Below are 115343 nucleotides of genomic sequence, written 5' to 3'. Positions count from 1 at the left end.
CTGCGGCCCGAGCTGATCACCAACTCTACAGCCTCGGCCTTGTACTCAGGCGTGAATTTCCCACGTGCTCCCACTTCTACTTCTCTCCTCATAGACCGTCGAACCAATTCGGTGACTGTCTACGGAGCCGGGAGCCCTCCACGGTGTGGGGCCAGTTCGTCGCGCTGCTCCCGGCCCGGGATGTGTCTCACCCAAGGGCGGACACCGGCTGCGGGTTCCTGACCGGGCGGTGTTCGACAAGCTGGTTCAGGTGCTGGTGTTCGGCTGCGCCTACCACCGGATCGCAGACGGCACGGTATCGGCCACGACGCTGCGCCGCCGGGACGAGTGGATCACCCTCGGTGTCATGCAGATGCTGGAGCAGCTGGCCCGCGACGCCTACGACCGGATCGTCGGGTTGCGGCTGTCAGACATCGCCGTGGACGGATGCATCACCAAGGAACCGTGTGGTGGCGAGTTGGCCGGCCGCAGCCCAGTCGACCGGGGCAAACGTGGCACGAAGCGGTCCATCCTCGTCGACGCTGCCGGCATTCCCGTCGGCGTGGTGCGGCACCGGCTAGCGCCCACGACTCGCCCCTGCTGGCGCCCACCTTGGACACGTTGACCGCCCTCGGACCGCTGCCAGAACACGTCACCGTGCATCTAGACCGCGGCTACGACTCGACCAAGACCCGCACCGAACTGGCCGCCCGGGGCATCCGCGCCGACATCGCCGAACGCGGCAAACCGGCCCCGGTCACCGCTGGCAAGCGGTGGGGCGTCGAGCGCGCCAACGCCTGGCACAACGCGTCAAGAAGCTTGCCTGGTGCACCGAACGACGAGCTCGGGTGATCGGCTTCTGGATCGCCCTGGCCAACGTCATCATCATCGTCCGACGACTCGTCCGCACCGCCTGGACCACCCACCGCTGGGACACCCGACCGCAGCGCCGCCCATGATCAATTGGCGGAAGCTCTAAAGAACGCCTCGGCTGCTGCGACTGTTGAAAAACGACCCCGGATCATGGAATGGCGCATGCCGAGCTGCCGAGGGAACCTTCGTATGTCTCGCCGGACTGCATTTATTGGACGGCCCGGTTCCCACGGGACGCACTCGTCGTACAACTCTCACGCAGACGCGTTCGTCGCACAGCTTTGTCGTGCCTGGAGCTGCGGAAATACACCCCTTTGCGCAAGGGCCTGTAGTTGTTCACGATCGATTATCGTAGCCGCACTACGGTAAGCAGTCGTTGAGCTTCGTGGGATGGGGCAGAGGGTGGCAGGATTTACAGGCGAACGAATGCAAGCGGCGGGCGCTGCTGGGGTTAACGATAGCCATCTGATTGATCAGCTACGTCGAGAATCGGCTTGGGCGCCGGCACTGTGCCGGTATAACTCGAACGGCTCGTACGGATGGCCGAGCGAGCTGGAACCACGCGGTGACGACCGCGGCGAGTTACGGCTGGGTTTCATTCGCTACCAGCGATGTGCGCTACGCGGTCGGAGGGATGTCGTATTCCATTTGGCCGAGTTGGTGGACATGCTCTACAGCTACCGGGCGCCCACCTCGTTTTCGGACACGTTGTTCGCAGACATCTTGAACGCGCTGGAAGCAGTTCGTGACGGGGAAGGATGAAACCCGATGCGGCGGGTGTGTGTATTCACTGGATCGAGAGCCGACTACGGTCCCTTGTTTACCGTGATCCAAGCGTTGCATGACGACCTAGAAGCCGATTTGCGGCTCTTGGTCGCCGGCGGGCACTTGGTTGAGCGGCAAGGCCTCACTGTGCGTCAGGTCGAAGAGGATGGGTTCCGAGTCGACGAACGTGTTGACATGGTTCTCTCTAATGACACACCCTCGGCGGTGGCCAAGTCGACGGGACTCGCTATGATCGGCTTTGCCGATGCACTTGCCCGTATTGCCCCAGACATCCTCGTCATCCTGGGTGACCGTTATGAGGCGCTTGCCGTCGCGTATGCCGCCCACATTTCATCGCTGCCGATCGCCCACATTGCTGGCGGGGACTTATCTTACGGATCCACCGACGACGCCACCCGACATGCCATCACAAAGCTGAGCCATCTCCACTTCACAGCCAATGATGCCTCTCGCCGCCGAGTGGTCCAGATGGGGGAGCGCCCCGAACGGGTACACGCCACGGGGCTGCCGAGCATCGACAGGGTAGTATCGATGCGTTTCCTTGACCGAACTGAGCTGGACCGCCGGCTCAACACCCGGTTGCGCGACCCAGTGTTTGTGGTCACGTATCACCCGGCTACCGCTGACAGGCAAGGTAGCCGCGCTGGCGTGCGGGGTTTGTTGGCGGCGCTGGATGGTTTCCCTGACGCAAGCGTTGTTTTCACCGGGACCAACGTCGACCAGGACGGTTCCACGGTCTCGGCGGCCATCCATGAATACGTGGAGGCGCACCGGCAAAGGTCGATAGCGACACCTTCACTGGGGCAGACCGTGTTTCTGAGTCTGGCCAAACTGGCGTCTCTCGTTGTCGGCAACTCGTCCGCCGGGTTGATCGAAGCCCCCGCCGTACACACACCGACGGTGAACATTGGCAGCCGGCAAGATGGTCGCCCGCGTGCCGCGTCCGTCGTCGACTGCGGTGAATCTGCAGCAGAAATCACCCAGGCGATCCGTCACGCGCTCACCGTGGAGCATCAGCAACAGTCCCATTTCGTCCAGTCACCGTTCGGTGACGGTCGGGCAGCGCCGCGAATCGTGTCCACGCTCAAGGCTGTCGATCTGGGTAGCTTGACGCCAAAGGAGTTCTTTAGCATCGAACAGTCCGAGGTCTAGGAAAGTTCCGTCGCGAGCTCGATTTTATTGTTCCGAAGACGGTAGCGCTGCTCTTGTGTCGGCTTGTAGCGTGCGACAAGGTCCTTCGAGGCTCAACCGGGCGTCGTCAGAGCAACGCCGAATGTCGGCGTTGCGATCCACGGGCCTATTCCTGCTTTGTAGTGGTCGGACGTCTAGCGTGCCTGTGCAGAGGGCTTCGATGCCTTGGACGGCGGCGGCGAGGCCTTGGACGGTGGTGATGCAGGGGATGTTGGCTTGGATGGCGGCGGTGCGGATTTCGTAGCCGTCGGCGCGTGGGTTGCCGGCGGTGGTGGCTCCTGTGGGGGTGTTGATGATGAGGTTGACGTCGCCGTTGAGGATTCGGCCGATGATGGTGGGGGTGCCGTCGGGTTCGTGGCCGGTCCAGCGTTTGCGGACGATTTCGGCGTTGACGCCGTTGCGGCGGAGCACGTCGGCGGTGCCGGCGGTGGCGATGATGGTGAATCCGAGGTCGGCGAGGCGTTTGACGGGGAAGATCATGTGTCGTTTGTCGCGGTTGGCCAGTGAGACGAACACGGTCCCCGAGGTGGGTAGTGGCCCGAACGCCGCGGTTTGGGATTTGGCGAATGCGGCGCCGAAGAGGTGGTCGATGCCCATGACCTCACCGGTGGAGCGCATTTCCGGTCCGAGCAGGGTGTCTACCGTTTTCCCGTCGGGGGTGCGGAACCGGTTGAATGGCATCACGGCCTCTTTGACCGCGACGGGCGCATCGGCCGGCCAGTCGACGCCGTCACCAGCGGCGGGGAGGATGCCCTCGGTGCGCAGCTGCGCCACGGTGGCACCGAGCATGATCCGGGCGGCTGCCTTCGCTAGCGGCACGGCGGTCGCTTTCGACACGAACGGCACCGTCCGCGAGGCCCGGGGGTTGGCCTCGAGCACGTACAGCACGTCGCCTGCGAGGGCATACTGCACGTTCAGCAGGCCGCGCACCCCGACGCCTTTCGCGATGGCTTCGGTGGAGGCGCGGATGCGCAGCAGCTCGTCGCGCCCGAGTGTCGTTGGGGGCAGCGCGCAGGCGGAGTCACCGGAGTGGATCCCGGCCTCTTCGATGTGTTCCATCACCCCGCCCAGGTAGAGTTCTTCGCCGTCGTAGAGGGCGTCCACGTCGATCTCAACTGCGTCGTCGAGGAACCGGTCAACCAGGACCGGGTGCTCCGGCGAGGCTTCGGTAGCCCGAGTGATGTAGTCCGACAGCGACGCTTCGTCGTACACGATCTCCATCCCGCGCCCGCCGAGCACGTACGACGGACGCACCAGCACCGGATACCCGACGTCGGCGGCGATCTTTTTGGCTTCCTCGTACGACGAAGCCATCCCGTGCTTCGGCGCCGGCAACCCCGCCTGAGCGAGAACCCGGCCGAACGCGCCACGCTCCTCGGCCAGATCAATAGCGGCCGGGGTGGTGCCCACGATCGGCACCCCAGCCGCCTCCAGCGCCTTCGCGAGCCCGAGCGGGGTCTGCCCGCCCAGCTGCACGATGACCCCGGCCACCGGCCCGGCCTGGGACTCGGCGTGCACGACCTCGAGGACGTCCTCGAGGGTGAGGGGTTCGAAGTAGAGCCGGTCGGAGGTGTCGTAATCAGTGGAGACGGTTTCGGGGTTGCAGTTCACCATCACGGTTTCGTAGCCGGCGTCATGCAGTGCGAGGGCGGCGTGCACGCAGGAGTAGTCGAACTCGATGCCCTGCCCGATCCGGTTCGGCCCGGACCCGAGGATGATCACCGCGGGCTTCTCCCGCGGCGCGACCTCGGTCTCCTCGTCGTACGACGAGTAGTGATACGGCGTCGTCGCGGCGAATTCGGCCGCACACGTGTCCACCGTCTTGAACACCGGCCGGATGCCGAGCGTCTCGCGCACCCCCCGGATGACATCAGCGCGGCTGCCCCGCATCCGCGCGATCTGCGCGTCGGAGAAACCATGACGCTTGGCCAGGCGCAGCAACTCCGGTGTGATGTGCTCCACCCGGGCGACCTCGTCAGCGACCTCGCACAACAACTGCAACTGGTCCAGGAACCACGGATCGATCCGCGTGGCCTCGAACAGCTGATCCACACTCGCCCCGGCCCGCAGGGCCAGGACCACGTCACGCAGCCGCCCGTCGTACGGCCGCGCCACCTGACGCAGCAGTTCACTCTTGCCCGCAGCCGGGGTGGTGAAGTCGAACTCCGTACCGGGCTTGTCGATCGAACGCATGGCCTTCTGCAGCGCCTCGGTGAAGTTCCGCCCGATCGCCATCGCCTCACCCACACTCTTCATATGGGTCGTCAGTGTGGTGTCGGCCGCGGGAAACTTCTCGAACGCGAACCGGGGCACCTTCACCACCACGTAATCCAACGTGGGCTCGAACGACGCCGGCGTCTCCCCAGTAATATCGTTCGGAATCTCGTCGAGGGTGTAGCCGAGGGCGACCTTCGCGGCGATCTTCGCGATCGGGAATCCCGTCGCCTTCGACGCCAGCGCGGACGAGCGTGACACCCGCGGGTTCATCTCAATAATCACAATCCGGCCATCCACAGGGTTGACCGCGAACTGGATATTGCACCCACCCGTGTCGACCCCCACCGCACGGATCACCTCGATCGCGAGGTCACGCATCACCTGATACTCGCGATCGGTCAGCGTCATCGCCGGCGCGACCGTCACCGAATCGCCGGTATGCACACCCATCGGATCGACATTCTCGATCGAGCAGACGATCACCACGTTGTCCGCCCGGTCACGCATCACCTCCAGCTCATACTCCTTCCACCCGAGGATCGACTCCTCCAGGAGCACCTCGGTGGTCGGAGACAACGCCAGACCGGAACCGGCAATCCTGTGCAGATCCTCCTCGTCGAACGCCATCCCCGAACCGGCGCCACCCATCGTGAACGACGGACGCACCACCACCGGGTAACCCAACTCCTCCACGGCTTTGAGGCACTCGTCCATCGAGTGACAGATCGCCGAGCGAGCCGTCTCACCCCCGATATCAGCAACAATGCGTTTGAACGACTCACGGTTCTCACCACGCTGGATCGCATCGATCGACGCCCCGATCAACTCCACACCGTGACGCTCGAGCACACCGGCCTCATGCAACGCCACCGCCGCGTTCAACGCCGTCTGCCCACCCAACGTCGCCAACAACGCATCCGGGCGCTCAACCTCGATCACCCGCTCCACAAACTCACGCGTGATCGGCTCCACATACGTCGCATCCGCGATATCCGGATCGGTCATAATCGTCGCCGGATTACTATTCACCAGCACCACCCGCAGACCCTCAGCCCGCAACACCCGGCACGCCTGCGTCCCCGAATAATCGAACTCACACGCCTGCCCAATCACAATCGGCCCAGAACCGATCACCAACACACTCGAAACATCACCACGCCGCGGCATCAGATGCCTGCTTGCCGCTATTCCACACTGTGAATACCGCCATTTCGTACCTGCCGGTCCTTTAATGCGCTGCACGGGCAACGCGCTCAAGAGTTGACCAGTCAATCCTTGAGCAAACACTGGCATCTGCATAGTGAGCCTGTTTCAGGCGGGACTTCTGCGATACCTTCGCAGCTAGCAGTCACGATCATGCAAGCTCATGTGCTGCCTGGGGAGACGGCATAACATGCCACCTTTGTATCGTCGACCCTGGCTAGGACAATAGAGAATTGCAAAAGGTAGGTGTCAATAGCGTCATATTGTCGAATGAACGTGACTTCTAAGGACGGCTAGAATGCTTGTGCTCGGAATAACCGGTGGTTACCACGAATATAAGGGTGTCCGCTATCCTCTCGGCCTGCATGACGGTGCGGCCTGTCTCGTGAGGGACGGGCACCTCATCGCCGCAGTGGAGGAGGAGAGGTTGAACCGCGTCAAGTACGGCTGGTCCTATCCGACTCATGCAGTCCGGGCCTGCCTTGAAGAGGAGAACGTGTCGCTAGATGACGTTGATGCTGTGGGTTTCTATTTTTCTGAAGAGTGGCTCGACGCCAATATCAACCAGCCACACAAGGCCGCAGGATGGGTGTTCCCACGCCAAGGGGATATCCTCTCGGCACGGAAGATTACGATGCAGTGGTTCGAAGAAGAGTTCGGCTGGAAGATTCCTGATGACAGGCTAATCTATGTGCCACACCATCTGTGCCACGCAATCGGTACATTTACTCGTTCGGGGATGGATGAAGCCCTAATCGTAGTCATGGACGGCCGAGGTGAGGAGCACTCGGGAACCATTTACCGTGGCACGCTGGACGGTCTCGAGGAGCTGTATAGCTACTCGATACACAACTCGCTCGGAAACTTCTACCTAGCAAGTACGGTCTTCTTAGGGTATGGGTTCGGTGATCAGTACAAGGTCATGGGGCTGGCGCCGCATGGTGACCCCGCCGTGTACGAAGACATCTTCGATTCTCTTTATGAGTTGAAGGACGGCGGGGAGTATGAGCTGTTCCACCGTACGCCCAATCAGGCATTTGATCCGAGGGATCTCGCTGCGAACCACGTGGCTCGAACCTGCATCGCGCACGGCTTGATTCCGCGGAAGAAGGGCGAGCCGTTCACACAGCAACACATGGACCTGGCCGCCGGAATGCAACGGACGATAGAGCGGATCGTGCTGCACGTTGTTTCCCACTGGGCACGTGAGACAGGGCTGTCCAAGCTGAGCTTCTCTGGCGGGGTCGCGCACAACAGCACCTTGAACGGTGTCTTGCTGCGCTCAGGGCTGTTCGACGAAGTATTCATCCATCCCGCTTCTCACGACGGTGGCGCAGCCGAGGGCGCTGCCCTTGGGGTTGCACATCAGCAGGGAGACAAGGTCCTTTCCCAACCACGGCTGATCACGGCAAGCCTGGGGCCGAGCTTGGGTCGCGAGGACGACGTCATCACGAAGCTCGAAGAATGGAGCGCTGTAGTCGACTACACCCGGCCGGACGACGTTGTCGCCACGACCGCAGGGCTGCTCGCCGATGGAGCAGTTGTTGGCTGGGCGACCGGGAGATCGGAGTTTGGTCCTCGCGCGCTCGGTAACCGCAGCATCCTGGCAGATCCTCGGCCTAAAGAGAACCAGACCCGGATCAACGCCATGGTGAAGAAGCGAGAGAGCTTCAGGCCGTTCGCGCCGGTAGTGACGCCAGAGGCTGCGGCGCTGTACTTCGACCTACCGGACACCAGAGCCAATTATGACTTCATGTCCTACGTCGTTCCCGTTTGTGAAGATCGACGAGACGAACTTGGGGCGGTGACGCACGTCGATGGGACGGCACGGATACAGGTCATCGATCCAGCCGCAAACGACACGTTCTATCGGCTCGTCCGTACGTTTGGTGAGCTGACTGGTACACCAGTACTGCTCAACACGTCGTTCAACAATAATGCTGAACCGATCGTGCAGACAGTGGAGGACTGTCTCCGATGTTTCTTGACAACCGAGCTGGACGTTCTGGTGATCGAGGGGTTCGTGGTACGGCGGCGCAGCTCTGATCCGCAACTTGAAGAACTCGTCCCTCGCCTCATGCCAGCTGTCAAACTGACCAAGAGCACGCGCATGCTTAGGTCGGGGGGCCGGGCCGTCACATATGAGATTGTGCTGGACCATTCGCCGGCTGTGCGGCGGGCCAACGTTTCGGCCGCAGTATTCTCACTCCTAGAGAGAGTTGACGGCTCGTCCACTGTTCGGGAACTCGCTGAGACCGTTGTTGGCTTGACTGATCAAGGCAAGAGGGAGCTGTACGAACTGTGGCAAGAGCGTTTTGTCGCGTTCACGCCGGAGTGAAGACCGTAGCTCGAAGTTCCAGTTGGGGCGAGCTAGCCGGGTGAGTGCCTGCTCCGGGGACTGGCACTCACCCTGTACATCAGCGAGGATTGCGGCGTGGTGCGTCCAGAGCGCTCGCAAACTCATCACGTTTGACGGTTTCCGCGAACAGCATTTCAGCGGCCGTCTCCATGTCTCCGAGGAACATGGCTCGCGTTGCCTGGCTGAGGTCGATCTCGGCGACCACCAATTCCTCCTGTTTCAGGCTTGATTGCGCGTGAACTGTGCCGTTGGGCGCGACAACCATTGATGCGCAGTTCTGGTGCGGCTCAAGGCTCGCATTGCAGCTGGCGAACCAGATGGTGTTCTCGGCGGCACGTGTGGTGATCAGAGCGTGGTGGACGGGAAGCTTCCAGTCGTTCGGCCGCGTGGTGTTGTTCTGCGGATGGAAGACGAGCTGAGCGCCCTGGCGAACGCACTCTTCAGTCGTCTCGGCGAAGCGGAAACCTTCGTAGCAGATCACTACGCCGACAGTTACTCCGAAGAGTTCGAACGTCTCGAAACTGCTTCCCGGTGAGTAGGCCACGGCATCGAGCGGCGTCAAACGAGTCTTGTGATGCGTGCCGAGGAGGTCACCACGCTCAGATATCGCCAGCGCCGAGTTGTAGGGCTTCCCTCCGGTTGGATCTGACGGAAGTGGGATCTCCGTGCCCAACACACATGCCATTCCGAGCTCGCCGCAACGTTGGGCGAGTCGACCATGCACGTCCTGGAGCTGTTGTACTGGCACAGGCGCATCAGCTGCGGTGATATCTACTCGGTAGCCGACAGTCTGTGTCTCAGGAAAGCACAGCACTTGAACGCCCGCTCGGGCGGCCTGCTCGACGAACCGGAAAATGGCGGCGGTGTTGGTCTCCATGTCGTCGGTCTGTCGCGTCTGCGCCAGACCGATCGTGAGCGATTCGGTGGATGCCATGTCCCTAACTCCTGTGCCCATCACGTCCGTACTGCGGCCACCACGTCGATCTCAAATTTGATCGTGTCCGGGAGGCAACTGGTGATGGTTGTTCTCGCCGGCAGCGGTGGGGCGAAGAAGTCGCGGTAGCGCTTGTTGAATTCGACAAGGTCGGCCGGATCCTGCACGTAGGCGCCAACCTTGACGACATCTCCGAGATCCAGCCCGTGTTCGCCGAGGATACGTCGGACATTGTCTATCGAGCGGTCCATCTCCTCTGAGAACGTGCCCGACACGATCGATCCGGCCTCGTCGACCGACGCCTGTCCGGACACGAAGATCAGCCCTCCGGCGAGTACTGCGGGGGAGAAGTTTGCCGTGTTGCCATCGGCTCGGGGGGCGCTGGTCATAGGGATCCCTTCATGTCCACGGAACTCGTTGGATTGCGTCGAGGCATGCCCAAAGCATGGCATCCCTTCGCACAAGGCCAATGAAGTATTCGTTTCATAACAATCACATAACGGTAACGTAGTTCGGTTGAGCGTAGCGGGGTGCGGTTTAGCGTCGCTACCGCCCGAGTGTGTCGGGGTGGGGTTCAGAAATCGGCCACTCTGTGAATGGCCAGCGCATGACCGATTCTACCTGTCTATTCCAGCGGCCTCCAATATCAGCGGACGGTCCAGCGCAGCATGACGCAGGCTGGCGCGGCAGCCCGTGGTTGGGTGCGGCCTGGCGTAGCGGCGTCGGCGAAGGTCGCCTCAACGCTGAGCCGCGACTTTTATGATGATCGGAAAGAAATTTAAAACGTATGTTCCGTTTTGCTGGACTTGCTCGACCGAGGAGGTTGCAGTGTCGAACGACGAACACGTGGACCCATTGCCACTGGGAAGTAGAGAATCTCGCCGCCCGATGGGAGTGGACAACATCCGCAAGGCATTGTTCCGTGCGCTGCAGTGGGACGTGTCGGTGCTGAGAGGCCGCGGATCTGCGGCCCTGAAAGCGCAGGTGAACTGGCATCACCTGCGAGGTACGGCGCAATCGCAAGGCTTAGTTGTCAGTTGTGTCGAGTTCAGTCGCGCGGCCAAACTGAAGTTCCAGGTGGTGAATGACGAATACGCTGTTCTGACCTCGCTGTCCGGCACGGCAGACCTATTTATCGGCGGCGAGTACGTATATCTTGAGCTGGGTCGCGCGGTCGTGATCACGCAGGCAGATCGCGTGTCCATGGAATTGGGGAAGAGGCTTCAGCTTTCGGTTCTTCGTGCAACTCGTGTGGCATTCGAGGAGATGCTTGCCGATCTGACCGGGGAACCAGTTCTTGAGCCGCTGCGGTTCGAGCGTGTGCTGAACCTTGGACAAGGGCATGCACAGAGCTGGTGGCGTATGTGGGAACTTCTCCACCGGGAACTTGACACGCCGGGAACCCTCATCAACATTCCGCGAAGGGAGCAACAATACGAAGCCGCTCTGCTGGAGATGCTGTTGTCGGTGCATGCGCATAACTACGACCGCCGCATGACGCAGCTAGATGATGGAGCAGGCCAGTATCTCGACACGGCATATGGCTGGCCACCCGACTACCCGCGATATCTGCGAAGAGCCCTGAACATCATCAGGGACCATCCGACATGGGATTACACGAGCAAGTCTCTCGCAGCTCACGCGGGGATAGGTGAGCGGATGTTGGAGAAGTCCTTCCGCGAGCATTTGGGCGCTTCTCCGATGGCGCATTTGAGGAATGTTCGCCTCGACCTTGCGCGCGAACGTCTACTTCAAGCGTCACATGACATCGTGAGCATCCGTAACCTTACAGCTCAGATGGGTTTCCACAATTACGGCAATTTCACCAAGAGATACCAAGAGCGTTTTGGTGAGCGCCCTTCCGAGACGTTGTGCCGAGCTCGGTCTTCGCGACGATGACGAAATGGAGGTTCCGTGTACCAGCAAACCCTGACAGCTAGCGAGCCTTTGGCACAGAACGCTCGGCCTCGAGTTGCCCTCGTTACGGGTGCCTCACGAGGGATTGGTGCCGCCACGGCTCGGCGGCTCGCTGCCGATGGTCTGACACTGGCGATCAATAGCTATCCCGATGAGCGGATGGTCGAGGCCGCAACTGGCGTTATGTCGGACATTCAGTCCAACGGGGCATGGCTGCGGTCTTCGAGGCGGATGTGAGCAACGCGGACCAAGTCGACGCCATGTTCGGGCACATTGAGGAGCAGCTGGGCTACGTCGATGCCCTTGTACTCAACGCGGCCACGATGGCGCGGCTGAGCTGGACCGAAATCACCGATTCGGAATGGGACCGCATGATGGCTGTTAACCTCAGGGGCGCGTTCCTGTGCTCCCGTCGTCTGGTCAGGTCACGCGACCACCCACCGCCTTCGAGCGTGGTCACTATCAGTAGCGTGTTCGCCAAAGTAGGCGCACCCGATTCGCTTCATTGTGCAACGACTAAGGCCGGCGTTATCGGGTTCACCCGGTCACTCGCTCGGGAGCTCGGCCCCCATGGTGTGCGGGTCAACTGCGTGATGCCCGGCGCCATCCGCACCGAGGCGGAAAAGGAGACGTTCGCCGACGAGGCTGAGGTCGAAAAGACTGTGCTAGAGCTGCAGATATTGCAGCGTCGAGGGACTGCAGAGGATGTCGCGGACGTTGTCAACTTCTTGGTCGGCCCTGGCAGCTCGTTCATGACTGGCCAAACGATCTGTGTAGATGGCGGATGGGTCATGCTTTAAGCCCGAGGTTACGCATTCGCACGCGACCCGCATTGGTGCAGCATCCTGAACCCGCCCCCTGACATGCCAAACCTGAGCCTGACACGGTTATGCCATGGCCCGTGCTTGGGCGAAGGTCACTGGAGGGGCGACTGTGAAGGGCATCATCCTTGCTGGCGGAAAGGGAACGCGCCTGTATCCAGCCACGCTGTGCGTCTCTAAGCAGCTCACTCTCGTCTACAACAAGCCAATGATCTACTACCCGTTGTCGGTGCTGATGCTCGCCGGCATCGCGGATATCCTCATCATCACGACACCCGAGGATCGGCCACAGTTCACACGGCTACTCGGTGACGGCTCGCACCTGGGCATCAACCTCACTTATGCCGAACAGTCGGAGCCTCGCGGCATCGGGGACGCCTTCATCATCGGAGCAGATCACGTGGGCCCAGACCCGGTAGCGCTGATCCTGGGTGACAACATCTTCCACGGCCCCGGTTTTTCTGGACTGCTGATGAGTGTGTCTGACAACGTCGAAGGCTGCGTGCTGTTCGGCTACCCGGTGGTGGACCCTCAGCGGTATGGGGTGGGGGAGGTGGATGACGACGGAAGGCTCGTCTCGATCCAAGAGAAGCCGCAGCGTCCCCGTTCGAACCGTGCCATCACCGGACTCTATCTTTACGACAACGACGTGCTTCGCGTCGCGAGCGAACTGGCGCCCTCCGCCCGCGGCGAATTGGAGATCACTGACGTCAATCGGTTGTACCTCGAGCAAGGAAGGGCGCGTCTGATCGACTTAGGACGAGGATTCGCTTGGCTCGACACAGGAACGCCCGAGTCGCTCCTTGAAGCAAGCCAGTACGTGCGGACGCTTGAAGAACGCCAAGGCGTACGGATCGCGTGTATCGAAGAGATCGCGTTGCGCAAGGGGCTGATCGATGCTGATCAGTGTTATCGCCTCGGCGAGCAACTCGCGAACACAGGGTACGGCGAGTACGTCATGGAGACAGCACGATCTGCTGGCGGCGCCGCCATACGTGGAGTGGCCTGATCAGACGATGACACCACGGCAGGTCCGCCAAGTAATGTCGGGCCTGCTACTGGCGATGTTCGCAGCAGCACTGTCCGGGACAATTGTGATCAATGCGCTGCCACGTATCGTCCATGAGCTTGGCGGGGAGCAGCGTCAGTACACCTGGGTCATAGCAGCGACACTGCTGGCGGCCACAGCGAGTGGCCCTATCTGGGGAAAATTGGCCGACCGGATGAGCAAGAAGCTCCTCGTGCAGCTGTCGCTATCGGTCTTCTTTGCCGGCACGATCTTGGCCGGTCTCTCGCCCACCACCGGGGCACTCATCGGATTCCGGGTAATCCAGGGTCTTGGGGCCGGTGGTCTTATCGCCTTGGCAAACATTGTGATCGCCACGGTGATAGGCGCTCGGAGTCGGGGTCGGTATTTGGGCTACCTCGCTGCAGTTGGTGCTAGCGCGACGGTTGCGGGCCCGCCGCTGGGCGGCCTCATCATCGACGTGCCATTCTTGGGTTGGCGATGGTGCTTCTGGGCGGGCGCGCCTCTCGCCATTGCTGCTCTTGTCCTGCTGCAGAAGACGCTACAGGTGCCGGTTACCACGGCGGAGACCAGGCTTGACTGGTATGGGGCCTTGCTGATTCCGGCCGGCATCAGCGTCCTACTCGTGTGGATCACCCTGGGCGGCGGCAGCTTTGACTGGCTTAGCTGGCCAAGCGCGGCCGTGCTCGGCGTGAGCGCGAGCGCGATCTTCCTGTCTGTGGTCGCTGAGCGACGTGCGGCTGACCCAGTGGTCCCACCGCACCTCTTCCGGGACCGGACGATAGTCCTGGTGGTAGTGGCAAGCGCGGCCCTTGAGGTGGGAATCGTTAGTGCATGGGCGTTTGTTGCACAGTACTTTCAGATCGCTCGCGGCTACGCTCCCTCACAGTCAGGTTTGATGATGCTGCCGATGATGGCGGCCATGGTGCTGACGACGCTGGTCTGTTCGCGGTTGGTCGCGAGAGCCGGCCGCTGGAAGAGGAATGTCGTGATGGGCGCAGCGCTCGCCGTCGTCGCACTGGGATTGCTGGGCACGATCGATCGGGCGACATCATTGTGGCTCATTGGTGTCTACGCCGCGGTTCTCGGTTTCGGGATCGGAGCTTCGGTTCCATACTTGATTATCGCTGCTCAGGACAGTTTGTCCCACCGTGACCTTGGAGCTGGGACGTCGATGGTGATGTTCTTCCGTTTGCTGGGAGCAGCCGCAGGCGTGTCGGTGTTGGGGGCCGTGTTCGCCAACCACGTGACCGGTTCCATGGCCGGCGGAGTAGCACAGGCATCGGTGGTTCAGGCTGCCTACGGTGACGCCACCGCCTCCACCTTCCGGGTGACCGCAGCGATCGTGTTGGTGGGATTCATCTGCGTCGTGTTCATCAAGGAGAAGCCTCTACGCACGACAGTGCATGGCCATCACTAGCCGCGCGGGGCTGCGGCGGTGTGCTGGGCGCCGTTGGTTGCGTTCGGCGCTGCTCCGCTGCGGATCATTTTCATCTCTTCGCCGAGAGCTTGGATCGCGGTGATGATTGCCGCCTCGCACGTCTGGTAGCTGTGGGCCACCTGCGTCAGTAACTCGACCTGCTGCCGCAGCTGGGCATTCTGGGCTTGGAGCGCCCGGACCGATTCATCCGTTTCGGACCACAGCGCTGGCTCTGTGTGGGCGACGCGCTGCGGCGTGACGGTCCAGCCGTTCGACACCTTGTGCGCACCGTGGCCGTCAAATGCCGGCGCAGGTGCGGCCGCGCCGTTCGGAAGGCTGGACAGAGTCACCAGATCGTCTTCTTTCAGGGTGAGAACCTGGTGCACAGCTTGGATCTCGTCTGGGACGGGGATCCGAGACGCACGGTCTCGTTGCGCGAGGCCCAACATATGTGCGATGCGCCTGGCGGTGCTGCTTTCGATGCGTTCGCGGCTGAGGGTGCGATGTCTCCTGGAGTCATCGGGATCATCGAGGTTGAGGTTGGGGGCGTACGTGCGCACGGTGCCCGGAAAAACGGCGTGATGCCGGCCGACCATCTCGTTGAACTCAGGTTCGGCGTCCTGTGACAGCAGGAACATTGAGCCGAGCCCGACGAGCTCCCACGAGGCTTCAGTGGCCCACTCCTGCAGTTCTTCCTCGGGTTTGGTGGCTTGGCTGGCGACGAGCACCGGGCCTCGCCTGGAGTCATCAGCCAGGTAATCCATCATGTCTGGCAGGTGGCCCGGCGTGATCCATTGTGGCTCCGCTGCGGCGGGCGTTTTGCCGTCGGAGCAGGGGAGAGTAGCGATCAGCGACCGGAGGAAGCCTGGCACCGACATGAATGTCGAGTGGCTCGACCAGCTGAACTGGGTGTTGGCTCCAACCTCGATCTCGGTCCAGATCCAGCCCGGCCGGTCGGGGGACTCGACGGCGGTGATCGACGTGCGCCGGATCTCAGAGGTGCTTCGCGCGAGGGGGTGATCGCGGCGCCACCGATAGGCTTCGCCACCCTCGACACCTTCGCGGAGGACGGTGATGATGTCGTTCTGGGAACGTACCGAGCGCCCAGGCGCGTCTGCCGGAACGTCGACCTCTTTGACGTCGGCCCATTGCTGCACGTGTTGGACGACGGTGTCGATGAGCGATTCACCCTCGTCAACGCTGAGGAACGATCGAAATCCGATGGACATGATCTCACGCACGTTTCGGTTGACGATATTTCTCTTTCATAATAGGGCCAGGTCGGTTTACGTCAACAGCTGCCGACGTGACGGCCCCAGGTGATAGCGGATCGTTAGACTGCCAGGCCGTCCGGCCGATGGCCTGGTGCGGCGAGCCGGCATCGTCGGATCGCGAGCGCGTGGCGCAGCTGTACGCCGCGGCACTTTCATGGTTTCATTGAGTGCAACGATCCCGTCATTTGCATCCCATGTGAGTCAGGCTGCCGCCGTGCTCTGGCCGGCCCTCGTGTTCTCTTGGATCCATCCAGGTAGGAGTCTTGACATGGATGATGAATTGCCGCAGAGTCAGCGCTATTCGATCCGAGCGGTACAGCGCGTGTGTGACATCTTTGATCTGATTCAGGAGGAGCCTGAAGGGCTCACGCTCAGGCAGTTGGCTGACGGGGCGAAGTTTCCACTGAGCTCTACCTATCGCTTCCTATGTACCCTGCTCGAACGTCGCTACGTGTTAAAGGATCCGGCGACTGGACTTTTCCGGATCGGTCCCGCGTTTCTCCCGGCACAGGATGACCGCCTGATTGCCCTCAGTGATCGGCTTCGGCCGCACATGACCCGTCTGCGCGATCAGTTCGAGGAGACGGTGAATCTGGGCGTGCTCGTCGGCTGCCATGTCTCGTATGTCGAGGTCGTCGAGAGTCCACACAGTGTTCGGCAGGCCGCCCGGGTCGGAGATCGTGACGAGCTGCATTGCACGGCGCTGGGCAAGGTCATCGGCGCTAGCCTGCATGCGGACGAGGTCCAGGCCATCTTGCAACTGGAAGGGCTGCCGCGCCGTACGCCGCGGACCATCACCACCGAGGAGGATTACGGCGCCGAATTGGAGAAGGTCCGCGTGCAGGGCTACGCGCTGGACGATTGTGAGAACGATGACGACGGTCGATGCGTCGCCGTTGCCTTGCGCGGAGTGACGCCGCATGCGGCGATCAGCATCTCCGCGCCCGCGTCGCGCTTCGCCCTCGACGACGTGCCGGAGTATGCCGAGGCGTTACAAGCAACCGTTCAATCCTTCACGGAGAGGAAGAGCCAGTAGCCGCGATGGCTCAGGATATGGGTGTCGATCACAGCCTTCGGGTGGTGTTGGGAGGACATGGTGGATCCGTCGGAGCGTCAGCTGGTGATTGTCACGGGAGCTGGCAGCGGAATAGGACGTGTGACTGCCGAGCGCCTCGCGGTGGCTGGCTATACGTGTGTGATAGCGGGGCGTCGCGCAAAGCTCCTCGACGAGACGGCGGAGTTGATGGTGAGCTGGGGCGGCTGTGCCGTGCCGGTGGCGGCGGACGTGACAACGGAGGAGGGGCGGGGCGCGATACTGCAGGCCGTTGACGAGCGCAGCGAACCACTCTGGGGGCTAGTCAACAACGCCGGCGAGTCGAACCTTGCACCCCTGCTGGATCAGAACCTGCAGAAGTGGCGCGACAACTTCGCGCTGAACGTTGAGGCTGCCGCCTTTCTGTCGTTCGAAGCTATGCGGCGCATGTCCAACGCTGACGGTGGTGCCATCGTGAACATCTCGTCCGTGTACGGCAGTGTTGCCCTCAACAGTGAGTTCTACGGGTCACGGTTGCCTGCCGAGACGCCGGACGGGCCTGTGCGGGGTGTGTCCTATGCGGCGTCGAAGGGCGCGCTGCGGATGCTGTCTCGGGAACTGGCCGTGGCCGGGGCAAAGATGGGCGTGCGGGTGAACACCGTCTCTCCCGGGATGATCGATGTCGGGTGGGTCACGCCCGAGGAGGCCAAGGCTCTTGCTGAGGCGACGCCGCTGGGCCGTCTGGGGAGGCCCGATGAGATCGCCGGCGTGGTGAACTTCTTGCTCTCTTACGAAGCCAGCTTCATCACCGGCGCTGAAATCGTCGTAGACGGCGGCTGGACGGCGTGGTGAACCTGATGGCTCCGTGTACATTGACCATTTCCGGCCAAGTCAGATCAATACTGACTTATTAGCGGACTCGGGCGCATTCGGGCAGTGGCCGCGCGGAACTAAGGCCCCTCAAAGCAGGCTGTGGCGACCTTGGGAAGCCCGAACCAGTCGCGCCAGATAGGCGACAACCAGGCTAACTCCCAAGGCCGCCACTGCGGCTTGCCCATCCCCAGGTTGATGGATATCACCGTAGACCTCTTCGCCCCATTCATCAACCTGCAATGTCAAGAGAGGAGATTTGAGCCGCCTCCAGGGCGGTGAAGCCGGCTGTGGAACGGTTAGGCCTCTGATCTATGTTGCTTGCCCGCAACATCATCGACCACGGGATATCCGTAGTCCGCTTTCGGCGAGTCTTTGAAACCCCATGTTTCAGGCCGCCGAGCGGTGGTCCGTACCTGTATGCCCTTCAGCGAAGAAATCTGATCTAGATGAACGAGCACCGTCGCCCAGAAGATCACCCAGGAGTACGGTGTGAACACCATGAGTGCAGGGGAGCGCCGTCAGCAGATTGCTCGAACCGCCGCCGAGCTCTTTGAGCAGCGCGGCTATTACCGTAGCGGCGTCGACGACATCGCCGAAGCCGTCGGGGTTGCAAAGCCGACGCTGTATCACTACCTCGGTAGCAAGGCAGACATCGTGGCCATCATCCACGAGGACGTCGTCGGGCGCCTCGCGGCTCGTCTCGAACACGACACGGCAAGGAAGGCCGATCCGCGCGTTGCGTTGAGGGAGTTCGCGGCCGGCACCCTGGAGGTGTTGGAAACCAAGACGGGCTTTCTGCGAGTGGCCTATGAGAATCAACTCGAGTTGCCCAAAACGGTTCGCGGAGAGGCCCAGCGCAAGCGCGATCGTATCGAGGAGCTTGTGCAAGTCCAGATCGAGGAAGGAATCCGCCGCGGGATATTCCGTGAGACCAACTCGCGACTGGCGGCGCTCTTTTTTCTCGGCATGATCAACTGGAGTTACCATTGGTACCGGCCGGGAGAAGAATTCTCCCCAGGCGAGGTCTGTGAGCACGTCATGAGTATCTTTCTCGACGGCGTCGCGGTCCGAGTGTAGAACTCGGCCCCTGTCCTCGTGGTCTGCTGAATAACAAAAATCAACTCGGGGCAGCAGATTGACGGACCGGCCCCTAGAGACCCAGACAGACGCTAGGGGCCGATTTGTGTGCAGACCGATCATCTGGACTATCCGGACTCCGTGTCCTCGTGACGGGTGCGGACGGATTCATCGGCAGCCACCTCGTCGATCGCCTGCTCGACGAGGCGGCGCGGGTGCGGGCCTTCTGTGTTTACAACTCGAACGGCTCCTATGGGTGGCTTGACGAATTCGAGCCGGAGCGGCTGTTCGACGTCGACCTCCAGCTCGGCGACATTCGTGATCCCCGTTCCGTACGGCGGGCGGTACGTGATGTCGATGTGGTGTTTCATCTGGCCGCGCTGGTAGCCATTCCGTACAGCTACCAGGCTCCCGAGTCGTTCGTGGACACCAACATCACCGGAACGCTGAACGTGTTGGAAGCCGTGCGTGAGGCGGGCGCGGTGCGCGTGGTGCATACCTCAACCAGCGAGGTCTACGGGACACCGGAGTCGGTGCCGATCACCGAAGGACACCCCATCCAAGCGCAGTCGCCGTACTCGGCATCGAAGATCGCAGCCGATCAGTTGTGCCAGGCCTACGCCCGCTCTTTTCGGATAGACGTTGTCACGCTGCGGCCCTTCAACACCTACGGTCCTCGTCAGTCGGCCCGGGCCGTCATCCCGGCCATCCTGGGGCAGTTGCTGGCCGGCGCCGAAGAAGTTCGCCTGGGTAGCTTGTGGCCGCGCCGGGACCTGACGTTCGTCACCGACACAGTTGATGGCTTTGTGCGGATGGCGACGTCCGACCTGGCACCCGGGTCGCTTATCCAGTTGGGCACCGGGCACGCGGTGTCGATCGGTGAGCTGTTCGACCTTTGTTGCGAGGTGACAGCCCGACGGGCGCGGGTGGTGACCGACAGGGAACGGCTACGTCCCGCCGAGAGCGAGGTCCAGGTGCTGCTCTCCGAGCCGAGCCAGGCCAAAGAAGAGCTCGGCTGGCAGGCGAGTTGCAGCCTGCGCGACGGCCTCGCCGAGACCGCCCGTTGGCTGGAACCGCGCATCGATCCCGAGCGCGCTGTGAGGTATCAGCGATGATCCCGCTCGCGGAACCGACACTGAGCGGCAATGAAGGCCGTTACCTCCAAGAATGCATTGACAGCGGCTACGTATCGTCCGTCGGCCCGTTCGTCGAGCGGTTCGAGCGCGGCTTCGCCGCCGTTGTCGGCTCGCGGCACGCCATTGCCTGCGCCAGCGGCACCGCGGCGTTGCATGTGGCGCTGCGCCTGGCTGGTGCGCACGTCGGCCGCATGGTGGCGGTGTCCGACTTCACCTTCATCGCATCGGCGAACGCCGTCGCCTACACCGGTGCGGACCTGCTCCTGGTCGACAGCGAGCCCCGCACGTGGAACATGAACACCGAGCTCTTGCGCGACGAGGTGGTGCGTCGCGCTCACCACGGAAGGCCGATCCCGGACATCATCGAGGTAGTCCACGTACTCGGCCACCCGGTGGACATGGAGCCGCTTCTGGAGCTGCGGGACAGCTACTGGATCGAGATCGTGGAAGATGCCGCGGAATCGCTGGGCGCGTCATGGACGGCGGGGGAGCTGGCTGGGTCCCAGGTAGGCACGGCGGGAAAGCTGGGGTGCTTCTCGTTCAACGGGAACAAGCTCATCACCAGTGGTGGCGGCGGCATGATCACCACCGACGACGACGCCATGGCGGCCGAGGCGCGGCATCTGATCAACCAGGCCAAGATGGCCGGACCCGGCTACATCCACGACACTGTCGGGTACAACTACCGGCTGTCGAACCTGGCCGCGGCAATCGGTACGGCTCAGGTCGAGTGCCTGGCCGAGCGGCTACGCGCAAAATGGGCTATCGCGGCGCGCTACGCCGAGGCATTGCGGTGGTTGCCCCTGACCCTGGCGCCGCATGCGGAGTGGGCCCATCCGTCCTACTGGCTGTACTCGGTGCTGATCGACGACGCCGGCATCGACCCGGACGGCGTCGTCGAAGCCGCGCGAAGCGACGGAGTCCAGTTGCGCCGGCTGTGGCCGCCGCTGCATCGGCAGCGGCCCTATCGCCGGGTGGATCGGATCGGCGGGGAAATCGCCGACGACATCTACCGGCGCGGGGTATCTCTCCCCAGCTCGGCTCATCTCAGCGAGGGCGATCAGAAGGCGGTCACGGCGTCGCTCGCGGCCCACATTGGCAGCAGCCGCGGCCACCGCGACACAGCGTGACCACCGCCCAACTCGGGTGACCAAGTGATCGCACGCTGGGAGGGGCCAAGGTGAACGTGCACCTGTCGTTGAGACGTTGCCGGGTGTCAGTGCCTGCTGACCGGCGCCGAGGGTTGGCTAGCGCCGAACCTATGCGTGGGCGGCATGCAAAGGTCCGCGCCGGCCAGCCCTCGACGCGGGACTCGCGCCGCTCGCCCCTGATACGCCGGGGGAGGTGAGGCAAGCGAGCGGCGCGATCAGACCGGGTCAGTCTTCCTCGGATCCGACAGCATCACTGTCCAGCTGGATCTCATCCGGATGTGGCGTGATCTCGCTCGCGATCTCGATCAGCCGCTTGCCGACCACGGCCAATTGCCGTTTGGTCAGGCGGAAAGCGGGTGCGCTGATGCTGATGGCGGCCGGCATTCGAGTACCCGCCAGTGGCGCGGCGACGCAACGGCCGTCGATGTCATTCTCGCCGTTGTCTATCGCGTAGCCGACCTTACGAACGCGGTCAAGTTCGCTCAGATAGTCGTCGACCGATGTGATGGCGTTCTTGGTGACTTTCTCCATGCCGGCCTGTTCGAGCAGTTCACGCACGCGCGCTTCAGGCAGCTCTGCCGCTATCGCCTTGCCGAGCGCCGTGGTGTGGAGGGGTGCTTGATGACCCGGCGTTGCGGACAGCCGCACCGCGCTGGGGCTCTCGACCACGTTGACATAGAGCACAGCGTGATTGTCAAGCAGTCCGAGGTTGGCGGTCTCGCCCAGCTCCTGGCTCATGGTTACCAGCCACGGGCGGGCGCGCTCGCGGAGGACTTCGAGCCTTCGAGACTGCAGTCCCGCGAAGCCAAGCCCCAGCCGGTATGCGCCGCCCTTGCCGTCCCGCTCCACGTACCGTTGCCGCTCGAGCGTCCACATGTAGCGGAACGCGGACGGCTTGGCCAGCCCGGTCGCCTCGACGATCTGGTTCAGCGAGACGCCGTCGACCTCTCGTTGCAGCATGTTCAGGATCGAGCACACACGTACAACGGAGCGCTGCGTGTAGTCGCGGCCGTGTGCCGCCGTCTGTTCCTCTGGTGTTTCGTTGTCTGCCGTGGGGTCCGGACCATCTTCGGGGGAGTGTTCGCTCATCTCCGTTACCTTCGTGAATTGGTTCCTGGCCTCGGCGCTCATGACAGTCCTTTCTGTGTTGCAGGCTCCGCCCTGCTCTGCCGGAGGCGCTGTGCGGCAGAGCACCCGTTTCGAACGTTGAATCTAGCGTTTGAAGTCTAGCGGGTACGGTGGCGCCTACCCAGGGGCCAATCCACCCTTTTTATGGTCGTTCTATTTGCTTATACAACGACCCATGCAAATTGGAGCAAGGTGGGAGAAAACCACGCCTAGCGGCCCCTTGACGCGGTCGCAAGGTCTGGTTAACTAGATCTGTCTAGCGGATGATCGGTTTTGGCTCGCGGAACAGCATATGCAGCATGTTCATTGATTCTCCAAGGGAGCGAGACGATGGATCCTGGTTCGCATCGACATGAACGGTCCGAAAAGCTGGGCCGTCGCGCCGCCGCGAGAACGCCGGGAGGAGTCCATTCGAATGTCCGCCTGGCTGGACCACGCGTGTACTTCTCGCATGCCAAGGGTGCCCGGGTGTTCGGCGTCGACGGGGAAGACTACGTCGACTATCTGCTGGGGCAGGGGCCGGCATTCCTGGGCCATGCGCCGGACGCCGTGCTGGACGCCGTTGACCAGGCATCACGTCGTGGACTGGTGTTCGGGGGACAACACGAGCTGGAGATCGAGGCATCCGAAGCGGTGTGCGAGGCCTTGGGGTGGCCGGACATGGTGCGTTTCGGTGTATCGGGCACGGAGTCCGTTCAAGCTGCGCTCCGGCTGGCCCGTGCCGCCACGGGACGCACCAGGGTGATCCGGTTCGAAGGGCATTACCACGGCTGGCTGGACAATGTCCTCACCCAGCCCGGTGAGAACGGGGTATGGGGTGCCGCCAGTGCCGGGCAACTGGACAGTCACCTGGAGGACTTCATAGTCCTGCCATGGAATGACGCCGACGCCGTGGCCACTGCTCTGGAGCGCAAGGGAGATCAGATCGCGGCTGTACTGATGGAGCCCGTCATGGTGAATGCCGGCGTCATCGAACCACTGCCCGGCTACCTGGAACGCATCCGCGAGCTGTGCACCGCTCGAGGCGTGGTGCTGATCTTTGACGAGGTGATCTCCGGATTCCGGTTCGGGCTCAGCGGCGCCGCGGGTTGGTTCGGCGTCACTCCGGACCTCGCCACCTACGGTAAGGCGATGGCAGGTGGCTGGCCGGTGTCAGCTCTCGCCGGCCGCGCGGAGCTGATGGAGAGGTTCGGCACCGGAGAGGTCAACCACTCCGGAACGTTCAACGGTTCGGTCATGGCCATGGCCGCCACCAAGGCCACGCTCGAATGCCTTCGGAAGGACCCTCCCTACGATTCGATCGAAGAGCACGGCACGGCCTTGATCGAGGGGATCAAAGAGATCGCCACGGCGCATGGATTGCCTCTGCATGTCCAGGGCTTTCCGGTCGCCTTCCACGTCTCCTTCGGCGAGGCCGAGGTGACGGACTACCGCAGTCTTCAGCAACTTGACCTGATGTCGTATGCGCGCTTCGCGCAGGCACTGGTGGAGCACGGTGTTCTCGTGGCTGCTCGCGGCGTCTGGTACGTGTCCGCGTCTCACGGTCGCGAGGAGCTCAGCCTGGCACTGGGACGAATATCCCGGGCCATGTCCGAATGGGTGTGAGTCGTCGTTCATGGCTCGCGAGATGTTGGCTCGCGGGTCGCACTTGGCTTGCGGTCCGGATTCACGATGTACGTGCCCTTGGCGGGCAAGGTGACTACTAACCCCCGCTCGCGGAGTTCATCGGTGGCTCGTCGCACGGTTCCGACGGAGACGTCATGTTGAGCCGCGAACTCTTCTTCACCCGGCAAGCGTGAGCCTGGAACCAGATCTCCCGTTTCGATGTACGAAGCGACGTGATCGGCAAGTTTCATGTAAAGGTACCCAGGCTCGTCCGCATGAGGGTCGAACTTGGGGATGACCATTACAGCAATGTAGGCCTGCGCTGACCTCTACAGACAGCTAGAATACGGCGCTGCGCGCTATACCGCGGTAGCCCGGGGCAGCATGCTGCGGTGCACGGCCGGACGCGCTGACAGGCTACGGGGCCCGGGTCCTGGCCCAACGGCGCCGTACGAGTCAGTCGTTAGTTTCGACGTAGGTGCCGCGGCCCTGGACCACTCGCACCTTCTTCTCCTGGCGGAGCTCCTTGATCGCGCGACGCACGGTGATCCGGGAGACGCCGTAGGAGCTGGCCAGATCCGATTCGCTTGGCAGCTTGTCTCCTGGGCGCAGCGCGCCGGAATCTATCTCGGCGAGGATGTCCTCGGCGACCTGCCGCCACAGCAGCATAGGGCCGGAATGGTCGATTCGGTTTGAGCGGTCATCTATTGGCACAAGGCAACATTAAACGCCCTGTGACCTGCAAAAACATACCAAGACGGCATGTAAGGTACTAAGACGTCTGGTTGTGACCAGCGGGTTCGCAGTTTCAAGATCAATGATCTCTCGGGCGTGTCCTGCTCGGTGACAGTGCGGAAGCGAGCCGGTGGCGTCGTCGTACACCCCCGTCGAGCGTCGGTCACCTGACGTGTCTGGCGGGCAACGCGCCGACATTGCCAGGTCTGGCATCGAAGGCTCCCGGGTGCTGTTACGCTGGAGGCCCGTGGGAATCGAGCGAACAAAACACGTCTTCGTCACCGGAGGCGTAGCCTCCTCCCTTGGAAAAGGCCTCACCGCCTCTTCCCTCGGAAACCTGCTTACGGCGCGCGGCTTACGTGTGACGATGCAGAAACTGGATCCGTATCTCAACGTCGATCCCGGGACCATGAACCCGTTCCAGCACGGTGAGGTCTTCGTCACCGAGGACGGTGCCGAGACCGATCTCGACATCGGGCATTACGAGCGCTTCCTCGACCGTGACCTCAACCGCAGCGCCAACGTCACCACCGGACAGGTGTACTCAGACGTGATCGCCAAGGAGCGACGCGGCGAGTATCTCGGCGACACCGTGCAAGTCATTCCGCACATCACCAACGAGATCAAGGAACGCATGCTCGCCATGGGCGGGCCAGGTGTCGACGTCGTGATACACGAGGTCGGCGGCACCGTTGGCGACATCGAGTCGTTGCCGTTCCTCGAGGCGGCGCGGCAGGTCCGGCACGACGTCGGCCGCGACCGTTGCCTGTTCCTGCACGTGTCTCTGGTGCCGTACCTGGCACCGTCGGGTGAGCTGAAGACCAAGCCCACGCAGCATTCGGTGGCGGCGTTGCGTCAGGTCGGTATCACCCCTGATGCGATCGTGTGCCGCTCCGATCGTCCGATCCCGGTCAGTGTCAAGCAGAAGATCTCGCTGATGTGCGACGTCGACGAGGACGCCGTGGTGGCTGCGGTCGATGCCCCCTCGATCTACGACATCCCCAAGGTGCTGCACTCCGAAGGCCTCGACGCCTACCTGGTTCGCCGACTCGGGCTGGCCTTCCGCGATGTGGACTGGACCGCGTGGGAAGAACTGCTGCGCCGGGTGCACCACCCGAAACACGAGATCACCGTCGCCTTGGTCGGAAAATACATCGGGCTGCCCGATGCCTATTTGTCGGTGACCGAGGCGCTGCGCGCCGGCGGTTTCGCCGAGGACGCGCGGGTGAACATCCGCTGGGTCCCCTCCGACGAGTGCGAAACCGCCGACGGTGCCGTGGCGCACCTGGCTGACGTGGACGCCATCTGTGTCCCCGGCGGGTTCGGCATTCGCGGAATCGATGGCAAGGTCGGCGCCATTCGGTACGGTCGCGAGCACGGCATCCCGCTGCTCGGACTCTGCCTCGGCCTGCAGTGCATGGTGATCGAGTACGCACGCAACGTCGCTGGTCTCCACGGTGCCAGTTCCACCGAGTTCGATCCGGAAAGTCCCGCGCCGGTGATCGCCACCATGGCCGATCAGAAGGACATCGTCGCCGGCGCCGGCGACTTGGGCGGCACCATGCGCCTCGGTTCCTATCCGGCAGTGCTCGGTGCGGGGACCGTGGTGCGTGAGCTGTACGGTGACGAGCGCGTCACCGAACGGCACCGCCATCGCTACGAGGTGAACAACGACTACCGCGAGAAGCTCGCCGGTGCGGGCCTGGTCGTCTCCGGCACCTCGCCCGGCGGTCAGCTCGTAGAGTTCGTTGAGCTGCCAGCCGAGACGCACCCGTTCTTCGTCGGCACCCAGGCGCATCCGGAGCTCAAGTCGCGTCCCACCCGCTCGCACCCGCTGTTCAGGGGTCTCGTGGCGGCTGCGGTGCAGCGGCAGCAGGAGACCCGGCTGCCGGTGGACGTCGACTAACCTGAGTGTGGGTTCCGGCCTTTCTGAGCTTCGTGGCCTCAAGTAACGTTTCACGGCGTCGAAACCGGTGTAAGCGTTACGCCAGGCCACGAAGCTAGGTGATAGATCCGGGCGAAGGTTGTCCACAGAAGCGGCGCCCCATTCCGGGGAAGCTGTCCACAACCGGGTTGCATGCCCTGTCGCACCGTGGTCCTGACCGTCGATCATGACGGAATGGCCCACCGGCTGACCAGAATCCCCGGCGACGTCGAGCGCCTGCTGCATGCAGGGCACGGCGTGCTCACCGTGGGCGAGGCCGAGCGCGCTGGCGTCACCCGGCCGCGCATCCAGCGGCTGGTGCGGGCCGAGTTGCTCATCCGGCTGGCCAAAGGTGTTTACGCGGACCGAGCGCGCTACGAAGCCTTGGACTTGTGGCCAGCATTCGCACTTCGGTCACGCGCCTTCACCCTGGCCTGCGGGCCGTACGCTGTCGCCGCGGGCTGGTCGGCGGTGGCCATTCACGATCTGCCGACCATCGGCGCGCCTCCCGAGCGCCCGCTGGTTGTTGTCCCGGTGGGTTCCGGATCCGCGAAGAGTTCCTTGTGCGGGGATGTCCGCGCGATCAGCATTCCCGCTGAGCATCGCACGGCGGTAGACGGCTGCCCGGTCCTGTCCATGGCTCGAACGGCGGTGGACATCGGCCGCGGCGCGCCGCGTGATGAGGCGCTGGTGGTCGCCGACGCTGTCATGGCCGGCGGAACAACCGTCAACGAACTACGGGCAGTACTGATGGCGGAGAGGTCCTGGCCCGGTAGCCGGGACGCGTTGTGGGTGATCGAGCATGCCGACCCTTTTGCGGAGTCGGCACTGGAAACCCTGGGTCGGCTGACATTCATCGAAGGGGATCTGCCGGTGCCGATCTCCAACGCGTGGGTCGACCTCGAGGCGGCGCGTTATCGGCCGGACCACCTGCTCGACGACTTGTGGCTGATCTTCGAGGGCGATGGTGGGCTCAAGTACAACGGCCGGCTAGATGCCGCCGTCGTCATCGAGCGTCAGCGCGAGCGTGAGTGGCAGCTGCGTCAGCACGGGTTCGAAATCTCCCGCTACGGCTGGCGGATGGCACGCCACCATCGGCCGGAGCTGGCCGACCGATTCCGGAGCGTGATCGCGACCACTCCACGGCGCGCGCACCCCTACCGGTGGTACCGAGAGATCCAGACATACCGCCAGGTGTCGTGACTCGTCGGCGCATCACCTCCGCGCTTCGTGGCGTCATGTAACGTTTCGCAGCCCGGAATGAGGTCCAGGCGTTACGTGAGGCCACGAAGCTCGGGAGGCATGTGCCGGCGCCCGCCAGGTCGCCCGCCACGCCAATGTCAGTAGGCACGTGGATTCCGGCCGAAACCAGGAGGCGTCTACGCTCCTCAGCGCCTGCCCAGGACCGTTTCGGATGTGTAAGAGGATGTCCCGCCAGTGTGGCGAAGCAGAGCTCAGGGTGGACCTCGATCACCGGACGGTCGCTCCTCGATCGCCGAGATGTGTCCTTTCGCGCCCGCCAAGCGTGGCCCGGACGCCAGGAGGCCGGCTTCCATCTGTCCCCGTCGTGACCTACACTGAATCAGAAGTAGGGAGAGTGATTCAGGTGACTGCTGCCACCATGTCTTCGGGTTCGCGGATCGAGCGTGCCCGCGAGCGGCTTGGCATGTCTCAGCGTGCTTTGGCGGGTCGGGCCGGGCTTAGCCAGGCCACTCTGTCGCGCATCGAATCCGGTGAACGCACTCCGAAGATGAACGAGATCGTTCTCATCGCCGCCGCCCTTGGCTGTGCGGTCTCCGAGATCTCCGAGCGCTCTGCGGTGCGTGACCGGGTTGTCTGCTTCGCCCGCGCAGAGAATGGCAGCGACATGAGCGGTCTGCGCGGCGAGCTCGTGCATTTACTCGAGCTTGATGCCTACTTGGACGAGTACGGCATCAGCTGACGTGCCCGCCTACGAAGAGGAGGCGCGGACGGCAGCCGAGACGTTCCGGGAGGAGAACGGCCTCGGCATCGCGCCGATCGCAGACATCGTCGCCCTGATCGAGCAGACGCAGGATGTTGACGTCACCGTAGTCGGTGTCGACGATTCGAACGAGCACGGACTCACGATGGTTGACCCCGTCCGCGGGGCGACCATCGTGGCGGTCGCTAGCTCCCACAACCCAATGCGCTGGCGAAGCACCCTCGCCCATGAACTCGGACACCTGATCTTCAGAGACCAAAGCAACGGTAAGCCCGGGGCCCTATCCGTCGGCTCCGTCGTCGAGAGGCGTGCGCAGTCCTTTGCGCGCCACATGCTCATCCCTCTCGCAGGCGTTCGACATTTCCTCGAACGGCTCAACGAGCCGCTGGAGATGAAGGCATTCTCAGACCTGGTGCAGCGTTTCCAGGTGTCGCCAGCGGTTGCCGCGATCCAATTGCGCGATTTGGGTGCCATCAACACGCCGCGATACACCGCATGGTCCGATATCCACACGCCAACGCTGTCGGCCCGTTTCGGCTGGGCCGACCAGTACACAAGTCTTCAAGCAGAATCAAACCAGCGCCGGGCGCCGCAACGACTGCTAGCTCGCGTCATAACCGGCTACGTCGCCGGGCTTGTTTCCCTCGAAACCGTCGCCTCTGTGCGTGGTGTAGCCCCACAGGATATTGCCGCCGAGCTCGACGAGGCCGGGATCAAACCCACCGCCCGCATGGACGAGGCTGACGAAGACGACCTCCTCGCCGGAGCCGATCCCGACGTCGATCTCTCCTGGCTGGAGGACATATGAGCGCTGGACCGGACGCGATCATCGACGCCGGCCCCGTGCTCACCTTCCTCGCGCGCAAGGACACCACCAGAATCCTCTACGCAGGGCTCGGCTCCGCAGGTCTACTTGCCCCCGAGCAGGTCGAGCGTGAAGTCATCCGCAAAAGCCGCCAGGAGAGCCGGCGGTTCGGCACTGTGGAGGCGACCTGGAAGAAGATCGTCGACGCGAACCGGCTGACAGTTCTACCCGACGACGAAACCGCAGAACTGGCTGCCGCGGTTCAGCGACTCTGCCTCATGCCGATGAGCGAGCGGATGCGCCAACAGGAGGATCTAGGCGAAATGCTGGTGATCGCACATGCCGCCGTTCGAGCAGAAGCCGGCACGGACATCGCAGTGCTGATCCAGGAGCGCGCCGGCACCGCAATGGCTCAGAACGAGGCCCGCCGCATCAACGGTCTCGAAGCCGCCGGTCGCCTACGAGTGTGGAACACCCAGACCATCCTGCTGCGCGCAGCCGGCAGCACACACCTACCCGACAGGGCAAGAATGAAGACGGTCTACGAAAACATGCGGTCTCTTGACTCCGCCTTGCCACCGATCAGTGAGACCAATCTGCTCACGGCTGCGATCTGGGAGAGAACAAATGCCGCCCAGCAGTAGCTTGGCGTCTTGAGTCCCGGTTGAGCCCACGGGAGCGAGCTGCTCTTTCAGCGCAGTCTGCAGAATCGGAGGTGAAGTTGGCTGCTCACCACGCCGTGGCGAGCCATACTACGACTGCGGCAACCGCGATGAGGGTGACGTTGAGGCCGGTGTCCTTGGCTTCGCCCCGGGACAGGTGCAGCCCGGTCGCGAGCACCTGGAGCACGACGAAGCCGGCCGCAGCCACTACCGCGAGGAAGGGCGCGACGCCGGTCAGTGGTGGCAGTACCAGTCCGATGACACCGAGAATCTCGACGGCGCCGATAGCCCGGACTACCCGCATCGGGATGGTGTCGACCCAGCTCATCATCGGGGCGAGCTGTTCTTTGCTCTGCACGACCTTCTTCCCACCCGCGTAGAGGTAGAAGGCCCCAAGCAGTCCGGCAACGATCCAGTAGGTGATCTCCACGCCAAGCCTCCAATAGTTACGACTTGTTAGTGAGTACATGATGGGTAACTATTGAAGGGCTTACAAAAGGCACATCGGTGTGCGTAACGAACAAGGGATGGCGATGTCGAAGTACCAGAAGACGTGCCTGATTCGCGGCGACGGCGGCCGGGCGATCCGCGGCATCCTGGACCGCATCGCCGACAAATGGACGCTCCTGGTGGTCGCGACGCTGGACGGCGAGAGTCTGCGGTTCACCGAACTCCAGCAGCGCATCCCGGGAATCTCCCAGCGCATGCTCACGCGAACGGTTCGGCATCTAGAACGGGACGGGTTGGTCGAGCGCACGGTGTTCGCCGAGGTCCCGCCACGGGTGGAGTACGCGCTTACCCCGATGGGGCAAACCTTGATCGAGCCCGCGGTGACGCTCGCCGAGTGGGCCGTCGACCACAACGCCGACATCGAGGCCAGCCAAGCGAGCTACGACTCAGAGAACTCCTGACTACACGCCTCGCGCCCGTGTCTCTGGAGCCTCGTGGCCTCGCGTAACGTTTCGCGGCGCGGAAACGGGTCGAAGCGTTACCTGAGGCCACGAAGTGAGCGAGGCTAGGCTGACGTGGCGGCGGATTCCCGTGCTTGGGCCTGTGCCTGCTCGGAGAGGCGCTGGGTGACGGCCGCCAGCGCGTCGTCGTCGGGATTCGAGAGACCGACCAGGGCGCGAAGGTAGAGCCCGTCGCCGGCGAGGCGGACGATTTCGGCGACCACCGGATCGGCGATGCGTCGCCGCAGGAGCTCCTCCCACCGGGCGAAGATATCGGCGACGAGGCGGCGAGCTTCCTGGCTGGCGACGTCGTTGGTGCGCAGCGAGGCGACCAGGGACCACATCAGGGCAGCGTCGGAGCTTCCTGGCACGGACGCTCGCAGGTAGTAGGCAACGATGTCGTCGCTCTTCTCGGCGTCGGCGAACTCGGACTCGGCGTCCCGGCACATGCGCTCGACGAAGGCGTCGAGCATGGCTTCTTTGGTGGCGAAGTGATAGAGGAGACCGCCTTTGGATACGCCGGCGGCTTCGGCCACAGACTCGAGTGTGACCGCGGAAAGGCCCTCGCGGGTCAGGATCTCTTGGAGGGCGTCCAGGATTCGGTCACGCGCGGACGGTCGTGGCATGCGTGTTAGTATACCGTCTGGACGGTTCAGTTACGAATCCGTCCGGGCGGTAGTACAAGCGTGACGGTGGCGGGCCCGGCGCTTATCGGACATGGGAGATGACGTGTCGGTCGGGTCTGTCGAGAGACTGCCGGAACAGCGCGCCGGGCGCCGGGAGTGGACTGCGCTGGGCGTGCTGTTGCTGCCTGTACTACTAATTTCCGTCGACGCCACGGTGTTGAGCTTCGCAGTTCCGCATCTGAGCGAAGGGCTTGCGCCCAGCGGCAACCAACTGCTGTGGATCGTCGACATCTACTCGTTCATGCTGGCCGGTCTCCTGGTCACCATGGGCACGCTGGGGGACCGCATCGGCCGTCGCCGGCTGCTGCTCATCGGCGCCGTCGGATTCGGATTCGCCTCCGCGGTCGCGGCGTACTCGACGTCGCCGGAGATGCTCATCTTCGCCCGTGCCCTGCTCGGATTCGCCGGCGCGACGCTGATGCCGTCCACACTTTCGCTGCTGCGCAACATCTTCCTCGATCAGCGGCAGCGGACGCTGGCCATCGCGATCTGGGCGACGATGTTCTCCGTCGGCTCGGCGGCGGGGCCGGTGATCGGCGGCTGGTTGCTCGAGCATTTCTGGTGGGGCTCGGTCTTCCTGATCAACCTGCCGGTGATGGTAGTGCTGCTGTGCCTGACCCCGTTCCTGGTTCCGGAATCGCGGGACCCGAACCCGGGGCGCTACGACCTCATGAGCGCCGGATTGTCGCTGGTGGCCATGTTGTCGGCGGTGTACGGGATCAAGACCATGGCGTCGCATGGATTCAGCATCACGGCGCTGGCGGCTCTCGTGGCGGGGATCGGCTTCGGCGTGGCGTTCGTGCGCCGGCAGCGCGTCTTGACCAATCCGCTATTGGACCTGGAACTGTTCGCCAACCGTGGGTTCAGCGTGTCCGTCGTCACGAACATGCTGACGATGATCGCCTTCATCGGCGCGCTGTTCTTCATCACCCAGTACCTGCAGATCGTGGTCGGGCTCAGCCCGATGCGGGCCGCCCTGGTGCTGGTGCCCGGGCTGACGTTGGCCATCTTCACCGGGTTGTTCGTCGTCCGGCTCATGCGCCGCTTCAGCATCGGGCCACTGATCTTCGCGGCGCTGATGATCGTCGCGTCCGGGTACGCGCTGATGACCCAGCTTCCCACCGGATCCGACGCCGGCGGCTGGCTGCTGGCTGTCGGCTTTACCCTGGTGGGCGCCGGCGTCGGCGCGTCGAACACCATCACCAACAACACGATCATGACGGCCGTGCGCCCGGAGAAGGCGGGCGCGGCGTCGGCGATCTCGGAGACGGCCTACGAAGTGGGCGCAGCGATGGGCACGGCCATCCTCGGCACCATTGTCACCACGCTCTACGCCTCCGGACTGGCCAACGTGCCTGGAGTGTCGGACAACCTGATGCATGAGGCACGACAGACCCTGGGCGGCGCGTTGCACGTCTCGGGCGACCTGAGCGGCGAGGTCGGGTCGGCTCTCAAGGCGGCGGCCGACGTGTCGTTCACTTCGGCTGTGCACACGACCAGCCTGATTGGGGCGCTGCTGGTGGCTTACGCGGCGACGCAAGCGCTTGTTGTGCTGCGCCGGCGTCGCCGTAGCGTGCCGGCCGCGTAGCGCGGCCGCGCGGACCATAGTTGCCAGGCCGGCGGCGCCCCCCTCACCGCGCCGCCGCCGGTCTGGCTTTGCATCACCTGCTGCTTGTCAACCTCGACGTCGCTTGCGCGAATTGTCACCGTCGAGCCGTCAGCCCTCCTGTCTCGATCCGAATTGACACATCCACCTACGCCCGGGGGTCTGCCGCGGTTGGCGCGCAGGTGAAGCGAAAGCGCCATCAGCAGCGCCAGCGCCAGCGCTGTGCGGATGCGTTTTCATCGCTTGCCTTTCTTCTCGAAGTTGCTGGACAGCTACCTAAAGAAATATGAATTTCATTATTGATATCAAATTCGACAGCTGGACGCAACGGTCCATCACGGTGCGCCGCGGCAGGACGCGGTAGCTTCTTCGTCCAGCCGCGGACAACTCAAGCGGTGATCGACAGCGGAACCGACGCTCATACGCGACGACATGTTGGGGCGAGCGAGTTGGTGCTGCGGCCGAAGATCACGATCTGCGGGTGCAGGATTGGTGGCCGCACATCAGGGCTGGACCTACGCGGATCGGAGATGAAGAATGTTCTCAATTAACCCTTGCGGGCGGGGGTCCCATGGCGGGCTGGGAGATTGTCATGACTGATGAGGTCATGCTGTCCATGGGCGAGTTCTTTGAGATCGACGAGGAGGAGATAGGGCTACTTAACGAGCGTGTCCTGGGGAATGGAGCGTCCCGGCTGAGGGACGACTCCTAGCTGCTACACGCTGGATCGTCGATTCTGCGCGTCCTCCGTGGCTAAGGCGGAGTTGATTTGACGCGTTGATATCGTGGCTGGTGATTGGGCGATGTTCCCCAGCCAACCGGGGATGATCCGTTGCGCGGCTCGATTGAGGCGGCCCGAGTTGTGCTCTCCCCGCGGATGCGGGGGTGATCCGCTGTATTGCGACAGGCCTGCGCCGCCATGGTTGTGGTCCCCGCGTCTACGGGGATGAGCCGTCTCGTACTTGTCTCGGTCCGACGGCGTGCGGGTACTCGAGCGGCAGGCGAGCCGCTAGAACCGGACGGTCAGTTCGACGGTCACGTTGTCACCGGCTGAGAGGCCGTGGGGTTCTCGCACGGCGTTCTTCAGCGGCAGCAAGTAGGCGCCATCCTTGGGGAAAAGCGATGTCTCGAAGACGACCTCACCGATCCGGGACCGGACAGGGATCACGCCCCAGCCGTAGGTGGCGATCGCGGCCACGTCGCGGATGTCGGCGGACTCTGCGTCCGGCACGGGGACGAAGTAGTACGGCGGCGGTCCACGCCATTCGATCACTTGACCGGTGAAGGTGAACTCCATGTGGTCAACCGGCATGCCGCGATCATACGGGCGGTCTGTCTACCAGATGAGCGTCCCTCGCCCGACCTGCTATGCGAGGGGGCGCCACCAGAGATTGCCTTCTTCGGTGGAGATGACGATGCGGCCGTTGATGGCGCCTACCGCCTGTGCGCCGGTGGGTGCTTGGTCGAGGGTGGTCCATGGTGCTCGGCCTTCGCCTTCGGCGGGGCGGTAGATGATGCGGCCTCGGTCGGTGAGAGCGAAGAGGGTATTCCACCAGGCTTCGAGGGAGATGACGCCGTCGGCGTCATCGACGGGTCGCCATTCGTCGTCGATGAGCGCGGGTGTTCGGGCCCAGAGTGTGCCGTCGGCGACGGCGAACACTTCGGAGAACATGCAGCCCATGTCGACGGGGTTGGTGGGTGCTTTGGCGACGGAGTGCCACGGGCTCGGTGTTGTGATGCCGTGGCGGAAGAACATGCCGTCGTGTTCGTGTAGTGCCAGGAGCCGTCCGCTGCTGAACTCGGTGGCGGCGATGGCGAGCATTCCGTCGGCGTCGCCGATGTCGCGCCACTTGATGTTCTGCGGGGTGGCGTCGCGGCAGTAGAGGCGCCCGTCATTGCCGATGGCGAAGAGCTGGTGTTCGAAGGTGGTGATTGACGCTAGTGGTGGTGCATCGCCGATGAGGTCCCACGTGTTGGCCGGGATCCGCTGGCTGAGGCGGGTGATGACGTTACGGGTGATTTGTGGAACCGCGCCGGCCGTTGCCGCTGCTGTCGCCGCTGTGCCGTCGTCGTCGTTCGAGGTGGGTTGCAGGCCGTTGGCCCAGTCGGTGGTAGCGGCGGTGAAGACGGTTCCGTTGCGGCGGAAGATACCCATGGTGGCGTATCCGCCGAGGCCGTGGCCGCGCCAGGAGGTGAGGTCGGCGTGCGCGAGGATGGTGAAGTTTTCTGGGGTTCCGTCGCGGTGGGTGGCTCTGGGTATGCCGTCGTCGGTGATGGTGTATTCGGCGGCGTCGGTTTCGTAGCCGACGACGTTTTCGCCGCGGCCGAAGGTGTTGTCGTCGGCGAGCTGTACGTCGTCGAAGACCCAGTGCTCGGGGAAGCACACCTCATAGGCGGCATCTTCGCGGCGAGCGCCCAGACTAGTGCGGCCGAGAAACATGTCACCGACGGAGTAGACCGCGCCGTGGCGGGTGCTGACGCCGGCCATCGAGTTCGGGGGCCGGTCCACGGGTGCTGACCACCATTCGGTAGTGACGCGTTCGTTGTCGATGCCCATGAGGGGGTCCAGAACTGGGCTTCGGTAGCAGATGACCTGGCGGTCGTGGTCGTCGAAGCGGATTTGCCACATGCAGACATTGCCACTGAAGAAGGCGACGTTGCCGCCGTTGGCGATGAAGTCTTCGACGTTGTCCCGCATTTCTTTCGACCAGTACTCGTCGTGGCCGACGGACAGCAGAAGCTGGTAGCGAGACAGCAGCTCGGGATCGTTGTGCAGGTCCACGCTGGTGCAGCAGTCGACGGCGAGGCCCTCGGCTTCGGCCCAGGCCAGGAAGCGTCCCTCCCAGCGTTCAAAATACGATGCCCAATCGGGGTTGGGGCGTTGAGACGACACGATGTGGGCGCGCTCCGGCGGATTGTCGCTGTACGGGCGTTCTTGGCCGTCGTCGGCGGGTGGGGCGGGGAATCCGTCGTAGAGACTCTTGCCAAGCATGTCTTTCGCCAGCGGTGACCAGCCGTTGTAAGCCTCATAGGTGCTCACCGCGACAGACAGCAGCACCGGGCCGATGGGGGTGGGCGTCTTGACGACGAAGAACAGCCGGGTGGTTGCGCCGCTGGTGGCTGTGAGGTCGGCAGTGTAGACGCCGCTCGACCAGCTATGGGGGATGGCAAGTGTGATCAATGCCGGCCACTGGCAGCCATTCTCGTGCGCATCGATGGGAGTGGCATGCTCACCGCACCGGGCCGTGACGCGGTGAACCACCTCGGGTGACGGCACCCGCCTGATCTCAATGTCGACGTCGCCGCCGCCGCGAAGGTTGGCGTGGAAGCCAACTGTCTCGCCCGGAAACACCGACCGTTCCGAACAGTAGCCCTCGATCGTCATCAGAACACCACTTTCGAATCAGAAGTCACGGGTGTCGCCATGTGCGCATCGCGAGTCCGGTTCAACTGGTGTGCAGGAATGTCGTCCTCGCGGCAAAGGCGCGACGGCCCGTTTGCAGATCGCGAAACGGCCGAATGTCACTCAATGAAATAGATAGTTCACCGTAACATGTTCTGGTGGGTAGTGGAAAGCGTATCGACGGCCGTCAGTGCGGGTCAGGGCGTCGTCGTCTGAGCGACTAGATGCCGATGTGCCGGCGATGTTGGTTGCCGAATCCCAGGGTGGTGATAAGCATCCATGAAAGGTTCCCGGGGGGAGGTGCATCACGGCTACCCGTGGCGCGCACCGGACTGGCGGATGATCACCGCGGCGCGGTGGCTTCGAGTTGCCGGTGGACAAGCTTCGTGGCCTCACGTAACGGAAAGGTGTGGTTTCCGGCGGCAAACCGTTACAGCAGGCCACGAAGCTGGCCCAACCAGCCGCCCTTCCTCGGTGATCGTCGCCGGATTGTTGTTGCTGACGTCTCGCAAACGCCCAGGTGGGCTCCGGCGGATACAGCCATGAAGCGCTCTCGATCACCAGTGAATTCGGAGTCCGGACCGGGGCAGCTCAGATGATCGGATGGCCTACTGCTGGCTATGGTCAGCCACGAGCTACTAGGTAGCGCAGAGCTGGAACGACAGACCCTGCGATGTTGTCAGCTCTTACTCCGTACTCACGGGTCGCCGATGTCAAACCCTCGATCTGCCTGAGAGCATCCCTGGCGTTATGAACGTCGTGTCGTGCGTGGGCCAAGGCGCCTCGGAGTATGTGGTGCATTCGAAGGGTGCCGGGCCGGATCAGGGCGCAACGAGGCTCGGACAACTCCAGGATTTGAGCGAGCAGGTCGACCGCGCCCGGGGCTTTGTCGAGGGAAGCGTACGTGGCGATACCCATGTTGTTCAACTGACTAACGACTTCGTCTGCGAAGACCTCTCGTGGCTGGGCGAGACTGTCGAGCGCTCGTACCTGGAGGGCGGCAGCGCCAAAGTCGTGCAGGCGCGTGAGTGCCTCACCAAGTAGCCCCACTAGCTGTATTTGCTGCTGAAACGGGATACGTGGGTGCAGTGCCGACCGTGCGCGTGCGGCCGCCTCAGCGTCGTTCTCACCAGTCGTCAACAGATCGTTGATCGCTTGCATTTCCGATAGGAGATGTGCCTCCTCCGTCGTCGGCGCATGGGTAGCCAACCCAGCTGCAACGTTAATGAGCCGGTCAAGTTCGAGCGAGCTTTCCGTTATAGCCAGCTGCTGGAGTAGCGATTCGTAGCTGCGTGCCACTGTGCCGAGTTCCGTCTTGCCCTGATTCCGTTCGCCGGTGAGCGCGCGTTCGAGCGCCAAGATCCCGGAGTTTGCGATCACCACCAGTTCAGGCAGCGGTGCATTGAGGGCGGTTCTGGCGTCGAGTAATTGCAGAGTGGTTTTGGTGACCGCGATATCTGGGTGGACCTCCGGAAAATGCTTGGCTAACACTGAAATCTGGGCCAGCTGGTATTCGAGTGCCGATGCTGCCTCTTCGTGGCGCCCTTGGGACCTGTAGGCAAGTGCCAGGTTGCCGGCGAGGGTTGCCGATTGAAACGATGCGAGCTCCTCCTGTTTGGCGTGACGAGCGATGCTCGCCGCATGTGGGGCTATTGCGAGCACATGGTTGAACCGCTCATTGTCGATGAAGTGCTTCAACCATTGATCGACGTGGTAGGCGGCACGGGCGATGAGACTGGTCACTCCTACCTGGCCGACCTCACGGTTCAGGCGCGAACGAAGGACGAGCTGCGTGATTGTGTTTACCGAGATACAATCCGACATGTACGGCTGATAGCCGTCGACGACAGCGCGAGCGCGCCGCTGTAGGAGCGATCGTCTCCGGAGGAGCCTGATCATGTCATTGCTGTCAGTGTCGACGCCAATAATCTCCGTCGGCCCTTCATGGCCTGCCTCGACCATGTCTTCTGGCTTCACGCACGTCGCGGCCAGAAGGAGTTTCAGAGGGATATCGTTCTCCGCAAAGAACGAGGAAACGTAGATAGTGGCGCGTGCCAGGACCGGGATCCGTCCGTCTCCGCCTGTGACGCCGTCGGCGAGGCCGTCGACAGCAAGGAAGATGGCGTCCGCCAAGGTGCGTGGGTAGCCTTCCGGGATCACCAGGTTGTCATCAACAACTCTGGGGAGGAGTCGCCGGAGGTACTGATCGGTTGCTTGTGCCAGCGGCATTTGCGCGCCGTTGATGTACGCGGCCGCCATGGCGAGCGCGAGCGGCCAATGACCCAGGTGGCTCGCCATGCGGGCGAGCGGTTCTTCGTGTCCTTTCGCTGAAGGAAGAAATCGGGCCAGGAGATCCGCGGATTCCGCTGGTGTCAACGGCTCAATGTCGGCGCCGTCTCTTCCGGACCAAGACGTGCTGTCGAGGGTTGTGACCAGGATGTCCCCGTCGCCGAACTGTGGCAGCCACGATTCCACCACGGCCGTGTCGACCGCGTTGTCGATGATCAAGAGCCATCGACCGACGTGCTGTGAGAGCAACGATGAAACCACGTCGGGGGTCAACGGCCGTGCCCCATCGTCCCGACGTGAAAGCGACTCAGCGAGGATCGAGAACGACGCCCGTAGCGAGTCGGCATCCTCACCGTTGATCCACGCCATGAACGCATACTGATCGTGATTCGCGTACGCGTACTCTGCAGCGATCGAGGATTTCCCGATACCCGAAGGACCCCTCAGCACGAATCGAGCCGGCCGCCGCGACGCGCCTTGACGTGCAAGCCCACGACGGATCTGCTCCCACCGCTCTGGACGGGGCAGAAGTGGCAGCGCTGGCCACGATCCGATCGTGTTTCCCCAGTCGTATTCGCCCAAGGCCGCCGCGACCTCCTGCGGGCTTGTATTTAGCCATTGGGTCACTTCGTTTCGCGTAATCCGGCTGCTTGAAATTCCGGCAGCGCTCTGAAAGACCTTGTCCACCAGATATCCAGTAAGGAGCGCAGAAGAATCCGGTCCGGTGCCGAGCCGCTGTGCCGCACGCACTGCTCGGACCTTCGCGCTGACGGACTGCCGATATAGGCTCGTCGTTCCCTCAACAAGCGTGATCCGGCACCTGTGTAGCCGGTTGAGTTCCTCTGCGGTCAGGTCGTCGAGGAGGTCGCTCGACTCTGGCACTGCGGTCCGGAGGGATACCGCGTCTTCGAGTGCCGAACGGGCAACTCGGCCTGACCTCGAGAGCGGGCGATTTGTGATGAGCTCGTAGCGCTCAGCAGAACCGGCCGCGCAGAGCTTCACGAGTTCACGAAGTGCTTCGTTTGCGCCGAGAGGGCGGGCGGAATCCGGGTCTTCAACCGATTTGACTTGTATGTGGACCCGGCCTTCCGAGCCGTGTTCACCGAGCGAGAGATCGATGCTTTGCTGCGCGTCAGGAGGTGTTGCCCCCTGGCTACTGCGCTCGACGTAGAGCGTATGGAAGCCGTTCCTAGAGGTGTCAAGCATCCCGAGGAGACGCTCAACGGTGACGAGGTACTGGAAATGGAAACCTCGAGCTGCGGACTGGCCACCATCGACTCGACTCATTCGGCCCCGCGCTTTCCTTGAGGACATCCCGCCAGCTCGATTGTTTCACCTCCCCCTGCTTGGATGCCGTCTTTAGTGAGATCTCTAAGCTTCTGCCCTCGGCAGGGTCCTCTGTCAGCGGCAGCTGACAGGTCGGCCTGCGTGAGTGGAGTCCCGGGAGATCTACAAGCAGTGGCGTCAACTCTTATCCCTGACACAGAACGTCAGTCCGGAAGGCATTGCGAGGGTGCTCTCCGCGCCCGCGGGTTGCCGGTGACCAGGGTTCGTGGCCTCATGTAACGGGAAGGCGCGGTGCGGCCGCAAACCGTTACGGCAGGCCACGAAGCTTGCCGATGTGAGGGCGGGGGTTGCTGTCGCGTCGCAAACGCCCAGGTGGGCTCCGTCGGCTACAGCAATAGAGCGCTCTCGATCACCCGACAACTGGGGGCGGGGGCCGTGCCGTAGGCCTTGCTGTCGGGGTTCGAACGAGAGACACTGCACGTTAATAGAAACAGGCAGTTCATTTGCTTTCCTATGGGTGCGCTTACCAATCCCTTTGACCAGAACCGCAGCATGGTCGGGCGTCGCCGCCGGATCTGAGGCGTGACGTCGCCGGCAAAGACCCTGAGCTGGGTTGGCGAATGAGAGGACGGGGCATGCGTATTGGTGTGATTGGCGTGGGAGGACACGCCTCGGCGAACCTGTATCCGAACTTGCGCGCTGCCGGGCTGGAGCTGGTCGCGACCTGCGCGCGGCACCAGGATCGTGCCCAGGCGGCGGCCGAGATGTGGGGGGCCGAGCACGCGTTCGACGACCCGGAAAAGATGCTTGCCTCTGTCGAGCTTGACGGCGTCATTGTCTGCGTCAGTCCGGACGACTATGGCCCGCTCGTCAACCTGTGTCTCAAAGCTGGCAAGCCGGTGTTCTGCGACAAGCCCGGGGCTGGATCTGCGGCTGAAGCTCACGAACTCGCCGAACTCAGCAGGAATACCGGGACGCCTGTGGTGGTGGGATACATGAAACGCTTCGCCCCGGCCTACCGCCAGGCCCACGACATTGTGCGTTCGGCGGTTTTCGGCGCACCGTCGCTCGGGGCCTTCACGTTTGCGATGGGTCAGGGATTTGGGGGAGACCTGCGGACGTATCTGATCGACAATCCCGTCCATCATCTCGATCTGGCCAGGTACTTTCTTGGTGAGCTCTCCGACGTGCAGGCGCATGTGACAGAGTTGCCCGGCTTTGGGCACGCGGTAGCCGCCATCGCTCGGGCATCTTCAGGCGCCGTGTGCACCTTCAACCTGTGTACGACCGCTAGCTGGAATCAGCGCAATGAGTACGCCGAGATCTATGGCAAGGGACACGCCGTGTGGATCGACAACGTCGACACCTGCACCTATCGCCCACCAGAGCGACCTGAGCAGGTCTGGCGCCCCAACTACACCGTCCCGCTCCCGGTGAATTCTGGGCCGACGACAATGGGTTTCGTGCCGGAACTTGAGCACTTCCGGGACGTCGTAACGGGTGCGACGGAGAATCTCTCCGACATGACGAGTGCCGCGGCAACGTTGGCCCTTGCCGAACAGCTCTGCGAGATCGCCGGTGTGTAGTGCCCACCCATCGACCGAAGCCAAGCCGCCGCTGAAGCGGCTCCTTGGTCGGTGCAGACGGGCCTCTCCGTCGTCTGTGGGGCTTCTCGTGCTTGTGCGGTCGAGGCTCCGATGTCAGAACGATGGTCATTAGGAGGGCAGTCTCGAAAGTGTCACCTGGGCTGCCTGCCGGTCCCGTCGCACTTCGGAACGGAGTGCTCGATCACGACCTAATGAGCACGTTGGAAGAGCTGCCGTGGCTGGCGGGACCCGTACTACCGGCGCCGTGTCCGCGAACCTTTGTCGAGGTGGAGGAACCCGGTCGGCTCGGAGCTGTTGAGGGTTGTGCCGGGACAAGATACTCTGGTTAGAAATCATTAGTTTATTGTCCGAAACCAACTGATCGCCCTAGAATCCCTCCGTTAAGGCGGCGCCGACGTTGTTTGCCCAGGTCGTGGCGGGCTGCAGTGTTGCCGATCGGCTTGAGGTGCCGTGCCCGATGTGTCGGTGTGGCTGCGCGGCGCCCGTGTCGGCGCCGACGCATACGTGAACACCAGGACCGAGATTGGCGTGACGCACGTGAAACTATCGGCCGACAAGTGAACTTTGTGGCGCGGCTCTCCTTCTAGCCTCACGTTTCGGGTTGAACGCTGTAGGTAATGAAAATAGAAGATGTCTTGCTGTGGCGCTCTATCGGTGATAATCAGCTTTAAATTCCTGTGGAATCCGCCTCCTCGGCGGTACCGGACTTGCTGAAGTACGCTACGCCTGGAAATTAGCGTGGCTCCAAGTAGTAGACCTCGTACTGGTCAGTCAAGTCTGGGTGTGATGGTAATGACGGAGAGAAGAGTAGTGTTCCCAAGTGCTGGAATGGTCGAGCTCCAGAGCTTCGAACTGCCGGACGTTACTGATAATGACGTCCGAGTGAGTACCAAGTACTCGCTGATTAGCAATGGCACGGAGCACACTGCTCTCTACGGAAATTTTGAACAAGGAACCCACTGGGCCGACTACGTTCGTTATCCATTTAATCCTGGGTATTCGATTGTTGGGACAGTCACTGCGATCGGAGCCGAGGTTAAAGGGATATCCGAAGGCGACCATGTAGTTGCGCGCGTAGGTCATGCGTCGGGACATGTATTGCCATCAACGCAGTGCACGCCTATTCCCGGGGATGTATCTTTGGGTGATGCATGTTGGTTCGCTTTGGCGAAGATTTCTTTGATGGGAGCATTTGCGGCCGAATATGTCCTGGGCGACACGGTAGTGATCGTCGGCGCTGGCCCTATTGGGCAAATGTCCGTCAGATGGGCTAGCGCGGCCGGAGCGAAAGAGGTCGTTGTGGTCGACCCGGCCATAGCTCGACTGAAGATGGCGACTCTAGGGGGTGCCAGCGGTACGGTAGCTACCCAGCTGGACGCGGGGTTTGGTGACGTGATCGAGGCGTGCGAAGGTAAACGTCCGCGGGTGGTGGTGGATACAACCGGCAACGCGAGTGTATTGCCTAGCGCGCTAAGGCTGGTGGCAGATCAGGGCCGGCTCGTGTTGTTGGGCGACACAGGGAGGCCGAGCGAACAGAATTTGACCGTTGATCTGATTATCCGGGGAATTTCACTAGTTGGTGCTCACGACGGCCTGAGCAAGTATCAGCAAGAATTTTCTGAAGCTGGTGACCGGGGTCTGCACGAGCTCTTCTTTGAACTAGTGAGAACCGGAAGGTTCAGCGTTGACGGACTTGTGACACATAGATTTCGGCCGACGGAGTGTGTTGAGGCCTATGAAGCCGCGAGGGCGCGAGATGACGCGATCGGCATACGATTCGAATGGTGAAACGCTGGCTTCTGGGCGCCTTGCGCGGTCTCGGCCGGCGACACGTCATTGTGGGTGCGGCCGTGCCGCCATATTCCGCGTCGCTCTGTTGAGATTCTTGGCACTGGCCATAGTCATGTGTACGACAGCGACTGCTTTCGAGATCGTGGATGGTGTTTAAATGTATCGATATGGTGACGAAGAAGTTCAGGCTGTTGAGCGGGTTATCCGGTCGGGCAACTGGTTCAGGTATGGGGAGATCGGGAGCGGGAAGCTCACCGAGACGGAGGCGTTTGAACGGGAGTTGGCGAATGTAGTAGGGAGTAGTTACGCCTGTTTCACGACCAGTGGTACGGCGGCGCTTATGTGTTGCTACGCGGGACTCGGGCTTGGGCCGGGCGACGAGGTGATCGTTCCTGGGTATACCTTCATGGCAACTGCCTTAGCTCCTCTGCACCTTGGCGTGATTCCGATAGTGGTCGATGTTGACGACTCGCTCACGCTAGACCCGGAAGCGGTGGAGAGGGCCATAACACCTCGCACCAGGGCGATTAGTCCAGTTCATATGAATGGATTAATGTCCGACATGGACCGCCTAGAGCAAATAGCGGCGGAGAATGACTTGTTGATCATCGAAGACTCGTGTCAATGTGACGGCGGATACTGGCATGGCGGACGCCGTGCGGGCGGAATTGGACACACGGGTGCATACAGTTTCAACCTCTTCAAGATGATCTCATGTGGGGAGGGGGGAGCGTTTCTAACGAGTGACCAGCGAGTCTTCGAGCAAGCTCTTGTTTATCACGATGCATGGGCCTATCGGAGGCCATATAAAGGAGACTTAAACGTTGGCCTCTTTGAGGGTATTGATCTATTTGCCGGCATAAACTTGCGTGGCAATGAGATCATGGCCGCCATGATGCGGGTTCAGTTGGCACGTCTTGACGAGATTATAGATGATCTCCACCGGAATCGAAGCGTGATAAGCGAAAAGATCGAGGGGGTAGTCGAGCAGATATCCTATAATGGTGGGAGTCAAGCTGGTACGGGTTCCGCAATGGGGCTGAAGTTTGACGACGAACGCCGTGCTCGGGAGTTCTGCGAGGTGCTGAAGGAAGAAATAGGGACGCCTCAAGCGATTGCGCACCTGCCCATTGATCAGGATAAGCATGTTTATACAAGCTGGGACCCGCTCTTAAACAGGCGAGGGTCATATGTGCGTTCGTCAGATCCGTTCTTCCATGCACTGAATGATAACGCTCCTTCGTATCACGCCGACATGCTCCCTCGGACGCTTGAAACGCTCGCTAGAACCGTCATCTTGGCCATAAATCCGGACTGGGATGAGAGGGCTTGTGAGGGCATCTCGGATTCTGTTAGAAAGGCAGCGGAACGCACACTTTGACCTGACTTTACCACTGTGCTTAGTGACCTTTGATTCTGTCCAGGAGCTGCTGGGCTTGCTTGGGGATCTTTGGCTCGAGGGTGAGTCGCTGGCCGTTGTCCTCGATGGTTGCGGCGCGGATCCTGCGTAGGGTGCTGCTCTAGGCCGCCGTGGGCGGTGTACTCCCATTCCGCCTCGGTCGGCAGGCGCTTGCCCGCCCATTTCGCGTACGCACGGGCGTCACGCCACGTGACATGGACGACAGGATGGTTCACGCGGTCGTCAATGTTCGGAGTGTGGGCCTTCGGGCTGTCGCCAGTCCGCTCCGCGTACCTCGCGCCACCATAGGGCTTCGGCGGTGCCGCGGGTGGGTGGGAAGTCCTCAGGGAGATAGCCGGCGAAGACGAACGACATTTCCAGCCGCTCGGCCACTGTGACCCAGCCTGGGGCTTCGGTGACCGCGGCACCGCCGACGGTGCCACCTTCGCCTCCGGGTCGCTGGCTGCACAACACGCAGGCTTGGGGGGGGGGGGCATCGATGATCCTCCCGGGCGTGGCTGAGGCCGGCGCGATTACTTCGCGTCATCAAGAGTGAGCGGTTGGCCCTGGCTGGCGTCGACCGTCTGTGCCAAATACGTGTCCAAGTGTTTCCGCCGTCGCAGTGATCAATGTGGCGTTGTTGCAGCTCAGAGCCGATGCGGTGGGAGCATGCGGGACGTCTCAGGAGAGTTCGGGACGTCTCAGGGAGCGGTGAGGTCTTGGTCCATATTTGGACAAGGAGGCAGAGCCGTAATGGTCCAGAAGCGCGTGCCAGAGGGCGCGATCCAGGTCACCGCCCCCAACGGCGTGACGTGGACGCGGCAGCCAGAGGGCCGCTCCACCGCGTCGGAGTTCCTTCATGCGCTGGACGATTTCTGCAGGCTGGAGGACTTGTCGCGGCAGTGGAACTGGTGGCAGGAAGGCCGACGTGACCAGGAACACGACCGACTGTGGCAAATCGTCAGCGAGTGGGACAACGGCGCGCCCAAGGTAAGCAAGGCTGAAGCTGAAGCATTCGCCCAGGCCGAGATGGGCAAGGTCCACGAGAGTCTCGAAGCGGACAGGAAGCACCGGACTGACCTCGTCGCCCGATCGTATGACAAAGACCGTGAACACCTGCGCCTGCGCCTGCTGCGAACCGAGTCCGACGCCGCATTCTTCACCCACGTTCTCACCAATCCCGCGAGCCCTGCGCAGCAAAAGGACGCCCAACGCCGCCTCGCCGACCGCCGGGCCACGGCGGAGGAGCTCCGACGACAGCTCGGCGACCCCGAACAGGTCATCGACAGTGGTGGCTTCCTGCCCGCCGAGCGGCGCGAGTTCAATCTCCGGTCGCACATGGACTACTGGCGCCACCCCGTCCTCCGCAAGTGGGCGAAGACCGACCGGCGGCGGTTTAACGCCCTGCTGAAGATGCCGATGCCCGACCCAACTGCCATGTGCCCTGAATGCCAGGCACCTACGGAATGGCACGAGTACGACCTGTCGCTACAGTTGTTCGAACGACCGCCTGGTCCGGATTCCACGGCGGCGACAATCGCGCGACTGATGCCGGGCTGGTGGGAGAGATGCCCCGCCTGCACGGCCTACAAGATCGAACACCAGTGGGGCGGAGCACTTGCAATGCCCGACTTCGACTACGAGCAGTGGCGCGCCATGCTCCCGCCCATGCTCCGCACAATCTTCACCCCGGCCGAGCCGAAGCCCGAGCGAAAGCAACAGCCCAGGCCCAAGCCGCTCGCGGTCATCACGCCAGGCTCGATCAACGAGGTAATGGACCGGCTGGCAGAGGCCCAGGTCAAGCATCCGAATGCGCAACTGCGCCGTGGGAAGGGGGACACATGGGAGTTGTGGCCATCCTAACCACTGCAGGTCGCGACGGCTCTGCCGCTGTATCGGTAGCGTGCCTCTGACCGGAACGCTGTTGCGCGTGGCAGCGGCCTTTACGTGGCTCGCCTTCGGACCGACCACCCGCTTCTGCTCGGTGATCGTGAGCAGGATTGGTCGTGGGTTCGGGGTAAAAGCCCAGGTGGGCTCCGGTGACAGCGGCAGTATCGCGCTCATGATCACCGCGTTATGGGGCAGGGCTTCACGTGTGCGTCGCGGGATCGGTCGGCGGCGGCCGGATTGTTCTGCACTGCGCCGTCGGCTGCAGGCACGAGCTTGGCGCTCGGAGTTTGGTATACCTGCCAGAGAGCCAATTGATCTAACCAAACTCTGCCTCGCAGGGGAGCTTCGTGGCCTCATGTAACGGAAAGGCGTGGTATTCGGCCGCAAACCGTTACGGCAGGCCACGAAGCTTGCCGAGGTGAGGACGGGTAAGAGCCCTACCCCGGGTTTGTGGCTATGCCGCGGCGGATCAGGCGACGGTCGAAGCGGTGCTGAGCTGAACCGGGCGGCCCGATGCGGCGGAGGCGTAACCAGCCTCCACAATCCGTGCCGTGCGGACACCAACCGAACCGTCCGGCTGCGGCGGTACACCGGTGCGGATCCCGTCGAGGAACGTCGCCAGCAGCGACTGGTCCGCGTCGGCGCCGTACGGCAGCCACACCTGGGTCCCTTGGGCAGCGTCGAAGCCGTCCACGCGCTGGCCGAAGGCGTCCATGTCGGCCACTCCGGCGGAGCCGACCACCTGGAGGGTGAGCCCACCCCAGGTCGGGTAGGCGTCGGGTTTGGACCAGCTGCAGTCGACGGTCATCACGACGCCGTTCGCGTACTCGACGGACACCAGGCCGGCGGTCTCCACCGCGACATCGTCGTGATGCAGCACCCGGTTGGTCTGGGCGTAGACACTCACGGCAGGAACTCCGTCCAGCAAGGCATCGACCAGGTCGGCGACGTGTACGGTGTGGTCGGTCAACGCGCCGCCACCAGCCAGCTTCGCATCGGTGAACCAGGCCCGGCCCGCCGGGAGGCGGCCGTTGTTGGTGCCGGTGATCGCGTGCACCGTCCCGACCGACCCGGCGTTCACCGCCTCCTGGAGCGCGGCAAACGCGGGGGAGAAGCGCACCGGGAACGCCACCATGAGGTGGACGCCGGCTGCTGCGCACGCCTGCACCATGGCTTCGGCATCCGACACGGACGTCGCCAGCGGCTTCTCACAAAGCACGTGGGCTCCCGCGGCGGCGGCTTGCTCGACGTGCGCGCGGTGGTGGGCGTTCTCCGAGCACACGACGACGCCGTCGGGCCGCCACTCGAGGAGCTCGTCGACACTGTCGACGTAGCGCACACCGAACTGGGCGGCCAGCTCCGGGCCGCCGCTCTCGCCGGGCCGGTCGGCGTAGCCGGGATCGGTCGCCAGCACCTCGATACCGGGCGTCGCCAGCAGGGAATGCACATAAGACGCTGCGTGCAGGTGGGCGAAGGACAGTAAACCGATCTTCATGCGGGCACCTCCACGTCGTCGTTGCTGAGTTCGACCGTCTCGCCGCTGGCGATCGAGGCGTTGGCGGCCTCGGCCAGCCGGACGGCAGCCAGTCCGTCCGCGGCGTTCACCGGGGGAGGCGGGCCGCCGTTGAAAGCGGTGAGGAACGCGCGCATCTCGGTGAGGAACGGGCTCTCGGTGAACGCGGTGCCCGGGAGGAGCCCACGCGACTCGGCAGCTGCGCCGCCGTCGATGGTCAACGGCGAACGAGCTCTGGAGTCGTGATGCACGATGCCACCGGTTCCCGCCACCTCGAACGTGGTGCGGAACGCTGAACCCGGTGGTGCCCACGTGCCCGTCACGTAGCTGATGGCGCCGCCCGTGTGGGTCAGGATCGCCTGGGCGGAGACCACGCCGCGCCCGCCGTCGTCGTCGGGGCCGACGACCTTGCGCGCGAACACCCGCTCAACTTCGCCAGCGGTCCACCGGGCGAAGTCGAGGTCGTGGATCATCTGGTCCATCACGATGCCACCGCTCAGGGCGTCGTCGCCGAACCAGTCCCGCACCGGCCGCGAGCCCGACCTGGTGAAACGCTGAACCGCGACAGTGCCGACACCGCCCGCTGCGACGTGCTTCTGCATGGCGGCGTACTCGGGAAAGAAGCGCACCACATGCGCCGGGAAAATCTGCACGCCCGCGCGCTCGCAGGCGTCGACCAGCTCGGCGGCCACGACGCTGGATGATGCCAACGGCTTCTCGCAGACCACGTCACATCCGGCCGCCGCGGCGGCGAGGACGACGTCGGGATGGGCGAAGGTCGGCGTACACACGTCGACGATGTCAGCGCCTTCGAGCGCATGCTGCAGGCTCGGCGCCACCTGGGCGGGCTGATGCCGGGCCACCAACTCTTCGGCATCGGCCGTCGAGTACACCCGCACCCGCGCTCCCAACGCGAGCCAGGCTGCCAGGTGGACCCCGGCGATGCCGCCGGCGCCGATCAGGGCGACTTCCGCTGGTGTGTCATTGGTCGTCACACGTGCTCCTCTTTCGAATGGGCAACTGCCACCTCATCATGATCCGCGCCGGGTCTCGGCCGCTGGGTCCCGCTCATCCCTTGCTCCCGGTCAGGGCGATGCCCTGGACGAACTGACGCTGCAACACCAGGAAGACCAGCAACATCGGCAGGCTTGCCAACAGCGCGCCGGCCATGAGCGCCGGATAGTTGGTCTGGAACTGGCCCTGCAGGGTGGTCAGCCCAGCACTGATGGGCATCACATTCGGGTCCGTGTTCACCACCAGCGGCCACAGCAGGTCGTTCCAGGAGTTCATCATGGTGATCACCGCGAGCGCGGCCAAGGCGGGGCGAACCAGCGGCAGCATCACGCTCCAGTAGATCCGCAGCCGGCTCGCGCCGTCGAGCAGGGCCGCCTCTTCCAGTTCGGCCGGGATCGTCAAGAAGAACTGGCGCAGGAGAAACGTGCCGAACGCGGAGAACAGGCCGGGCAAGATCAGCGCGGGGATGGTGTTGAGCAGGTCGAAGGTGGCCATCAGCTCGTACTGGGGCAGGATGAGCAGTTGCCCGGGAACCATCAGCACGGACAGGAACAGGGCGAACAACAGCTCCCGGCCGGGGAAGCGTAAACGGGCGAACGCATAGGCCGCGAGCGAGCACAACATGACCTGGCCGACGGTGCGCACGAACGCCACGATGACCGAGGTCCGGAGCTGTTCGGCGAACGGCAAGACTTCGAATATCTCGGTGAAGACCGCCCATTCCCAGCGAGACGGCAAGATCTGCACTGGTACGGCGACCGCCTCGGCCTGTGTCTTGAACGCCGTCAGGATCTGCCAGGCGAACGGGAAGATCATGACGACCGCGCCGGCGATCAACACCGCATGGGTGATCACGCTGCCGACGCGTGTTCCGCGCGCCGACCTGCGTCGTCGAAGCGGAGACACCGTGCTGGCGGGGGAGGGCGTCGTCGTACTAGTCATAGAACACCCATTTCTTCTGCAGCCGGAACTGCACCGCGGTGAGCGCTGCGATCAGCAGCATCAGCAGGAACGCCAGCGCGGTGGCGTTGCCCTTGTTGTTCTCCACGAACGCCATCTGGTAGAAGAGCGTCACGATCGACTGAGCCGAGTTGAACGCCGGGTTGGCGCTGGAGCTCTGCGACATGACGTAGATCAGGTCGAAGATCTGCAGGGTGGCGATCACATTGATCACCGAGCAGAAGAAGATGCTCGGACTCAGCAACGGGATTACCACGAGGAAGAAGCGGCGTATCGGTCCGGCGCCGTCCAGCTCGGCAGCCTCGAGGTAGGTCTGGGGGATCGCCTTGATCCCGGCGATGAAGATCACCAGGTAGTACCCGATCTGCGACCAGACCTGCACGATGCCGATGGCCAGCAGCGCGGTGGACGGGTTGGCCACCCAGTAGGTGCCGGAGACGCCGAAGCTGCTCAGGAAGGCGTTGATCAGGCCGTAGTCGCCGTTGTACAGCCACTTCCACACCATGCCGCTGGCGACGGGCAACGTGACGAACGGGATGAAGTACAGCGTCCGGTACACGCCGACGCCCCGTAGCCCGGGTTTGTTCAGCAGCGCGGCGATGATGATGGCGATCGGGATCACGAGCAGGCCGATCACCATGTAGAGCAGGGTGTTGCCGAGGGCGCGCCAGAACAGCTCGTTGCGGAAGACAGCCGCATAGTTGGTGAAGCCGTTGAACGTGTTCCCGCCGAAGGGTCCCCATTCGGTGAAGCTGAGCGCGAATGTGGCGACCGCCGGGTAGATGTACAGCACCAGCAGGCCGAGCCCGACCGGGGCGATGAACAGGTAGCCGATCATCCCGCCTCGCATGCGCGAGCGGATCGGACGACGGCGCCGGCCCGTTTCGATGGGCGCGACCGGGGCGGGGGTGGTAGTGGGCGCGGCCATACTCACGGCTCCTGTTCCAGGACGAGGTTCATCACCGACGCCAAGGAGTGCGACGCGTCGGCCACCGACCGGCTCGGATCGCCGATCCAGGCGTCGCCCAAGATGGTGTACTGCTGGTTCTCCCAGGTATTGGTGTCCATCGAGATCGGGTACGCGGTGCAGTCCGGGATCTGGTCGATGAACGCCTGGAGATTGAACTCGGGTTTGGAGTCGAGGTAGCCGGCTTCAGTGCCGGCGAAGCTCGGGAGGATAGTGCCGCTGGCACCCTGGATCTCTCCGACCTCGCGGGTAGCCATGAACTTCACGAACTCGTAGGCGGCGTCCGGAAATGCGGTGCGCGCGTTGATCACGTTGGCGAGTCCGTGGATGACGTTGCCCCGGCTGCGCCCTTGCGGCAGCACCGCGATGTTCGTCCGCTCCCGGATCGCCTCGTCGTCGTACGCCTCGACCGCGTCGTTCGGCAGCCCGTAGTACATCGCCAGCTTCCCGCCGAGGAAGAGCGAGCGCCCCGTCGTGTCCGCGGTGGCCATCGCGTTCGGTGCCAGGTCCGCGTTGATCAGCTCAGTCCAGAACTGCAGGCCGCCGATCGTGTGGTCGTCGGCGAACCCGGACTCGCGGCCGTCGACGACCCAGCCGTCGTTCTGGAAGATGGCTGGGTAGAGATTGCGTTGCCGGTCCAGCGCCGAGCTGATGCCGAACTGTCCGCGGCTGTGAACCCGGAACTCTCGGCAGGCGTCGCGCACGGTCTCCCAGGTCCAGGTGTCGTCCGGGTAGGGAACACCGGCTTCGTCGAACAGTTCGGTGTTGTAGTACAGGGAGATGCAGTCGTAGTCCTTCGGGATGCCGAACTGGGTGCCCTCGTAGGCGTAGAGGTCCACCAGATTCTCCGGGTGATCCGACAGGTCGATGCCGTCCGCGGCCAGCCGGTCCGAGATAGGCAGCAGCGTGCCGTAGTGCGCGAAGCGGCGGCTGTTCGGACCGTTCATCCAGAACACGTCCGCCGCGCCGCCTCCGGTGATCGAGGTCTGCAGCCGCGTCCAGTACGTGCTGAATGGCGTGAGCTGTATGGTCACGTCGATGTCTGGGTGTTCTCGCCGGAATGCCGCGATCACCTCCTGCATGGCCGGGACCTGCAACTGGTCCCACATCCCGTACGAGATCGACGCGCGTCCGTGCCCGCGTTCGGCGTCGTCGCCGGAACCTGAGCAGCCGAGCAAGGCGGCCACTGGCGTGGCGGCGGCCGCGCGCAAGAAGTCGCGGCGTCTCATCCTGTCCTCCCGGTCTCGGAGCGATCATTCACCCGAAGCTCGCCGGGCGTGGGCTCCGGTGCGCCACTGTGTGCGCCGGCTGGTTGGGCGAGGAGCACTGCCGGTGCGCTGGCGAGTGGACGCAGCCGGGCGTCGGCCCGGGCGGCGGTGAGGAATGCCGCATGAGCGCCGCCGAGGGCGACGGCGGTCTCGGCCAGCTCACCGAGCACGATCGGCGGGGCGACGTCGTCGTTGAAGGTGACGGCTGCCCGGACGCCTTCGAGCAAGGGTGCGCCAGCCAGGCTCAGGCCACCCCCCAGCACCACTACATCCGGATCGAGGATCTTCGCGAGGTTCTCCACCGTGAAGCCGAGCCGGTGGCACAGTTGCGTGACGCGCTCCTGAGCATCCTGGTCGCCTTCAGCGGCGCGGGCGAATACCTCGGGAATGCGTGGGTCGTCCTGGCTGGCCGACTCGCCCAGCAGAATCGCCGGCGGGTCGACGAACATGGCGGGTGCCGAGCCGATCTCGCCGCTGGCGCCGTTGCGGCCCCGGTGGACCTGTCCGCCGATGATGAGCCCGGCACTGACCCGGCGCCCGGCCAGCACGTAGATGACGTCGTCGCGCAGCCGTGCCGCTCCGGCCCAGCGTTCGCCCGCGGCGGCGAGGTTCGCGTCGTTGACGACGTCGACGGTGCAGCCGGACCACTTCGAGACCGCTCGCCCCACGTGGAACCCGGTCCAGTCGGGGATCACCGACGATCGGGTGATCCGGCCCGATTCGTCGACGATGCCGGGAACCCCGAGGCATAGGCCGAGCAGCTCGCTCACCCGCAGACTTAGCGCGGCGGCGGCTTGGGTTATGGCGGCCTGCACTCGCGCGATCCGCTCGTCGCCGGGTGCGGCAGGGTCGAGATCGTGCCGGAGCTGGTGACGGACGGTGCCAGTGCAGTCGACGATCACGACGAGCACCTTGTGTAGGCCAATGTCCACGCCGGCGACAAATCCGGCATCAGGGTTGACGGAATATGGCCGAGCTGGACGCCCCGGCGCCGAGCTGGCGCCGCTGCGCGCGTCGCCTTGCACGATCCATCCGTCGTCGCTCAGCTCACCCAAGATGGCAGTGAGTGTCGGCCTGGATAGACCCGTAGATGAGCGCAGGTCAGCGAGGGATAGCTGCCCGTGAGGGCCGAGCGCGGCGATGACACGCTGAGTGTTCGCCAGGCGCTCCGCGGACGGGCCGGACAACTCCACGCTCTCAGCACCACCTTCCATCGGCGTCTCCATCGGCCAATTAGGTAAAGGGCATTGACTTAAGCGGAGAGCATAGGCCACGTCGTGCGAACGGTCTAGACCTTCGCGTCGACGAATCGCGGAGTTGGGGACGTGCCAGGGGCTGGCAGGCATTGGTCGCTGGCCACAGCATGGCCGGTTGACCCGCCACCTATGCTGTGGATGACGAAGATCACCGCAGCGTGCGGTTGCGTGCCGAGAGGAGAAACACGGTGGGTCTGGCCAATCGCTTCCGGTCGGGAGCCAGCGACCCGGGAGAGAGTGGCGAGTCATCCGCGGAGCGCAGTTGGGTGCAGCCTGTCCTCGATCGCGTCCCGTCGCCGAGCTATCCGCTGACCGAAGACTGGGAGATCTCCGTCGCCGCGATGCTGCGGATGATCCCTCGTGTTCCCAAGATCGCGACGAAGCCGCTGGGCATGCTCGATCGCATGGGTGCGATTCATATCGGGCTACACAAGGTGGGATTCGACGGGAACGAGGTCCCGTGGGACAAGGTCGTGGAGATCCGCACCCACGACGTCCGGGCTCTCATGGCCGATCAGTTGGTGGAGTACGAGCTCGCGCGATGGCGGCGTGTACTGCCGCCGGTACCGGGTCGGGCGTGGGTAGTCGGTAAAGCGGGGGAGCTGCTCGTCACTCTCGTGCTCGCTGCGGTCATGGCGCGGTCGGCGGGGAAGGACGCCGTCGGCGCGCTCTTGAGCGTCGAGGCAGCTCATGACGACGCGGACGACGTGGCCCGGGCCGAGGCCGAGCTGAAGGAGGTGGGCGCCGTCGTCGAAGCTATCGAGGACGTGGAGGCCATCGAGGCGGCTCTTGACGAGACGGAGGTGGAGCTGGCCAAGGCAGCCCTTGACGAGGCGGACGTGGAGTTCGGTGAAGCGGAGAGAATCGCGGACAACGCCGCGGTGATCACCCGAGTGCCCGCGGAGATCGTCTACCGCACGACATTGCGCCGCCGCCGCACCACGCAGGTGAGTCTGACCTCGATGTTGCTGCTCATGGCCATACCGTCGGCGACGCCGGCGCTGCTGGAGACGGCGCGGTCGAAGGAGATCGTGATCACCGACGTCCCGCCGACCGACGCCGATCTCGCCAAGTCCGCCCAGCGGGCCCAAGCGCTTGTGAATCGACTTGCCTTGCGCCGGCGCAAGGACGAATGAATGCAGCTTCGTGGCCTGGCGTAACGGATAGGGCTGGATTCGAGGCCGTAAACGTTACTTGAGGCCACGAGGCTGAGTTGCGTCAGATCGGGTGGATTCTCTCTTCGGGCCGGCAGCGAAGGTCATTCGGGGCCGACTGCTTGATGTAAGTGATGAGAAACGGGCCTGGAGCCGGGTATCCTAGCTGGTCAGTAAGTGTGCTCCCCGCGGACGCGGGGATGATCCGGGCTCGCCGAAGTCGTCGCCGAACTCGCGTTGGTGCTCCCCGCGGACGCGGGGATGATCCCCTGCCGTAGAAGGCGGTGGGGCCGATCTGGGCGTGCTCCCCGCGGACGCGGGGATGATCCGAAGTAGGTCACCATGGCCACCCCCGTGCCCTTGTGCTCCCCGCGGACGCGGGGATGATCCCGGGTGCGCCGCCGGGGACCAGGCCCGAAAAGAGTGCTCCCCGCGGACGCGGGGATGATCCTCATGGACACGCGGAATGGGGGCACGCTCAGGCGTGCTCCCCGCGGACGCGGGGATGATCCCAGCCGTGACAGCCTCACCCGGTGGTTGTGGCGGTGCTCCCCGCGGACGCGGGGATGATCCGCTCGACGACAAGAGCGCCGGTTACCGGTTCGCGTGCTCCCCGCGGACGCGGGGATGATCCTCGCTCGATGTGCGGAATTGCCCGCTGTAGGCCGTGCTCCCCGCGGACGCGGGGATGATCCGGGGGGTTTCAACGCACGCTCGACGCCGTCGAGGTGCTCCCCGCGGACGCGGGGATGATCCGACGCAGTGGCTTGTCGCTGAGTGGTTCAAGGAGTGCTCCCCGCGGACGCGGGGATGATCCCGGTTCTACGAACAGGAAGCCCTTGCCAGGGATGTGCTCCCCGCGGACGCGGGGATGATCCCCGGTCAGGCGGCGACGCACGAACGCCCGCGGTGTGCTCCCCGCGGACGCGGGGATGATCCGGTCCCCGAACTCGGGCCGGTCGTGTTCCCCGCGTGCTCCCCGCGGACGCGGGGATGATCCCGGAACCGCCTTCATGGTCGAGCAAGTTGGTGAGTGCTCCCCGCGGACGCGGGGATGATCCTGTCTTCGCTGGTGACGACGGGCTGGTCGGTGAGTGCTCCCCGCGGACGCGGGGATGATCCGGCAAGGACTACGGGGACAATGGAATCTCAGCAGTGCTCCCCGCGGACGCGGGGATGATCCGATTCCCAGCGACGCCGGGTTCCGCGGACGCCCGTGCTCCCCGCGGACGCGGGGATGATCCCGGAACCGCCTTCATGGTCGAGCAAGTTGGTGAGTGCTCCCCGCGGACGCGGGGATGATCCTACGACACCGACGCAGATATGCCGGATCGAGCAGTGCTCCCCGCGGACGCGGGGATGATCCGTTCTCCGCCGCGACCTTGATGCGCGGACCGAGGTGCTCCCCGCGGACGCGGGGATGATCCTGCCCTGGTCGGCCTCCGACTGGTTCGGCCGGAGTGCTCCCCGCGGACGCGGGGATGATCCGATCGTGCAAGAAGGGCCGCGAATTTTCTGGGTGTGCTCCCCGCGGACGCGGGGATGATCCGTTGATCGTGTTGATCCGAACCACGCGGCCGATGTGCTCCCCGCGGACGCGGGGATGATCCCACACCGTTGAACAGCACGGTCTTACCCGTCCCGTGCTCCCCGCGGACGCGGGGATGATCCGTCCCCCCTCGGACACCATCTCTACCTGCGGTAGTGCTCCCCGCGGACGCGGGGGATGGTCGAATCCAGCTTCGTGGCCTGGCGTAACGGATGGGGCCGGATTCGTACCGGGAAACGTTACGGGAGGCCACGAAGCTCAGCGGAGCGAGGTTGTGGGGTGATACTGGTCCGGCGGTTTCCGCCGGACCAGCAAAAGGGGCCGGGTGGGTCGCTTTGCGATCCGTACGGCCACCAGCGAGTACTCGCCACGACAAGACTCGGCAGCGAAAGCAACGGAGGCACCGTGATTTCGTGCCGTGTCGCTGACCAGCGCTTCTGCGGAGTTCGGCAAGAATGTAGAAGCCAGTCCTTTGCGGTGGATGTGGAAGTGAGCCCGGGAAGTTCCCGCTCGAAGTGGGGTCCCGGGTTTCGCGCGTCTCTGAGCCCCGCGCTGCCCAACTCTGGTCTAGAGGACGAGTTCGATGATCTTGTCGTCCAGGATCTTCCGGTAAGGCGGCTTTCCTGTGTATCGCACCATTACCACACCGGCGACGACAGATGAGGCGGCGAGCGGACGCAAACGCGGACCAGGTATGTGGTGTTTCACCGCAGGGAGATTGCCGATGGTCTGGGTGATCACTGCACGCTGTTGTGGCTCTCGGGTTACGGAGTAGATGGCGGGAATCGCTTCGTCACGTTGAGTTACCGGATTCGAGGACCAAGGTCCCTTGTGTAACCGGGTGATCATGCGCGAGTGTGTTGCGGCATTACGCCTCGTATGGCCCTGATCATCGGTGGTTGTGTCCGGGGTGTCATTTAGCTTCAGGACCGGTCGCGTCGGGTGGGACCGACAGCCGCGACCGGCGGGCTGCCTTCGCGGCAGCGGAAGCTCAAGGAGGGCGGGATGGGCATTCAGCTCGACGTGGCGGCGCGGTCGGTATGGGCGAAGTCGCGCAACGGTGCCGGGGAGTGGCTGCCGCTCTGGCAGCACATGGACGACTCGGCGGATGTCGCCTCGCGATTATTCGACGACTGGCTCGCTCCCAGCGCCGCAACACTGATCGCCAGAGACTTCGGCGCCGACCGGGATTCGGCGCGATGCGCTGTGCGGTTTCTGGCGGGTGTACACGACATCGGCAAGGCGACGCCTGCATTCGCGGTGCAGGACCAGTGGTTGGGGCACCGGATGAGTCGACACGGCCTGATTACCCCGTCAACCAAGGCTGAACTCGACGAGCGGACGCGCGCGCACCATACGGTCACTGGTCATCATGTGCTCAAGCGCTGGCTCACGGCCCGCGGGTGGAGCGGTCGCTCCGCGAGTGCGTGGGCGGTCGTCGTCGGCGGTCACCACGGGGTTCCGCCGGACGACACGGGCTTGACCTGCACACCGGCGGGTTATCCGCTGCTCTATGGGGAAGGGCTGTGGCACGACGTCCGCAATGAGCTGCTGGAGCGGCAAGCCGAGCGTTCCGGTGCGGCAGAGCTGCTCGACGTGTGGGCGAGCGTGCGACTGTCTCAGCAGACACAGGTGCTGCTGACCGGCCTGGTCATCATGGCCGACTGGATCGCCAGCAACGAGAAGCTGTTCTCGTTCCGCGCGGGTGAGCTCCCGGATGTCGTGGACGAGACCGCGCGTGCTCAACGAGCGCTGGCTACGCTGAAGCTTCCGACGCCATGGCGGCCGAAGACCTGGGGCGAGGACACATCGGCGCTGTTCATGGAGCGTTTCGCCTTTCCCGGCGGCGCGTCGCCGCGTCCGGTGCAGAACGCAGCGGTCGAGGTGGTCCGTACGACATCGGAGCCGGGCATACTCGTCATCGAAGCGCCGATGGGGGAGGGCAAGACCGAGGCGGCGCTGGCCGCGGCGGAGCTGCTTGCGGAGCGCTACGGCGCGGGTGGGTTGCTCATGGCGCTGCCGACGCAGGCGACGAGCGATGCGATGTTCGCCCGGGTGGTCGACTGGCTGGACACGATGGGTTCGACCGACCAGAAGATCGGCGCCTCGGTCATGCTCACGCACGGTAAGAAGCGATTCAACCGGCTGTTCCACGGGTTGATGCAGGCCGGCTGGCTGCATGAGATCGGCCGCGACGAGGAGCGGAAGAAGACGGAGCACGCCGTGGTCGCCCATTCCTGGATGGCTGGGCGAAAGACCGCGCAGCTGGCCAATTTCACCATCGGCACGATCGACCAGCTGTTGTTCGCGGGGTTGAGGTCGCGGCATTTGATGCTGCGACACCTCGGCTTGGCCGGGAAGGTCGTCGTCATCGACGAGGTTCACGCCTACAACCCGTTCATGAGTTCGTACTTGATGAGGGTCCTGACGTGGTTGGGTGCATACGGGGTGCCGGTGGTGGCGCTTTCCGCCACGTTGCCGGGGGAACGTCGCCGCGAACTCGTCGAGGCCTATCAGCGTGGTCGAGCGCGGCTGACCGGCGATGACACGGCACAGTCCGCCGTCGAGGTCGACGGCGACATCGGGTATCCGGTGCTGACATGGACCGACGGCAGCACGGTCGGTACCCGGGTCACCGAGCCGTCCGGCCGCGGCACCACCGTGTACCTGGAGGCGCTCGACGTCGACGAAGCCGGTGACGACACGGAATCGTTGGTCAGCACCTTGCGGGAAGCCCTGTCCGACGGCGGGAACGTCCTCGTCGTCCGCAACACGGTCCGCCGCGTACTTGCCACCGCGCAGCGGCTGGAAGAGGTCTTTCCCGGTGAGGTGACAGTGACCCATGCGCGCTTCATCACCGCGGACCGGGTCCGCAAGGACGAGGAACTGCTCGACATGTTCGGCTCGCCGCGCCGGGCTAAGGAACGGCCGCGGCGGCACGTCGTCGTTGCGTCACAAGTGGTCGAACAGTCCCTGGATGTGGACTTCGACCTCCTGGTGACTGACCTGGCGCCGGTCGATCTGGTGTTGCAGAGGCTGGGCCGTGTCCACCGGCATCAGCGAGGTGAGGGGCAGCGGGAGCGCCCGGCCAAGGTGCGTCGTGCCCGGGCGTACATCGGGGGGACCGACTTCACGCAGAGCCCGCCAGTGCTGGAGCCGTTGGCCGCTCGGTACGTCTACAGCGCGCACGTGCTGTACCGGGCGGCGGCTGCGTTGCGGCCGCACCTGGGTGGGGAACTGGACCTGCCGGATGACATCGCTCCGGTGGTCCAGCAGGCCTATGGACCCGGCGACCTTGGCCCGCCGGAGTGGCAGGCCGCGATGGCCGCCGCCGCGACGGCGTGGCGAGAACGCGTTGACCGGTGGCAGGCGGAAGCCGACACCTTCCAGATCCTGGATCCGGGTCAGCCCGGTCAGGCGATCACCGGTTGGGTCGCGGCCAGCGCCGGCGAGGCCGACGACGATGATGCGACGGGGCAGGGCCAGGTTCGCGACGGCGCGCCGAGCCTGGAGGCGATGGTGATTCAGTTCGGGGCGGACGGCCGGGTGCGCACGCCGCCGTGGCTCACCGAGGGCCGTGGGGGTTTGGAGATCCCCCGTGACTCCGCGCCGAATGACGATCTCGGCGAAGTGATGATCTCTTGCGCGATCCGCTTGCCACTCGATTTCAGCAACGCCGACGACGAGGAAGCGATCTGGATGGCGACGCCGCCGGCCTGGGAGCAGTCACCGCTGGTCTATCGCCTGCCGGCGCTCTTCGTAGATGAGGAGGGATGGGGCGAGGTCAACGGACGCCGTGTCCGCTACACGGCTCAGAGGGGATTGGAGGTGTTCCGAGATTGATGAATGACAACGGATTCAACCTGCTCGACGAGCCGTGGATCATGGTGCTCACGCCCAGCGGCGACGAGAAACAGGCCTCGATCCTCGACGTCTTCGAAATGGCTCCGGAGCTGGTCACCGTGGGAGGAGAGGTTCCTACTCAGGGCTTCGCGATCACCCGGATGTTGCTCGCGTTCCTGCACCGAGCTGTGGACGGACCGGCAAGCAAAGATGACTGGACCGAGTTGTGGCAGGCCGACACCCTGCCACTGGACCGGATCCACGAGTACGCCGACAGGTACAGGAATCGCTTCGATCTGTTCGACCCGGAACAGCCGTTCTTTCAGGTTTCCGACCTGAGGACGGCGAAGGGCGAGGTCAGCGGGCTGGAGAAGATCGTGGCCGATGTTCCGAACGGGGCACCGTACTTCACGACCCGTTCGGCGGCCAGCCTGGACCGGATCGAAGCGGCCGAGGCGGCCCGCTGGCTCGTGCACGCGCATGCGTTCGATGCGTCGGGCATCAAATCCGGCGCGGTGGGTGATCGCAACGTCAAGGGTGGCAAGGGTTACCCCATCGGGACGGGGTGGAGCGGACAGATCGGGGGAGTGCTGCCCGAAGGCCGGAACCTGCGGGAGACATTGCTGCTCAACCTCATCGGACGCGACGCCGAGACGTACCTGCGCATCGGCGGCACCGCCGACGTCCCGCCGTGGGAGCGCAAATCCGACAGCGCCGCATGGGATGACAATCGCCCGCCTCGAGGGGCGATCGACATGTACACGTGGCAGACCCGGAGGGTCCGGCTGGCAGGAGGTCGGGCCGGCGTGACCGGCGTGGTCCTGGCCAACGGCGACAAGATACTGCCGCAGAACCGGCACATCTACGATCCGCATTCGGTGTGGCGCTACAGCGAACCTCAGACCAAGAAGTACGGGCACACCGTGAACATGCCGCGCATGCACAACCCGACCCGGGCGGTGTGGCGCGGGCTCGCCGCCATGCTGCCGTCCGTGTACGGGCGGCGGTCGAGCGGTACGGAGCCGCAGGCATTCCTGGCGCCGGGCGTCATGCAATGGATCAGCAGCCTCGTCGTCAACGATCACCTGCCCGAGGACTACGTCGTTCGCACCAGGGCGATTGGCGCGGAGTACGGCGCACAGAGCGCTACGTTCACCGAGATGATCGACGAGTCGCTGACCATGGCCGTCGCCCTGGTGAGCGAGCAGAGCGTCGCGCTGGGAAACACCGCCAAGGGTGCGGTCGACGATGCCAAGAAGGCGGCAAGCGCGGTGTGGAAGTTCGCGGAGAACGTCGCTCGAGCCGGGGGAGCGGAGCCCAAATCGGGAGCGGGCGATCGCACGGAAGAAGCGCTGTACGCCGCTTTGGAAGAGCCGTACCGGCGGTGGCTCGCAGGGCTGACGAGCCGCACGGACACCGGTGCGGCGCGAGAGGTATGGCAGAAGGTGGTCCGGGACCGATGCTGGCCGGTGGTCCGCGAGGTGATCGAGGCCGCAGGGCCAGCGGCCTGGCGCGGGCGAGAGGTCAACAAGCGACTGGTCAATGTGTCCGTGGCCGAAGCGTGGTTGCGCGCTGCCCTGAGGCAGGCGCTGCCTCGAGCATTCCCCGATCGACGAGCCACACCTGAGACATCACCCGGTGCCACGCAGACACCACGTGAGGAGACGACATGACAACCGACACTGCCGCCACTGATGTGGTGGAGCCGGAGCGGCGGTCCAGGCCGTTGCGCGACCTCGGGTTCGCGCTGGATCGCAAGATCACTCGATTGCAGAAGGAGTACCTCGGTGGCCGGTCGGCGGCGCGTGCCAGCCTTGCGCGCCTGCGCCGTGGGCTCGGCAAACCCGCCGGCAGTGTGCCGGACATCTGGGAGACCACGATCGGTACCGTTCCTTCTGAGCTGAGCTGGGACCGCGACCGGCCGAGCCCCGCGGAGGAAGCCGCGCACGCCGCGCTCACCTTGTACGCGCTGCACCAGCAGTCGCAGTCGTGGCCTGCTCACGTGCCGGGGGTCTCCTTCGGTCAGGCTGTTCGCCGCCTTGCCACGCGGGCAGAGACCAGCGAAGAAGCCGTGACCAGACGGTTCATGGCGGTGGCCACCGCGCAGACTATCGACGAGATCCTTGTCCACGTGCGCGGGTTGGTGACCCAGCTCAAGTCGGCGCACATCGGCCTCGACTACGCCCGCTTCGCCGACGACATCCATGGACTGCTGCGGCCGTCGTGGCAGCGCTCGATCCGGCTGGCCTGGGGGCGCGACTTCTATCGCGTGGCCGCGTCCATAGACGCGACCGACGACACCGACGACGCCGATGCAAGCGACGACGGCGCGACCACCACGAACTCTGACGACCAATAGGAGAAGACCATGAGCCGGACCATCATCGACATCCACGTCCTGCAGACCGTGCCGCCATCCAACGTCAACCGAGACGACACGGGCAGCCCGAAAACCGCCGTTTACGGCGGTGTACGCCGGGCACGGGTGTCCAGCCAGGCGTGGAAGCGCGCCACTCGCGTGCATTTTCAGGACAAGCTGGACCCTTCCGAGCTTGGAGTGCGCACCCGCCGCATCGTCGAACTGCTGGCCAAGGAGATCACCCGCCAGGCTCCCGAATTGGCGGAGCGGGCCAATGAGCTGGCGGTAGCAACCTTCAAAGTGGTCGGCATCGTTGTGAAGCCACCGAAAAAGGGCGAGGTTGAGGAATCCGGGTATCTCGTGTTTCTGAGCCGCCGCCAGATCGAAAGTCTGGCGAGTGCCGCCGTCGAAGCCGCCGGAGCCGACGATGTCGGCAAGGCGCTGAAAGAAGCCGACGTGAAGGCGCTGGCCGACCGGGACCACTCGATTGCGATCTCGCTGTTCGGCCGCATGGTGGCCGATCAGGCCGACCTGAATGTCGACGCCGCCGCTCAGGTGGCGCATGCCATCAGCGTGCACCCGGTGGAGACCGAGTTCGACTACTACACCGCCGTTGACGACACCAACCCGGAGGAAGACACCGGAGCCGGGATGATCGGCACGGTCGAGTTCAACTCGTCGACGCTGTACCGGTACGCCACCGTCGATGCGAACCGGCTGGCCGACAACCTGGGTGACGTGGAGGCGACATCGCGGGCGGTGCGGACCTTCGTCGAGTCGTTCATCCGGTCGATGCCGACCGGCAAGCAGAACACGTTCGCCAACCGGACACTGCCTGAGGCCGTCATCGTCATGGTTCGTGACACCCAGCCGATCAACCTGGTGGGTGCGTTCGAGAACCCGATCAGGGAGTCAGAGGTCGAAGGGCGGATTAAGCGGGCATCGGAAGCGCTGCGGGACGAGGCACAGGAGATCGAGCGCGCCTACTCCGAGACGCCGGTGTCGAGCTGGGTGGTCCGGGTCGGCGAGGACACCGCCAGTCTGGACGATCTCGGTGGGAGCGTTGCGCTGGCGGATCTGGTCGCCAGTGTTGGCGCCATCGTCGGGGCTCGGCTCGGGTCGTCGTCGTGAGTGTCGTCGCTATCAGTTTGTCCGGCCCGATGCAGTCGTGGGGATCGGGAAGCAAGTTCGTGCGCCGGTCCACGGAGATGGCGCCGACCAAGAGCGGGATCGTTGGACTGATCGCGGCGGCAAAGGGGCTACGTCGTACTGATCCGCTCGAAGAGCTGCTGGGCCTGCGCCTAGGGGTGCGAATCGATCAGCCAGGACAGCTGATGCGGGACTTCCAGACGGCTCAACGTCCGAGGAAGGAACGCGACGGTACGGTGACGTGGAGATCGATGCCGTTGTCGTACCGGTACTACATCAGTGACGCGGCGTTCGTGGCTGCCCTTGAGGGGGAACGCGCATTGGTGGAGGGGATCGACGAGGCATTGCGCAGCCCTGCATTCCCGCTGTACCTGGGGCGACGCTCGTGCCCGCCGGCCGGGCCGTTGGCCCTGGGGGTGTTCGACGACGACGTGATGAGCGTGTTGGCGCAGCTGCCGTGGATGGCAGGGGAACGTCACCAACGGCGCCACGTCACTCAAGATGTACGCCTCGGGGTGCTGCGGGACGCGCATGCCGGTGAGCCAGGTGCGGAGACCATCCATGACGAGCCGGTCAGCTTTGATCCGAACCGGCGGCTGTACGGGTGGCGTTCAGTGGCGCGCGAGCATGTCGTCGTCACCAACCCACATGGTCGTGAAGGTGCCGTTGAGCACGACCCGATGTCGGTCCTGGGAGGTGGGTGACATGTTCCTCACCAGGATGCCGATCAATGCGGCGCGGCGGGGCGCACGTCGTTTGATGGCGTCGCCGCAGGCGTTCCACGCCGCGGTTCTGGCCGGGTTCGCGGGCGACGGTTCGGGCCGCGACGGCCGCGTGCTGTGGCGGCTCGACAGCCACGAACAGCGGCGGGTAGTGCTCTACGTGTTCAGTCCGGACAAGCCCGACTTCACTCATATCGTCGAGCAGGCGGGCTGGCCGACCACCGAGGCTTGGGACACGAAGTCCTACGAGCCGTTGCTCGACTCGCTGGAGGTGGGGAAACGGTTCCAGTTCCGGCTAACCGCCAACCCGGTGCGCTCCGGGCGGCGTGATGGGTGGAAGGAGACCAAGCCGCTCGGGCATGTGACCGCACGCCAGCAGGAGGCGTGGCTGCTCGACCGCGCTGAGCGGCTCGGGTTTCAGGTGGTGCCCAGCAGTGTCGGCGCTGGTGATGGTGTTGCGGAGCCTGACGTGGCCGTCGTCGACCGATCGGTGCGCCGGTTCGATCGCAAAGGCGCGCAGGTCACGCTCGCGATGGCGACATTCCAGGGGCAACTGGAGGTCAGCGACGTCGAAGCGCTGCGGCACACGTTGACCCATGGTGTCGGCCGGGCAAAGGCGTACGGCTGTGGACTGCTGACTCTGGCGCGCCCGCCGGGCACGTCGTCGTCATGAACACGATCGGTTACCGGCCGACCAACCCGCGGGAGCTGACCAGGGCTGGCGACCGGGTCTCATTCCTCTACCTGGAGCGGGCGGTGATCAACCGCGACAGCAATGCGATCACCGCGACCGATGAACGCGGGACTGTGCATATCCCGGCGGCTTCGGTGGGAGTGCTGCTACTTGGCCCGGGCACGACGATCACCCACCAGGCGATCACCCTGATGTCCGACAGCGGGTCGACCGTGGTGTGGGTGGGGGAGCGGGGCGTGCGCTACTACGCGCACGGCTCCTCCCTGGCCAGATCCTCCAGGCTGCTCGAAGCCCAGGCGGCAGCGGTCACGAGCCGGAAGGCGCGTTTGCGCGTCGCGCGGGAGATGTACGCGATGCGATTTCCCGGCGAGGATGTCTCAGGCATGGCGATGCAGCAGCTGCGCGGCCGCGAAGGGTCGCGGGTGCGGCGGGTTTACCGCGAGAACGCCGAACGGACCGGCCTGGAATGGTCGCGGCGGAACTACGACCCGGAGAACTGGGACGACGGCGATCCGGTCAACCAGGCGCTGTCGGCGGCCAACTCCGCGCTGTACGGGGCCGTTCACGCGGTGATCGTCGCCCTTGGGTGCTCTCCCGCGCTCGGGTTCATCCACACAGGGCATCACCGGTCATTCGTGTACGACGTGGCCGACCTCTACAAAGCAGACCTGACCATCCCGATCGCCTTCGACGTGGCTGCTGAGGAAGAGGGCGAGATCGGGCCGGTGACCCGCCGGCAGGTCCGCGATGCGCTGCACGACGGCCGCCTGCTGGAGCGCTGCGCCCGTGACATCCGCCGCCTGCTGCTTCCGGAGGAGGATCCGGAGTCGGATGCGCAAGACGACGCCGACATGGACTTCGACAACGTGTCGCTTTGGGACGAGTACGTCGTCTCGGTGCGCGGCGGCATCTCTTACGGAGACGCGTCGTGATCGTCGTCGTCCTGACTGCGGTGCCGCCTGGTCTGCGTGGGCATCTCACACGCTGGTTGCTGGAGATCAGTCCAGGTGTCTTTGTCGGGCACGTGTCGCGGCGCGTACGCGAGCACATGTGGGAACGGATCGTCGAATACGTGTCCGAAGGCCGCGCCCTGATGGTCCATTCCGTGCGCGGCGAGCAACGGCTGGCTTTCGAAGTACATGGGCACGACTGGACTCCGGTCGACTTCGATGGCATTACGCTGATGCGTCGCACCACCGTCCCCGACTACGTGCCAGTCGCAACCGCGCCGATGCGCAAGAGCGATGCGTCGAGCGCCTCCGTTCCCTCCGATGACGTGGTCTGGAAGCGGCGGAACGCCCGGAGAAAGTTTCGCAAGAAAGGGGACAGTGATTTGGATGAGAAGGAATGATTCTCGTTAGAGTCTTGTTTGAAGTGAAATAAAAAAAGGAATGTCGGCTGACGAACCTGCAGGTCAATTAGTGTGCTCCCCGCAGGCGCGGGGATGATCCACAAATCCTCCTAGATGAGGGATGCGGCCCCGGGTGCTCCCCGCAGGCGCGGGGATGATCCCAGTTCCTGCGCGGCGGTAAGGTTCGCGAGTCCGTGCTCCCCGCAGGCGCGGGGATGATCCATAGAGGGCCATCGCATAGCGTCGACAGTCCCTATGCTCCCCGCAGGCGCGGGGATGATCCCCAAGCAAGCCCGAACGGTTCTTTGCGAGGAGCGTGCTCCCCGCAGGCGCGGGGATGATCCTCCCTCACAACGGTACGCCGTGCGTATTGCTGCCGTGCTCCCCGCAGGCGCGGGGATGATCCTTGCATCCCATTGTGGATGCCATCTGCGAAGAGGTGCTCCCCGCAGGCGCGGGGATGATCCTTGCAAATGACCACTGGAGTTTATTCGGAGGTAGTGCTCCCCGCAGGCGCGGGGATGATCCTCGTTCTGGTGGTCCGCTCAGTTTGTCGGCGAGGTGCTCCCCGCAGGCGCGGGGATGATCCGCCCCGCGATTGCCGTGGCTAGTACCGCCCGGGGTGCTCCCCGCAGGCGCGGGGATGATCCGGTCACGCCGGTGGGGTCGAAGATGTGGAACTTGTGCTCCCCGCAGGCGCGGGGATGATCCGCTGGTGTTCTGCGACCCGCGGGACTGGCAGTCGTGCTCCCCGCAGGCGCGGGGATGATCCCTGATGCGGGTCCGTGAGGGCTTCATTCGCATCGTGCTCCCCGCAGGCGCGGGGATGATCCTGGGCGCTGGACGCCGACGTCAAGGACGGCATCGTGCTCCCCGCAGGCGCGGGGATGATCCTGTCGAAAGCCTTGTGGGCATCGCTGGGGTCGTGTGCTCCCCGCAGGCGCGGGGATGATCCTTCTTGAATGCGACCTTGCGCTTCATTGATAATGTGCTCCCCGCAGGCGCGGGGATGATCCCTCTTGCATGCTGACAATGCGAGATTCGATTTCGTGCTCCCCGCAGGCGCGGGGATGATCCGTGCCGACCAGCCCCGGCATCCCCATCCCCGACGTGCTCCCCGCAGGCGCGGGGATGATCCGGTGCTCATGGTGTGCCGACCCTATCAGCGTGCGTGCTCCCCGCAGGCGCGGGGATGATCCGGTGCTCATGGTGTGCCGACCCTATCAGCGTGCGTGCTCCCCGCAGGCGCGGGGATGATCCTCTAGGTAGAGCAGAAACCAGAAACCGGAAGGAGTGCTCCCCGCAGGCGCGGGGATGATCCTTCATCTGGGAGCTGCGTCTAGGGTACGGGCCGTGCTCCCCGCAGGCGCGGGGATGATCCGGTCCCAGACGGTGGTCAATTCGCGAGTCAAGGGTGCTCCCCGCAGGCGCGGGGATGATCCGAGAAGCCGCTGCCGACCCGCGACCAGGGCCAAGTGCTCCCCGCAGGCGCGGGGATGATCCTGTTGCGCGCTGTGACCTCCAGGGAGGGTGGAACGTGCTCCCCGCAGGCGCGGGGATGATCCCCAGGATGTGCCCTCTATATCCATATCCGCCTGGTGCTCCCCGCAGGCGCGGGGATGATCCCGACACGCGGCCACGGTTCTCCACCAGGGCCGCGTGCTCCCCGCAGGCGCGGGGATGATCCCGCGTTCATCGACGACGGTCAACTGGTGCTCCGCGTGCTCCCCGCAGGCGCGGGGATGATCCCGTGACGCGGGCCTGGGTGGTGACGGCTCGTGAGTGCTCCCCGCAGGCGCGGGGATGATCCCGGAACCGCCTTCATGGTCGAGCAAGTTGGTGAGTGCTCCCCGCAGGCGCGGGGATGATCCCCACGCCGCGACCGCGGGTTCCAGGTAGTGGCCGTGCTCCCCGCAGGCGCGGGGATGATCCGCAAATGCGAAGCAAAATCGAACCCCGTCCCCGGTGCTCCCCGCAGGCGCGGGGATGATCCGCCCACGAACGCCAGCGAGTCGGCGGCGTAGGCGTGCTCCCCGCAGGCGCGGGGATGATCCTGTCCATCGCAGTTTTGCGAAACACCTGGCCGAGTGCTCCCCGCAGGCGCGGGGATGATCCGGAGAAAAGGGTGAAGTCTAAAGCGTACAGGGAGTGCTCCCCGCAGGCGCGGGGATGATCCCAAGTCCCGGTGTCGGTGTAAGTGTTGCTGAAGGTGCTCCCCGCAGGCGCGGGGATGATCCCACCTGCGGGACGAATGACGTGTTACTCAGCGCGTGCTCCCCGCAGGCGCGGGGATGATCCCTCGACGGCGTCCGCCCACTCGGCCGGCGACTCGTGCTCCCCGCAGGCGCGGGGATGATCCCTCGACGGCGTCCGCCCACTCGGCCGGCGACTCGTGCTCCCCGCAGGCGCGGGGATGATCCTGTTTCTGCGGGGTGTGGTCCGCGTTTCTGCCCGTGCTCCCCGCAGGCGCGGGGATGATCCTCGATGACTTTCTCTGCCGGGCACGGACCACACGTGCTCCCCGCAGGCGCGGGGATGATCCGGAATTGAACTACGTTGCCGAATTCCTGATCTTGTGCTCCCCGCAGGCGCGGGGATGATCCGAAGACGACGACGACCTGTTCGTTGAGGACGACGTGCTCCCCGCAGGCGCGGGGATGATCCGCGTGTGTCCGTGTGGACGAGCTAGAGACAGCCGTGCTCCCCGCAGGCGCGGGGATGATCCTGGTCAATCGGCAATCGCGTGGTTATATCGGCAGTGCTCCCCGCAGGCGCGGGGATGATCCGTGAGCCCCGCGGCCAGCCGGAATGACTGGTAGGTGCTCCCCGCAGGCGCGGGGATGATCCCCGCTGACCGAGGCGGGAACGCGCACTAGACGTGTGCTCCCCGCAGGCGCGGGGATGATCCGAAGATCTCTTTGATTACTTGTCACAGGCGTGGGTGCTCCCCGCAGGCGCGGGGATGATCCGGATTTCAAAGAGCTTGAGTTCTCAGTCACGCAGTGCTCCCCGCAGGCGCGGGGATGATCCGGTTCCGACATACCGGAGCCAGCGTTTAGGTGAGTGCTCCCCGCAGGCGCGGGGATGATCCGTGGGCAGTCGAAAACGGTGAATACGAGAAGGAGTGCTCCCCGCAGGCGCGGGGATGATCCCACGACCGGAAGCTCTTCGACCGCGACAATCCGTGCTCCCCGCAGGCGCGGGGATGATCCGCCTCTGCCGACTCAAGAGGACATAGACGAGTGGTGCTCCCCGCAGGCGCGGGGATGATCCGGTCTCCGCCGTCATCGTCCCGGTCGACTGGACGTGCTCCCCGCAGGCGCGGGGATGATCCCGGCTGGGGAATCATCGCGAAGGCGGTGAATGAGTGCTCCCCGCAGGCGCGGGGATGATCCTCGAGCCTCGACACCGGTCTGCTGAGCCTCCACGTGCTCCCCGCAGGCGCGGGGATGATCCCGGTACAGCCGCCGTCGAAATCGGAATCGGTCGGTGCTCCCCGCAGGCGCGGGGATGATCCCCAACGAGGAAGAGGAAGCAGAGTACGCGGACGGTGCTCCCCGCAGGCGCGGGGATGATCCCGGCAACGCGACCGTCAACAGCAACAGGTTGTCGGTGCTCCCCGCAGGCGCGGGGATGATCCACCTCTTGCCACCACTAACTAGGCATATAGAAAGTGCTCCCCGCAGGCGCGGGGATGATCCTGAACGCCAGTACCCAGAGCTAGCGGCGCTCGTGTGCTCCCCGCAGGCGCGGGGATGATCCGTCGATGCGCACCGCTAACGGCTCCGAGGGCATGTGCTCCCCGCAGGCGCGGGGATGATCCGTGTTCGGCCAATCGTGCAGCTTTGACTTCGTCGTGCTCCCCGCGCAGGCGGGAATGATCCGGCGGCGATACACGCGAGTCCACCCGTCGTGGAGTGCTCCCCGCATCAGCGGGGTGGGCGATTCCAGCTTCGTGGCCTGGCGTAACGGATGGGGCCGGATTGGGGCTGGGAAACGTTACATGAGGCCACGAAGCTCAGTTGGCGTCGGAGTTAGTGGTCGCCTCAGTGGTGCATTCCCCGCAGGTGGGGGAGAACCAGGAACGCGCGGCCAGGGGATCACGAGTGCGCACGCATCCGAAAGCCGTATCTACCGGCAGGATGCATGCTGTCTGCGAGCGTGAACGCCGGAATCCCTGCATCTCACGGGGTTTTGGTGGCTAGCCGAGAAGGATCAGTCAGATGTCACCACTATGTGCCGTCCGGTTCAGTGCAGGACCTGTTCCAGGGTGTCGGCGCTGAGGATGCGGGCAGTCCAGGTTTCCAGCTGGTCGGCTGTGGCGGCGTGCACGGTGTCCAGCACGGCCGGTGTGGGTGGTCCGAACTTGAGGGTCAACAGCTGTATGAGCGTCTCGGTACGGCCCTGGGCGCGGCCTTCGGCGCGCAGCATCTCAGCGGTGGTCATGTACGCCTCCTCTGCTTCGGGCCCGAGTTGTGTGAACAGGTCGTGTAGCTCGTCGCTGGGTGCTTCGCCTACGGTTTCAATGTACGTCAACAGCGCGATCATCTCGTCGATACCGTCGGAGCGTGCCAGGATCGCGCGAAGGTCGTCGGCCCAATTCCGCAGGTCATCAGCGAGTCGAGAGTTGCCGGGGGCGATCTTGAGCAGCAGGAGTGTGATTCGGGCCGTTGGTGTCAGCGGCCGGGCCCGCAGCGCGTGTTCGTCCACTCGGGCGAGATCGTCGAGGAGGAACCGGAGACGGGGCAGGTACTCTTGCGCGGCTTCAGCAGTGTCGCGGTTGATGTCGAGCAGATCGACCACGTCTGTGGGACCGGACCACGGGCGGCGGTTGTGATGCACGACGAGCGGGATCACCAGCGGAAGCAGCGTCGCGTCGGGGTGCTCCGTCAGGTAGCGGTCCCAGATCCGCACCATGTAGCGCAGCATCCGAAACGGCATCAGTGGATCGTTGCAGCTCTGGTGTTCGACGAGGACGTAGATCAACGCATCGTGGCCGTCCAGTGGGGCGGAGAACAGCAGATCTGAGTGTCGCCAGCGTAGGGCGGGATCGACGAAGCTGCCGGAGACCCGGGCCAGCTGTTCCAGGTCGAGCCGCTCGGCCAAGCCGGCCGGCAGTACGGCGCGCAGCTGTGAGGCTGCGTTCGCGGGGTCACCAAGAACCCGGCGGAACACTGCATCATGCGGACTGGACTGACTCGGAATGACAGCGAAGGTATAAGCCGGCACTGACAGGTGCCCTGGTTATGCACTTGATACTGCCCTCGCAGCCCGTGGCCAGGGCTTCGTGGCCTGGCGTAACGGATAGGGCCGGATTAGGGGCCGGAAACGTTACGTGAGGCCACGAAGCTCACCCCCCCGCAGCGCGGACGCCGCCACCACCGCGCCGACGCGGTCGCTCACCCGGCGATCAACCCCGCCACGTAGTGTGGACGCCCGTGGACGAAGCATTGCAGGACCGCCCCGAGCAGTGGCCGGTCGAGACATCCGAGGTGATCTTCGAGGGAAAGGTGGTCACGCTGCGCCAGGACGTCGTCCGCTCGCCCGTGGACGGCACGACGTTCCCGCGTGACGTGATCGCCCACCCCGGAGCTGTCGCGATCATCGCCCTCGATGAGCAGGATCGCGTACTGGTCGTCTCCCAGTACCGGCACCCGGTTCAGCACCGCCTCACGGAGCTTCCGGCAGGCCTACGCGACATCGCCGACGAGCCGCCTCTGGTCGCGGCGCAACGCGAACTCTACGAGGAAGGTCACGTCCGGGCCGCGAACTGGCGGGTGCTTACGGACGTGTTCAGCTCGCCCGGCATGACCGACGAAGCCGTGCGCGTCTTCCTGGCCAGGGACATCACCCACGTTCCCGACGACGAGCGGTACAACGGTCACGCCGAGGAAGCCGACATGCCGGTTTCCTGGGTGCCGCTGGCGGATTTGGTCAAGGCGGCACTGGCCGGGAAGGTGCAGAACTCGCTGCTGTGCATCGGCGTGCTGGCTGCCTGGGCGGCCAGCCACGACGGCGGGTACGACGCCCTGCGCGCCCCGGACGTGCCCTGGCCCGCCGTCGAGCACAGCTGAACCAGAAAGCGCACAACACTCGAACCGGAGCCGGTGAAAGGCCTGGCCGCCTACTCGCCAGCGTGGGGGCACACCGGACGGAACAACCCGCGACACGACGCGCTCACATGGCGACGGGCTCAGCGCCATGTCTACGGCGTATCGTGGTTGATCATGAAGGCAGGGTCCGCGTCGTCCATAAGGCGTGTCGTGCGAACGCGCCAGGCCGCCTGACTGCTCTAGACTTCGGCGCGAGGGGCCTCGACATCGTGCGTCCGGCAACGTCGCCGGGCGGGACAGTAAGGGGACGTAGGTGCTGGTCGGCATTCCTACCGAGATCAAGAGCAACGAGCATCGTGTCGCGATGACACCAGCCGGGGTGCACGAGCTGACGCTGAACGGCCATGAGGTTGTGGTCGAGGCGGGCGCCGGGCTGGGATCGTCGATCCGCGACGAGGAATATCAAGCCGCCGGCGCGCGTATCGCCACTAGCGCGGACGACGTGTGGGCCGAGGCGAACCTGATCTGCAAGGTCAAAGAGCCGATCCCGGACGAGTACCACCGGATGCGGCGCGGCCAGGTCCTGTTCACCTACCTGCACCTGGCCGCCTCGAAAGAGTGCACCCATGCGCTGCTCGACGCCGGCGTCACCGCCATCGCCTATGAGACGGTGCAGACCGCTACCGGTCATCTGCCGCTGCTGGCACCGATGAGTGAGGTTGCCGGCCGGATGGCCACTCAGGTCGGCGCCCATGTGCTCGAACGAGGTCAGGGCGGTAGGGGCGTGCTGCTCGGCGGGGTGCCTGGTACCCAGTCGGCGAAGGTCGTCGTCATCGGAGCCGGAGTGGCCGGAATCAACGCCGCCGCTATCGCCATGGGCATGCTGGCCGACGTCTGGGTGCTGGACAAGAACATCGCCAGGCTGCGCGAGGTCGAGGACCTCTACGCGGGCCGGATGCAGACGGTCGCGTCCAACCTGTTCGAAGTGGAGAGCGCGGTCCAGGACGCTGACCTCGTCATCGGCGCGGTTTTGGTCCCGGGAGCCAAAGCGCCGACGCTGGTGTCAGACGATCTCGTCGCCCGGATGCGGCCCGGTAGCGTGTTGGTCGACGTCGCGATCGACCAGGGCGGATGCTTCGAGAGTTCGCGGCCCACGACGCACGACGCCCCGACGTTCAAGGTCCACGAGTCGATCTTCTACTGCGTGACCAACATGCCCGGAGCGGTGCCGAACACCTCCACCTACGCGCTCACCAACGTCACTCTTCCGTACGTGACCGAGCTGGCCAATCAAGGGTGGCGGGCAGCGCTGCGGGCTGACGCCGCCCTGGCCCGCGGCCTGAACACCTACGCCGGGCACGTCGTATATGCGCCCGTCGCCGAGGCCCACGAACTCGCGGCGGCCGACTTGGACGAGGTGCTCAACTGAGCGGACACACCGGACTGGACAAGGTGGCCCGGGCCTATCTGGACCACCTGGCCGTCGAGCGCGGACTGGCCGCCAACACACTGGCGTCTTACCGGCGCGACCTGCGCCGATACGTACAGTTCCTGGTCGCGCTGGGGCGCGTCGAGCCGACCGACGTGGTCGAGGCCGACGTCACGGCGTTCCTGCGCAGTCTCCGTGAGGGCGACGACGCATACCCGGCCCTGAGCGCTAGCTCGGCCGCTCGAACCGTCGTCGCCGTGCGCGGCCTGCATCGCTTCCTATGCCGCGAAGGGATCACGGACGTAGACCCTGCCGGCGCGGTCCGCCCGCCCACTCCGCCTCGCCGGTTGCCAAAGGCGATCCCGCTGGCGCAGGTTGAACAGCTGCTGGCCGCCGCGTCGACGGGGGAGGGGCCGCGAGTTCTGCGGGACCGCGCGCTGCTGGAATTGCTGTACGGGTGTGGTGCGCGTATTTCCGAGGCGGTGGGGCTGGACCGTGACGACGTCGACCTCGAATCCGGCACGGTGACGCTGCGGGGCAAGGGCGGAAAGACGAGGATCGTGCCGATCGGCTCGTACGCGCAGGAGGCGGTGGAGGCCTACACCGTGCGAGGCCGCCCGGCGCTGCTTGCGTCGGGGCGTGGCACTCCGGCGTTGTTCCTGAACGCCCGCGGCGGTCGGCTTTCGCGGCAAAGCGCCTGGACGGTGCTGCGTACGGCCGCGGAACGCGCTGACCTCGGTGAGACGGTCTCGCCTCATACTTTGCGGCATTCGTTTGCCACTCATCTGCTCGACGGCGGCGCCGACGTCCGGGTGGTGCAGGAGCTTCTCGGCCACGCATCGGTGACGACGACCCAGGTGTACACGTTGGTGACAGTGGAACACCTGCGCGAGGTGTACGCCGCCGCGCATCCGCGTGCGCGTGACTCTTCCGGCTGAATTCGGGGCAAGCGTACCGCTACCGTTTTCGCTGCCTGGCTGCGCCATGCGTCGGTGATCGTTGCCGGATTTCTGGTGCTGCCCCGGCGTAAAACCCCAGGTGGATTGCGGCGGCAAGGGCGCGAAAGCGCTCACGATCACCGATCCGCGTAGCGGCGCAGGGTTTACGGTGGTGGGCATGGCGGAATCGACCTTCAGCGCTGTGCTCGTTACGGTCCCGGAGGCCGAACGAGTGGTACGGCGGCATCGGGAACGGTTCGACCCGGCGGCTTTGGCGGGGGTTCCGGCCCACGTCACCGTCATGTATCCGTTCGTGCCGCCCGGGCGCATCGACGACGACGTACTGGCCGCCGTCGCGGACGCGGTGGTCACGGTCCCGCGATTCCGAGCTGAATGGAGGACAACCAGCTGGTTCGGCGATCAGCTTCTCTGGGTGGCGCCCGAGCCGGCGTCGTCCTTCAACGCACTGACCACATCCGTGATGGACGCGTTCCCCGGCTACCTGCCCTACGAGGGGGAGCACGGGGATCCGGTCCCACACCTGACCGTGGGTGATCGCGGTTCGCAAGAGGAGCTTCGGGCTGCGGAGCGCGAGATCATGTCCCAACTGCCGTTCACGATGGATGTCACCGCTGTTCAGGTGATGTGCGGAGCGAACACTCCCGGCTCCTGGCACACGATCGCGGAGTTCCCGCTCGGGCCCGCTGGTTGACGTCGTGGTATCCGCGCCGTCACGGTTTGCGGGCTTGGATCAGGAACCGGTGATCGTGGACCGTGAAGCTCCCGGCGCGCTCGATGATGTCGTGGATCTCGCGTAGACGATCGCCTGGGGTCGCGACGTCGAACCCCGGCACCTGCCACGGCACGAGCCGTAACTGGTAGGCGACAGCACCGACATCCAGGTACCGGACCCGCGGAAACTCCTCGAGTGCGACCTCGACGACCAACCCAGCCGATTCGAGGGCCACCGTCACCGTGGTCAGCGAATGCGTGTCGGGATCGGCAGGCAACATGCCCAGCGCTTCGTTGAACTCGATGTCGTTGCGGCCGCCCACCTGCTGGGTGAGGAAGACACCGCCGGGCCGCAGTACCCGCGCGATCTCGGCGGCATCCAACGCGCCGTGCCGGTTGAGCACGAGATCCACGTGGGCGTCAGGCACCGGCAACGCCTCGGCGCGGCCCGGGCGCACATTCACGCCGAGGGGAGCGAGCCGCTTGGCCGCGACCGGCAGGTTGGGTGGGTAGGGTTCGGTGGCGATCGTCTGGGGCAGCGGCGCGAGGCTGGCCAGCAATTCGCCGCCACCGGTGTCGACGTCCAGGACGCTGCTTGCTCGTCGCAGAGCGTCGGCGGCGTGTGCGCGGTAGTCCCACGAGAGTTCGTCGGCGACGACGCGTCTTTCTCATGATCATTGGCTTTACGCCACCGCATACGGTGGTGAAACGCCAATGATCACGAGAGGATGGCGGCATGCAAAACGATCATGGAGACCCGGCGCAGGTTCTGAGCCGGCCCGAGGCCTCTGACGCCGTCAGTGGAATCGGGTGGCGCTACGTCCTCGGCCAGTTGCGCACGCACGTGCCGGTGCCGTCGTTGCGGCAAGCCGCCGATGTCGCTGCTCGGGTGGTTGCCGCCGCCGGTGCCGACGCGGACAATCACCTGACGCTGGACGTCCGGCCTCGCCGGGTCGTCGTCTCGTTGCAGACCCTGGACGTCGCCGCCGTCACCACCCGGGATTCGGCGCTCGCGCAACGGATCACAACCGCTATCGAGCAGGAGGGCCTGCGAACCGATCCGGACGTCGCGACTGCCGAGTCCCGCTCGGCCCAGGTCGTGGAGATCGCCATCGACGCACTCGACATCCCGGCGATCCGGCCGTTCTGGAAAGCGATCTTGGGCTACGTCGACGAGGCGGGCGCCACCGGGCCCAAGGACCCACTTGTCGATTCACTCGGGGCGGCTCCGGCCATCTGGTTCCAGCAGATGGACGTGGCGCGTCCGCAGCGCAACCGCATCCATCTCGATGTATCCGTTCCCCACGACGAGGCGCCGCGCCGGGTCCAGGCGGCGCTGGACGCCGGCGGAGTGCTCGTGTCATACGCCGCCGCCCCGGCCTTCTGGGTGCTGGCTGATGTCGAGGGCAACGAGGCGTGTGTCACTACATGGCAGGGTCGGGACTGAGCACGGCGTCGACCTCGATCTTGACGTCGTCGGCGAGTTTGAGCGCGCCGAGGAACGCCGAATACGGCTTGATGCCCCACTCGGTCTGCTTCACCATGGCGACGGCCCGCACCCGGCCGTCGTCGGCGACCGAGCCCTGGACGACGACATGACGTGCCGTGTCTCGGATGGTGAGTTCGCCACCGATGGTGAACGCGTCGAGGGCACCAGCGATGTCGGTCGAGCGAAACGTGATGATCGGATATTGATCGGTGTAGAGGACTTTGCTGCGGATGTTGTGTTTGATGTCCGCGCGATCAGAGTCGGTGAGCGGCTTGACACCCCCGGTTCCTTCCAGCACTTCGATGGTGTCAGCGCGCACGTCTACCTGCACGGACGACTGTTTCGGCTCGGCCGTGTTCACCACGACACTGCCCTGCCAGCCGGTTGGTTCGAGCGTGAGGTCGTGCCCGGCGCGGGCTCCCAGACCGGTGCGACCGGTCGTGATCAGCAGCCGGCCCGCGGCGGGCCCGATTTGGTACAAGCCGTCGGAGATCGCCATAGACCGAGGCTACGTGGCTTTCACGCGTGTGGGTACTAGCGCGCTCGGTTGCGCTCTGCGGAGGTGGGCAGCCGTTCGCCGCGCCGTCCACCCGAGGGTGGGCGCGCGGTGTGGCGATTGATAGCGCGATATACGGCAGAGATGACGGCCGCGCAGGCATCACTGACCGTAGGAGAACCTGAGGTCGGCGAAGAGTAAGACGTTGAGACGTCGCCGCAGATGACCGGCCTGGCTCTGGTCGGGCATCTCGCCCGGAGTGAGCAAGGTGAAGCGCAATGACGTCTCGGTCCCGACAGGGGTCAAAGCAAGGTGGATCTGATCATCCGGGCGGTGCGTCCAGAGCGACGACCAGACGACCCGCTCCGGCGCCTCAGCCTCCAGGACGCGTGGCTCGACCTCGTCGGGCAGCAGGTTCAGCCAGGGACGGGCCCCAGGCCGTCGTGGATGCGTCAACGAATCCCACACCGCGGGCGGTGGCGCCGGAAGTTTGCGGGCCTTGGAGCCGATCTCGATCACCTGGACACGATAGTCGCCTCGGGGAGAGCCGCGTTCAGCCGAGACGTTGTTCGAGCACCTGGCCGGTCCACGGCCCCTTCGGCACCTCGACGGTGAACGTGGCGGTCGCGGTGAATCCTTGCTGCTCATAGTACCGGACCAGCGCGCCGTCGTTCCCGGCGTAGCAGTCGACGCGCAGGAGGCCGAGCCCGCGTTCGGTAGCGATCTCGCGAGCGTGCCGCAGCATGCGCGCGCCGATCCCGAGCCCGGCGTGAGCACGATCGGTGATCAGCAGGTTGATGTAAAGCTCGGGCTCGGCGGCCGGTGGTATGTGCGCGGGAGCATCGCCGACGGCGAGCGCGCCGACTGGATCGGCGTCGTTCCAGGCGAGGTACAGCTCGCCCGCACGGGCCCACGTCGTCGTCCGATCCAGGTTGCGCTGCTCGGCCGACATCGGGGCCGTGCCCCATTGGTCTTCGCGGCCGTTGTCGACGAGCCAGCGGACCGCGCCATCGAGCATGGCGAGCACCGCCGGCACGTCGTCGACGGTGCCGGTCTTGATCACCATTGCGCGACCGGGTTCGTTCACGTGCCTATCATGCCTGCTGTACTGCGCGGCTGACGGTGCGGATCAACCGGAACGCCTCGGCGGAGCCGGGTACCGCTGGGCATAGCGGGTCGGAGATTCGCCGACGATGGCGGTGAAGTCGCGGGTGAAATGCGCTTGGTCGGCGTATCCGAGTTCGGCGGCGAGTTCGGACCAGTCGACGTCGATGCCCGCGTCCAGGCGCACGCTGACCTCATGTAGCCGGTAGCGGCGGATGACCCATTTCGGGCCGACGCCGACGTACTCGGCGAATAGACGCTGCAAACCGCGGACACTCATGTTCACTTGGTCGGCCAGCTGATCGACGCGAGTGATGTGTGGATCGTCGGCGATGTGCGCGACGACGGCTGCCGCAGTCTGCGCCGACGCGTCGTCGGCCGGCAGAATCGCGCGAAGGAATTCGTCCATGATGTGGCGCATCGCGGTCTCGTCTTCTGCCGCTGCCATGGCGGCCAGCGGTACGTCGGGACCCAATATTTCCTGAGCCGGTACCGACCGGCCGGTGAGTACCGAGACATCACTGATCGCGGAGGCGGAGGAGCGCAGGAACGGCCGGAAACAGCCCGGCCGGAACGCCGCGCCGAACACCCTGCCCGCGCCTTCCAAGACACGTACCACGTGCCCCCGGGTCACGCCGTGTACGGCCGCGGTGGTGTCGTTGAAGAAGGTCAGGTGCACGTTTGGGTACGGGACGACCAGTTGGCGATACGGAGGCTGGTCGCGCAGGTCCCAGGCGACGAACCAGTAGCGCTCGACGAACGGCGCGAGGTCCGGATGGGCGTCGGCGAACCAATGGCGCTGGAAGCCGGTCCAGGCGCCACCGACCTCCCGGACGTCGCGCTGGGCTCGAGCGCTCGGCATACCGGAAGGATAGCCGTCGCGTTTGTTCAAGACAGGCCCTGACGGTGCTGGATACCGTCGGTCCAATGACGCCCGTTCGAGGTCTAGGGGAGAATCTGATGCGAGGGCATGCACTCATGGAGGGGGCGGCGACGCCGGCCATCGCGGTCGTCCGCGGGATCGAAGCCGGTCAGCTCAGCGCACCGACACCGTGCAGCGAGTACGACGTACACAAGCTGCTCAACCACGTGCTGTTTTGGGGTCCGTCGCTGGAGAGCGCCGCACGTAAGGAAGTGTTCCCGCCGCCGGCCGACAGTGATCGTGACGTTGACCTGGTCGACGCAGGCTGGGCCGACACGTACGAGCGGCAGTCACGCCGGATCGCGGCATCGTGGAGCCAGCCGGAGGCATGGGAGGGCCTCACCCAGCTGGGCAGCCCGATGGATCTGCCCGCCTCGATGATCGGCGGCATGGTGATGGGGGAGTTCGTCGTGCACGGCTGGGATCTTGCTCGGGCGAGCGGTCAGCAGGTGATGTGGGACGACGACGTCCTGGCGTTTGTCTATCAGGAAGTGGAGAAGACCGCCGAGCAAGGCCGGGAGATGGGGGTGTACGCGGAGCGTGTGCCTGTGCCCGCCGATGCTCCCGTGCTCGACCAGATCCTCGGGCTGACGGGCCGTGACCCGACGTGGGCGCCAACCTGAGCGCGCACCCGTCGAGGGCGCGCTCGCGTCGAGGGCGCGCACCCGCCGTGCCGTGCTCCCTCGAGGGCGCGCACCCGCCGTGCCGTGCTCCCCGCACCCTCCCGCCCGCCCGCCTTCCCCGCACCACCGCCGCCCGCCCCTTTCGGGTGATCGTCAGTACGTTGTGGTCGTCATTCGGCAGGTCTCGGTGCTAATTGTCGGATTTGTGGAGCCACAACGTACTGACGATCACCCGAAAGGGGTGGGCGGGAGTGACAGGGGATTGCCGTGTCTCCACGATACGAGGGGAAGCCCAGTTGGGAGGCGGGCTGTGGGTTGGCTGTGGGGTGGGGCGTGCTGTTGAGCCGGACAGGAGGGCCGGGCCGATGAATTTTGCCGGTGGCTGTGGTCGGTACGGGTGACGAACACGACGACGGGAGCCCGTGATGACCACCGATGAACCAACCACCGAGCTGGACCGCCGCTACAGCGACGAGGACGCCGAGCCCGTCGCGTGGGCCGAGGCCCGCCGCGCCCTGGCGGAAGCCGAACTGTCCTGGATCTCGACCGTGCGCCCGGACGGCCGCCCGCACGTGACACCGCTGCTGACGGTCTGGGAAGACGGCGCCCTGCACTTCACTACCGGTCCCGAGGAGCGGAAATGCCGGAATTTGCAGGGCAACCCCCACGTTGTGCTGACGACGGGAACCAACACTCTGTACGGCGGTCTGGATTTGGTCGTCGAAGGCACGGCGGTGCGCGTGGCCGATGAGGAAACCCTGCACGGACTGGCCAAGGCCTGGGTGACCAAGTACGGCGAGACCTGGCGGTTCGACGTCGCAGACGGTGCGTTCCGCCACTCCGGCGGCACCGGTGAAGCATGGGTATTCAGGGTCGAGCCGCGCTCGGCGTTCGGATTCGGCAAGGCCCCCTACAGCCAGACCAGCTGGCGGTTCGCCGACATCACCGACAGTTGAGGATGCCGTCAGAGCGCCGCTTTTAGGATGGCGGCCGTGACGGAACCTCTTCTGCGTACAGAACGTATGGCGCTTCGGCAGGTGACCCGTTCCGATGTCGACCGGCTGGTCTTACTCAACAACGACGACGGCGTGATGCGGTATCTCGACTGGCGACCACCCACCCGGGAGCAGGTGGTGGCCGAGGTAGAAATCCTGCTGAAGGCGTACGAGGTGTACCCCCGGCACGGCCAGCTGATCGCCGAGCTTGCCGACAGCACGTTCGTCGGTTGGTTCAGCCTGGCTGTGGGCGCCGACGGTCCCGCGGCACCGGAGCTCGGGTACAGGTTGCGCACTGCGCATTGGGGCGCGGGCTTGGCCACCGAAGGAAGCCAGGCAATGATCAACTATGCGTTTGCCGAGCTGGAGGCCGAGCGCGTCGTTGCCGAGACCATGTTCGTCAATGCGGGATCACGGCGGGTCATGGAGAAATGCGGCATGCGCCACATCGAGACCTTCCACGTCGAGTTCGACAACCCCCTGCCTGGCACCGAATTGGGCGAGGTGCGCTACCAGATCACTCGGGAGGAGTGGCTCGTGGCGCGCACCTCTCGGTGATCGTCAGTGCGTTGTGGTTCCACAAATGCGACATTTAGCACCGAGATTCGTGGGATAGCGACCACAACGCACTGACGATCACCGGGGAAGGTCTTGCGGGTGCTCGCCGCGCGGGTGAGGTTGGTCGGGCTGACCAGGGCGGATTTGGCTTGGTCGGATCTGGCTGGCTCGGATTTGGCTTGGGCGGATTTGGCTTGGTCGGATCTGGCTGGCTCGGACCTGGCTGGTTCGGATCTGGCTCGGGCGGACCTGGCCGCGCCGAATCTCCGCGGGCTGGAGCGTTCGGGGTGGCCGCGGCGGGGTGAAACCGCGCGTGCTCGTGACCGGCGGTGTGGGACGGGATTGGCGGCGGGGCAGCGAGGCCCGTTGCATGCGGCTGGGCCTGATCCCCGCGTTTCCAAGGTCCGGACGCCGGCTGGGCCGGATCCGTGCGTTTCTGATGGCAGCGGGTCGCGGCAGGCCCCGCCGAATACGGGTATTGCGCAGGCGCATGGCCCACCAGCCAGCGGGCGAGTGGCCACCACCAGCCGGGCGGCTCTGGGGAACGATATAGACGAACCCCCGGCCCGGCCGGTTGCGCAGGACGACCCGGGCACTGAGCCGTCCACGCCGGGCCAGCAGCACGCCGATCACGACAGCGCCGATCAGTGGCCCCGCTCCACACGCCGCCATGGCCACCTGCGGCCCGAACGTCGAGGCCACGGCGCCGATCAGCACTCCGGACAGTGCTTGCGCACCGAGGAGGACGACGATGTACAGCGCCATCACCCTCCCGCGCATGGTTGGCGCCGAGGTGGACTGCACCAAGGCGTTGCTCGAGGTCAGGTACATCAAGATCGCCATGCCGACGGCGACGAGAACGGCGGCGAACAAGACCTGATGCCCCATGGTGGCGGCGGTGATCTCGAGCGCCCCGATCGCGGCGGCTCCGAACACGAGCTGGCGTAGCCGTGCGCTGCGCTGCGTGGTAGCCAGCGAACCGGCGATGGCGCCGAGCGCCACCATGGCACTGAGCATGCCGTAACCACCGGCACCGGATTCGAAGACCTCGTCGGCGTAGGCGGTCAGCACAGTGGCGAGATTGACACCGCTGATCGCGACGAAGCCGACCAGCACGGTGGGCCACAGCAGCCGGGGATGGCGTCGCACACCGGCCAGACCTTCACGCAACTGCCCCCGACCACGCGCCACGGCGGGCGCGGCATTCAGCTCACGGGGGCGCATCAACACCAGCAGGCCGACCGCCACCATGCATGCACCGGCATTGGCGACGAACGACAGCCCTTCGCCGACGAGTTCGATCGCGACGGCCGCGAGCATCGGGCCGATCAGCGCACCGAGCTGGAAGACCGAGGCGTTGAGCGAGATCGCGGCCCGCAGGTGCTTGAGCCCGACCAGTTCGGGGACGAAGGACTGTCGGGCCGGATTGTCGACGACGGTGGTCAGCCCGAGCGTCGCCGCCATCGCGAGCACGTGCCATGGCTGTACGACGCCGGTCAGCGTCAGGATGCCCAGGGTCAGGGCGACGACGCCCATCATCGACTGGGTGATCATCAGGATGCGCCGCTTGTCGTAGCGGTCGGCGATGATGCCGCCGAAGAGGCCGAAGGCGAGGATAGGGGAGAACTGGAGCGCGACCGTCAGCCCGACCATCGCGACGTCCCCGGTCAGGGTGAGCATCAGCCAGTCTTGGGCGATGCGTTGCATCCAGCCGCAGCTGTTGGTCAGGATCTGCGACGACACATAGAGGCGGTAGTTGCGGATCCGGAACGCGGAGAAGGCGGCGCGGATCGAGGAGCGCTTTCGCGGGGATTGCGCCTGTTCGGGTGAAGGCGCGGACTCGCTGTCGGGCGATGAAGTTGTAGGGGCAGGGCTGGATTCGGCATCGGCCGTGGTCACAGTGGTTCCTGGGAATGTTTCGAATGGGTAGGTCTCTTCTACGTTAGTGTCGGCGCCAGAATTCGCAAAACAAATTGCTACTATTAATGTCATTGCGATTCGTAATGAGTTGCGCGTCACATCTCCCGGCACGCTTGGTGGTTCTCGTGTTCGATCCGGTCCATCTCCGGACATTTCTGGCCGTTGCCCAGACGCTGAGCTTCACCGGCGCGGCGGCGCAGATCGGCATCAGCCAGCCGACGGTCAGCCAGCACGTCCGCCGGCTCGAGGAGAGCGTCGGTCGTCAGTTGCTCAGCCGCGACACCCGGACGGTCACGTTGACCGACAACGGCCAGGCGATGGCCGGCTTCGCCCGCACCATTCTCGCCGCGCATGATGAAGCCGCTAGCTACTTCAACGGCTCGGCGATGCAAGGCAGGCTCCGCTTCGGCGCCGCCGACGATCTCGCCATCGCTCAGCTGCCGCGCGTCTTGCGTGACTTCCGCCAGCTGCATCCTCGGCTCAACCTCGAGCTCACCGTGACGCAGACCGCAGCGCTGCAGCGCAGGCTGGCGGCCGATCAGCTGGACCTGATCTTCATCAAGGAGCCGCCCGGCGAGACGGAAGGATGGCTGGTCCGGCGGGACCGCCTGGTGTGGATCGGGGTACCCGGCACTCAACTGGCGGCGGGCGAGCCGATTCCACTGATCACCTACGCGACTCAAAGCCTGAGCCGTGCCACCGCGGTGCGGGTGCTCGCCGACGCCGGCCGGAGCTGGCGGGTGACATGCAAGACGCGTCAGGTCAACGGCGTGCTGGCCGCGGTGCGTGCGGGCATCGGCATCGCCGTCTTTCCCTCCAGCTTGATTCCGCGCGACATCGAGGCCCTGCCAGCGTCTTTGGGTCTGCCGGAGCTCGGCGACATCGATATCACGCTGGTGGCCAACCCGCGCGCGCCGCGCAAACCGGTCGAAGCGTTGATCGAGGCGATCATGGGCGGCTCAGCCGTCACCCGGCCGTCGTCGTGAAGCGGTATCGTCGTAGTCCACCAGGTTATGGTCGCCGAACCGGTACTCAGGTGCCAGCTATTAGTTGGTCCGGCGCCGGGTGTCACGACGTCAGTCCGGCATGGCTCCGCTGGTGAGGTTGATCGCGGTCGCGGTGACACCGCGCGCGTGGTCGGAGGCGAGGTAGACGGCGCTCGCCCCCGCCTCGGCGAGTGTCGGCAGCCTGCCGAGCATGGTGTCCGCTTCCAACGCCTCGACCATCTCCTGAACCGAGTCGTCAGTGACGGTATCCGCGACGGCCACGGTGGCGCCGTCGGAGTAGTTGTAGATCGACGTGTAGTCCGCCGCGCCAAGAATCGACTCGTGGAAGCCGCCGGTGCGCAACCATGCCACCCGGATACCGTGACTGCCGAGTTCGCACGCCCACTGCCGGTACAGCCCTTCGAGCACGTTCCAGGCCACCATAGTGGCGCCGAGTTCAGGGCTGGGCGCACCGTACCCCGTGCAGGTCATGATGACGCCGGATCGTTGCGAGGCCATGTGCCGGGCATTGGCGCGCACGGTCAGGAAATGTGACCGCATCGCGTCATTGACCGGTTGGGTTGCGTGAGAAACCGGCATGTCGATCAAGAGTGCGCCCTGGACGTCGCCGAAGGTGACGGCGTTGAACGCGATGTCTATCCGGCCGGCGCTGGCAGCGACGTCGTCGGCATGCTGGTCGACTGCTTCCTCGTCAAGCGTGTCTAACACGGCCACATGTGCCTTGCCTCCGGCGTCGGTGATGGCGGCAGCCACCTTCTCCAGCTTGGCCGAGGTTCGCCCTGCCAGGAAGACGCGCGCGCCTTCGGCCGCGAACGACCTGGCCACGGCCCCGCCCACGAAGCCGCCGCCGCCGTACACCACGGCCACCTTGTCGTTGAGCAACACTGATCTCACTCCTTCTGGATCGATCTCTGCGCCTTGATAGTGCCGAGGCTCGAAAACCTCACCCTTACTGACCATGTCAGTGGGCCGAATTCATCGGCCCGCCTGATGATCATGAACACTAGTTGACCAATACGGTCACCTAGTGTTCATGATCATGGGGAGCTGGGGCGGGGAGGTGGAGCTGGTACCGGACACCGGGACGACCGTCGGCGATGATGTCTTCGACGGCGGTGAAGCCGCTACCCTCGAGCACGGCCTTGGACGCCGGGTTGTCATGGGTGGTGACGGCGGTGAGGGTGACCAGCTCATATGTCTCAGCGGCCAGCCTGCATACCTCTCGGACGGCTGCCTTCGCCACGCCTTTGCCGCTGGCGCTTTCGGCGATCCGGTAGCCCAGTTCGGCCGTGCCGCCGGCGACGTCCACCAGGTTGACCCGGCCCACGACGACGTCGTCCTCGTCGAGTACGAGGTGGAAGTGGATCGAGCCAGTGTCCTGCTCGTCGAGGAGCGCATGATGGCGGGCGCTGAACTCGGCGAAATACGCATCCCCGCGATCCGGCACTGACCTGGCGAAGTACGCCCGGTTTTCTTGCTCGAAGGTCAGCAGCGCTTGTGCGTGATCTGGGCGGAGCCGTTCGAGTCGCATAGTGCCGTCAGCATACTTACCCCATGATCATGAACACTAAGCAACCGTATCGGTCAATAAGTCTTCATGATCATGGGTTGCTGGTTGCCAACCTGGGGTCGGCGACGTGGTGATCAATCCAATTGACCAGTTCGACGACGCGTTGCGCCAGATCAGCACCGAGCGGGGTCAGGCTGTACGACACCTGGGGCGGAACGGCCGGTGTGACCTCCCGGCCGATGAAGCCATCTGACACCAGCGTGCGAAGCGTCTGGCTCAGCATCTTCTCGCTCACCCCGGTGACGCGGCGGCGGAGCTCGCTGAAACGCATCGGCCCTTGGGAGAGTGCGGCCAGGACGAGCACACCCCAGCGGCTCGTCACGTGGTCGAGGATGGTCCGGGCTGGGCAGTTGATGTCGAATACGTCACCTTTACCGAACTTCAGGCCGTCGATGACCTCTCTGCTCACATTCGCTCCCGGTGCTTACCTCAAGGTACGTACTTACCACGAGTGAGTTTGCAGTATACGGTCGGTTTCGTCAAAGCAGTGCCGCCCTGGCACCCCGCTTGATAGTTACATCGAACTCGAGATTGGAACCGTTGAACATGATCGTTGTCACTGGTGTCACCGGGAATCTGGGCAGGCTCGCCGCCGAGGATCTGCTCGCCAGAGTCCCGGCCGCTGACGTCGCCGTCGTCGCCCGTAACCCCGCGGCAGCCAAGAGCTTTGCCGATCGCGGTGTTGAAGTCCGGCACGGAGATTACGACGACCCCAGCACCCTCGGGACCGCGTTCGCGGGGGCGAACCGTCTGTTGTTCGTCTCCGGGTCCGACATCACGCCCGGCGTCCGCGCGCGCCAGCATCAGGCGGTGGTCGATGCCGCGGTAGACGCCGGCGTCGGGCACGTGGTCTACACGAGCGCCATCACCGCGCCGGACGCCCAAGGGTTCCTGGCCGACCACACCATCACCGAGGCCGCGCTGCGCGATTCCGGCCTGACCCACACGCTGCTGCGCAACTCCTTCTACCACCACTACTTCGTCAACCCCGGGCTGGCCGCTGCCGTGGACGCCGGTGAGCTGACGGCTCCAGTCATCGGGCACCCGCTGGTCACGGCCACGATCGAGGATCTGGCCCTGGCTGCCAGCCTCGTCCTGACCGGCGACGGCCATGAAGACGCCGCCTACGAGCTGCGGGGTGTCCCGTGGACGTATGAGGAGCTGGCAAAGACGCTGAGTGAGGTCAGCGGACGTCCGGTTCGGTATCGCGAGCTCACCGACGACGAGGTCGATCCACAAACCGCTTTCACGCTGCCGTTCCTCCGGCAACTGGAATTCGGTGAGCCGACCAAGGACCTCGAGAACCTGCTCGGGCGCCCGCCTTCGAGCCTGGCCGACACCGTGCGGCGCGCGCTCGACGCCTAGCCGACCACCGATGATCATGAACACTTTGTGACCAATACGGTCACCTAGTGTTCATGATCATCGGGAGCTGGGGTGCAGGGACTCGGCGATCTCATCCAGGATCGCGGGATCGTCGATGGTCGGCGGCGGCGTGTACTCCTCACCGTCGGCGATCTTGCGCATCGTCGCCCGCAGGATCTTCCCGGAGCGGGTCTTGGGCAATCGGGGCACGACGGTGGCCGTCTTGAACGCGGCGACGGCGCCGATCCGGTCGCGCACCATCTGGACCACCTCCGCGGCGATCTCGCCGTGCGGGCGCTCCACCCCGGCCTTGAGCACCAGGAGCCCGACCGGAAGCTGACCTTTGAGTTCGTCGGCTGCGCCGATCACCGCACACTCGGCGACGTCAGGATGCGTGGCCAAGACCTCCTCGATGGCGCCCGTGGACAGCCGGTGCCCGGCGACATTGATGATGTCGTCAGTGCGCGCCATCACGAACACGTGGCCGTCGTCGTCGATGTAGCCGGCGTCGGCGGTTTGGTAGTAACCAGGAAACGCGGACAGGTAGGTTTCGCGGAACCGCTCGTCGGCGTTCCACAGCGTCGGAGCCGCACCAGGTGGCATCGGTAGCCGCACGGTCAAGGCGCCGGTCTGGCCACGTGGCAGCTCGCGGCCTTGATCGTCCAGCACCCGCACGTCCCAGCCCGGGACCGGGCGGCCAGGGGAGCCGGGCACCACTGGCAGATGTTCTATGCCGAGGCAGGTCGCGGCGATCGCCCAGCCGGTCTCCGTCTGCCACCAGTGGTCGACGACGGGTATCCGCAGCTTCTCTTCAGCCCAGCGCAGTGTTTCGGGATCGCATCGTTCACCGGCCAGGAACAGCGCGCGAAGATTCGCCAGGTCATAGCGGTCGATGTGGGTCCCCTCAGGGTCTTGCTGGCGGATGGCACGAAACGCCGTGGGAGCGGTGAACATCACTTGAACGCCGTGTTCGGCGGCTACTCGCCAGAACGCGCCGGCGTCGGGTGTGCCCACCGGCTTGCCTTCGTACAGGACGGTGGTGGCTCCGGCCAGCAGCGGAGCGTAGACGATGTAGGAGTGCCCGACGACCCACCCGACGTCGGAGGCGGTCCAGAAGACCTCGCCGGGCTCTATCCCATACACGTTGCGCATCGACCAGTTCAGCGCGACGGCATGCCCGCCGTTGTCGCGCACGATCCCCTTGGGCTGGCCCGTCGTTCCCGACGTGTACAGGATGTACAGCGGATCGGTGGCCGCTACTGGCACGCAGTCCGCCGGACCGACGCCCGCGAGCGCGTCGTCCCAGGCGATGTCGCGTGTCGGATCGAGATCAGCGGTCAGCTGCGGGCGCTGGAGGATGATGCAACGGCGGGGTTTCTCCGTTACGAGGTCCAGGGCATCGTCGAGCAACGGCTTGTAGGCCACCGTTCGGGTCGGCTCGATGCCACAGGACGCCGACACAACGACGACGGGCCGGGCGTCCTCGATCCGCTTGGCCAGCTCATTGGCGGCGAAACCGCCGAACACCACTGAGTGGATCGCTCCAAGCCGGGCGCACGCCAGCATGGCGACGACTGCTTCGGGCACCATCGGCATGTAGATCACCACTCGATCGCCGTGCCCGACGCCCTGGGCGGCCAGCGCACCGGCGAACAACGCCACCGCGTCCCGCAGCTCCACGTATGTATAGGTGGTCGAGGTGCCGGTGACGGGGGAGTCGTAGATCAGCGCGGGCTGATCGGCGCGCCCGCCCTCGACATGCCGGTCGAGCGCGTTGTAGCAGGTGTTCAGCCGGCCTCCGGTGAACCAGCGGTAGAAGGGCGCATTGGTGGCGTCGAGCACCCGGTCCCAGGGCCGGTCCCAGTCGATTCCGGCTGCCGCCTCCGCCCAGAAGTCTTCCGGATCCCGCATAGAGCGCCGATACACGTCGTTGTAGCTCGGCTCCGTCGCCATGTGCCCGATACCCCTTCCCGATCGTCAGCCCTGAACGCCGCCGCTCACGCGGCAGGTCGTCGCTGTGTGCGGTACTGCCTTAGGTATGTACCCATCACCGTAAGCCGCATCATTCGCAACTCGATAGATCTACCGACATCGTGGTGGTTATAGCCACCACAACGTCGGTAGATCCCGCTCAGGCCGGCCGTTTGCCGACCCGAGAGGCTGTAACACGTGCGACATCTGCCTGTGTGAAACTCGCCGTTATGTCGGTTTCCATCGCGACTGAATCTCCGTTGCAGGACGACGTGCGCCGGCTGATCGCCGGGCTGAACGAGCACCTGCTGCCTCTGTCGCCCGTCGAGTTCCAGTTCGGCATGACCGTCGAGCAAATGACCGGTGCGGACACCATCGTCTTCGTCGCCCGGAACGAGGCCGGCGAGGCTGTCGGCTGTGGCGCCCTCAAAGTGCATCCCAGCGGGCTGGGCGAGGTCAAACGCATGTTCACCGTTCCGGAGGTACGTGGTGCCCGAGTGGGGTCGCAGATCCTCGATGTGATCATCGAGCGGGCCCGCGCCGAAGGGCTCACCTGCCTGATGCTGGAGACCGGCGTCGGCCCCGGATTCGCCGGTGCGTGGCGGCTGTACCAGCGCAAGGGCTTCGTATCTCGAGGGCCGTTTCTGGATTATCCGGACAGCGGCTGGTCGGCTTTCTTCGAGCTTGGGCTGACCAGCCGGGTATCCGCGTCTGAGAGCCCGTCCATGTGAAGGTCTCGCACCGGGGGCTGGTACGTAGATTATTTGGCGTTGTGCGCCGGTTGTTAAGGTGCGGAAGTGCAGATTCGTGAGTTCGCCGAGGCCGATTGGCCACAGGTTTGGCCGATCATCCGTGAAGTTGTTCAGGCAGCGGAAACGTATCCGTACGACCCCGCCATGACCCCCGCCGAGGCGTACGAGACCTGGATCGAACAGCCACCGGCGCTGACCGTCGTCGCCGCGGACGGCGACCGGATTCTGGGCACCGGCAAGATGGGAACCAACCGGCCCGGACCTGGCTCGCATGTGTCGACGGCCAGCTTCATGGTGGCCTCCGACGCCCGGGGGAAAGGTATCGGCGGAGCGCTGTGCCGGTTCGCGCTGGACTGGGCCCGTGAACACGGATACGCCGGCATGCAGTTCAATGCCGTGGTCGAATCGAACCACTCAGCGATCACGCTCTACGAGCGGCTGGGCTTCAGCATCGTCGGGACGGTGCCAGGTGCCTTTGCGCATCCGACCCTGGGCCGGGTGGGGTTGCACGTCATGTACTGCCCCTTCTCCTAGGCCGCGCCGAGTCTGCGGGCTCCGCCCTGGGGAACCGCGGTGTTCGCCGCCCAGGGGTGTCGAACCCCAGTTGACCGGAGTAATGTCGTGTACGAGGAGTGCGCCTGGCTCTGAGGAGCCAGGGCAGACGAGCTGGCCGTCCGGTTGGTAGATGCGACTGGCCGCCAGCGCGTGCCGTCCGGGTGATCTGCCGGCCACGTCGGCCGATACGACCCAGCACTCGGTCTCGCGAGCACGCTCCGCGAGCGCGTTGTCGGTTGGCTCGCGCCATCGAGTGGCATTCGACGTGCTCATGTCGTTGTTCAGGGGGCAGAGCAGCAATTTCGCCCCGCTGGCGGCCAGGCGACTGGCTGGCGCGGTACGAGTGGCATCGGCGCAGATGACGATTCCGCACGGGATTCCCGCCACGGTGAAGACAGGTGACCCGTCGCCAGCGGTAATCCCCGGCTCTCGCGCGTGGATCTTGCGCGCCACCGTGATGACGCGGCCACTTCGTAAGACAGCCGCAGAGCTGTGCAGGTCGGTTTTGGCGTTCTCGGTAAACCCGATGACAATCGTCAAGTCCGGCGAGGCGTCGGCAGTGTAGTTGGTGAGATCGTTGGCGACGATGGCCCGCTCTGCCGCGGCCACGCCGGTGTGCGGTAGTCCACCGACGGCGAACTCGGCGGTCACCAGCAGGTCCACATCCTGGCGCGCACACGTCAAGAGCATCGACGTCCACACTCGACCGACTTTGATGCCGGAAACGTCCGGCTGGTAGATCGCGACGCGCACTTCGCAAGCGTAGACACAAATCGGCTTGAGCTGGCAGTCTGCCGCGCAATCTTTCGGTTTCCTTGAGTTTCAAGGAGTCAAGTCTGATTTGCATAGTACTGGCGACGAGTGTGTTGCGTACGTTGTCAGTGGTGGGCGGTAATGTTTAGCACATGAGTTCGGACAATTTGCGGGAGATGGTCGCGGCTGCTCAGGTGCATGCGGTGGCGGATCTTCGCGGGTTGTCCGATGCGGAGGTCACCGAGCAGTTGACGGCGCTGCGGAAGCTGGCTGATGTGGCCGAGGCGGCGTATCTGTCGCGGCTGCGTACCTTTGATCGTCGGCGGATATCAGAGCAGGGGTCGCGGTTATCCACGCGTGCCTGGGTGCGGCACGAGTTGAAGGTTGCTCCGGGTGAAACGGCCCGGGTGTTGAAGGTTGCCAAGCGGTTGGTGGATCTGCCGGTGGTGGAGGCGGCGTTGATGGCCGGGGAGATTCGCTTGCCGCATGCGGCGGCGATCGCTGACGCCGCGACGCTGTTGGGCGCCGATGTGCTCGCTGGGTGCCAGGACGCACTGGTGGAGGCGGCGAAGGCGGATGAGCCGGGCCGGTTGCGGGCGGCGTTGCGGGGTCTGGGCGCCGCGGTGGACAGCAAGGCCGCGGTGAAGCGGGCGGAGAAGCGTGACGAGGGCCGCTGGTTGGATTTGGCGTCCACGTTCGACGGTGCGGTGTCGATCAGCGGGGTGTTGCCGGGCGGGGATGAGTCTGGAGCCATCGTGGCTGCGGCGATTGACGCCTTAGCGAAACCGTCGGGTGCAGAGGATGAGCGCTCTCCGGCGCAGCGGCGCGCGGATGCGTTGGTGGAGTTGTGCCGGCGCCAGCTCAACGGCGGCGACCTGCCTTCGCAGGGTGGGGAGCCGGCGCATGTCACAGTGGTGACGGATCTGGACACGCTTGAGGCCCGCGCCGGCGGGATGGGTGAGCTTGGTGACGGGTCGATTCTGCGTGGGGAGACGGTGCGCCGCCTGGCGTGTGATGCGAAGATCAGTCGGATTATCACCGGGGCGGGGTCGCAGCCGTTGGATGTGGGCCGCTCCCAGCGCACGGTCACTCCGGCACAGCGCAAAGCGTTGCGGGTGCGGGACAAGGGGTGCCGGTTTCCCGGGTGTGATCGCCCGGTCGAGTGGACCGATGCGCATCATTTGACAGCGTGGGCCCGACGCGGCGCGACCGATCTGGACAACATGATCTTGTTGTGTCGTAAGCATCACACCGCGGTGCATGAAGGTGGGTGGAGTATCCTTCGCATCGAGGGTGCGCGGTTCGTGTTCATCGATCCCCATGGGTGCCCGCGGCGTGAGGACCCACCGGTGTCAACCACCGACGTGGTTATCCGGCTGGCGGAGGTGTTCGACGGTGGTCGATCACCCAGAGCCGGACCCAGCGATGAGCACACCCACGTCTCCGTTGAGCCCGACGCGGCCGAGGAACCCGACGCTGCCTGAACAAACCACGGGTAATGAAATTCGATCGCGTATGCCGAGGTCCAGGTCGTATGGTCGCGGAGAAGATCAACGTGTTTTGTGCAGAGGAGCGGCATGGTGGCGTCCAACGTCGAATACGGTGACGCCTCGGTCGCATTGCCCAACGAGATCTTGCGGTCGGTGGTCGGCTCGGGCGTGCACGGGATTGCCCTCGCCGGCACCGACGATCACGACGAGATGGGCGTGTACGTAGAGCCACCGGAGCTTGTCCTCGGTATCGCGTCGGCGCGGGAAGATTATGTGTGGCGGACCCAGCCGGAAGGTGTTCGGTCCGGACACGGCGACACCGATCTGATCCTGTACTCGTTGCGCAAGTACATCCGGCTGGCGGTCAAAGGCAACCCGACCGCGTTGCTGCCGTTGTACGCGCCGGAACGTGACTTGGTCACTGTCACGGATCTCGGGCGCGAGCTGCGTGAGATGCGGGCCTTGTTCTTGTCGCGGCAAGCTGTCGAGCGGTTCCTCGGCTATATGCGCTCGCAGCACACGCGGATGATGGGCTCGGTCCAGCAGAACAAGGTGCCCAACAGGCCCGAACTCGTCGAGAGATACGGGTGGGACGTGAAATACGGCAGCCATGCTCTCCGGCTGGCACTTCAGGGCCACGAAATCGCGCGTGAAGGCCACCTGACGCTGCCTCTTCCTGAGGAACAGCGTCAGCGGGTGCTGTCTGTGAAGCGCGGTGAGGTTGCTCGGGAGGAGGTATCCGGCCAGATCACCGAGTTGGAGATCGAGGTGCGCCGTCTCCTTGACGACGGTGACACCCCGTTACCCGAGACCGCCGACGTTTCCCGGATCTCCGCGTGGGCGGTTGATGCGCAGCGCCGCCACTGGGGCTGGGCTTAACCTCGCCAGCGATTACAAGGTCGCCAGCCGCATCCGCGCGTCGAGATGTGCGACGGCGGTCGGGTCGCCGTCGACGGAAAGCGCCCGGTCCGGGCCACGGCCCCACAGCCAAAGATAGAGGGCTTCGGCCTCACCGGTCAGGGACGCGTCGACCGGCTCGTCGGGCGACCGTTCGACGTGGACAACGACGGCCATCGGTTCCATCACCACGCGCCAGGCCACGTCGCCGCACCGAACGCGGACAATGGCCGGCGGCAGGTCGCGGTACGGCTCGTCACTCCAGTCCTCGGCCAGCATCAAGCGCAGGACCTCGTCGACACCGTCGAGTGCCAGCGCGGCGTCGACCGGAGTGACGTCGTCGTGGGCGAGCTCGGCATCGACTCGATGGATGGCGCTCTCCTGCGCCATCCGGCGGCCCCAGAAGCCGACGGTGCGCTCGTCCCACCACCATGTCTCGGCGAACTCTAGGGGATCGCGGCTGGTCAGTTCGGTGAGCAGGTCCTCGGTGGCGCGCTTGAAGTAGTCCAGGGCCGGCTCGTCGTCGCGCTCCGGGGGCCACGGGTCGGGGAATGCCTTCTCTTGCATACAGGCGATCTTGTGCCGGTAGGTCTCGGCGGTGTGCTCGACGAGGTCGCGCACCGTCCAGCCGGGGCACGAGGGAACGGCGACTTCCAAACCCCGCTGTGCCACCGCGGCGATCCGGGCGGCATCTGAACGGATGTGCTCGATGTAGGTGTCGTGGCTCAGTCTCATGACGGCGATGGTGTCACCAGTGTTACCCGACTGCACCCGAGTTTCCTGACCGGTGATGTCGATCCGGCCGGTAGCCGTTCGTGTCAGTGATGAACGGGTCATCACACGGAGGAGTATCCGCATGAGCAGGATCGTCGTGTTCAACAGTCTCACCCTGGACGGCGTGATGCAGGCACCCGGGCGGCCGGATGAGGACCGCCGCGGCGGATTTGCGCACGGCGGCTGGGCAGCGCCCTACGTCGACGAGGGCATGGGCGACGGGATGGCCGAGGGCATGGCCGACGGTGGCCCGTTGTTACTCGGCCGGCGAATGTTCGCCGGGCAAGACGCCGCCGAGTTGCGGCTCGTGAACTCCGTGACGACAACCACCGGCGTCATCATCGCGACGTACGAACCGGCCTGAACTGGCCCCGCGCTCGCGGTAACGTCACATCAATCAGGGAGGGAACACCCATGAGGCAGTACCTGCTCAGCATCTACCAGCCCGACGGACCTCCACCCGAGCCCGAGGTTCTGGAACCGATCATGCGCGACTTGGACGCCCTGAACCAGGAGATGAAGGCTGCCGGGGCGTGGGTCTTCGGCGCCGGGTTGCATCCACCGAGCACCGCGACGGTCTTGCAGGCCAAGGACGACGACGTGCTGACCACTGACGGGCCATTCGCAGAGGGCAAGGAACACCTCGGCGGCTTCACCATCATCAAAGCTCCCGACCTCGGCGTCGCGCTCGAATGGGGTGGCAAACTCGCGCGGGTGCTCAGTCCGCTGCGAATCGAGGTGCGGCCGTTCTATGAGGAAGCGGCCGACTGAGCGGCGAATGGTCGGCTAGCCAGGATGGTGGTTCAGTAGCATGCCGGTGGTCTCGGAGGCCGATATTGCCCGCGTCTTCCGGGAAGAGTACGGCCGGGCGGTGGCCGTACTCGTCCGTCGGGTCGGCGACATCGATCTCGCCGAGGAGGCGGTCCAGGACGCATTCACCGTTGCGGCACAGCGTTGGCCAGACGATGGCCTTCCGCCCAGCCCAGCGGGATGGATCATCACGACGGCCCGCAACCGCGCCATCGACCGGCTCCGACGCGAAGCGGCCCGCGACGCGAAGCAGGCCCAGGCCGCCATGCTTCACGCCCCGGACGAGCCGGTGGAGGAGAGCGCCGTGCGTGACGAACGGCTCCGGCTCATCTTCACGTGTTGCCACCCCGCATTGGCGACGGCCGCACAGGTCGCGCTGACACTCCGGCTGCTGGGCGGGCTCACCACGGCGGAGATCGCCCGAGCATTCCTCGTGCCGGAAGCCACGATGGCGCAGCGGCTGGTCCGGGCCAAGGGCAAGATCCGGGATGCGCGGATTCCGTACCGGGTGCCGGCAGAGGCAGATCTACCTGAGCGGTTGCGCTCGGTGCTGGCCGTCGTCTATATGATCTTCAACGAGGGGTACGCGGCGAGCTCGGGGGAGCGGCTGGTCCGTGCGGAGCTGTGTGCCGAAGCGGTCCGGTTGGGACGTGTGCTGGCCGAGTTGATGCCCGATGAGCCCGAGGTCAAGGGCCTGCTTGCGCTCATGCTCCTCATCGACTCCAGACGCACCACCCGCACCGCCGCCGACGGCGGCCTGGTGTTGCTGGCCGACCAGGACCGCAGCCACTGGGACCGGGATCTGATTGTTGAAGGCCAAGCCCTCGTGCGGCAATGCCTACGACGCGACCATCCTGGCCCGTACCAGATCCAGGCGGCGATCAACGCCGTGCACAGCGACGCGCCGACGGCCGAGGTCACCGACTGGTCGCAGATCGTGGAGTTGTACGACCACCTTCTGGCCTTCACCCCGACGCCCGTCGTCGCGTTGCATCGCGCGGTGGCGGTGGCTGAGGTGGACGGTCCGGCCACCGCGCTGGAGCTCGTCGACGAGCTGGACCTTGACCGCTACTACCTGTTCCATGCCATCCGCGCCGACCTGCTGCGGCGGTTGGGCCGCGCCGGCGACGCCGCGGAGGCATACGACGCCGCCATCGCCAGAACCGGGAACGCCGCCGAGCGGAACTTCCTGGAACGACGTCGCGCCGGTCTCACTTCCGAACGACGCTAGCGTCCTGCAGCCCGAGCGTCCGGAGCCTCAATTTGCAGGACGCAACAGACTCAGCCGCGACGTTCGCGGGCGCGGCGCTTGCCCTCATGCATGGCTTGAACCCGGGCAATGGGGATGGTGTGGCCTTCCTGGACGAGGTCGTCCGGCAGCTCCTGCGGGGCTGGCATGTGGTCCGCCCAAGGGTCGTCGTCGCCGAGCGCATTGAGCGCTGTCTTGATGGTGAAGTCCGCGGGGGAGACGTCGTCGAGGTCGGCCCATGCCACCGGAAAGGACACCGGCGTGCCCGGCCGGACCCGCGGGCTGTATGCCGCGACGACGGTCGCGCCGCCGGACCGGGTGGAGTCGAGGAACACCTTGCCCTCACGGTCTTCACGGATGTACGCGGTGGTCGCAAGATCGGGATCGAGGCGTTCGGCCCGGGCGGCGAGGGCCCGGGTGGCGGCCGCTGTGTCGTCGATGGGTGCCGCGGCGACCGGCACGAAGATGTGTATGCCCTTCGCGCCGCTGGTCTTGACCGCGCCCGACAGGCCAGAGTCGGTGAGTGCCTGGCGAACGAGGTGAGCCGCCTGGACCACCGTCGCGAAGTTGCCACCTTCCGGCGGATCGAGATCCATGACGAGGTGGGTGACGGCATCCATCTGATCTGTGCGGATCAGCGTGGGGTGGTACTCCACCGCCCGCTGATTGGCGAACCAGAGCAGTGTGCGGTGGTCATTGCACAGCGCATAGGACACTTCCCGCTTCGATGCCTCGGCCCACAGAGCCACGGTCCGGACCCAGGACGGCGTGTACTTGGGAACGTTCTTCTGCATGAAGGGCTGTTGCCCGCGCAGCGCCCGGATCACTGACAGCGGCCGGTCCCGCAGTTCGGCGATGAGCCGGTCGCTGACGGCGTCGAGATAGTCGACAAGGTCACGCTTGGTGGCGTCGGCGTCGGGGAACAGTTGCTGGTCGAGGTTGGTCAGCGAGACCCCGTCGCGTTCCTCGTCAGTGCTCATCGCCTCACCTTCCCCTCCGCGACTCAGTAGACACCCATCCTGGTGAGAAACGCCAGCGGCCCTTCCGGTGATCGTGAGCGGTTCCGTGCCCCAACCCGCCGTGATCGTGAGCGGATCGCTGTCGCCATAGCGACACGGTGGTGCTCATGATCACGGGCTTCCGGGGCAGAAGTCCGCTCACGATCACGGACATTGCCGGTGCGGCTACCCTAGGCAGCGCACAAGAGCGAGTAGGCTCGCCCAGAGGATCGTTGCGACGTCTAATACCGAGGAGCTCTGAAACCCGTGCCACCGTCGACACAAGACGCTTCGGCCGGTGTGCTGCCGCTCGAAGGCGTCGGCGCGGCCCTAGATCCCAGGGCCACGCCCGAAGAAGCCGAGCACGACCTCGGGGCCACCAAGCGGCCTCGTGTCGACTTCCCGAAGCCGGCGCCGCTGGACAGGCATGGTCCTGCCCGGGTCGTCGCCATGTGCAACCAGAAGGGCGGCGTCGGGAAGACCACCAGCACGATCAACCTCGGTGCGGCGCTTGCTGATTACGGCCGTCGTGTCCTGCTGGTCGACTTCGATCCCCAGGGCGCCCTGTCCGTCGGGCTAGGCCTCAACCCGCATGACTTCGAGCTGTCCATTTACAACGTCTTGATGGACAGCAGCCTCAAAGCGGGTGACATCGTACAGAAGACACCCATCGACGGTATGGATCTGTTGCCGGCCAACATCGATCTGTCGGCGGCGGAGATCCAGTTGGTCACCGAGGTGGGCCGCGAGCAGGCGCTGGGCCGGATCCTGCAGCCCATGGTGCCGCACTACGACGTCATCCTGATCGACTGCCAGCCGTCGCTGGGCCTGCTGACCGTGAACGCCCTGACGGCCTCCGACGGCGTCATCGTCCCGCTCGAGTGCGAGTACTTCGCGCTGCGTGGGGTGGCGCTGCTGCAGGAGACCATCGAGAAGGTCCGCGATCGCCTCAATCCGCGGCTGGAGATCGAGGGGCTGCTGGCGACGATGTACGACTCCCGTACGGTGCACGGCCGCGAGGTTCTGACCCGGCTGATCGAAGCGTTCGACAATCGCGTCTTCCACACCGTGGTCGGCCGTACGGTCAGGTTCCCTGAGACCACAGTGGCCGGGTTGCCAATCACCACGTTCGCGCCGTCGTCGCCAGGCGCCAAGGCGTATCGCCAGCTGGCCAGGGAGGTCCTGGCGAGGTGGAAGTAACAGGCACCGAGACTGACCCGGCGGTACTGTTCGACGTCGACCTCGACGATGCCGTACCCGACGGCGACGAGTCCAGCTCGGGCTTCGAGGTCCACCTCGAGAATTTCGAGGGCCCGTTCGATCTTCTGCTGACCCTGATCGCCAAACACAAGCTCGATGTCACCGAGCTTGCTCTGCACCAGGTCACCGACGAGTTCATCGCCTACATCAAAGACGTCGAGTGGGACTTGGACGAAGCCAGCCAGTTCCTCCTGGTCGCGGCCACCCTGCTGGATCTCAAAGCGGCCCGGCTGCTGCCCAGCGGTGAGGTCGAGGACGAAGACGACCTCGCGCTGCTCGAAGCTCGTGATCTGCTCTTCGCGCGCCTGCTCCAATACAAGGCGTACAAGGAGATCGCCGGCATCTTCTCCGGCTGGCTGGCCGAGGAGTCGCTGCGGTTCCCGCGCGCGGTCGGACTGGACGAGCAGTACGCCAACCTGCTGCCCGAGGTGGTGGTGGGGCTCGGGCCGCACGAGCTCGCCCAGTTGGCTGCGAAGGTGCTCACGCCCAAGCCGGAGCCGACGGTTGGCCTGGCCCACCTGCACGAGCCCCGCGTCAGTGTGCGTGAGCAGGCGAGTGTCGTCGTCGAATGGCTGCGCAAGTCCCGGCAGGTGACGTTCCGCGCGCTGGCCGCGGACTGTCCGAGCACCACTCACGTGGTGGCTCGATTCCTTGCGTTGCTGGAGCTGTATCGGGAGCGTGTGGTGGCGTTTGAACAGGTCACACCGCTGGGTGATCTCACCATCCGATGGACCGGAGACGACGATGACGACGCCCCGATCGGTGTGAGTGATGAGTTCGACGCACCTGAGTTGGAGTGACGACCGAGGCGTAGGGTGTCCCGTTCGCCCGAGCTTGCGAGGGCAGGGCGCCCGGAGTCGAGGGCAGGAACGACCAGACGAAATTGTGGGAGAGTGCAGCACGTGAGTGATGCGGCACAGCTGAGCACGGACGCCGAGCCGCCGCTGTCGGCGTCGATTGAGGCCATTCTGCTGGTGGTGGACGAACCGATCGACGAGGTCACGCTTGCTCAGGTGCTCGAGACACCCCGTGATCAGATCGCGGCGACGCTTCGCGGGCTGGCTCAGGACTACGACGACGCCGGGCGCGGTTTCGAGCTGCGTAGTGTGGCGGGTGGCTGGCGGCTGTACACCCGGCCGGAATGCGCGGCCGTGGTGGAACGCTTCGTCCTGGACGGCCAGCAGGCCAAACTGACACAGGCTGCGCTGGAGACGCTGGCGGTCGTGGCGTACCGGCAGCCGGTCAGCCGGGCGCGGGTGTCGGCTGTGCGCGGCGTCAATTGTGACGGCGTCATGCGCACACTCACCACCCGCGGCCTCGTCGAGGAGGCAGGCGTTGACACCGAATCCGGTGCCACTCTGTACCGTACGTCGTCGTATTTCTTGGAGCGCCTGGGCATGAAGTCGCTGGCCGACCTGCCGCCGTTGGCGCAATACCTGCCCGAGCTCGACGAGATGGATTCGGAGTCGATGACGCCTTCGAGTGGTCTCCAGACTCCCGCGGAGACATCCGGCCTGAGTGCCGGAGAGGACGGACACGAACAGAATGGCTGACCCAGGCTCTGAAGAAGGCGTACGGCTACAGAAGGTGCTGGCAGGGGCCGGCGTCGGCAGCCGCCGGGCATGTGAGGTGCTGATCGCAGCCGGGCGTGTCGAGGTGGACGGGCAGATCGTGCGGACCATGGGTTTGCGCGTCGACCCCACGACGGCTGTCATCAAGGTCGACGGCATGCGGGTCACCACGGCCGAGGCAGGTCTGGTTCACCTGGCCCTGAACAAGCCCCGCGGCGTCGTCAGCACCATGAGCGACCCGGAAGGCCGGCCTAGCCTGCAGGACTACGTGCACGGCCGCAAAGAGCGGCTCTTTCATGTCGGGCGTCTCGACGCCGACACGGAAGGGCTCATCTTGCTGACCAACGACGGTGAGCTGGCACATCGCCTGGCGCATCCGAGCTACGAGATCCTCAAGACCTACGTTGCCGAGGTCCCGGGGCCGGTGGCGCCAGGTGTGGGGAAGCAGCTCCGGGAAGGCATCACCTTGGACGACGGCCCGGTCCAGGTCACGTCGTTCCGTGTCGTCGACCGCGTCGGAACCCGCGTCATGGTCGAGGTCGCCCTGCACGAGGGCCGAAAACACGTGGTCCGGCGGATGTTGAAGGCAGCCGGGCACCCTGTCCAGCGGCTGGTTCGCACGCATGTGGGCCCGGTGGCGCTCAGCGACCTCCGGCCCGGCAACACCCGAGCCCTGACCCGCGAAGAGGTCGCCAACCTGTACAAAGACGTCGGGCTCTGAACAAGAGACGTGGGCTCTGACTCGAGGTTCTAAACTGTTCGGTTGAACCGGACAGCACTGTCATTGAAGCGAACGGGGGAACGGGTGACCATCAGGGCCGTACGCGGCGCCACCCAGCTCGAGGTCGACGAGGCCGGCCATCTGCTCGAGCGGACCGCTGAGCTGATGCAGGCAGTGCTGAAGCGCAACGACTTGACGTCGGACGACGTCATCAGCATCTTCCTCACTGCCACGCCGGACGTCCGCTCGGCGTTCCCGGCGGCCGCGGTGCGCGCGCTCGGCATCACCGACGTTCCCTTGATGTGCGCACAGGAGCTCGACGTCGACGGCGCGATGCCGCGCGTCATCCGGTTGATGGCACACATCGAGACGGCACGTGCCCGTGACGGTATCCGGCATGTCTACCTGCACGGCACCACTGTGCTGCGCGACGACCTCGCCGAGGACGACGAGTGAGCGACTCCACCCCGGCCGAGCCGAGCCGGACCGGCAGCAACGGCTTGCCTCCCGGCAATGGCCTGTCGATGCTGGCCGACGGCGTCCTCGTCGTGGGCACGGGCCTGCTCGGCACGTCGGTCGGGTTGGCGCTTCGCCGTGCGGGCGTGGACGTCAGGCTGCGCGACACCAAGGCTGAAGTGCTCAACGAAGCTATCCGCATGGGCGCTGGTCGCGCCGAAAGCCCGGACGATGCCCCGGCCGCACTGGCGGTGGTGGCGGTGCCGCCGGAGGCGGTGGGAACCGTGGTCGCCGATGTGCTGAGCAGCGGCGACGCGAGCTACGCTACCGACGTCGCCAGCGTCAAAGTGCTGCCTGCCGCAGAGGTTCGGGCTCGGCTGGCCGACTCCGGCCGGTACGTGGGAAGCCATCCGATGGCCGGCCGCGAGATCTCCGGGCCCGGCGGAGCTCTGGCCGACCTGTTCGAGGGCCGGCCGTGGGTGTTGTGCCCCGACGATCAGACTGACCAGCAGGTGGTGACCCGGGCGCTGGCGGTGGCCCGGCTGGTCGGCGCCAGTCCGGTCACTATGACGATCGACGACCATGACGCGGCGGTGGCGCTGGTTTCGCATGCCCCGCACCTGGTCGCGGTGCTGATGGCGGCCCGGTTGGTAGATGCGCCCGCGCACGAAGTCCGGCTGGCCGGTCCAGGTGTGGCCGACGTGACGCGCGTCGCCGCCGGTGATCCGGCTCTGTGGACCGAGATTCTGGCAGCCAACGCCCATGCCGTGCGCTCGGTGCTCACCGACGTGCGCCGGGACCTCGACAGGTTGCTCGCTGCCCTGGAGACGTCGGAGTCGGCTCGCGCGGATCTGTACCAGATCATGCGGTCCGGGGTCGAAGGCCGATCACGCCTGCCGGGCAAGCACGGTGCCGAGCACACCGAGTTCGCGACCGTCGCCGTGGTAGTCGACGACCGCCCGGGCCAGCTGGCGAAACTGTTCGCCGACGTTGGCGCCGCCGGAGCCAACGTCGAGGACGTCCGGATCGATCACAGCCCCGGACAGCCGTTGGGCATGGTCGAGATCGACGTCCGTCCGGGCACCGACGTCACGCTCCGGGACGCTCTCACCGAGCGAGGCTGGAACGTGCACGCCTAGACGGCCCGGGCCAGCACCCGTCGACCACCAGCACCCCAAAGACCACCAGCACCCCGTAGACCACCAGCACCCCGTAGACCACCAGCACCCCATAGACCCGCCACATCCCGTGATCATGAGCAGCTTTTCGCTCTCCAAGCCGGTGATCATGAGCAGGTTCTCGCCGCTATAGCGACAGAAACCTGCTCACGATCACCAGGGGTGGGGGCGGATATTTGCTCACGATCACGGGTGATTTTGGCTCGGGGACCGGATCGGTATGGGCCTGGTCCCCATGATCACCTCGGAACGGATTACCCTTCTCGTCGTGCCCTCGCATTCCTCCCGAACATCGGCCGGCCTTGTCGTGGCGATCGACGGGCCCTCCGGTTCCGGCAAATCCACCGTCGCCCGCCGCGTGGCCGCGGCTCTGGCGCTGCGCTATCTCGACACCGGTGCCATGTACCGGGCAGTGACGTGGTGGCTGCTCGAGCAGGGCATCGACCTGCGCGACACCGAGCTCGCCGGCCGGCTGGCCCCCGAGATCCCGTTGCACATGGGGCTCGATCCGGACGAGCCGACCGTGCGTGTCGGCGAGACCGATGTGGCCGCCGCCATCCGGGAAAGCCGGATCTCGACCGCGGTGAGCCTGGTGGCCACCAACCTCGCGGCCCGAGCTGATCTCGTGGCGCGGCAGAAGGCGATCGCCGCCGACGGCGACGTCGTCATCGAAGGTCGCGACATCACTACGGTGGTGGCCCCGGACGCCGCGGTTCGGGTGCTGCTGACGGCGAGCGAGGAAACCCGGCTGGCCCGCCGCGCGCAGGAGCTGTACGGCAACGTGGACGCCACAGCGCTGGACGCGACCCGTGACCAGGTCGCCCGGCGCGACGCCGACGACTCCACCGTGGCCAGGTTCCAGGAGGCCGCCGAAGGCGTTGACGTCGTGGATTCGTCACGGATGACGTTGGATGAGACAGTAAGTGCCGTACTGGAGCTGGTGGAGAAACGGACTGGGATCACACCATGAAGGCAAGGTCGGGCGTGCCCGGCAGGTGGGGCGCTGCCGTCGGCCGTCGGCTGGCCGCCGTACTCGCGCGATTGTTGTACCGCGTCCGGCGGCACGGGGTGGAGAACCTCCCCGCCACCGGGCCGGTCATCCTCGCGCCGAACCACACCGGCTTCATCGACGCTCCACTACTGATGGGCACCTGCCCGCGTCCGGTGCATACGCTGGCCAAACAGGAGCTCTTCCAGGGGCCAATGGGCTGGGTCCTGCGGGGCGTCGGCCAGATACCCCTGGACCGCGACGAGCCAGGCCGTGACCTGCTAGAAGCGGGGCTGGGGGTGCTCCAGGACGACAGAGTGCTCGTGGTGTTCCCGGAAGGCACCCGCGGCGCCGGCGATTTCAGCCAGATGCGTACCGGACTGGCGTGGTTCGCGCTGCGATCCGGTGCGCCGGTGGTGCCCGTCATCTTCGACGGAACCGGCAAACGTGGCCGCACGCTGGCCGGTCTGCCACGGCTGCGGGCTCGCCTGGACGTCGTGTTCGGCGCGCCGGTCACGTTGCCCGACGCCAGCCGGCGGACCAGATCCGCGCTCGAGGCCGCGACGGCTCAGCTGCGTGACGTCTTGCTGGCGCACCGCGAGACCGCGCAGGTCATGTTGCGCAACGGCAAGAAGAAATGAATCCCGTGATCACGGAGTTGCCTGTGTTGTGTCCCGGCAAACTATTCATGATCGTGGGATCAAATATGAGGAGACAGTAGTGAGCGAACCTGCCGACAATGTAGAGTCGCCGGCCGCCCAGGGACCATTGCCGGTGGTCGCCGTGGTGGGCCGGCCCAACGTCGGCAAGTCGACGCTGGTCAACCGGATCCTCGGGCGCCGTGAGGCGGTCGTGGAGGACGTTCCCGGGGTCACCCGGGACCGCGTGGCGTACGAGACGGCATGGGCCGGACGGGCGTTCACCCTGCTCGACACCGGCGGGTGGGACCCCGAGGGCGAGGGTATGGCGGCCCGCATCACCGCGCAGGCCGAGGTCGCGGTCACGGCGGCGGACGTCGTCGTTTTCGTCGTCGACTCCGTGGTGGGGGCTACTGACACCGACGAGGCTGTTGTGCGGGTGCTGCGGAGGTCGGGCAAACCGGTGGTGCTCGCGGCCAACAAGGTCGACGGCGCTTCAGGTGAGGCCGATGCCACTGCGCTGTGGAATCTCGGGCTCGGCGAGCCGTATGCGGTTTCCGCTCTGCACGGCCGGGGGAGCGGCGATCTGCTCGATGCGGTCCTCGAAGCGTTGCCGGATGCTCCGTCCGAAACGTTCGACGAGGAAACGGGCCCGCGCCGCGTCGCGCTGCTCGGCAAACCCAATGTCGGTAAGTCCAGTCTGCTCAACAAGCTGGCCGGTGAGGACCGCGTCGTCGTCGACTCCGTCGCCGGAACGACGGTGGACCCGGTGGACGAGATCGTGACGCTGGGGGAGCGGGACTGGCGCTTCATCGACACCGCGGGCATCCGCCGCCGGGTGCGCGAGGCGTCGGGCGCGGAGTACTTCGCCTCGCTGCGCACGGCAACCGCGCTGGAGCGGGCCGAGGTGGCCGTGGTGCTGGTTGACGCGAGTGAGCCGCTGGCGGAACAGGATCTGCGGATCATCTCCATGGTGGAGGAATCCGGCCGCGCGCTGGTGCTGGCCTACAACAAGTGGGACCTGCTGGACGAAGAACGACGCGAGATGCTGGAGCGGGAGATCGACCGCCAATTGGTCCGCGTGACGTGGGCGCCACGGGTCAATGTCTCGGCGCTGACCGGCTGGCATGTCGATCGGCTGGTGCGCGCTATGGATACGGCGCTGGAAGGTTGGTCGACGCGGGTTCCCACCGGCCGGCTGAATGCGTTCCTGGGTGAGATCGTGGCCGCTCACCCGCATCCGGTGCGCGGCGGCAAGCAGCCCCGGATCTTGTTCGCCACCCAGGCCGACACCAAGCCGCCCCGGTTCGTGCTGTTCACCAGTGGTTTCCTCGAGGCGTCGTACCGCCGGTTCATCGAGCGGCGGTTACGTGAGGAGTTCGGCTTCGCCGGCACCCCGATCGAGTTGTCCATGCGGGTACGCGAGCGGCGTTCCCGCCGCTGATCACCGCACCTGTGTCACGTGACCGGGTGGAGGGCCTGGCGGCCCACCCCTGATGAGTGCAGAAGGTGGCGCGCCCGGTTTCGGTGATCGTTGGCGGATTGCTTATCTGGGGTGTTCCTCGTTGCTTCCACGACTTCTACGGTCGGAGGGTATGCCCACCTCGCTTCGTGGCCTGCCGTAACGCTTAAACCCGTTTCCGGGCCGCGAAACGTTACATGAGACCACGAAGCTCGCCACCCCGTGCCCGGCACATTCCTAGACAAGACCCTGGCGGGTGATCGACAGTGCGATGTGGTTGTGCGGGAGCGACCACTCCCCACTGACGATCACCCGGCAGCGACCACAGCGCACTGACGATCACCGGCGATGCGACCACCATCTCAACGGGACCGGCTATTTTCGACTGATCGACACGTCGGGACTTTGGGTCCGCCGGGCCGTCGCGGACTTACGCTCACCTACTCTGTGCCTTGCACGCCCAGGTTCGTTGGTGCTACGGTTCATTAGTCAAGTAATGAACCTAAGAACCGATGCGGCGGGAGAGGGGTGTCATGTTCGACGATCGGAGCCCGATCTACCACCAGATCGCGGATGCCATCAAGAACGACATCCTCAGCGGCGCGCTAGGAGCGGACGAACAAGTCATGTCCACCAACCAGTACGCGGCCTTCTACCGGATCAACCCGGCCACCGCGGCCAAGGGTTTCGCTCAACTGGTCGATGAAGGTGTGCTCTACAAGCGGCGGGGGATCGGCATGTTCGTCAGCCCGGACGCACGGCAGCGGCTGCTGACTGAACGCCGGGAACGGTTCTTCGCCGAGGTCGTCGACCCGATGGTCGATGAGGCACGGGTTATCGGCATTCCGCTGGACGAGATCGTCGACCGCATCCAGGCCGGCCCGCAGCTCAACGTCGACGAGACAACGGGCACCCAGGTTCCGGAGGACACGCGGGGAGGAGCGCAGTGACGCATGGCATCGATGTCCGCAACCTGACCGCCAGGTTCGGCGACGTGGTCGCCCTCGACAACCTGTCGTTCAGCCTCACGGGCGGCAAGATCTACGGCCTACTCGGCCGCAACGGCTCGGGCAAGACCACATTGCTGTCGATCATCGCAGCCTTCCGCGCAGCCGACGACGGGATCGTGCTGGTCGACGGCCGGGAGCCGTTCGAGAACGGCCGGATCACCGAACAGATCTGTTTGATCCGCGAGGCGGGCAACGTCATCGACGGCGCCAAAGTGCAGGACGTGCTGAAGATGTCGTCGAACTTCCGGCCCCACTGGGACGCGGACTATGCCGCGCAGCTGGCCGACATGTTCGAACTGCCGATGAAGAAGAAGGTCAGCTCGCTGTCACGGGGACAGCAGTCCGCGGTCGGGATCACGGTCGGGATGGCCACCAGGGCACCGGTGACCATGTTCGACGAGTCCTACCTCGGCATGGACGCACCCTCGCGCTACGCCTTCTACGACGAGCTGCTGCGGGACTATATGGAGCACCCCCGGACCATCATCATTTCCACCCACCTCATCGAGGAGGTGGCGAGTCTCTTCGAGGAGGTGCTGATTCTCGACGATGGCCGGCTGGTGGCTCACGACGAGACAGACATGCTGGTCCAGCGCGGTGTGAGCATCGCTGGGCGGGCGTCCGTCGTCGACGAATTCACCAAGGGCTTGACGATCCTGAGCCATCAGCAGCTCGGGGGGACCAAATCGACCACCGTGTTCGGGCAGATCGACGAGCAGAAGCGCGCCGAGGCGCGTGCAGCGGGACTGGAGCTCGGCCCGGTTGGTCTGCAAGACCTGTTCGTGCACCTGACGAAGGACGGGAGGGGGCCGCAGTGACCTCTGCGCTCGCAAGTACCACCGGCCAGCGCTACCGCCGTGAGCTGCAATGCGCCCGTGAGCTCAGCGTCTCGATGGGTTTTGTGACGTTGGTGTTCCTTGCGGTGGTTGTTGTGTTCTTCGCCGCAGGCGGCGTCCTGCAGGCCGTCGTCGGTGGCCTGCACGCGGACGGCGGTTGGGGGAGTGTCTGGGAGTACTCGCAGCAAGCGATGCGGTACTACCCCATGTCTATCGGGGTCATGCTGGTGCCTGCCCTGATGCCGGCCTATGTGGCCAACGGCGTCACCCGGCGGGAGTTCACCGTCGGTGCCGTCTTGATGATCAGCGGAATAGCGATTGGGCTGGGTGTGGTTGGGGCGATCGGTTTCGCGGTGGAGGACGCCATCTTCGGTTGGGCCGGCCACGCGACCGTCTACAACTTCCCGCACCTGTTCGACGGGCCGGGTGACGTCGTCGCGGTCGTCGCGGTCGTCGGGGAGTTCGCCCTGCACACCTCGAGTCACATGGTGGCGGGCTGGTTGATCGGCTACACCTATTACCGCTACGGCGGCTGGACCGGCACGTTCCTGCTGCCGCTCACCATCTTGCCGGCACTGGCTGTGGAGTTCCTGCTGGGCGTGTCCTGGATCGGTGGTCTTCTGATGGACCACACCGGGTATGAGCGGCTGGCGCTTCCAATCGTCATACCCGCTGTTCTGGCGACCATTGCCGCAGCGGTGCTTCTCATCTATTTCCTGACCCGGCGGCTGGCTATCAAGCCCTGAGCCGGCAGACCACAATCAGCGCGGACGCCGGCGACGGCGCGGCGACTCCAGCACGACAAAAACGACCAGTACGACGACACAAGGGGAAACCCATGACCATCATCGAAGTCGAGAATCTACACAAGAGGTACGGCGAGACGGTCGCCGTCGACGACGTCTCGTTCACGGTGGACAAAGGCGAGATCTTCGGCATCCTCGGACCCAACGGCGCCGGGAAGACCACGACGGTCGAATGCATCGAAGGGCTGCGCAAACCCGACCGAGGCAATGTGCGCGTCCTTGACATGGATCCGGTGCGTGACCGGGCGGCACTGAGCCAGCGTCTTGGCGCCCAGCTGCAGGAGAGCGCTCTGCAGGAGAAGCTCAAGGTCGCCGAGGCGATTGACCTCTATTCGTCGTTCTACAGCGATCCCGCCGACGGCGACGAGTTGCTCGAGATGCTCGACCTGTCCGGAAAGCGCGACGCTCAGTACCGCAAACTCTCCGGCGGTCAGAAACAGCGGCTGTCGATCGCGCTGGCACTGATCGGAAACCCTGAGATCGCCGTGCTCGACGAGCTGACGACGGGTCTGGACCCGCAAGCGCGCCGGGACACGTGGGCGCTGATCGAGAGTGTGCGCGACCGCGGTGTCACGATCGTGTTGGTCACCCATTTCATGGATGAGGCCGAGCGACTGTGTGACCGGCTGGCGCTGATCGACCGAGGCCGAGTCGTGGCCATCGACACACCCGATGGGTTGGTCCAGCAGGTCGGCGGGGAGCAGCGGATCCGGTTCCGCCCGTCCGCCCACCTGGACGATGCGTTGTTGAGGGAGATTCCCGGTGTCTCCCATCTGACGTGGGAAGGCGAACACATCGAGGTGGCCGGCGCCGGCAACGTCGTACCCCTGATCGTGACTGCCCTCAACGAGGCGCAAATCGTGCCCATCGACATGCGAGTGGACCAGGCCAACCTCGAAGATGCCTTCGTCTCCCTGACCGGCCGCGCCTTCGATTCCGAAGAAACAAACGAGAGCCAGGGGTGAGCACGATGACCACACGTACATCCACGGCGCCGGGCACCGGCATGTCCAGCAGGTCGATCCTGGCCAAGGTCGCTGTTCTCGAAGCCAAGCTGATGCTCCGCGACGGCGCCACGGTCTTCTTCGGGCTGATCTTTCCGACCCTGCTGCTCGTCGGTCTCGGTTTGCTCTTGCCAGATTTCCAAGAACCGACCCCAGATCTGGGCGGACTACGCCCCGTCGATGTCTACGCCCCGGTAGCCCTGACGCTGGCGATGGCAACCGTCGCCGTGACGATCCTGCCGGCGTATCTAGCCGCCTATCGGGCCGACGGGGTGCTGCGGCGGCTCGCGACGACGCCCGCGTCGCCCTCGGTGCTGCTGAACGCGCAGCTGGTCGTGAACACGGTGATCCTGGCGATCGGTTCGCTGCTGGCGTTCGCTTCCGCCGTGTTGATCCTCGATGTCGAGTGGCCGTCGAACATCGTCGGCACGCTGGTGGCTTTCGCGGCGGGGACCATCGCGTGCTTCTCCGTCGGGCTGCTGATTGCCGCAGTCGCTAAGAATGGAAGGGCAGCCAGTGCCATCGGCATGAGCGCATACTTCCCCTTCTTGTTCTTCGCGGGGGTCTGGACGCCGGGTGACGCGATGCCATCCGGAGTGCGGGCGATCGCCGATTTCACACCTACGGGCGCGGCGGTCGAGGCCATGTCCGATGCGTGGATCGAGGGCGGCTGGCCGAGTGCACTGCATTTGACCGTGCTGCTGGCATGGACCGTCGTGATGGGCTTCATCGCGTCTCGGACGTTCCGCTGGGAGTGAGCCTCCGCCACCTCTGGCTGATCCCGCCCGGCCCCACCCGGCCGGTCGGGGCCAGCCCCACCCCGCCCGTGTTGATCATGGGCACGTGCCACCTTTTCGGCGCCCAATAGGCGGCAGACGCCCATGATCAACAGCGGGGACGGCGTCCGCGGTCCGTTTCGCGGATGAGCGCCGGGCTGGTGTAGAGTTCTCGATGGTCCCGGCGATGTGTCGGGAACGGGCTGTGGCGCAGCTTGGTAGCGCACTTGACTGGGGGTCAAGGGGTCGCAGGTTCAAATCCTGTCAGCCCGACGTTCCGAAATTGCCCCGTTGACGCAGGTCAGCGGGGCGTTTCACATCTCTGGGGCTTCGCCGTCGATCAGTCGTAACCCCGATTGTTGGGGACCGGATGGGGAACCATGTGGAGAACGCGTCGCCTGCAGCGGCTAGCGCTGTGACGGGGTTTCGATCGGTCACCGAGGACGGCCAGCCAGCCACATACGGCACGGCGTCGCTCGAGAACTCCAGGCCATAGCATGCCGTGACCATCATGGCCTCGGCCTCGGCCTCGACCTCCCGCACCCCGCGGTGAACGTCGGCACGTCGCACCTCGTGACCGAGCGCGATATGGGCAAGCTCATAGGCCAGTGTTTTCACCCGGGACGCGTTGCTGCGGTCGGCGCGGATCGTCACCGTCCGATCGCGGAACGACGTCACACCTTCCGTGCTACCGAGTTGTCCCGTATCGTCGGCGTCGACCAGCTGGAACCCGTGCGCCTGTACCTGGGCCGCTAGACCCTCCCACAGGCCAGCCGGGGCCGCTACCCTCCAGCTCCACCGGCTTCGGTGGCCGCGGGCTCGGTCGTAGTACGTGGTGGTGCGTGGGTTGGCGTAGCGGGGCCAGGGCGTGGGCGTCGCGCAGCGGGACGCCGGCGTCCAGGGATCGCAGGCGCGTCTACCCTGCGCGTCGCCATCATCCCTCCCCGTGATCAACCAGCACGAACCCATCTGGCCAGAGCGTGCGGGCCGCACACGGGTTGCATCCGGACAGCGTTCAGTCGCGGCTACTAGAGACTTCACGTAGGACCGGTGTCAGGCCAGACTCGGTCCAGGCGTTTCGGCGGGTCGCTCTCGTTGCGGCTGCCCACCTGAGCTGTTGGTGTGGCTCTCTATCGGTCTGCGCCCCCCGCCGAACGCCGTGCCGGGGTGTGGATCGAGAGGGACTGCCCAGCTCGTAGTAGCAATGACAACCTCGCGATCCCAATAGGTCCCACCGGCGAGGCAGGTAGCGACATGACGAACATGCTTATCGGGGGGCGATCCCCACAAGCTGTCGGCGACGATCGAGGTCGTTGACGACCACGAGACCGTTTGCCACCGGCGGTTCAGCACGAACAAAGGCCGGCTAGACCCCGATGCGCAGGCGGGATCGATGTGCTTGCTCTCGATACGGGAGCGTTTGACGTTGTCGTGGAACCAGCAGATTTACCCGATCCGGCGCGCCGGCGGCATGTCCGGTGTCTCCTCGGGCAGCTCACGCACGCTGGACTCGTATGGCGTGAACGAGGTCGGCTTCTCAGGATGCTCGTACTTGGCGGGGAGGTCGAGTTCACCGTTTGTTGACGGTGGTGCGCGAAATCTCGAGCTGAATCGCGATCCTCGCTTTCGGGACACCTTCTGCGGCCAACCGTCGGCTCAGGGCTCAGTCCTCCAAAGTGATCACACTCCAATCGTTGAGTGTCCAGCTTTCGAGCGCCGTCGACATTTAGCGACAAGCGACACCCACGCATCAGTCATTGAAGCGGCAGGCTAGACCGGGTGTCCGCCGACTGGCGTTGACTCTTCGCCCCTGTTCGTGCCGAATCCGTGCACATGCTGCGGAGGCTGATCCAGCCCACGAGTCGACCGATGCCAAGTTAGGTCACGTACGCGAGACAGCGCACGTTCTTCGTGGGGCATGGAGATCTCGCTGTCGTCGCCCCTGAGGATGAAGGCGCCTCTGCGATGGTTTTGATCTCAGGCGCGCCCGGGGGTGCGACGGGGCAGCGAAGAAGACGATCGTCACGGCACGGTTGGCTAATACGTGGGACTCAACTTCCCGTTCGTCGCAACATCTCGACTTAGCGTGGGCGAGACTTCGCGCGAACCGCAGAACACTACCCCGGTCCAGGTTCCACATGCCGCATCCCAACTGGTTGTGTCGCCTTGAAATGTCGCCCTATAGTGGCTATATGGGTGACACGGCGACGATCAGGGTGCCAAGGGAGACTCGTGATCTGTTGGCTGAGCAGGCGCGGGTGCGCGGTGTGTCGATCTCTTCGATGTTGACAGAGATAGCTCGGCGGGAGAGGCGGGAGGCGATCTTTCGTGCTGAGCGGGACGCGGTCCGGCGTGATGCGCAGATTGCGGCAGCGAGTGTCGAAGAGCAGGAGTGGGAAGCGACGCTGACTGATGGCATCGACTGAGCCGCGACGGGGCGAGTTGTGGCTTGTGTCGCTGGGCGCGGCGCGCCAGGGAGAGCCCGGTAAGAACCGGCCGGTCATCGTCTTATCCGTTGACGAGATCAATGCCGGTGTGCCGGATGAGCTACTGGTTGTGGTGCCGGTGTCAAGTTCGCGCTCCGCGTCGCCGCTCAGGCCGGACGTGTCCACCGGTGAGGGTGTGGAGCGTGCGAGCGTGGCCGTGCCCAGGGGAGTGCGGGCGGTAGCACGAAGCCGGTTCTTGCAACGGCTCGGCTCGGCTAGGCCTGAGACGATGGTGAGCATTGAGGTAGCCCTTGGCATGATCCTCGGCATCGAACCCGCACATGGTGATGTTCCCGAGGGCGACTAGCTGTCTAGATCGCGAAACGGGCAAGGCGCAGGCGGGCGTCGGAGTTTACGTGGTCTCCTACGGTCGAGCAATCTGTCAGGCTCGTAGCGTCTTGGGGAATCCTGTCCAGCGGAGTTCGTGCCTGAGGTGGCTCATGTCGTTGAACATGCTGATGCTTGGTGGCACGCTCGGGCGGTATTCGATGACGGTCAGCGCTGCGTTGGCGCTGCTGAGTCCGAGCCAGCGCACAGGCGGGGCGTCGAGGGCGTCGCGGATCAGCCAGGCGATGGGGTAGGCGTGCGTGATGAGCACTTCGTGCAGGTCTTCATCGCCTTCTGGTGCGAGGGCGAAGCGGGTTGTGAGGCTTTGCGCGATCTTGTGGCCCGCGGCGGCTTCCTCGGGGCCGTAGCCGTCGAAGAATGGCGCCCATGACGGCGGAGTCTCCTCTGGTGTCGGCACATAGGGTACGTGGTCGATGAGTTCAGGAGCCTCGGCTACGGGGGCGCTTCCGCCCAGGAACAGATCGAGTTCGCGGGCGCTATCCGCGGCTCGTGGGAGCGGGGAGTGCCAGACCGCGGCGATAGGCAGATGCGTCAGGCGTTTACCCAGGAGCCGGGTCTGCTCGCGGCCGGTATTGGTGAGGTTGCCGAGGGCGTCGGCGTCGCCGTGGCGTGCGACATAGAGGTATCTGGTTGCCATGGCAGTGTCAGGAGCGCCTATAAGTTCGGTCGCCCCCGTTCTCCTTTCGCGGGGTGTGCTCGGTCGGGGTCAAAGAAGGGTGACGGTTCCGGCTGTCCCGTCGAGGGTGACCTTGTCTCCGTTCTGGATGCGGGTCGTCGCGTGCGTGACGCCGAGCACGGCGGGGACGCCGTACTCTCGGGCGACGATCGCGGCGTGTGAGAGCGCCCCGCCGGTCTCGGTGACGACACCGGCAGCGATGGTGAACAGCGGTGTCCAGCCCGGGTCGGTGTAGGGGCAGATCACGACGTCACCCCGCTGGACTGTGGGGAAGTCCGAGGGCCCGCGCACGACGCGAGCGGTCGCGGTTACGTTCCCGTGCGATCCAGGCCTTCCGGTCAACGTCTGGGCGGGAACGGTCGAATAGCGTGCGTGGGTTGCGGGCAGAGCGGCGGTGATGGGGCGCGTTTGCAGGATCCACACGGTGCCGTCCGCGACCGCCCATTCGACGTCCTGCGGGCCCTCGAGGAACGTCGCGATCCGGATTCCGAGCTTTGCGAGCGTCGCCACAGTGTCGTCGTCTAATGTTCGCGTGGTCTGCATCTCGGCCGCGACGGTGCTGGTGATGACACCGCCGCGCATGTTCAGGTCAGTGCGGGTCTCTTTGCCGGCGACCGTGCAGGTGATGGCCCCGTCCGCGGCGACCTCGTAGGCGTCGGGGGTGACGGTTCCGCCAACGATAGCGAGGCCGAGGCCCCAGGATGCTTCGATCCGGGTCGGGTCGCCTGCCTGCTGGGGCGTGAACATCACGCCCGACACATTGGCTTCGATCACACGCTGCACGAGCACGGCCATGCTGTGGGCGGAGTACAAGGCGCTGCTGCCGCCTGTTCGGTGCCAGTAATCGACGACTCTGGCAGTGTGGGCAGATGCCCGG

General features: G+C 64.9%; 103 protein-coding genes, 1 tRNA gene, 5 pseudogenes and 2 CRISPR repeat arrays (2 of these 111 running past the window's edge). Of the genes and pseudogenes, 69 read left to right on the top strand and 40 right to left on the bottom strand.

The window, feature by feature from the left end; translation table 11 throughout:
- On the bottom strand, positions 1–74 hold the 5' end (the start) of the coding sequence (locus tag F7O44_RS06205) for a transposase (RefSeq protein ID WP_162449208.1). Its footprint begins 214 nt before the window's first position; the window shows 74 of its 288 coding nt (coding positions 1–74); the start codon lies at positions 72–74; the stop codon falls past the left edge of the window.
- Positions 75–143: 69 nt separating this feature from the next.
- On the opposite strand from F7O44_RS06205, the pseudogene F7O44_RS06200 reads away from it, so the two are divergent.
- A pseudogene (locus F7O44_RS06200) lies at positions 144–938 on the top strand (IS5 family transposase).
- Between the two features lie 682 nt (positions 939–1620).
- On the top strand, positions 1621–2790 hold the full coding sequence (neuC, locus tag F7O44_RS06195; protein ID WP_162449207.1) for a UDP-N-acetylglucosamine 2-epimerase: 1170 nt from the start codon (positions 1621–1623) through the stop codon (positions 2788–2790).
- Between the two features lie 24 nt (positions 2791–2814).
- Here neuC and carB read toward each other — a convergent pair whose 3' ends face one another.
- Positions 2815–6213, bottom strand: a complete 3399-nt coding sequence (gene carB / locus F7O44_RS06190) for a carbamoyl-phosphate synthase large subunit (protein ID WP_162449206.1) — start codon at positions 6211–6213, stop codon at positions 2815–2817.
- A 334-nt stretch (positions 6214–6547) separates the two neighbouring features.
- Here carB and F7O44_RS06185 point away from each other — a divergent pair, with 334 nt between their 5' ends.
- Complete coding sequence (locus F7O44_RS06185) at positions 6548–8587, top strand: carbamoyltransferase family protein (protein ID WP_162449205.1); 2040 nt, start codon at positions 6548–6550, stop codon at positions 8585–8587.
- A gap of 79 nt (positions 8588–8666) precedes the next feature.
- Here the strand turns inward: F7O44_RS06185 and F7O44_RS06180 are convergent, their stop codons facing one another.
- Together F7O44_RS06180 and F7O44_RS06175 are read right to left on the bottom strand one after the other, a co-directional pair.
- Positions 8667–9542 (bottom strand): carbon-nitrogen hydrolase family protein, encoded by an 876-nt coding sequence (locus F7O44_RS06180; RefSeq protein ID WP_162449204.1) that lies wholly within the window; start codon positions 9540–9542, stop codon positions 8667–8669.
- A 20-nt stretch (positions 9543–9562) separates the two neighbouring features.
- The gene (locus F7O44_RS06175; protein WP_162449203.1) at positions 9563–9931 is read right to left on the bottom strand and encodes a RidA family protein; all 369 of its coding nucleotides are present in this window, start codon (positions 9929–9931) and stop codon (positions 9563–9565) included.
- Between the two features lie 439 nt (positions 9932–10370).
- On the opposite strand from F7O44_RS06175, the gene F7O44_RS06170 reads away from it, so the two are divergent.
- The 5 genes from F7O44_RS06170 to F7O44_RS06150 all read left to right on the top strand — a co-directional run bounded on the left by F7O44_RS06170 (position 10371) and on the right by F7O44_RS06150 (position 14727).
- A complete protein-coding gene (locus F7O44_RS06170; RefSeq protein WP_162449202.1) occupies positions 10371–11441 on the top strand; it encodes an AraC family transcriptional regulator in 1071 nt (356 codons plus the stop codon).
- 15 nt (positions 11442–11456) lie between these two features.
- The gene (locus tag F7O44_RS32275) at positions 11457–11696 is read left to right on the top strand and encodes an SDR family NAD(P)-dependent oxidoreductase (protein ID WP_162449201.1); all 240 of its coding nucleotides are present in this window, start codon (positions 11457–11459) and stop codon (positions 11694–11696) included.
- On the top strand, positions 11669–12259 hold the full coding sequence (locus F7O44_RS06160; RefSeq protein WP_162449200.1) for an SDR family NAD(P)-dependent oxidoreductase: 591 nt from the start codon (positions 11669–11671) through the stop codon (positions 12257–12259). Before F7O44_RS32275 ends, F7O44_RS06160 begins: the two co-directional genes overlap by 28 nt.
- 133 nt (positions 12260–12392) lie before the next feature.
- Entirely contained in the window at positions 12393–13289 is an 897-nt protein-coding gene (rfbA, locus tag F7O44_RS06155) for a glucose-1-phosphate thymidylyltransferase RfbA (RefSeq protein WP_162449392.1), read from the top strand.
- Positions 13177–14727 carry an MFS transporter gene (locus F7O44_RS06150; protein WP_343073815.1) on the top strand — a complete coding sequence of 517 codons (1551 nt, stop codon included), beginning with the start codon at positions 13177–13179 and terminating at the stop codon, positions 14725–14727. The genes rfbA and F7O44_RS06150 overlap by 113 nt, the downstream gene beginning before the upstream one ends.
- On the opposite strand, the gene F7O44_RS06145 is transcribed toward F7O44_RS06150, so the two are convergent.
- Entirely contained in the window at positions 14724–15956 is a 1233-nt protein-coding gene (locus F7O44_RS06145) for a hypothetical protein (protein WP_162449198.1), read from the bottom strand. The genes F7O44_RS06150 and F7O44_RS06145 overlap by 4 nt on opposite strands.
- A 208-nt stretch (positions 15957–16164) precedes the next feature.
- Here F7O44_RS06145 and F7O44_RS06140 point away from each other — a divergent pair, with 208 nt between their 5' ends.
- The 5 genes from F7O44_RS06140 (at position 16165) to F7O44_RS06120 (ending at position 21250) form a co-directional block, all read left to right on the top strand.
- The gene (locus F7O44_RS06140; RefSeq protein ID WP_222851111.1) at positions 16165–17037 is read left to right on the top strand and encodes an IclR family transcriptional regulator; all 873 of its coding nucleotides are present in this window, start codon (positions 16165–16167) and stop codon (positions 17035–17037) included.
- 21 nt (positions 17038–17058) lie between these two features.
- A complete protein-coding gene (locus F7O44_RS06135; protein ID WP_162449197.1) occupies positions 17059–17886 on the top strand; it encodes an SDR family oxidoreductase in 828 nt (275 codons plus the stop codon).
- A 519-nt stretch (positions 17887–18405) separates the two neighbouring features.
- Positions 18406–18984 (top strand): TetR/AcrR family transcriptional regulator, encoded by a 579-nt coding sequence (locus tag F7O44_RS06130; protein ID WP_246220838.1) that lies wholly within the window; start codon positions 18406–18408, stop codon positions 18982–18984.
- Positions 18985–19133: 149 nt separating this feature from the next.
- The gene (locus tag F7O44_RS06125) at positions 19134–20099 is read left to right on the top strand and encodes an SDR family NAD(P)-dependent oxidoreductase (protein ID WP_222851110.1); all 966 of its coding nucleotides are present in this window, start codon (positions 19134–19136) and stop codon (positions 20097–20099) included.
- Complete coding sequence (locus tag F7O44_RS06120; RefSeq protein ID WP_162449194.1) at positions 20096–21250, top strand: DegT/DnrJ/EryC1/StrS family aminotransferase; 1155 nt, start codon at positions 20096–20098, stop codon at positions 21248–21250. Before F7O44_RS06125 ends, F7O44_RS06120 begins: the two co-directional genes overlap by 4 nt.
- A gap of 246 nt (positions 21251–21496) precedes the next feature.
- On the opposite strand, the gene F7O44_RS06115 is transcribed toward F7O44_RS06120, so the two are convergent.
- Positions 21497–22360, bottom strand: a complete 864-nt coding sequence (locus F7O44_RS06115; RefSeq protein ID WP_162449193.1) for an IclR family transcriptional regulator — start codon at positions 22358–22360, stop codon at positions 21497–21499.
- 477 nt (positions 22361–22837) lie between these two features.
- On the opposite strand from F7O44_RS06115, the gene F7O44_RS06110 reads away from it, so the two are divergent.
- Positions 22838–24004, top strand: a complete 1167-nt coding sequence (locus tag F7O44_RS06110) for an aspartate aminotransferase family protein (protein ID WP_222851109.1) — start codon at positions 22838–22840, stop codon at positions 24002–24004.
- Positions 24005–24012: 8 nt separating this feature from the next.
- Here the strand turns inward: F7O44_RS06110 and F7O44_RS06105 are convergent, their stop codons facing one another.
- Both F7O44_RS06105 and F7O44_RS06100 read right to left on the bottom strand, forming a co-directional pair.
- Positions 24013–24306, bottom strand: coding sequence for a winged helix-turn-helix domain-containing protein (locus F7O44_RS06105; protein WP_162449191.1), 294 nt, complete (start codon positions 24304–24306; stop codon positions 24013–24015).
- Positions 24307–24460: 154 nt separating this feature from the next.
- Entirely contained in the window at positions 24461–24673 is a 213-nt protein-coding gene (locus F7O44_RS06100) for a GntR family transcriptional regulator (protein ID WP_162449190.1), read from the bottom strand.
- 313 nt (positions 24674–24986) lie between these two features.
- Here F7O44_RS06100 and pyrG point away from each other — a divergent pair, with 313 nt between their 5' ends.
- Positions 24987–26645 carry a CTP synthase gene (gene pyrG, locus F7O44_RS06095; RefSeq protein WP_162449189.1) on the top strand — a complete coding sequence of 553 codons (1659 nt, stop codon included), beginning with the start codon at positions 24987–24989 and terminating at the stop codon, positions 26643–26645.
- 171 nt (positions 26646–26816) lie between these two features.
- Positions 26817–27866 (top strand): type IV toxin-antitoxin system AbiEi family antitoxin domain-containing protein, encoded by a 1050-nt coding sequence (locus tag F7O44_RS06090; protein ID WP_162449188.1) that lies wholly within the window; start codon positions 26817–26819, stop codon positions 27864–27866.
- A gap of 160 nt (positions 27867–28026) precedes the next feature.
- Here F7O44_RS06090 and F7O44_RS32270 read toward each other — a convergent pair.
- Positions 28027–28179, bottom strand: a pseudogene (locus F7O44_RS32270) (DUF429 domain-containing protein); the annotation flags it as partial.
- 90 nt (positions 28180–28269) lie between these two features.
- Between F7O44_RS32270 and F7O44_RS06080 the strand changes: the two are divergent.
- Positions 28270–28605, top strand: a complete 336-nt coding sequence (locus F7O44_RS06080) for a helix-turn-helix domain-containing protein (RefSeq protein ID WP_222851108.1) — start codon at positions 28270–28272, stop codon at positions 28603–28605.
- On the opposite strand, the gene F7O44_RS30070 is transcribed toward F7O44_RS06080, so the two are convergent.
- Positions 28598–28762, bottom strand: a complete 165-nt coding sequence (locus F7O44_RS30070) for a hypothetical protein (RefSeq protein WP_246220640.1) — start codon at positions 28760–28762, stop codon at positions 28598–28600. The two genes, F7O44_RS06080 and F7O44_RS30070, sit on opposite strands and share 8 nt — an antisense overlap.
- Before the next feature lie 9 nt (positions 28763–28771).
- Between F7O44_RS30070 and F7O44_RS06075 the strand changes: the two genes are divergently transcribed.
- Together F7O44_RS06075 and F7O44_RS06070 are read left to right on the top strand one after the other, a co-directional pair.
- Positions 28772–29434: an ImmA/IrrE family metallo-endopeptidase gene (locus tag F7O44_RS06075; RefSeq protein ID WP_246220639.1), complete on the top strand. Its 663-nt coding sequence runs from the start codon at positions 28772–28774 to the stop codon at positions 29432–29434.
- Positions 29431–30075, top strand: coding sequence for a PIN domain-containing protein (locus tag F7O44_RS06070; RefSeq protein ID WP_162449185.1), 645 nt, complete (start codon positions 29431–29433; stop codon positions 30073–30075). Before F7O44_RS06075 ends, F7O44_RS06070 begins: the two co-directional genes overlap by 4 nt.
- Before the next feature lie 85 nt (positions 30076–30160).
- Here the strand turns inward: F7O44_RS06070 and F7O44_RS06065 are convergent, their stop codons facing one another.
- Positions 30161–30523, bottom strand: coding sequence for a DoxX family protein (locus tag F7O44_RS06065; RefSeq protein WP_162449184.1), 363 nt, complete (start codon positions 30521–30523; stop codon positions 30161–30163).
- Positions 30524–30626: 103 nt separating this feature from the next.
- On the opposite strand from F7O44_RS06065, the gene F7O44_RS06060 reads away from it, so the two are divergent.
- Positions 30627–31004 carry a winged helix-turn-helix transcriptional regulator gene (locus F7O44_RS06060; protein ID WP_162449183.1) on the top strand — a complete coding sequence of 126 codons (378 nt, stop codon included), beginning with the start codon at positions 30627–30629 and terminating at the stop codon, positions 31002–31004.
- A 104-nt stretch (positions 31005–31108) separates the two neighbouring features.
- Here the strand turns inward: F7O44_RS06060 and F7O44_RS06055 are convergent, their stop codons facing one another.
- A complete protein-coding gene (locus F7O44_RS06055) occupies positions 31109–31669 on the bottom strand; it encodes a TetR/AcrR family transcriptional regulator (protein ID WP_162449182.1) in 561 nt (186 codons plus the stop codon).
- Positions 31670–31772: 103 nt separating this feature from the next.
- Between F7O44_RS06055 and F7O44_RS06050 the strand changes: the two genes are divergently transcribed.
- A complete protein-coding gene (locus tag F7O44_RS06050) occupies positions 31773–33317 on the top strand; it encodes an MFS transporter (protein ID WP_222851106.1) in 1545 nt (514 codons plus the stop codon).
- Between the two features lie 1027 nt (positions 33318–34344).
- Here the strand turns inward: F7O44_RS06050 and F7O44_RS06045 are convergent.
- From F7O44_RS06045 to F7O44_RS06035, 3 genes are all read right to left on the bottom strand, one after another.
- The gene (locus F7O44_RS06045; protein WP_162449389.1) at positions 34345–34632 is read right to left on the bottom strand and encodes a DUF1905 domain-containing protein; all 288 of its coding nucleotides are present in this window, start codon (positions 34630–34632) and stop codon (positions 34345–34347) included.
- A 69-nt stretch (positions 34633–34701) separates the two neighbouring features.
- The gene (locus F7O44_RS06040) at positions 34702–36720 is read right to left on the bottom strand and encodes a N,N-dimethylformamidase beta subunit family domain-containing protein (RefSeq protein ID WP_162449180.1); all 2019 of its coding nucleotides are present in this window, start codon (positions 36718–36720) and stop codon (positions 34702–34704) included.
- 642 nt (positions 36721–37362) lie between these two features.
- Positions 37363–40233 carry a hypothetical protein gene (locus F7O44_RS06035; protein WP_162449179.1) on the bottom strand — a complete coding sequence of 957 codons (2871 nt, stop codon included), beginning with the start codon at positions 40231–40233 and terminating at the stop codon, positions 37363–37365.
- Positions 40234–40934: 701 nt separating this feature from the next.
- Here F7O44_RS06035 and F7O44_RS06030 point away from each other — a divergent pair.
- The 3 genes from F7O44_RS06030 to F7O44_RS29565 all read left to right on the top strand — a co-directional run bounded on the left by F7O44_RS06030 (position 40935) and on the right by F7O44_RS29565 (position 45093).
- The gene (locus tag F7O44_RS06030) at positions 40935–41900 is read left to right on the top strand and encodes a Gfo/Idh/MocA family protein (protein ID WP_343073814.1); all 966 of its coding nucleotides are present in this window, start codon (positions 40935–40937) and stop codon (positions 41898–41900) included.
- An 807-nt stretch (positions 41901–42707) separates the two neighbouring features.
- Positions 42708–43709 (top strand): zinc-dependent alcohol dehydrogenase, encoded by a 1002-nt coding sequence (locus F7O44_RS06025; protein ID WP_222851104.1) that lies wholly within the window; start codon positions 42708–42710, stop codon positions 43707–43709.
- Positions 43710–43869: 160 nt separating this feature from the next.
- Positions 43870–45093, top strand: a complete 1224-nt coding sequence (locus F7O44_RS29565) for a DegT/DnrJ/EryC1/StrS family aminotransferase (protein ID WP_162449176.1) — start codon at positions 43870–43872, stop codon at positions 45091–45093.
- Positions 45094–45221: 128 nt separating this feature from the next.
- Here the strand turns inward: F7O44_RS29565 and F7O44_RS31640 are convergent.
- A pseudogene (locus F7O44_RS31640) lies at positions 45222–45534 on the bottom strand (SUMF1/EgtB/PvdO family nonheme iron enzyme); the annotation flags it as partial.
- A 330-nt stretch (positions 45535–45864) separates the two neighbouring features.
- Here F7O44_RS31640 and F7O44_RS06010 point away from each other — a divergent pair.
- Complete coding sequence (locus F7O44_RS06010; RefSeq protein ID WP_162449175.1) at positions 45865–46974, top strand: hypothetical protein; 1110 nt, start codon at positions 45865–45867, stop codon at positions 46972–46974.
- A 496-nt stretch (positions 46975–47470) separates the two neighbouring features.
- Here F7O44_RS06010 and F7O44_RS06005 read toward each other — a convergent pair whose 3' ends face one another.
- The 6 genes from F7O44_RS06005 to F7O44_RS05980 form a co-directional block, all read right to left on the bottom strand.
- The gene (locus F7O44_RS06005; RefSeq protein WP_162449174.1) at positions 47471–48496 is read right to left on the bottom strand and encodes a Gfo/Idh/MocA family protein; all 1026 of its coding nucleotides are present in this window, start codon (positions 48494–48496) and stop codon (positions 47471–47473) included.
- Positions 48493–49509, bottom strand: coding sequence for a Gfo/Idh/MocA family protein (locus F7O44_RS06000; RefSeq protein ID WP_162449173.1), 1017 nt, complete (start codon positions 49507–49509; stop codon positions 48493–48495). The genes F7O44_RS06005 and F7O44_RS06000 overlap by 4 nt, the downstream gene beginning before the upstream one ends.
- A 73-nt stretch (positions 49510–49582) precedes the next feature.
- Positions 49583–50344, bottom strand: coding sequence for a carbohydrate ABC transporter permease (locus F7O44_RS05995; protein WP_343073838.1), 762 nt, complete (start codon positions 50342–50344; stop codon positions 49583–49585).
- A gap of 118 nt (positions 50345–50462) precedes the next feature.
- On the bottom strand, positions 50463–51416 hold the full coding sequence (locus F7O44_RS05990; RefSeq protein ID WP_174255881.1) for a carbohydrate ABC transporter permease: 954 nt from the start codon (positions 51414–51416) through the stop codon (positions 50463–50465).
- 2 nt (positions 51417–51418) lie between these two features.
- Positions 51419–52684, bottom strand: a complete 1266-nt coding sequence (locus tag F7O44_RS05985) for an ABC transporter substrate-binding protein (RefSeq protein ID WP_162449170.1) — start codon at positions 52682–52684, stop codon at positions 51419–51421.
- The gene (locus F7O44_RS05980; RefSeq protein ID WP_162449169.1) at positions 52681–53937 is read right to left on the bottom strand and encodes an ROK family transcriptional regulator; all 1257 of its coding nucleotides are present in this window, start codon (positions 53935–53937) and stop codon (positions 52681–52683) included. The genes F7O44_RS05985 and F7O44_RS05980 overlap by 4 nt, the downstream gene beginning before the upstream one ends.
- 230 nt (positions 53938–54167) lie before the next feature.
- Here F7O44_RS05980 and F7O44_RS05975 point away from each other — a divergent pair, with 230 nt between their 5' ends.
- Positions 54168–55115, top strand: a complete 948-nt coding sequence (locus F7O44_RS05975; protein ID WP_162449168.1) for a hypothetical protein — start codon at positions 54168–54170, stop codon at positions 55113–55115.
- 197 nt (positions 55116–55312) lie between these two features.
- A CRISPR array of direct repeats spans positions 55313–56804; the repeat unit is 28 nt; unit sequence GTGCTCCCCGCGGACGCGGGGATGATCC.
- A 445-nt stretch (positions 56805–57249) separates the two neighbouring features.
- Here the strand turns inward: F7O44_RS05975 and F7O44_RS05970 are convergent.
- Positions 57250–57423: a hypothetical protein gene (locus F7O44_RS05970; protein ID WP_162449167.1), complete on the bottom strand. Its 174-nt coding sequence runs from the start codon at positions 57421–57423 to the stop codon at positions 57250–57252.
- Positions 57424–57687: 264 nt separating this feature from the next.
- Between F7O44_RS05970 and cas3 the strand changes: the two genes are divergently transcribed.
- Genes cas3 through cas2e form a run of 8 tightly spaced genes read left to right on the top strand, consistent with a single transcriptional unit; the run spans position 57688 to position 66800 of the window.
- Positions 57688–60525: a CRISPR-associated helicase Cas3' gene (cas3, locus tag F7O44_RS05965; RefSeq protein WP_162449166.1), complete on the top strand. Its 2838-nt coding sequence runs from the start codon at positions 57688–57690 to the stop codon at positions 60523–60525.
- Positions 60525–62198: a type I-E CRISPR-associated protein Cse1/CasA gene (gene casA / locus F7O44_RS05960; protein WP_162449165.1), complete on the top strand. Its 1674-nt coding sequence runs from the start codon at positions 60525–60527 to the stop codon at positions 62196–62198. The genes cas3 and casA overlap by 1 nt, the downstream gene beginning before the upstream one ends.
- Positions 62195–62884 (top strand): type I-E CRISPR-associated protein Cse2/CasB, encoded by a 690-nt coding sequence (gene casB, locus F7O44_RS05955; protein ID WP_162449164.1) that lies wholly within the window; start codon positions 62195–62197, stop codon positions 62882–62884. Before casA ends, casB begins: the two co-directional genes overlap by 4 nt.
- Before the next feature lie 9 nt (positions 62885–62893).
- Entirely contained in the window at positions 62894–64015 is a 1122-nt protein-coding gene (gene cas7e, locus F7O44_RS05950) for a type I-E CRISPR-associated protein Cas7/Cse4/CasC (protein ID WP_162449163.1), read from the top strand.
- Positions 64012–64737, top strand: a complete 726-nt coding sequence (gene cas5e / locus F7O44_RS05945; protein WP_162449162.1) for a type I-E CRISPR-associated protein Cas5/CasD — start codon at positions 64012–64014, stop codon at positions 64735–64737. Before cas7e ends, cas5e begins: the two co-directional genes overlap by 4 nt.
- Position 64738: 1 nt before the next feature.
- On the top strand, positions 64739–65428 hold the full coding sequence (cas6e, locus tag F7O44_RS05940; protein ID WP_162449161.1) for a type I-E CRISPR-associated protein Cas6/Cse3/CasE: 690 nt from the start codon (positions 64739–64741) through the stop codon (positions 65426–65428).
- On the top strand, positions 65425–66381 hold the full coding sequence (gene cas1e / locus F7O44_RS05935) for a type I-E CRISPR-associated endonuclease Cas1e (RefSeq protein ID WP_162449160.1): 957 nt from the start codon (positions 65425–65427) through the stop codon (positions 66379–66381). The genes cas6e and cas1e overlap by 4 nt, the downstream gene beginning before the upstream one ends.
- On the top strand, positions 66378–66800 hold the full coding sequence (gene cas2e / locus F7O44_RS05930; RefSeq protein ID WP_162449159.1) for a type I-E CRISPR-associated endoribonuclease Cas2e: 423 nt from the start codon (positions 66378–66380) through the stop codon (positions 66798–66800). The genes cas1e and cas2e overlap by 4 nt, the downstream gene beginning before the upstream one ends.
- 72 nt (positions 66801–66872) lie before the next feature.
- Positions 66873–70684: a CRISPR direct-repeat array (repeat unit 28 nt; unit sequence GTGCTCCCCGCAGGCGCGGGGATGATCC).
- 364 nt (positions 70685–71048) lie between these two features.
- Here the strand turns inward: cas2e and F7O44_RS05925 are convergent.
- Entirely contained in the window at positions 71049–72029 is a 981-nt protein-coding gene (locus F7O44_RS05925) for an Rpn family recombination-promoting nuclease/putative transposase (protein WP_343073813.1), read from the bottom strand.
- Between the two features lie 209 nt (positions 72030–72238).
- On the opposite strand from F7O44_RS05925, the gene F7O44_RS05920 reads away from it, so the two are divergent.
- The 4 genes from F7O44_RS05920 (at position 72239) to F7O44_RS05905 (ending at position 75932) form a co-directional block, all read left to right on the top strand.
- Positions 72239–72874, top strand: a complete 636-nt coding sequence (locus F7O44_RS05920) for an NUDIX domain-containing protein (RefSeq protein ID WP_162449157.1) — start codon at positions 72239–72241, stop codon at positions 72872–72874.
- A gap of 292 nt (positions 72875–73166) precedes the next feature.
- Positions 73167–74282, top strand: coding sequence for an alanine dehydrogenase (ald, locus tag F7O44_RS05915; RefSeq protein ID WP_162449156.1), 1116 nt, complete (start codon positions 73167–73169; stop codon positions 74280–74282).
- Positions 74283–74296: 14 nt separating this feature from the next.
- Entirely contained in the window at positions 74297–75220 is a 924-nt protein-coding gene (gene xerD, locus F7O44_RS05910; protein ID WP_162449388.1) for a site-specific tyrosine recombinase XerD, read from the top strand.
- Positions 75221–75398: 178 nt separating this feature from the next.
- Positions 75399–75932, top strand: coding sequence for a 2'-5' RNA ligase family protein (locus F7O44_RS05905; protein ID WP_162449155.1), 534 nt, complete (start codon positions 75399–75401; stop codon positions 75930–75932).
- Between the two features lie 19 nt (positions 75933–75951).
- Here the strand turns inward: F7O44_RS05905 and F7O44_RS05900 are convergent, their stop codons facing one another.
- Entirely contained in the window at positions 75952–76539 is a 588-nt protein-coding gene (locus F7O44_RS05900; protein ID WP_281353450.1) for a class I SAM-dependent methyltransferase, read from the bottom strand.
- A gap of 149 nt (positions 76540–76688) precedes the next feature.
- On the opposite strand from F7O44_RS05900, the gene F7O44_RS05895 reads away from it, so the two are divergent.
- Entirely contained in the window at positions 76689–77399 is a 711-nt protein-coding gene (locus tag F7O44_RS05895; RefSeq protein WP_162449153.1) for a VOC family protein, read from the top strand.
- Here the strand turns inward: F7O44_RS05895 and F7O44_RS05890 are convergent.
- From F7O44_RS05890 to F7O44_RS05875, 4 genes are all read right to left on the bottom strand, one after another.
- On the bottom strand, positions 77377–77940 hold the full coding sequence (locus F7O44_RS05890) for a YceI family protein (protein ID WP_162449152.1): 564 nt from the start codon (positions 77938–77940) through the stop codon (positions 77377–77379). The genes F7O44_RS05895 and F7O44_RS05890 overlap by 23 nt on opposite strands.
- A gap of 159 nt (positions 77941–78099) precedes the next feature.
- Entirely contained in the window at positions 78100–78456 is a 357-nt protein-coding gene (locus F7O44_RS05885; protein WP_162449151.1) for an SRPBCC family protein, read from the bottom strand.
- A 34-nt stretch (positions 78457–78490) separates the two neighbouring features.
- On the bottom strand, positions 78491–79024 hold the full coding sequence (locus F7O44_RS05880; RefSeq protein WP_222851103.1) for a GNAT family N-acetyltransferase: 534 nt from the start codon (positions 79022–79024) through the stop codon (positions 78491–78493).
- A gap of 42 nt (positions 79025–79066) precedes the next feature.
- A complete protein-coding gene (locus F7O44_RS05875; protein ID WP_162449150.1) occupies positions 79067–79903 on the bottom strand; it encodes a helix-turn-helix domain-containing protein in 837 nt (278 codons plus the stop codon).
- Between the two features lie 65 nt (positions 79904–79968).
- Here F7O44_RS05875 and F7O44_RS05870 point away from each other — a divergent pair, with 65 nt between their 5' ends.
- The 4 genes and pseudogenes from F7O44_RS05870 to F7O44_RS32265 all read left to right on the top strand — a co-directional run.
- Entirely contained in the window at positions 79969–80586 is a 618-nt protein-coding gene (locus F7O44_RS05870) for a TIGR03086 family metal-binding protein (protein WP_222851102.1), read from the top strand.
- 425 nt (positions 80587–81011) lie between these two features.
- On the top strand, positions 81012–81542 hold the full coding sequence (locus F7O44_RS05865; protein WP_162449149.1) for a pyridoxamine 5'-phosphate oxidase family protein: 531 nt from the start codon (positions 81012–81014) through the stop codon (positions 81540–81542).
- 36 nt (positions 81543–81578) lie between these two features.
- The gene (locus F7O44_RS05860) at positions 81579–82139 is read left to right on the top strand and encodes a GNAT family N-acetyltransferase (RefSeq protein ID WP_222851101.1); all 561 of its coding nucleotides are present in this window, start codon (positions 81579–81581) and stop codon (positions 82137–82139) included.
- A 99-nt stretch (positions 82140–82238) separates the two neighbouring features.
- Positions 82239–82370 (top strand): annotated as a pseudogene (locus tag F7O44_RS32265) (pentapeptide repeat-containing protein); the annotation flags it as partial.
- Between the two features lie 408 nt (positions 82371–82778).
- Here F7O44_RS32265 and F7O44_RS05850 read toward each other — a convergent pair.
- A pseudogene (locus F7O44_RS05850) lies at positions 82779–84131 on the bottom strand (MFS transporter); the annotation flags it as partial.
- Positions 84132–84184: 53 nt separating this feature from the next.
- Between F7O44_RS05850 and F7O44_RS05845 the strand changes: the two are divergent.
- Entirely contained in the window at positions 84185–85045 is an 861-nt protein-coding gene (locus tag F7O44_RS05845; protein WP_162449147.1) for a LysR substrate-binding domain-containing protein, read from the top strand.
- Between the two features lie 90 nt (positions 85046–85135).
- On the opposite strand, the gene F7O44_RS05840 is transcribed toward F7O44_RS05845, so the two are convergent.
- The 3 genes from F7O44_RS05840 to F7O44_RS05830 all read right to left on the bottom strand — a co-directional run bounded on the left by F7O44_RS05840 (position 85136) and on the right by F7O44_RS05830 (position 87045).
- Positions 85136–85951, bottom strand: coding sequence for an SDR family oxidoreductase (locus tag F7O44_RS05840; RefSeq protein ID WP_162449146.1), 816 nt, complete (start codon positions 85949–85951; stop codon positions 85136–85138).
- A gap of 139 nt (positions 85952–86090) precedes the next feature.
- The gene (locus F7O44_RS05835) at positions 86091–86597 is read right to left on the bottom strand and encodes a GNAT family N-acetyltransferase (RefSeq protein ID WP_162449145.1); all 507 of its coding nucleotides are present in this window, start codon (positions 86595–86597) and stop codon (positions 86091–86093) included.
- A gap of 70 nt (positions 86598–86667) precedes the next feature.
- Entirely contained in the window at positions 86668–87045 is a 378-nt protein-coding gene (locus F7O44_RS05830; RefSeq protein ID WP_162449144.1) for a winged helix-turn-helix transcriptional regulator, read from the bottom strand.
- Positions 87046–87182: 137 nt separating this feature from the next.
- On the opposite strand from F7O44_RS05830, the gene F7O44_RS05825 reads away from it, so the two are divergent.
- Positions 87183–88001, top strand: a complete 819-nt coding sequence (locus F7O44_RS05825; protein WP_246220829.1) for an NmrA family NAD(P)-binding protein — start codon at positions 87183–87185, stop codon at positions 87999–88001.
- A gap of 57 nt (positions 88002–88058) precedes the next feature.
- Here the strand turns inward: F7O44_RS05825 and F7O44_RS05820 are convergent, their stop codons facing one another.
- Entirely contained in the window at positions 88059–89954 is a 1896-nt protein-coding gene (locus F7O44_RS05820; protein ID WP_162449142.1) for a propionyl-CoA synthetase, read from the bottom strand.
- A 248-nt stretch (positions 89955–90202) separates the two neighbouring features.
- Between F7O44_RS05820 and F7O44_RS05815 the strand changes: the two genes are divergently transcribed.
- Entirely contained in the window at positions 90203–90703 is a 501-nt protein-coding gene (locus F7O44_RS05815) for a GNAT family N-acetyltransferase (RefSeq protein ID WP_162449141.1), read from the top strand.
- Between the two features lie 66 nt (positions 90704–90769).
- On the top strand, positions 90770–91258 hold the full coding sequence (locus F7O44_RS05810) for a GNAT family N-acetyltransferase (protein ID WP_162449140.1): 489 nt from the start codon (positions 90770–90772) through the stop codon (positions 91256–91258).
- Here the strand turns inward: F7O44_RS05810 and F7O44_RS05805 are convergent.
- Complete coding sequence (locus tag F7O44_RS05805) at positions 91139–92032, bottom strand: nitrilase-related carbon-nitrogen hydrolase (RefSeq protein WP_162449139.1); 894 nt, start codon at positions 92030–92032, stop codon at positions 91139–91141. The two genes, F7O44_RS05810 and F7O44_RS05805, sit on opposite strands and share 120 nt — an antisense overlap.
- Before the next feature lie 152 nt (positions 92033–92184).
- Between F7O44_RS05805 and F7O44_RS05800 the strand changes: the two genes are divergently transcribed.
- Positions 92185–93516 (top strand): HNH endonuclease signature motif containing protein, encoded by a 1332-nt coding sequence (locus F7O44_RS05800; RefSeq protein ID WP_162449138.1) that lies wholly within the window; start codon positions 92185–92187, stop codon positions 93514–93516.
- A gap of 93 nt (positions 93517–93609) precedes the next feature.
- Complete coding sequence (locus tag F7O44_RS05795; RefSeq protein ID WP_162449137.1) at positions 93610–94401, top strand: nucleotidyltransferase domain-containing protein; 792 nt, start codon at positions 93610–93612, stop codon at positions 94399–94401.
- A 12-nt stretch (positions 94402–94413) separates the two neighbouring features.
- Here F7O44_RS05795 and F7O44_RS05790 read toward each other — a convergent pair whose 3' ends face one another.
- Positions 94414–95154 carry a maleylpyruvate isomerase family mycothiol-dependent enzyme gene (locus tag F7O44_RS05790; protein ID WP_162449136.1) on the bottom strand — a complete coding sequence of 247 codons (741 nt, stop codon included), beginning with the start codon at positions 95152–95154 and terminating at the stop codon, positions 94414–94416.
- Positions 95155–95275: 121 nt separating this feature from the next.
- Here F7O44_RS05790 and F7O44_RS05785 point away from each other — a divergent pair, with 121 nt between their 5' ends.
- From F7O44_RS05785 to F7O44_RS05775, 3 genes are read left to right on the top strand one after another with little or no spacing between them, the layout of a single operon-like run.
- Entirely contained in the window at positions 95276–95557 is a 282-nt protein-coding gene (locus F7O44_RS05785) for a dihydrofolate reductase family protein (protein ID WP_162449135.1), read from the top strand.
- Positions 95558–95607: 50 nt separating this feature from the next.
- Positions 95608–95964 carry a YciI family protein gene (locus F7O44_RS05780; RefSeq protein WP_162449134.1) on the top strand — a complete coding sequence of 119 codons (357 nt, stop codon included), beginning with the start codon at positions 95608–95610 and terminating at the stop codon, positions 95962–95964.
- Positions 95965–96004: 40 nt separating this feature from the next.
- Positions 96005–97234, top strand: a complete 1230-nt coding sequence (locus F7O44_RS05775) for an RNA polymerase sigma factor (protein ID WP_162449133.1) — start codon at positions 96005–96007, stop codon at positions 97232–97234.
- Between the two features lie 50 nt (positions 97235–97284).
- On the opposite strand, the gene ligD is transcribed toward F7O44_RS05775, so the two are convergent.
- Positions 97285–98232, bottom strand: a complete 948-nt coding sequence (gene ligD, locus F7O44_RS05770; RefSeq protein ID WP_162449132.1) for a non-homologous end-joining DNA ligase — start codon at positions 98230–98232, stop codon at positions 97285–97287.
- Between the two features lie 285 nt (positions 98233–98517).
- Here ligD and F7O44_RS05765 point away from each other — a divergent pair, with 285 nt between their 5' ends.
- The 15 genes from F7O44_RS05765 (at position 98518) to F7O44_RS05695 (ending at position 111229) form a co-directional block, all read left to right on the top strand.
- Complete coding sequence (locus F7O44_RS05765) at positions 98518–99450, top strand: ParA family protein (RefSeq protein ID WP_343073812.1); 933 nt, start codon at positions 98518–98520, stop codon at positions 99448–99450.
- Positions 99441–100310 (top strand): segregation and condensation protein A, encoded by an 870-nt coding sequence (locus F7O44_RS05760; RefSeq protein ID WP_162449131.1) that lies wholly within the window; start codon positions 99441–99443, stop codon positions 100308–100310. Before F7O44_RS05765 ends, F7O44_RS05760 begins: the two co-directional genes overlap by 10 nt.
- 102 nt (positions 100311–100412) lie before the next feature.
- Positions 100413–101063 (top strand): SMC-Scp complex subunit ScpB, encoded by a 651-nt coding sequence (gene scpB, locus F7O44_RS05755; protein WP_222851099.1) that lies wholly within the window; start codon positions 100413–100415, stop codon positions 101061–101063.
- Entirely contained in the window at positions 101056–101802 is a 747-nt protein-coding gene (locus F7O44_RS05750; protein ID WP_162449129.1) for a pseudouridine synthase, read from the top strand. Before scpB ends, F7O44_RS05750 begins: the two co-directional genes overlap by 8 nt.
- Positions 101803–101886: 84 nt before the next feature.
- Positions 101887–102258 (top strand): chorismate mutase, encoded by a 372-nt coding sequence (aroH, locus tag F7O44_RS05745; protein ID WP_162449384.1) that lies wholly within the window; start codon positions 101887–101889, stop codon positions 102256–102258.
- Positions 102255–103397: a prephenate dehydrogenase gene (locus F7O44_RS05740; RefSeq protein ID WP_222851097.1), complete on the top strand. Its 1143-nt coding sequence runs from the start codon at positions 102255–102257 to the stop codon at positions 103395–103397. The genes aroH and F7O44_RS05740 overlap by 4 nt, the downstream gene beginning before the upstream one ends.
- Before the next feature lie 307 nt (positions 103398–103704).
- Positions 103705–104406 (top strand): (d)CMP kinase, encoded by a 702-nt coding sequence (gene cmk, locus F7O44_RS05735; RefSeq protein ID WP_222851096.1) that lies wholly within the window; start codon positions 103705–103707, stop codon positions 104404–104406.
- Complete coding sequence (locus F7O44_RS05730; RefSeq protein ID WP_162449128.1) at positions 104403–105065, top strand: lysophospholipid acyltransferase family protein; 663 nt, start codon at positions 104403–104405, stop codon at positions 105063–105065. The genes cmk and F7O44_RS05730 overlap by 4 nt, the downstream gene beginning before the upstream one ends.
- A 79-nt stretch (positions 105066–105144) precedes the next feature.
- Entirely contained in the window at positions 105145–106506 is a 1362-nt protein-coding gene (der, locus tag F7O44_RS05725) for a ribosome biogenesis GTPase Der (protein ID WP_343073811.1), read from the top strand.
- Positions 106507–107057: 551 nt separating this feature from the next.
- On the top strand, positions 107058–107474 hold the full coding sequence (locus F7O44_RS05720) for a GntR family transcriptional regulator (RefSeq protein WP_162449126.1): 417 nt from the start codon (positions 107058–107060) through the stop codon (positions 107472–107474).
- A complete protein-coding gene (locus F7O44_RS05715; RefSeq protein WP_162449125.1) occupies positions 107471–108352 on the top strand; it encodes an ATP-binding cassette domain-containing protein in 882 nt (293 codons plus the stop codon). Before F7O44_RS05720 ends, F7O44_RS05715 begins: the two co-directional genes overlap by 4 nt.
- Positions 108349–109116 carry a hypothetical protein gene (locus F7O44_RS05710; protein WP_162449124.1) on the top strand — a complete coding sequence of 256 codons (768 nt, stop codon included), beginning with the start codon at positions 108349–108351 and terminating at the stop codon, positions 109114–109116. Before F7O44_RS05715 ends, F7O44_RS05710 begins: the two co-directional genes overlap by 4 nt.
- Before the next feature lie 92 nt (positions 109117–109208).
- Entirely contained in the window at positions 109209–110141 is a 933-nt protein-coding gene (locus F7O44_RS05705) for an ABC transporter ATP-binding protein (RefSeq protein ID WP_162449123.1), read from the top strand.
- Between the two features lie 5 nt (positions 110142–110146).
- Complete coding sequence (locus F7O44_RS05700; RefSeq protein ID WP_162449122.1) at positions 110147–110938, top strand: ABC transporter permease; 792 nt, start codon at positions 110147–110149, stop codon at positions 110936–110938.
- A gap of 217 nt (positions 110939–111155) precedes the next feature.
- Positions 111156–111229, top strand: a tRNA-Pro gene (locus F7O44_RS05695).
- Here the strand turns inward: F7O44_RS05695 and F7O44_RS05690 are convergent.
- Positions 111221–111925, bottom strand: coding sequence for a hypothetical protein (locus F7O44_RS05690; RefSeq protein ID WP_162449121.1), 705 nt, complete (start codon positions 111923–111925; stop codon positions 111221–111223). The genes F7O44_RS05695 and F7O44_RS05690 overlap by 9 nt on opposite strands.
- A gap of 1223 nt (positions 111926–113148) precedes the next feature.
- On the opposite strand from F7O44_RS05690, the gene F7O44_RS05685 reads away from it, so the two are divergent.
- Together F7O44_RS05685 and F7O44_RS05680 are read left to right on the top strand one after the other, a co-directional pair.
- On the top strand, positions 113149–113382 hold the full coding sequence (locus F7O44_RS05685; protein ID WP_162449120.1) for an antitoxin: 234 nt from the start codon (positions 113149–113151) through the stop codon (positions 113380–113382).
- Positions 113369–113749, top strand: a complete 381-nt coding sequence (locus F7O44_RS05680) for a type II toxin-antitoxin system PemK/MazF family toxin (protein ID WP_162449119.1) — start codon at positions 113369–113371, stop codon at positions 113747–113749. The genes F7O44_RS05685 and F7O44_RS05680 overlap by 14 nt, the downstream gene beginning before the upstream one ends.
- A gap of 75 nt (positions 113750–113824) precedes the next feature.
- Here F7O44_RS05680 and F7O44_RS05675 read toward each other — a convergent pair whose 3' ends face one another.
- Together F7O44_RS05675 and F7O44_RS05670 are read right to left on the bottom strand one after the other, a co-directional pair.
- Positions 113825–114427: a histidine phosphatase family protein gene (locus F7O44_RS05675; RefSeq protein WP_162449118.1), complete on the bottom strand. Its 603-nt coding sequence runs from the start codon at positions 114425–114427 to the stop codon at positions 113825–113827.
- A 69-nt stretch (positions 114428–114496) separates the two neighbouring features.
- On the bottom strand, positions 114497–115343 hold the 3' portion of the coding sequence (locus tag F7O44_RS05670; RefSeq protein ID WP_162449117.1) for a PEP/pyruvate-binding domain-containing protein. 320 nt of this gene lie beyond the right edge of the window; the window shows 847 of its 1167 coding nt (coding positions 321–1167); the start codon falls outside the window, past its right edge; it ends in the stop codon at positions 114497–114499.

It is taken from the genome of Phytoactinopolyspora mesophila (assembly GCF_010122465.1).
GTDB lineage: Bacteria > Actinomycetota > Actinomycetes > Jiangellales > Jiangellaceae > Phytoactinopolyspora > Phytoactinopolyspora mesophila.
Note: the sequence above shows the minus strand (reverse complement) of the source record. Positions and strands in the feature narration are given on the sequence as shown.

Coding starts and splice junctions, on each gene's coding strand:
- F7O44_RS05705 (WP_162449123.1), top strand. CDS start 109,209: ATGACCATCATCGAAGTCGAGAATCTACACAAGAGGTACGGCGAGACG.
- F7O44_RS06035 (WP_162449179.1), bottom strand. CDS start 40,233: ATGCTTGACACCTCTAGGAACGGCTTCCATACGCTCTACGTCGAGCGC.
- F7O44_RS05680 (WP_162449119.1), top strand. CDS start 113,369: ATGGCATCGACTGAGCCGCGACGGGGCGAGTTGTGGCTTGTGTCGCTG.
- F7O44_RS05750 (WP_162449129.1), top strand. CDS start 101,056: ATGGCTGACCCAGGCTCTGAAGAAGGCGTACGGCTACAGAAGGTGCTG.
- F7O44_RS05815 (WP_162449141.1), top strand. CDS start 90,203: ATGTCGGTTTCCATCGCGACTGAATCTCCGTTGCAGGACGACGTGCGC.
- carB (WP_162449206.1), bottom strand. CDS start 6,213: ATGCCGCGGCGTGGTGATGTTTCGAGTGTGTTGGTGATCGGTTCTGGG.
- F7O44_RS06060 (WP_162449183.1), top strand. CDS start 30,627: ATGTCGAAGTACCAGAAGACGTGCCTGATTCGCGGCGACGGCGGCCGG.
- F7O44_RS06105 (WP_162449191.1), bottom strand. CDS start 24,306: ATGGTCATCCCCAAGTTCGACCCTCATGCGGACGAGCCTGGGTACCTT.
- F7O44_RS05870 (WP_222851102.1), top strand. CDS start 79,969: ATGACGCCCGTTCGAGGTCTAGGGGAGAATCTGATGCGAGGGCATGCA.
- F7O44_RS06030 (WP_343073814.1), top strand. CDS start 40,935: ATGAGAGGACGGGGCATGCGTATTGGTGTGATTGGCGTGGGAGGACAC.
- casA (WP_162449165.1), top strand. CDS start 60,525: ATGAATGACAACGGATTCAACCTGCTCGACGAGCCGTGGATCATGGTG.
- F7O44_RS06150 (WP_343073815.1), top strand. CDS start 13,177: ATGCTGATCAGTGTTATCGCCTCGGCGAGCAACTCGCGAACACAGGGT.
- F7O44_RS29565 (WP_162449176.1), top strand. CDS start 43,870: ATGTATCGATATGGTGACGAAGAAGTTCAGGCTGTTGAGCGGGTTATC.
- F7O44_RS06115 (WP_162449193.1), bottom strand. CDS start 22,360: ATGAGCGAACACTCCCCCGAAGATGGTCCGGACCCCACGGCAGACAAC.
- cas1e (WP_162449160.1), top strand. CDS start 65,425: ATGAACACGATCGGTTACCGGCCGACCAACCCGCGGGAGCTGACCAGG.
- F7O44_RS05835 (WP_162449145.1), bottom strand. CDS start 86,597: ATGCGACTCGAACGGCTCCGCCCAGATCACGCACAAGCGCTGCTGACC.
- F7O44_RS05790 (WP_162449136.1), bottom strand. CDS start 95,154: ATGAGACTGAGCCACGACACCTACATCGAGCACATCCGTTCAGATGCC.
- F7O44_RS06175 (WP_162449203.1), bottom strand. CDS start 9,931: ATGACCAGCGCCCCCCGAGCCGATGGCAACACGGCAAACTTCTCCCCC.
- F7O44_RS05785 (WP_162449135.1), top strand. CDS start 95,276: ATGAGCAGGATCGTCGTGTTCAACAGTCTCACCCTGGACGGCGTGATG.
- F7O44_RS05700 (WP_162449122.1), top strand. CDS start 110,147: ATGACCACACGTACATCCACGGCGCCGGGCACCGGCATGTCCAGCAGG.
- ligD (WP_162449132.1), bottom strand. CDS start 98,232: ATGAGCACTGACGAGGAACGCGACGGGGTCTCGCTGACCAACCTCGAC.
- F7O44_RS05865 (WP_162449149.1), top strand. CDS start 81,012: ATGACCACCGATGAACCAACCACCGAGCTGGACCGCCGCTACAGCGAC.
- F7O44_RS06120 (WP_162449194.1), top strand. CDS start 20,096: ATGATCCCGCTCGCGGAACCGACACTGAGCGGCAATGAAGGCCGTTAC.
- F7O44_RS05905 (WP_162449155.1), top strand. CDS start 75,399: ATGGCGGAATCGACCTTCAGCGCTGTGCTCGTTACGGTCCCGGAGGCC.
- F7O44_RS06160 (WP_162449200.1), top strand. CDS start 11,669: ATGGCTGCGGTCTTCGAGGCGGATGTGAGCAACGCGGACCAAGTCGAC.
- F7O44_RS06070 (WP_162449185.1), top strand. CDS start 29,431: ATGAGCGCTGGACCGGACGCGATCATCGACGCCGGCCCCGTGCTCACC.
- F7O44_RS06005 (WP_162449174.1), bottom strand. CDS start 48,496: ATGAAGATCGGTTTACTGTCCTTCGCCCACCTGCACGCAGCGTCTTAT.
- casB (WP_162449164.1), top strand. CDS start 62,195: ATGACAACCGACACTGCCGCCACTGATGTGGTGGAGCCGGAGCGGCGG.
- F7O44_RS06045 (WP_162449389.1), bottom strand. CDS start 34,632: ATGGAGTTCACCTTCACCGGTCAAGTGATCGAATGGCGTGGACCGCCG.
- F7O44_RS06145 (WP_162449198.1), bottom strand. CDS start 15,956: ATGTCCATCGGATTTCGATCGTTCCTCAGCGTTGACGAGGGTGAATCG.
- cas6e (WP_162449161.1), top strand. CDS start 64,739: ATGTTCCTCACCAGGATGCCGATCAATGCGGCGCGGCGGGGCGCACGT.
- neuC (WP_162449207.1), top strand. CDS start 1,621: ATGCGGCGGGTGTGTGTATTCACTGGATCGAGAGCCGACTACGGTCCC.
- cas7e (WP_162449163.1), top strand. CDS start 62,894: ATGAGCCGGACCATCATCGACATCCACGTCCTGCAGACCGTGCCGCCA.
- F7O44_RS05980 (WP_162449169.1), bottom strand. CDS start 53,937: ATGGAAGGTGGTGCTGAGAGCGTGGAGTTGTCCGGCCCGTCCGCGGAG.
- F7O44_RS06025 (WP_222851104.1), top strand. CDS start 42,708: ATGGTAATGACGGAGAGAAGAGTAGTGTTCCCAAGTGCTGGAATGGTC.
- F7O44_RS05690 (WP_162449121.1), bottom strand. CDS start 111,925: ATGGGTTCGTGCTGGTTGATCACGGGGAGGGATGATGGCGACGCGCAG.
- F7O44_RS05685 (WP_162449120.1), top strand. CDS start 113,149: ATGGGTGACACGGCGACGATCAGGGTGCCAAGGGAGACTCGTGATCTG.
- F7O44_RS06055 (WP_162449182.1), bottom strand. CDS start 31,669: ATGCCACGACCGTCCGCGCGTGACCGAATCCTGGACGCCCTCCAAGAG.
- F7O44_RS06185 (WP_162449205.1), top strand. CDS start 6,548: ATGCTTGTGCTCGGAATAACCGGTGGTTACCACGAATATAAGGGTGTC.
- F7O44_RS06180 (WP_162449204.1), bottom strand. CDS start 9,542: ATGGCATCCACCGAATCGCTCACGATCGGTCTGGCGCAGACGCGACAG.
- F7O44_RS05985 (WP_162449170.1), bottom strand. CDS start 52,684: ATGAGACGCCGCGACTTCTTGCGCGCGGCCGCCGCCACGCCAGTGGCC.
- F7O44_RS05990 (WP_174255881.1), bottom strand. CDS start 51,416: ATGGCCGCGCCCACTACCACCCCCGCCCCGGTCGCGCCCATCGAAACG.
- F7O44_RS05820 (WP_162449142.1), bottom strand. CDS start 89,954: ATGGCGACGGAGCCGAGCTACAACGACGTGTATCGGCGCTCTATGCGG.
- F7O44_RS05675 (WP_162449118.1), bottom strand. CDS start 114,427: ATGGCAACCAGATACCTCTATGTCGCACGCCACGGCGACGCCGACGCC.
- cas3 (WP_162449166.1), top strand. CDS start 57,688: ATGGGCATTCAGCTCGACGTGGCGGCGCGGTCGGTATGGGCGAAGTCG.
- F7O44_RS05795 (WP_162449137.1), top strand. CDS start 93,610: ATGGTGGCGTCCAACGTCGAATACGGTGACGCCTCGGTCGCATTGCCC.
- F7O44_RS05875 (WP_162449150.1), bottom strand. CDS start 79,903: ATGCCGAGCGCTCGAGCCCAGCGCGACGTCCGGGAGGTCGGTGGCGCC.
- F7O44_RS06090 (WP_162449188.1), top strand. CDS start 26,817: ATGCCCTGTCGCACCGTGGTCCTGACCGTCGATCATGACGGAATGGCC.
- F7O44_RS05825 (WP_246220829.1), top strand. CDS start 87,183: ATGATCGTTGTCACTGGTGTCACCGGGAATCTGGGCAGGCTCGCCGCC.
- F7O44_RS06040 (WP_162449180.1), bottom strand. CDS start 36,720: ATGACGATCGAGGGCTACTGTTCGGAACGGTCGGTGTTTCCGGGCGAG.
- F7O44_RS05720 (WP_162449126.1), top strand. CDS start 107,058: ATGTTCGACGATCGGAGCCCGATCTACCACCAGATCGCGGATGCCATC.
- F7O44_RS05730 (WP_162449128.1), top strand. CDS start 104,403: ATGAAGGCAAGGTCGGGCGTGCCCGGCAGGTGGGGCGCTGCCGTCGGC.
- F7O44_RS05775 (WP_162449133.1), top strand. CDS start 96,005: ATGCCGGTGGTCTCGGAGGCCGATATTGCCCGCGTCTTCCGGGAAGAG.
- F7O44_RS06075 (WP_246220639.1), top strand. CDS start 28,772: ATGGTTGACCCCGTCCGCGGGGCGACCATCGTGGCGGTCGCTAGCTCC.
- F7O44_RS05995 (WP_343073838.1), bottom strand. CDS start 50,344: ATGATCTTCCCGTTCGCCTGGCAGATCCTGACGGCGTTCAAGACACAG.
- F7O44_RS05780 (WP_162449134.1), top strand. CDS start 95,608: ATGAGGCAGTACCTGCTCAGCATCTACCAGCCCGACGGACCTCCACCC.
- F7O44_RS05800 (WP_162449138.1), top strand. CDS start 92,185: ATGAGTTCGGACAATTTGCGGGAGATGGTCGCGGCTGCTCAGGTGCAT.
- F7O44_RS06130 (WP_246220838.1), top strand. CDS start 18,406: ATGAGTGCAGGGGAGCGCCGTCAGCAGATTGCTCGAACCGCCGCCGAG.
- F7O44_RS06100 (WP_162449190.1), bottom strand. CDS start 24,673: ATGCTGCTGTGGCGGCAGGTCGCCGAGGACATCCTCGCCGAGATAGAT.
- F7O44_RS05895 (WP_162449153.1), top strand. CDS start 76,689: ATGCAAAACGATCATGGAGACCCGGCGCAGGTTCTGAGCCGGCCCGAG.
- F7O44_RS06010 (WP_162449175.1), top strand. CDS start 45,865: ATGGTCCAGAAGCGCGTGCCAGAGGGCGCGATCCAGGTCACCGCCCCC.
- F7O44_RS05890 (WP_162449152.1), bottom strand. CDS start 77,940: ATGGCGATCTCCGACGGCTTGTACCAAATCGGGCCCGCCGCGGGCCGG.